Source organism: Trinickia sp. (genome assembly GCF_057351765.1).
Genome location: NZ_JBMRBK010000051.1, coordinates 114,117 through 198,281, shown reverse-complemented (window position 1 = coordinate 198,281; position 84,165 = coordinate 114,117). Strand labels below are relative to the sequence as shown.

The 84,165-nt window shown below is 62.6% G+C and carries 70 protein-coding genes and 1 pseudogene (1 of these 71 cut by a window edge); 34 read left to right on the top strand and 37 right to left on the bottom strand.

Annotation, left to right across the window (positions count from 1 at the left end; translation table 11 throughout):
* Window positions 1-326 precede the first annotated feature (326 nt).
* A complete protein-coding gene (locus ACO1XS_RS14480) occupies window positions 327-1,250 on the top strand; it encodes a glutaminase (protein WP_486390997.1) in 924 nt (307 codons plus the stop codon).
* 31 nt (window positions 1,251-1,281) lie between these two features.
* On the opposite strand, the gene ACO1XS_RS14475 is transcribed toward ACO1XS_RS14480, so the two are convergent.
* Window positions 1,282-2,076: a hypothetical protein gene (locus tag ACO1XS_RS14475; protein WP_486390996.1), complete on the bottom strand. Its 795-nt coding sequence runs from the start codon at window positions 2,074-2,076 to the stop codon at window positions 1,282-1,284.
* Window positions 2,077-2,231: 155 nt separating this feature from the next.
* Here ACO1XS_RS14475 and ACO1XS_RS14470 point away from each other — a divergent pair, with 155 nt between their 5' ends.
* The 4 genes from ACO1XS_RS14470 to ACO1XS_RS14455 all read left to right on the top strand — a co-directional run bounded on the left by ACO1XS_RS14470 (window position 2,232) and on the right by ACO1XS_RS14455 (window position 7,396).
* Window positions 2,232-3,389 (top strand): hypothetical protein, encoded by a 1,158-nt coding sequence (locus tag ACO1XS_RS14470; RefSeq protein WP_486390995.1) that lies wholly within the window; start codon window positions 2,232-2,234, stop codon window positions 3,387-3,389.
* 251 nt (window positions 3,390-3,640) lie between these two features.
* Window positions 3,641-5,149 carry an NfeD family protein gene (locus ACO1XS_RS14465; protein WP_414720321.1) on the top strand — a complete coding sequence of 503 codons (1,509 nt, stop codon included), beginning with the start codon at window positions 3,641-3,643 and terminating at the stop codon, window positions 5,147-5,149.
* Entirely contained in the window at window positions 5,149-5,904 is a 756-nt protein-coding gene (locus ACO1XS_RS14460) for a slipin family protein (protein WP_331572879.1), read from the top strand. The genes ACO1XS_RS14465 and ACO1XS_RS14460 overlap by 1 nt, the downstream gene beginning before the upstream one ends.
* Window positions 5,905-6,094: 190 nt before the next feature.
* A complete protein-coding gene (locus tag ACO1XS_RS14455; RefSeq protein WP_331572959.1) occupies window positions 6,095-7,396 on the top strand; it encodes an NCS2 family permease in 1,302 nt (433 codons plus the stop codon).
* A gap of 55 nt (window positions 7,397-7,451) precedes the next feature.
* Here the strand turns inward: ACO1XS_RS14455 and ACO1XS_RS14450 are convergent, their stop codons facing one another.
* Window positions 7,452-7,742, bottom strand: a complete 291-nt coding sequence (locus tag ACO1XS_RS14450) for a DUF1488 family protein (RefSeq protein ID WP_331572881.1) — start codon at window positions 7,740-7,742, stop codon at window positions 7,452-7,454.
* A gap of 260 nt (window positions 7,743-8,002) precedes the next feature.
* On the opposite strand from ACO1XS_RS14450, the gene ACO1XS_RS14445 reads away from it, so the two are divergent.
* Window positions 8,003-8,302, top strand: a complete 300-nt coding sequence (locus ACO1XS_RS14445; protein ID WP_486390994.1) for a 2Fe-2S iron-sulfur cluster-binding protein — start codon at window positions 8,003-8,005, stop codon at window positions 8,300-8,302.
* Window positions 8,303-8,363: 61 nt separating this feature from the next.
* Here the strand turns inward: ACO1XS_RS14445 and dbpA are convergent, their stop codons facing one another.
* Entirely contained in the window at window positions 8,364-9,761 is a 1,398-nt protein-coding gene (gene dbpA / locus ACO1XS_RS14440) for an ATP-dependent RNA helicase DbpA (RefSeq protein ID WP_486390993.1), read from the bottom strand.
* A 150-nt stretch (window positions 9,762-9,911) separates the two neighbouring features.
* Window positions 9,912-12,824, bottom strand: a complete 2,913-nt coding sequence (locus ACO1XS_RS14435) for a hypothetical protein (RefSeq protein ID WP_486390992.1) — start codon at window positions 12,822-12,824, stop codon at window positions 9,912-9,914.
* Between the two features lie 525 nt (window positions 12,825-13,349).
* Here ACO1XS_RS14435 and ACO1XS_RS14430 point away from each other — a divergent pair.
* Window positions 13,350-14,207 carry a class I SAM-dependent methyltransferase gene (locus ACO1XS_RS14430; protein ID WP_486390991.1) on the top strand — a complete coding sequence of 286 codons (858 nt, stop codon included), beginning with the start codon at window positions 13,350-13,352 and terminating at the stop codon, window positions 14,205-14,207.
* 13 nt (window positions 14,208-14,220) lie between these two features.
* Here the strand turns inward: ACO1XS_RS14430 and ACO1XS_RS14425 are convergent, their stop codons facing one another.
* Window positions 14,221-15,120, bottom strand: a complete 900-nt coding sequence (locus ACO1XS_RS14425; RefSeq protein WP_331572891.1) for a DMT family transporter — start codon at window positions 15,118-15,120, stop codon at window positions 14,221-14,223.
* A 204-nt stretch (window positions 15,121-15,324) separates the two neighbouring features.
* Between ACO1XS_RS14425 and ACO1XS_RS14420 the strand changes: the two genes are divergently transcribed.
* The 4 genes from ACO1XS_RS14420 to ACO1XS_RS14405 are packed head-to-tail and all read left to right on the top strand — an operon-like array spanning window position 15,325 to window position 19,386.
* On the top strand, window positions 15,325-16,377 hold the full coding sequence (locus ACO1XS_RS14420; RefSeq protein ID WP_331572893.1) for an NADP(H)-dependent aldo-keto reductase: 1,053 nt from the start codon (window positions 15,325-15,327) through the stop codon (window positions 16,375-16,377).
* Between the two features lie 47 nt (window positions 16,378-16,424).
* On the top strand, window positions 16,425-17,402 hold the full coding sequence (locus tag ACO1XS_RS14415) for a quinoprotein relay system zinc metallohydrolase 2 (protein ID WP_486390990.1): 978 nt from the start codon (window positions 16,425-16,427) through the stop codon (window positions 17,400-17,402).
* 23 nt (window positions 17,403-17,425) lie between these two features.
* On the top strand, window positions 17,426-18,310 hold the full coding sequence (locus ACO1XS_RS14410; protein WP_331572897.1) for a quinoprotein dehydrogenase-associated SoxYZ-like carrier: 885 nt from the start codon (window positions 17,426-17,428) through the stop codon (window positions 18,308-18,310).
* Window positions 18,311-18,312: 2 nt separating this feature from the next.
* On the top strand, window positions 18,313-19,386 hold the full coding sequence (locus tag ACO1XS_RS14405; protein WP_486390989.1) for an MBL fold metallo-hydrolase: 1,074 nt from the start codon (window positions 18,313-18,315) through the stop codon (window positions 19,384-19,386).
* Between the two features lie 35 nt (window positions 19,387-19,421).
* Here the strand turns inward: ACO1XS_RS14405 and ACO1XS_RS14400 are convergent, their stop codons facing one another.
* The gene (locus tag ACO1XS_RS14400) at window positions 19,422-19,979 is read right to left on the bottom strand and encodes a hypothetical protein (RefSeq protein WP_440559121.1); all 558 of its coding nucleotides are present in this window, start codon (window positions 19,977-19,979) and stop codon (window positions 19,422-19,424) included.
* 495 nt (window positions 19,980-20,474) lie between these two features.
* Here ACO1XS_RS14400 and ACO1XS_RS14395 point away from each other — a divergent pair, with 495 nt between their 5' ends.
* Entirely contained in the window at window positions 20,475-21,083 is a 609-nt protein-coding gene (locus ACO1XS_RS14395; protein ID WP_486390988.1) for a hypothetical protein, read from the top strand.
* On the opposite strand, the gene ACO1XS_RS14390 is transcribed toward ACO1XS_RS14395, so the two are convergent.
* Window positions 21,080-21,757, bottom strand: a complete 678-nt coding sequence (locus tag ACO1XS_RS14390; protein ID WP_486390987.1) for an HAD family hydrolase — start codon at window positions 21,755-21,757, stop codon at window positions 21,080-21,082. The genes ACO1XS_RS14395 and ACO1XS_RS14390 overlap by 4 nt on opposite strands.
* Window positions 21,758-22,066: 309 nt before the next feature.
* Here ACO1XS_RS14390 and ACO1XS_RS14385 point away from each other — a divergent pair, with 309 nt between their 5' ends.
* The 8 genes from ACO1XS_RS14385 to ACO1XS_RS14350 all read left to right on the top strand — a co-directional run bounded on the left by ACO1XS_RS14385 (window position 22,067) and on the right by ACO1XS_RS14350 (window position 32,745).
* Window positions 22,067-23,413 carry an MFS transporter gene (locus tag ACO1XS_RS14385; RefSeq protein WP_486390986.1) on the top strand — a complete coding sequence of 449 codons (1,347 nt, stop codon included), beginning with the start codon at window positions 22,067-22,069 and terminating at the stop codon, window positions 23,411-23,413.
* A gap of 36 nt (window positions 23,414-23,449) precedes the next feature.
* Complete coding sequence (locus ACO1XS_RS14380; RefSeq protein WP_486390985.1) at window positions 23,450-25,282, top strand: ATP-binding protein; 1,833 nt, start codon at window positions 23,450-23,452, stop codon at window positions 25,280-25,282.
* The gene (locus tag ACO1XS_RS14375; RefSeq protein ID WP_486390984.1) at window positions 25,279-26,616 is read left to right on the top strand and encodes a sigma-54-dependent transcriptional regulator; all 1,338 of its coding nucleotides are present in this window, start codon (window positions 25,279-25,281) and stop codon (window positions 26,614-26,616) included. Before ACO1XS_RS14380 ends, ACO1XS_RS14375 begins: the two co-directional genes overlap by 4 nt.
* Before the next feature lie 180 nt (window positions 26,617-26,796).
* A complete protein-coding gene (locus ACO1XS_RS14370) occupies window positions 26,797-28,068 on the top strand; it encodes a hypothetical protein (protein ID WP_486390983.1) in 1,272 nt (423 codons plus the stop codon).
* 78 nt (window positions 28,069-28,146) lie between these two features.
* Complete coding sequence (locus ACO1XS_RS14365; protein ID WP_331572910.1) at window positions 28,147-30,291, top strand: LodA/GoxA family CTQ-dependent oxidase; 2,145 nt, start codon at window positions 28,147-28,149, stop codon at window positions 30,289-30,291.
* Window positions 30,288-31,466, top strand: coding sequence for a tryptophan 7-halogenase (locus tag ACO1XS_RS14360; RefSeq protein WP_486390982.1), 1,179 nt, complete (start codon window positions 30,288-30,290; stop codon window positions 31,464-31,466). Before ACO1XS_RS14365 ends, ACO1XS_RS14360 begins: the two co-directional genes overlap by 4 nt.
* A 97-nt stretch (window positions 31,467-31,563) precedes the next feature.
* Window positions 31,564-32,217 (top strand): HAD-IA family hydrolase, encoded by a 654-nt coding sequence (locus ACO1XS_RS14355; protein WP_331572912.1) that lies wholly within the window; start codon window positions 31,564-31,566, stop codon window positions 32,215-32,217.
* A gap of 228 nt (window positions 32,218-32,445) precedes the next feature.
* A complete protein-coding gene (locus ACO1XS_RS14350) occupies window positions 32,446-32,745 on the top strand; it encodes a DUF3331 domain-containing protein (protein WP_331572914.1) in 300 nt (99 codons plus the stop codon).
* 23 nt (window positions 32,746-32,768) lie between these two features.
* On the opposite strand, the gene choX is transcribed toward ACO1XS_RS14350, so the two are convergent.
* The 3 genes from choX to ACO1XS_RS14335 all read right to left on the bottom strand — a co-directional run bounded on the left by choX (window position 32,769) and on the right by ACO1XS_RS14335 (window position 36,474).
* Window positions 32,769-33,731, bottom strand: coding sequence for a choline ABC transporter substrate-binding protein (choX, locus tag ACO1XS_RS14345; RefSeq protein WP_486390981.1), 963 nt, complete (start codon window positions 33,729-33,731; stop codon window positions 32,769-32,771).
* Window positions 33,728-35,293: a choline-sulfatase gene (betC, locus tag ACO1XS_RS14340; protein ID WP_486390980.1), complete on the bottom strand. Its 1,566-nt coding sequence runs from the start codon at window positions 35,291-35,293 to the stop codon at window positions 33,728-33,730. The genes choX and betC overlap by 4 nt, the downstream gene beginning before the upstream one ends.
* A 224-nt stretch (window positions 35,294-35,517) precedes the next feature.
* A complete protein-coding gene (locus ACO1XS_RS14335) occupies window positions 35,518-36,474 on the bottom strand; it encodes an oxidoreductase (RefSeq protein ID WP_486390979.1) in 957 nt (318 codons plus the stop codon).
* Between the two features lie 276 nt (window positions 36,475-36,750).
* Here ACO1XS_RS14335 and ACO1XS_RS14330 point away from each other — a divergent pair, with 276 nt between their 5' ends.
* Entirely contained in the window at window positions 36,751-37,005 is a 255-nt protein-coding gene (locus ACO1XS_RS14330) for a helix-turn-helix domain-containing protein (protein ID WP_331572922.1), read from the top strand.
* Between the two features lie 201 nt (window positions 37,006-37,206).
* Here ACO1XS_RS14330 and ACO1XS_RS14325 read toward each other — a convergent pair whose 3' ends face one another.
* A complete protein-coding gene (locus tag ACO1XS_RS14325) occupies window positions 37,207-38,148 on the bottom strand; it encodes a LysR family transcriptional regulator (protein WP_331572924.1) in 942 nt (313 codons plus the stop codon).
* Between the two features lie 178 nt (window positions 38,149-38,326).
* On the opposite strand from ACO1XS_RS14325, the gene ACO1XS_RS14320 reads away from it, so the two are divergent.
* The 3 genes from ACO1XS_RS14320 to purU all read left to right on the top strand — a co-directional run bounded on the left by ACO1XS_RS14320 (window position 38,327) and on the right by purU (window position 41,965).
* On the top strand, window positions 38,327-39,838 hold the full coding sequence (locus ACO1XS_RS14320; RefSeq protein ID WP_486390978.1) for a CoA-acylating methylmalonate-semialdehyde dehydrogenase: 1,512 nt from the start codon (window positions 38,327-38,329) through the stop codon (window positions 39,836-39,838).
* 155 nt (window positions 39,839-39,993) lie between these two features.
* On the top strand, window positions 39,994-40,932 hold the full coding sequence (locus ACO1XS_RS14315; RefSeq protein ID WP_486390977.1) for a choline sulfate utilization transcriptional regulator: 939 nt from the start codon (window positions 39,994-39,996) through the stop codon (window positions 40,930-40,932).
* Window positions 40,933-41,086: 154 nt separating this feature from the next.
* Complete coding sequence (purU, locus tag ACO1XS_RS14310; protein WP_481579252.1) at window positions 41,087-41,965, top strand: formyltetrahydrofolate deformylase; 879 nt, start codon at window positions 41,087-41,089, stop codon at window positions 41,963-41,965.
* A gap of 50 nt (window positions 41,966-42,015) precedes the next feature.
* On the opposite strand, the gene ACO1XS_RS14305 is transcribed toward purU, so the two are convergent.
* The 11 genes from ACO1XS_RS14305 to ACO1XS_RS14255 form a co-directional block, all read right to left on the bottom strand.
* The gene (locus tag ACO1XS_RS14305) at window positions 42,016-43,146 is read right to left on the bottom strand and encodes an acyltransferase family protein (protein WP_486390976.1); all 1,131 of its coding nucleotides are present in this window, start codon (window positions 43,144-43,146) and stop codon (window positions 42,016-42,018) included.
* 314 nt (window positions 43,147-43,460) lie between these two features.
* Window positions 43,461-44,327, bottom strand: a complete 867-nt coding sequence (locus ACO1XS_RS14300) for a glycine betaine ABC transporter substrate-binding protein (protein WP_440559823.1) — start codon at window positions 44,325-44,327, stop codon at window positions 43,461-43,463.
* A 116-nt stretch (window positions 44,328-44,443) separates the two neighbouring features.
* Complete coding sequence (locus tag ACO1XS_RS14295) at window positions 44,444-45,604, bottom strand: FAD-binding oxidoreductase (protein WP_486390975.1); 1,161 nt, start codon at window positions 45,602-45,604, stop codon at window positions 44,444-44,446.
* Between the two features lie 27 nt (window positions 45,605-45,631).
* Window positions 45,632-46,873: an aromatic ring-hydroxylating oxygenase subunit alpha gene (locus tag ACO1XS_RS14290; protein ID WP_331572936.1), complete on the bottom strand. Its 1,242-nt coding sequence runs from the start codon at window positions 46,871-46,873 to the stop codon at window positions 45,632-45,634.
* 88 nt (window positions 46,874-46,961) lie between these two features.
* Complete coding sequence (locus ACO1XS_RS14285; protein ID WP_331572938.1) at window positions 46,962-47,756, bottom strand: electron transfer flavoprotein subunit beta/FixA family protein; 795 nt, start codon at window positions 47,754-47,756, stop codon at window positions 46,962-46,964.
* Window positions 47,753-48,937 carry an electron transfer flavoprotein subunit alpha/FixB family protein gene (locus ACO1XS_RS14280; protein ID WP_486390974.1) on the bottom strand — a complete coding sequence of 395 codons (1,185 nt, stop codon included), beginning with the start codon at window positions 48,935-48,937 and terminating at the stop codon, window positions 47,753-47,755. Before ACO1XS_RS14280 ends, ACO1XS_RS14285 begins: the two co-directional genes overlap by 4 nt.
* A gap of 5 nt (window positions 48,938-48,942) precedes the next feature.
* Complete coding sequence (locus ACO1XS_RS14275) at window positions 48,943-50,868, bottom strand: (Fe-S)-binding protein (protein ID WP_486390973.1); 1,926 nt, start codon at window positions 50,866-50,868, stop codon at window positions 48,943-48,945.
* Window positions 50,869-50,870: 2 nt separating this feature from the next.
* Window positions 50,871-52,934, bottom strand: a complete 2,064-nt coding sequence (locus tag ACO1XS_RS14270) for an oxidoreductase (RefSeq protein WP_486390972.1) — start codon at window positions 52,932-52,934, stop codon at window positions 50,871-50,873.
* A 43-nt stretch (window positions 52,935-52,977) separates the two neighbouring features.
* Window positions 52,978-53,508, bottom strand: a complete 531-nt coding sequence (locus ACO1XS_RS14265) for a DUF5943 domain-containing protein (protein ID WP_486390971.1) — start codon at window positions 53,506-53,508, stop codon at window positions 52,978-52,980.
* A 55-nt stretch (window positions 53,509-53,563) separates the two neighbouring features.
* Window positions 53,564-54,535 (bottom strand): dipeptidase, encoded by a 972-nt coding sequence (locus ACO1XS_RS14260; protein WP_331572949.1) that lies wholly within the window; start codon window positions 54,533-54,535, stop codon window positions 53,564-53,566.
* A gap of 62 nt (window positions 54,536-54,597) precedes the next feature.
* Entirely contained in the window at window positions 54,598-55,872 is a 1,275-nt protein-coding gene (locus ACO1XS_RS14255; protein WP_486390970.1) for a serine hydroxymethyltransferase, read from the bottom strand.
* A gap of 390 nt (window positions 55,873-56,262) precedes the next feature.
* Here ACO1XS_RS14255 and ACO1XS_RS14250 point away from each other — a divergent pair, with 390 nt between their 5' ends.
* Entirely contained in the window at window positions 56,263-57,291 is a 1,029-nt protein-coding gene (locus ACO1XS_RS14250; RefSeq protein WP_331572953.1) for a GlxA family transcriptional regulator, read from the top strand.
* On the opposite strand, the gene pdxR is transcribed toward ACO1XS_RS14250, so the two are convergent.
* Complete coding sequence (gene pdxR / locus ACO1XS_RS14245; RefSeq protein ID WP_486390969.1) at window positions 57,281-58,729, bottom strand: MocR-like pyridoxine biosynthesis transcription factor PdxR; 1,449 nt, start codon at window positions 58,727-58,729, stop codon at window positions 57,281-57,283. The two genes, ACO1XS_RS14250 and pdxR, sit on opposite strands and share 11 nt — an antisense overlap.
* Before the next feature lie 125 nt (window positions 58,730-58,854).
* Here pdxR and ACO1XS_RS14240 point away from each other — a divergent pair, with 125 nt between their 5' ends.
* Entirely contained in the window at window positions 58,855-59,598 is a 744-nt protein-coding gene (locus ACO1XS_RS14240) for an NAD-dependent epimerase/dehydratase family protein (RefSeq protein WP_486390968.1), read from the top strand.
* Window positions 59,599-59,675: 77 nt separating this feature from the next.
* Here the strand turns inward: ACO1XS_RS14240 and ACO1XS_RS14235 are convergent, their stop codons facing one another.
* Window positions 59,676-60,317, bottom strand: a complete 642-nt coding sequence (locus ACO1XS_RS14235) for a TetR/AcrR family transcriptional regulator (protein WP_486390967.1) — start codon at window positions 60,315-60,317, stop codon at window positions 59,676-59,678.
* 75 nt (window positions 60,318-60,392) lie between these two features.
* Between ACO1XS_RS14235 and ACO1XS_RS14230 the strand changes: the two genes are divergently transcribed.
* Window positions 60,393-61,046 (top strand): glutathione binding-like protein, encoded by a 654-nt coding sequence (locus tag ACO1XS_RS14230; RefSeq protein WP_486390966.1) that lies wholly within the window; start codon window positions 60,393-60,395, stop codon window positions 61,044-61,046.
* A gap of 92 nt (window positions 61,047-61,138) precedes the next feature.
* Here the strand turns inward: ACO1XS_RS14230 and fdhA are convergent, their stop codons facing one another.
* The gene (fdhA, locus tag ACO1XS_RS14225) at window positions 61,139-62,335 is read right to left on the bottom strand and encodes a formaldehyde dehydrogenase, glutathione-independent (protein ID WP_331566641.1); all 1,197 of its coding nucleotides are present in this window, start codon (window positions 62,333-62,335) and stop codon (window positions 61,139-61,141) included.
* Window positions 62,336-62,581: 246 nt separating this feature from the next.
* Here fdhA and betB point away from each other — a divergent pair, with 246 nt between their 5' ends.
* Genes betB through copM form a run of 3 tightly spaced genes read left to right on the top strand, consistent with a single transcriptional unit; the run spans window position 62,582 to window position 66,201 of the window.
* The gene (betB, locus tag ACO1XS_RS14220; RefSeq protein ID WP_486390965.1) at window positions 62,582-64,060 is read left to right on the top strand and encodes a betaine-aldehyde dehydrogenase; all 1,479 of its coding nucleotides are present in this window, start codon (window positions 62,582-62,584) and stop codon (window positions 64,058-64,060) included.
* 12 nt (window positions 64,061-64,072) lie between these two features.
* Window positions 64,073-65,773 (top strand): choline dehydrogenase, encoded by a 1,701-nt coding sequence (betA, locus tag ACO1XS_RS14215; RefSeq protein ID WP_486390964.1) that lies wholly within the window; start codon window positions 64,073-64,075, stop codon window positions 65,771-65,773.
* Between the two features lie 20 nt (window positions 65,774-65,793).
* Entirely contained in the window at window positions 65,794-66,201 is a 408-nt protein-coding gene (gene copM / locus ACO1XS_RS14210; protein WP_486390963.1) for a CopM family metallochaperone, read from the top strand.
* Window positions 66,202-66,239: 38 nt separating this feature from the next.
* Here the strand turns inward: copM and ACO1XS_RS14205 are convergent, their stop codons facing one another.
* Both ACO1XS_RS14205 and ACO1XS_RS14200 read right to left on the bottom strand, forming a co-directional pair.
* A complete protein-coding gene (locus tag ACO1XS_RS14205; protein ID WP_173255519.1) occupies window positions 66,240-66,530 on the bottom strand; it encodes an addiction module antidote protein in 291 nt (96 codons plus the stop codon).
* A 1-nt stretch (window position 66,531) separates the two neighbouring features.
* Window positions 66,532-66,786 carry a type II toxin-antitoxin system RelE/ParE family toxin gene (locus ACO1XS_RS14200; RefSeq protein WP_331566635.1) on the bottom strand — a complete coding sequence of 85 codons (255 nt, stop codon included), beginning with the start codon at window positions 66,784-66,786 and terminating at the stop codon, window positions 66,532-66,534.
* 340 nt (window positions 66,787-67,126) lie between these two features.
* On the opposite strand from ACO1XS_RS14200, the gene ACO1XS_RS14195 reads away from it, so the two are divergent.
* Window positions 67,127-68,569 carry an MFS transporter gene (locus tag ACO1XS_RS14195; protein WP_486390962.1) on the top strand — a complete coding sequence of 481 codons (1,443 nt, stop codon included), beginning with the start codon at window positions 67,127-67,129 and terminating at the stop codon, window positions 68,567-68,569.
* A 140-nt stretch (window positions 68,570-68,709) separates the two neighbouring features.
* On the opposite strand, the gene ACO1XS_RS14190 is transcribed toward ACO1XS_RS14195, so the two are convergent.
* The 3 genes from ACO1XS_RS14190 to ACO1XS_RS14180 are packed head-to-tail and all read right to left on the bottom strand — an operon-like array spanning window position 68,710 to window position 72,515.
* Window positions 68,710-70,992 (bottom strand): xanthine dehydrogenase family protein molybdopterin-binding subunit, encoded by a 2,283-nt coding sequence (locus ACO1XS_RS14190; protein ID WP_486390961.1) that lies wholly within the window; start codon window positions 70,990-70,992, stop codon window positions 68,710-68,712.
* A gap of 1 nt (window position 70,993) precedes the next feature.
* Window positions 70,994-71,449 (bottom strand): (2Fe-2S)-binding protein, encoded by a 456-nt coding sequence (locus tag ACO1XS_RS14185; RefSeq protein WP_331572093.1) that lies wholly within the window; start codon window positions 71,447-71,449, stop codon window positions 70,994-70,996.
* Window positions 71,450-71,462: 13 nt separating this feature from the next.
* On the bottom strand, window positions 71,463-72,515 hold the full coding sequence (locus ACO1XS_RS14180) for an NAD(P)-dependent alcohol dehydrogenase (RefSeq protein WP_331572091.1): 1,053 nt from the start codon (window positions 72,513-72,515) through the stop codon (window positions 71,463-71,465).
* Window positions 72,516-72,688: 173 nt separating this feature from the next.
* On the opposite strand from ACO1XS_RS14180, the gene ACO1XS_RS14175 reads away from it, so the two are divergent.
* On the top strand, window positions 72,689-73,660 hold the full coding sequence (locus tag ACO1XS_RS14175) for an AraC family transcriptional regulator (RefSeq protein WP_331572089.1): 972 nt from the start codon (window positions 72,689-72,691) through the stop codon (window positions 73,658-73,660).
* A 31-nt stretch (window positions 73,661-73,691) separates the two neighbouring features.
* Here ACO1XS_RS14175 and ACO1XS_RS14170 read toward each other — a convergent pair whose 3' ends face one another.
* Together ACO1XS_RS14170 and ACO1XS_RS14165 are read right to left on the bottom strand one after the other, a co-directional pair.
* Window positions 73,692-74,681 carry an aldo/keto reductase gene (locus tag ACO1XS_RS14170; protein WP_486390960.1) on the bottom strand — a complete coding sequence of 330 codons (990 nt, stop codon included), beginning with the start codon at window positions 74,679-74,681 and terminating at the stop codon, window positions 73,692-73,694.
* Between the two features lie 128 nt (window positions 74,682-74,809).
* A pseudogene (locus ACO1XS_RS14165) lies at window positions 74,810-74,984 on the bottom strand (sarcosine oxidase subunit gamma family protein); the annotation flags it as partial.
* A 176-nt stretch (window positions 74,985-75,160) separates the two neighbouring features.
* On the opposite strand from ACO1XS_RS14165, the gene ACO1XS_RS14160 reads away from it, so the two are divergent.
* Window positions 75,161-76,390, top strand: coding sequence for an MFS transporter (locus ACO1XS_RS14160; protein ID WP_486390959.1), 1,230 nt, complete (start codon window positions 75,161-75,163; stop codon window positions 76,388-76,390).
* Window positions 76,391-76,467: 77 nt separating this feature from the next.
* On the opposite strand, the gene ACO1XS_RS14155 is transcribed toward ACO1XS_RS14160, so the two are convergent.
* The 5 genes from ACO1XS_RS14155 to ACO1XS_RS14135 are packed head-to-tail and all read right to left on the bottom strand — an operon-like array spanning window position 76,468 to window position 83,095.
* The gene (locus tag ACO1XS_RS14155; protein ID WP_486390958.1) at window positions 76,468-77,094 is read right to left on the bottom strand and encodes a sarcosine oxidase subunit gamma; all 627 of its coding nucleotides are present in this window, start codon (window positions 77,092-77,094) and stop codon (window positions 76,468-76,470) included.
* Entirely contained in the window at window positions 77,084-80,107 is a 3,024-nt protein-coding gene (locus ACO1XS_RS14150) for a sarcosine oxidase subunit alpha family protein (RefSeq protein WP_331570605.1), read from the bottom strand. Before ACO1XS_RS14150 ends, ACO1XS_RS14155 begins: the two co-directional genes overlap by 11 nt.
* A complete protein-coding gene (locus tag ACO1XS_RS14145) occupies window positions 80,104-80,415 on the bottom strand; it encodes a sarcosine oxidase subunit delta (RefSeq protein WP_173255535.1) in 312 nt (103 codons plus the stop codon). The genes ACO1XS_RS14150 and ACO1XS_RS14145 overlap by 4 nt, the downstream gene beginning before the upstream one ends.
* A gap of 22 nt (window positions 80,416-80,437) precedes the next feature.
* On the bottom strand, window positions 80,438-81,682 hold the full coding sequence (locus tag ACO1XS_RS14140; RefSeq protein ID WP_486390957.1) for a sarcosine oxidase subunit beta family protein: 1,245 nt from the start codon (window positions 81,680-81,682) through the stop codon (window positions 80,438-80,440).
* A gap of 27 nt (window positions 81,683-81,709) precedes the next feature.
* Window positions 81,710-83,095, bottom strand: a complete 1,386-nt coding sequence (locus tag ACO1XS_RS14135) for an L-serine ammonia-lyase (protein ID WP_331570601.1) — start codon at window positions 83,093-83,095, stop codon at window positions 81,710-81,712.
* A 315-nt stretch (window positions 83,096-83,410) separates the two neighbouring features.
* On the opposite strand from ACO1XS_RS14135, the gene ACO1XS_RS14130 reads away from it, so the two are divergent.
* Window positions 83,411-84,165 carry the 5' portion of a GlxA family transcriptional regulator gene (locus ACO1XS_RS14130; RefSeq protein WP_331570599.1) on the top strand. Its footprint extends 322 nt past the window's final position, so the window shows 755 of its 1,077 coding nt (coding positions 1-755); its start codon is at window positions 83,411-83,413; its stop codon lies off the right edge, out of view.

Sequence of the window (84,165 nt, the reverse complement as noted above, 5' to 3'; positions counted from 1 at the left end):
GCCGTCATCACCACCCGGCTCACCGTCTTGCGTTGCTGCTTAAGCAGCAGAGAAGCGAGATTATGCAGCCCTTCTCGTACATCGTCAACTGGTTTTTTCTCGCTTCGCTTAAAACCCGTCGACCGCGGCACGCTGCAATCCTGCGCCTCTCAAAGAGGATGCGAATAGTAGGCCAAGCAGACTCGCATGACAAGCCCGTGAACCCAACATTTTTTCAGCGCCCGCGCGCGGCCGCCACGACCGCCTCCAGTGGAGGCCGCACGCGCGCCAAACCTGCTGCGGTATCATCGCGGCCGCACTCACTGCTGCCTTCAGATGCGCCGTCAATGACCGAGCAGAACTATCAATCGATTCTCGAGCAGATTCATCGCGACATCGAACCTTGGCGCACCGCCGGGCGTGTTGCCAATTACATTCCCGAACTCGCCAGAGTGCCCGCTGAACGCTTCGGCATGGCTATAGTGACCGTTGGCGGGAACGTCTTCAGCATCGGCGACGCCAGCGTACGCTTTTCCATTCAGAGCATCTCGAAGCTATTCGCCTGCACGCTCGCGTTCCAGTTGCTGGGCGACGCACTATGGGAGCGCGTCGGCCGAGAGCCGTCGGGTACGGCATTCAATTCGCTCGTGCAACTCGAGACCGAACGCGGCAAACCGCGCAACCCGTTCATCAACGCCGGCGCACTCGTCGTCACGGACATCCTCTGCCGCCGCTTCGTCGGCGCGGAGACTGCACTCGTGCAATTCATGCGGCGGCTGACAGGCGCCACGGACATCGACTACGACCTGCGCGTCGCCCACTCCGAACTGGCGCACGCCGAACGCAACCGCGCGATGGCGCACTTCATCGCAAGCTTCGACAACCTGCAGATGCCGCCTGAAGTGGTCATCGACGCATATTGCCGCCAGTGCGCGATCGAGATGAATTGCGTCGAGCTCGCCAAGGCGGCGCTGTTTCTCGCCAACGGGGGCGTCGCCCCCGTGTCGGGCGAACGCATTCTCGACGAAAGCTCGACCAAGCGTCTGTCCGCACTGATGTTGACCTGCGGCACCTACGACGCAGCGGGCGACTTCGTTTATCGCGTCGGGCTGCCGGCGAAAAGCGGCGTCGGCGGTGGCATCGTCGCTGTGCTGCCTGGCGAAATGGCGGTGTGCGTGTGGTCGCCCGGGCTCGATGCCAATGGCAATTCACTTGCCGGCACGTTGTCCCTGGAATGGTTGACCACCCTGAGCAAGCGGTCGATCTTCTAAGGACAGCGATCGCTCGGAACCTCGCTCGAACTCAATCGGTAGCAACGACGTTCGTTGCCGAATTCTTTGCTCGCGGCATGGTTGCCAGTCGCCTGGTACCCCACTGCACGATCATGGCCAACAGTGACGCCTCCAGGAACGCGACAGCCGGATGCTGATGAGGCAACGAGAACGCAAGCAGCAAGCAAAAAGCCGCAAACGAGAATCTGCCGAGCACCATGCCTCGCAGCAGCGAAATCACAAAGTCTGGTCCATACGCGCGGTGCGATGAGACCGACAAGACGATTCCGAGCAGCGGAAAGACCGCGAGCAAACCGCTCCATGCGGCGCCCAGCCGACCAGACAAGGAGGTAACCAGCAGCGTGAGGACCGCGCCTGCAACCATCCGGCCGATCAAGTCGGAGCGCCCAAGCGATGCGCCTGCGGCGCTGGACGAACTGCGCGGCATGAAGAACTGGCCGAAGCCCACAGCAGCGAGGGCTGCGGTGACGGCCCAGCCAGGCGATGCCGGCAGCATCGACAACCCGCACGCAGAGATGAACCACGCAAGCAGGCCGGCAGCTAACGCTATCGGCCACGAATGGGAGCGACAGCTCCACGCATAGGCGAAATTGAATGCTTCCGATGCGAGGATCGCGGAGAGGGAAAGCGTAGCAGCATGCGCGCCGAAGACAGGGCCACGCGTGAGCACAAGGATGAACAATATCGGCCCGGCGACTACGGGTAAGCCGGCTAACCATCCAGCAATCGATGGCCCCCACCACCTGCCCGACATTGAAACGATAGCCAAGAAGAACGGAACAAGCGTCAGTTTGAGCGCGAGCATGCCGGATCGAGCTGATTTAAAGCACGATCATACCTTTGCGAGCGCGAACGGCTCGCTAAAAAAGCGATTTTCCTCTGACCGATATAGGCACGTCCGTTGCGGTTATCCCACCATCCGGATGCCGATAGGCCGTAGCCAACCGGGAGGAGGCAATCATGAGACAAACCGTCGTAGGCGTTTATGACGGCTATGCCGATGCGTGCGCGGCACAGCGTGCGCTGACTGAAGCCGGTCTATCGCAGGCCGACATTTCGATTTACGCGGCGTCGGTTGGCACGTCGTCCACGGGCGGCCCGCGCGTCTATGCTCCCGGGGGCACAGAGGTGCGCCGCGAAAAGCCCGTCTTCGATCAACTCGAACAATTGTTCTCCAGGCTGTTCAAGCCCGGCGAGTATCCACCCGAGACGGAAGATTATCGCGAAGTCATCCGGCGCGGCGGTGCGGTCGTCAGCGTCGATGTACCGGAAGTGCAAACCGATCTCGCGTGCGACGTCATGCGCCGAACCGGTGCGAACGACATCGCAGAACGTGCCAAAGCGTGGCGCGATCGCTTGGACGAACAGTCCCGGCGCGCACAGGATGAAGAGCGCACGATGAGCAGCCGAGAAGAGCCGCCACTGACATCTGCACCGCAGCATTCACTCGGGCAGCAACAGCATCAATCGCCGAATACGAGCGAAGCAAGCTCGGCCTCCGTCCGCGATATGCCCGCCGCCGACGGGACGCCGACGCCTCGTGCCACATCCGCACCGTTTTCCGCATCGGCTCCAAATCCGAGCAGCCGCATGCAGCAAGCGTCGACGCGCACGGATGACGGCACGCTCCTTCGCACCGATGAATCCGCCGCGCAACCGGGGCTTTCCTCGGGCGTTCCAGGCGACGCTTCGGACGTCTTCGAGAGAGAGTCGCAGTCTGCTGGCACGGCTCGCGAGTCAGAAGACAATCCATTGGATTCCGATCGACGGCGCGACGAGGCGGTGAAGGCATCCGCGCCGCAATACACCCCCGGTACCGGATACGCCGGCGACCCGGGCATGGATACGGCGTTCAGCGACGATAGTGCATACGATGAAGAATTCCGGCGTGACTATGACAGCCGTTATGCGAATGCGGACGCGCCCTACGATGACTATCGCCGCGCATATGTCCACGGCGTGTCGGTCGCGCAGGACGAACGAAATCGCGGACGGGATTGGTCTCAAGTGGAACCCCATGCACGCGAGCATTGGGAAACACGCTATCCGGAAAGCGCCTGGGAACGCTTCAAGGCCGCCGTCCGGCACGGATGGGAGCGGGTGACGGACAAGCGATAGCGCTCGCATCGCCTCTGTTAGAACAAGGAGGAAGCGCCGGCCGAGCGGCGCTTCCCCGCCTTCCCTCCGCCCCTCTCTCCCAGAGCGTCAGCCGTATCGATCGACGTGTCGCTCCTCGGGCGCTACGTTTTCTTCGATACGTATCTACCGATTCCCCCTTACCGCTGCGTGCCGATTCATCCTAAGCTTTAGCCATCAGCGCGGCCTTTCGCCGCCGGCGGCGGCGTCTCGGAGGGCGCCGGATGAAAAAAATGGAAACCCGCCTGTTCCCGCAGCGTCACTGCCCGCCGTTTGCCTGCGCGCCTAGGCGCCGGGCGCGATCCATTCCGATACCGTTCGGCAGGGTAGTCGCCTTCCTTTCGGTGTGCCTCGCTTGCGCGCTCGCCGGTGCGCAAGCCAGCGCGAACGAAGTCGTCGTCGCGACGGTCGCGGGTGCCATTGGGCCGGCCAGTGCGGATTTCATCATGCGAGGCCTTGCCCGAGCGGCCCATGACCGGGCCGAACTCTTCGTCCTGGAGATGGATACCCCCGGTGGGCTCGATACGTCGATGCGGCAAATCATCAAGGCGATCCTGGCGTCGCCGGTGCCGGTCGCCGCGTACGTCGCCCCGAGCGGCGCACGCGCCGCGAGCGCGGGAACCTATATCGTCTATGCGAGCCATATAGCGGCAATGGCCCCCGGCACAAACCTTGGCGCCGCTACGCCGATCGAACTAGGTGTCGGCGGGAGCCCCGCATCGCCGCCCACGCCCGCCGCAGCGCCACGCGACCGTCCCAACGACGCGAATACCGAAGCCGCCTCCGCCGCCTCTACACCGTTGCCGTCCGATACGCGATCGACAGAAGCTCGGAAGCGCATGGCAGACGCCGTGGCCTATATCCGCGGCCTCGCGCAAATGCGCGGGCGCAACGCCGAATGGGCCGAACATGCGGTCCGCTATGCGGCAAGCCTGCCTGCGGGCGACGCCGCAACACAGCATGTCGTCGATTTCATCGCGAACGACCTGCAAGACCTGCTTGCCAAGTCAAACGGTCGTACGGTGCAGACCTCGACCGGCGCTCACCGCCTCGACACCTCGCATGCCAACCTCGTCGTCCTCGAGCCCGACTGGCGCAGCCGCTTGCTTGCCGTCATCACCGATCCGAACGTTGCGCTGATCTTGCTGACCATCGGGGTGTACGGTCTTTTCTTCGAATTCGCGAATCCAGGGTTCGTATTGCCCGGCGTGGCAGGCGCAATTTCCCTGCTCATCGGACTCTTTGCGCTGCAACTTCTGCCGATCAACTACACCGGCCTGGCGCTCGTATTTCTCGGCATCGCCTTCCTGATCGCGGAAGCATTCCTGCCGACCTTCGGCGCGCTCGGCTTCGGCGGCATCGTCGCGTTCGCGGCCGGTGCGCTCATGCTGATCGATACCGACGTCCCCGGTTACGGAATCCCGTTGCCGGTCATCGCCGCGCTCCTCACGGCAGGCATCGCGTTCGTCTTCCTCATGTCCCGGTTCGCGCTCAAGGCGAGACGCCGGCCCGTCGTAACGGGAGCCGAGGCAATGATCGGCAGCGTCGGCGAGGTGATCGACGACGGTCTGTCGCCGGCGCTGAGCGGATCGCCCGAGAGCGAAGGAATGACAGGATGGGCGCGCGTACATGGCGAGCGCTGGCGCGTACGCGCACAGGCCGCCCTGCCCGCCGGCACGCGCGTGCGCGTCACGCGCCGCGACGGGCTCGTGTTGATCGTCGTCCCCACAGGAGAATCGTAATGATCGGATTTACCTTCGGCTTCAGCAGTCTGCTCATTCTCTTCGCCATCGTTCTCGTTGCCTCGTCGATCCGTGTGTTTCGCGAATACGAACGGGGAGTAGTGTTCACGCTGGGCCGGTTCTGGAAAGTCAAAGGCCCCGGGCTCGTGCTGATCGCCCCTGTGATCCAGCAAGCCGTACGTATGGATTTGCGCACCATCGTCTTCGACGTGCCGCCGCAAGACGTCATCACTCGCGACAACGTGTCCGTCAAAGTCAATGCGGTCGTGTATTTCCGGGTCGTCGATCCCGAAAAGGCGGTCATTCAGGTCGCGCGCTTTTTCGAAGCGACGAGCCAGCTTGCGCAGACGACGCTGCGAGCCGTTCTCGGCAAGCACGAGCTCGACGAACTGCTGGCGGAACGAGAGCAATTGAACGCCGATATTCAAAAGACGCTCGATACCCAGACCGACGCATGGGGAATCAAGGTCTCGAACGTCGAAATCAAGCATGTCGATATCAACGAAACGATGATTCGCGCCATCGCGCGCCAGGCCGAAGCGGAACGCGAACGCCGCGCGAAGGTGATCCATGCGGACGGCGAACTGCAAGCGTCGGAAAAACTGTTGCAAGCCGCGCAGACGCTCGCTCGGCAGCCGCAGGCCATGCAATTGCGATATCTGCAAACACTCACTACAATCGCTGCCGACAAAAACTCCACTATCGTTTTCCCGCTCCCGATCGATGTCCTGGAGAGCCTGCTGAGCCGCCGCTAAGGCGCGCGCCGCCTGATTTTCGGGGCATGTTCGATGCGCGAGCGATGGCGCGGCTCAAATAGTCGCTATTACGCCTGACAGCTGGCATCGGTATATCGGCTGTGTACAGTGGGACCCACCGCATTCGACGTCGGACCGCACCGCATCAGGAGACACACCGTCCATGGAACAAGTGAAAGCCTTCCCCTTGCTGGAATCGGCAAAACGGTATTTCGGCTTCGAGGAAGCCGGCACGAATCTGCGCACCGAATTGCTTGCCGGACTCACCACGTTTCTGACGATGGCTTACATCATCTTCGTCAATCCGGCCATTCTGGGCGATGCCGGCATGCCGAAGGAGTCGGTGTTCGTCGCAACCTGCCTCGTCGCGGCGCTGGCCACGCTCATCATGGGTCTTTATGCGAACTACCCGATCGCCTGCGCGCCGGGCATGGGCCTCAACGCCTATTTCGCCTATACCGTCGTGAAAGGCATGGGCTTTACCTGGCAAGCCGCGCTGGGAGCCGTTTTCATCTCCGGTTGCCTTTTTCTCGTCGTCACGCTCTTGCGTGTGCGCGAAATGATCGTGGACGGCATTCCGCACTCGATCCGTGCTGCCATTACAGGCGGCATCGGGCTGTTCCTTGCCATCATTTCGCTGAAAACGGCCGGCATCGTGGTCGGCAATGCCGCCACACTCGTAACGCTCGGCGATCTGCACAAGCCGCCCGTCATCCTCGCGACGATCGGCTTTTTCCTGATCGTCACGCTGGACTTCCTGCGCGTGCGCGGTGCCATTCTCATCGGCATCCTCGCCGTGACGGTGCTGTCATTCTTCTTCGCCGGCAATCAGTTTCACGGCGTCGTTTCTCCGCCGCCCTCGATCGACGCGACACTCTTTCACCTCGATATCGCCGGTGCGCTGTCGACTGGCGTCATCAACGTCATTCTCGTCTTCTTCCTCGTGGAGTTGTTCGATGCCACCGGGACGCTGATGGGCGTTGCCAATCGGGCGGGCTTGCTCGTCGAGGGCAAGATGGATCGGCTCAATAAGGCGCTGCTGGCCGACAGCACCGCCATCGTCGCCGGCTCGGTGCTCGGCACCTCGTCCACCACCGCCTATATCGAAAGCGCATCGGGCGTGCAAGCCGGCGGCCGGACGGGCGTCACGGCGATCACCGTCGCCGTGCTCTTTCTTGCCTGCCTTTTCATTGCGCCGCTGGCCGGCGTGGTGCCGGGCTACGCAACGGCGCCGGCGCTGCTCTACGTCTCGTGCCTGATGCTGCGCGAGCTCGTCGAGCTGCCCTGGGACGATGCGACCGAGGTCGTTCCGGCCGCGTTGACCGCGCTTCTGATGCCGTTCACTTATTCCATCGCCAATGGCGTGGCATTCGGATTCATTTCCTATGCCGGACTGAAGCTGTTCACGGGGCGCGCTCGCCAGGTGAAAGCCATCGTATGGATCATCGCGGCAGTCTTTCTGTTCCGATTCTTCTATCTCGGCTCGGAATGACAATGCGCGCGGCGCCAAGCCGCGCGCATTCGCTGAATCGTCCGCCCCCCGCGCTTCAGGCGCGGGCGTTCGCTTCGTAAAAGCGTACGTAACCGCTTCTCAGGACCGCGCATTGGGCGCGCGTCTCGTAGAGCAACCGGCGGGCTGCCGCTTCGATGCGCGCACGATGCGCGTCGAAGGCGCCGACCATGTCCTCCAGCCGCGGGGAGGCTGCGCCGAAATGGTCTTCCAGCGCCTCCGCCGTGATCTCGCATTGCACACGCTCCCCGTCGACCAGCGCTGGGAACGCCAGCGTCAACTCGCGTGCCGAGTATTCGGGAATTTCGTTCGGAAAACTGATCTGCATGGGATTCGCCTTTGCCATGACGAAAGCACCGAACCGCGCCGTGCGGGGATTGCTGCCTTCTTGAAGACAGCGCGGGCTACACGGCGGAAAATGACAGAATTCCGACCGTTGGATGTACTTTAGGCGTTTTGCGGCGACAAGCAAGTTTTCGCGAGCGGGGCCTCTCTCGCACCGCCTTGCGTCGTCTTGCGTCGCTCGTCAGGTATGCTGCGCTGCAAAACTCATCTGCCGGCGCTCCGCCGCTCGCGCCCAAACCACTCATGTCCGACATTGCCCGCTACCCGTTGGTCCGCATCGAACCGCTCGGTCGGGAATTCGACGCGCCGGCGCACTTGACGCTTTTGGAGGCGGCTACGGCCGCCCGACTCATACTGCCGAGGTCGTGCCGCAACGGGACATGTCGCACGTGTATGTGCCGCTTGGCGAGCGGCCGAGTCAGCTACCGCATCGAATGGCCGGGACTGACGAAGGAGGAAAAGGCTGAAGGCCTCGTGTTGCCCTGTGTCGCGGTAGCCGAGACGGATCTCGTGTTGACGGTGCCGGATGCCGAAGCGCTTTGATCCGGAAGCAGCGACGTCACTGCGCGTGCCCTGAGAACGCGTCACCACCGCGTTGGGCAGGCTATTCGTCCATCAAACGGACCTTCACCTTCTTCCCCTTCACCTTGCCCGCGCCGAGCTTGTGCAACGCATCGCGCGCAACGCCGCGTTCGATCGCCACGTATGTCGAAAATTCGGTCACATTGATCTTGCCGATCTGCTCGGCGCGAAAACCCGCTTCGCCCGTGAGCGCACCCAGCACGTCGCCGGGCCGAATCTTCTCCTTGCGGCCACCGAGGATTTGCAGCGTTTCCATCGGCGGTAACAACGGCGCGGTGCTTGCGGGTGTCAGCTCCGCAAGCGGGTGCCATTCCACTTCGCGCATTTGCGCCTGTTCTATGTTCCCGACGCGCCCCATCTCGTCCATGCTCGCGAGACTCAGCGCCCAGCCGTCCTTGTCCGCCCGGCCCGTGCGGCCGATTCGATGCACGTGGACTTCCGGATCGGGTGTCACGTCGACATTGATGACCGCTTCGAGATCCGCGATGTCGAGACCACGCGCGGCGACGTCGGTGGCGACGAGCACCGAGCAGCTACGATTCGCGAACTGGATCAGCACCTGATCGCGTTCGCGCTGCTCGAGTTCGCCGTGCAACGCCAGTGCATGAAAACCCTGTGCACGCAGCACGTCGAGCAGATCCCGGCATTGTTGCTTCGTGTTGCAAAACGCAAGCGTGCTCACAGGTCGGAAGTGGTTCAACAGCATGCCGACCGCATGCAGCCGCTGATCCTCGGTCACTTCGTAAAAGCGCTGGCGAATCTTGCTGTCATCGTGACGCTCTTCGAGCACCACTTTTTTCGGGTCGCGCAGGAACTGCTGGCTCAGCTTGCCGATGCCTTCCGGGTACGTCGCCGAAAACAGCAGCGTCTGGCGCTGCGCCGGACATTGACGCGCCACCGTCGCGATATCGTCGAAGAAACCCATGTCGAGCATGCGGTCTGCTTCGTCGAGTACGAGCGTATTCAGCGTATCGAGCGTCAGACTGCCTCGCTCGAGATGATCGATGATGCGCCCCGGTGTGCCGACGACGATATGCGCGCCATGTTCGAGGCTTGTCGTTTGCGGACGCATCGGTGTGCCTCCGCTCAACGTCAGCACCTTGATGTTCTCCTCGGCTCGCGCAAGACGCCGGATTTCCCGCGTGACCTGGTCGGCCAGCTCGCGAGTCGGACATAGCACCATCGCTTGGACCCCCGAGCGGCGCACATCGAGCCGCGCGAGCAGCGCGAGCGCAAACGCCGCGGTCTTGCCGCTTCCCGTCTTCGCTTGCGCGATCAGGTCTTGTCCCGCGAGCGCAATCGGCAGGCTCGCGGCTTGGATCGGCGTCATGTCGACATAGCCGAGTTGGGCAAGATTGGCGAGCGTGGCGGGCGCAAGCGGAAGGTCGCCGAAGTGTGAGGCTGTCGATTTATTTATCATGTCGTGGCGCGGGAAACAGCTTGCGCAGCAAGGCTTGCGGCGATACCTGGCTTCGGGTCGAAGCCAGTACGCACACGGGAATCCGCGGGCGTCGTCGGCACCAGCACTGGCCGCGTAGGAGGCGTCATTGTCTCCTATCGGCGTCGCGGATCAAAGCCCCAATATGTCCGCGACATCCTCCTCGAGGCCCTCGCCCGCCCTGCTCGTGACTTCGTGGATGCCCAGGCCGCGCAAAACTTCGCGTCCAGCTTCGTACCGCTCGTGAGGCCGCGCGTCGGACGGTGCATAGAATTCGATGAATGGATCGTAAAGCTTCTGGCCGCGTGACATGGGGGCGTTGAGTAGCACAAATGTCCGTTTGCGCATCAGCGGATCAGCTGCGCCGATCTCGACACCCGTCTCTTCCGCCTTTTGCACCGCAGCGTTCACCGCGGCCACGAATGCCAGTTCCTGAAGCGTGCCGTCACCGCCTTTATCGACGAAACCGAAATCCGCCGGCGTCACGATTTGCTTCATTCGCATCACGATGTCGGAAGCGATATGCCCGATATGGAGCCATGACGGCAACCGACCGTCCTCGTTTTCGAGCTTGATGACCATCGGTGTACTCACGCCCAACAGGCGCTGGTCCGCGTCGCGGGATCGCACCGTATCCACAAAGGTCTTTGCGGCGTGGAGCATCATCGCCTTCGAGCCTGCACCGTAGCCCATGTCGAAACCGTTTTCCGCCATGAAACGCCCGATGGCCTCGGAGCCGCGGAGTAGTTCGTCGTTGACCGACTTGGCCGAACTGAAAAAGGCCCCCAGCGGTGGGCGCTCCACCCTCCCCTCCATGAGCTCGGCCTCAGGGTCGAACAGATCGAACGGGTCGATCCGTGACGCGGGCACACGCCGGTATTCTTCCCAGTGCTTCCGGACACGCGCCAGAGCATGCGCGCCATCGGTGTACACACTCGACAACAAGCTCGGTTTCTCGGCCAGGCCGTTTCCGTAGACTACCCGGGACTGGCGTCGCAGAATCTCGAGCTTGGGATCGCCGCCATTGAGTAGCACGAGCATACGCTTGCGATCGGGATGCTCGTGTTTTGCAACATGAGCCGAAAAGTATGCGTACGCAGCTTTCGAAAGATCGAGCACGTCATCGGTTGTGTGTGCGAGAACGAGTGCATCGTTTCCGTACATCCGCCACTCGATTTCATGAGGATCGAAAAACGCCTGCGCAGCGGACAAAGCGGCTGAAGACGCCAATTCCGGTGGCTCGGACGATTTGATCAACGCTGGTGTTTGCAACAGCAACGACTTTGCCTCGGCGCGCATCGTTCGTTGCAATTGCTGACCGAAGATGGTCGCTTTTTCGTCTCCGAACGTATGAATTCTGTAGTCGTGAACGAGCGGCCTGTCTCCCGTATCGACAAACTGCACGCCGGAGGCCACCATCGCCGCCTTCACTTTCATCCAGGGCAGATCCTCCACGTATCGGCCGTCAATACCAAGTTCGATGCGCTCCTCGACAGATCGATTGTCGATGCCGACTTCGTCTTCGGGCACGCACCACGAGAACGAATCGTTTTGATCCACATGCTCAGGGGGCCTCCTTAGCGCGTACGTGGTACTGCCCGAGAAATTGCGCACGACAGGCTTCGCCTCGCGAGCGCTTTGCGCATCGCGACCCAGCTCGACTTGTACGAGTGTCGCCGCGCATACGCTGCGAATGCGACGCTTGAGCCGGACGCCCGGGTTGGCCTTTTCGTACGCGTCATACGCCTCGTCGATCAGTTCGAGTGCCGCGTGGACACCGCCGAACTTGTTGAAGAACCATGTCGTTTCCGCGCCCGGCATCGATTGCAGTTTGGGATCGTGGCCGCCTACCTTGTCGTCTACTTCCTCGAAGAACTTCTCCAACATGTGCGCCGGGAAGTATGGCCCGATCAGATGCCAGTCCGGGCACTCGATGCCGCGATCGTCTGTGATGAAAGTCAGCTTGTCGCCGCGATCGGCATCGATGCCAAGCCCCTTCAGGCGCGCGAGGAACTCCTCGCGCGTCACGGTCGGATGTTCGCCCGTCAAGGCATGATAGATCGTCCGGTAGAACGACTCCGCCTTACCGGATCGTCCGTCGAGCGCGGGAGACCGGCCGCCGGAATTGGCCTCGTAGGCGTGGTAGCGCTCACTAGGCTCGCCCAATGGAAGATCCGTCTGGATCAGAGAAAGCAACTGAGTAACCTCTTTGCCGAACGCTCCTTCCCAATGAGCGAGCTTGTGCTGCTGAGCGCTGCCAAAGAAAGGGTGACTGACGATGATTTTTTCACCTGCCGACTCTGCCGACGGGAGGGTGCCGGGCTGCGCATTTTTCGCTTTCGTCGCGTCACCTGGCGCGCGCGATACCGGTACCTGCTTCAGCGAGTCGGCAAATACGACTCTCGCTCGGGGCGAGCCGTCGTGCGTGGTGCCGACGATTTTTTCGAGCGCTTGCCGATAGTACTCGCGCACCGGTGCGTTGCCTGGCGCAGCGTCGCCCGGCGGCAAGCCAAAGAGTCCTAGCAACAGGGGACGATAGAATCCGTAGTTGGTGACGACCAATTCCTTGGGCAACCTGTCGGCCGACTGTTCATCCGCCATACCAGCCCGCAACTGCCGCACAACCTCGAGGAACTGTTGCGCCGCATGCGGACCGCCTTCCGGCAGCACGAATACATCCGCGTCAGCGTAGCGGGCGAACCGCTCTTCGTGCTCGCGCGGATTCTCGTTCGTGCCGAGTATCGTTACGCGTGGGACGCCGATGAAGTGCGTGCGCGCAGCGCTGAGGGCGCGCACCGCATCGCCCGACAACGCGACGCCGGCCGTATGAATGTGATCCGTGCGGGACTTGCCGGCCTGGTTGACGTATTCCGCGCCGTGCTGGGTCACAAAGTCGAACCGCTTCATGTTCTCCAACTGCCTCGGCACCCACGATTCGGATGCATCGAGAAACGGCTTGCGGGTCACATAGGGATCGCTGAGCATATCGAAAATCTTCGCGGCCCGCCCGATCGCACTTTCGGCATGGCTGATAGCTGCGTTCAATTCCAGGTTCGGCCGAGACACCGCACGCGGCCCAATGGAAGGCAACCCTCTCAATTGCCCCGACGCCACACGCCGGCGCAACGCTGCGCCTTGGAGATAATCGAGCCCGCCCTCTGGCGGCTGACTTCTGCTCTGCGCCGGTTCCAAAGGCCGGCCCGCAAGCGCGTCTCGTCCTGCCCCGGCACCCCTCGTGGTCATGTCGTTCACTCGTTCACCTTTTAAGAAAAGCGTTGGGCCATGCGCACGGTTGCGCGCGAGGCGCATTGTCACGGAATGACCGCACCTGCCGTTACGCGCACAACGAAGTGACAAGCGACGATCCGAATCGATTGGTGCAACGCATCAATCAATTCAGGAATGGCCCATTTCGATGTCTTTTCGGGTATTCCGCCCAGGCGGATGCGCTCGACCCGGGCGGGATGCCGAGTTCGAAGCCCTCCCGTGCGCCGAGCGGATAAACTCGTCGGCACACCGTGGATCGCTACCCACGCTCACTCACTCTCGAATTCAATAGGGAAATGAGCCATGCCTGACAAACCATCCGCCACCCCCGACAGCACGGCGGTGCGCGTTGCGCTTTGGCGAGCCCTGCACACCGAGGTCGATGCCCCGCCGCACGTGCTGGAAGACACGATCGGTCTGCAGATCGCCGCGCCCGACGAGGACTGGCGCGCGCGACCCGATATGCATCCGGAAGGCACAAGCGGCTATCGCGCATCGATCGTCGCGCGCGCCCGCTTCGTCGAAGACGAACTCGCCGAGGCGCTCGCATGCGGCGTAACGCAATATGTCATCCTCGGCGCCGGCATCGATACGTTCGCGCAACGCCGGCCCGAGCTTGTCGAGCGGATGCGCCTCTACGAGGTGGACCAACCGGGCCCGCAAGCATGGAAGCAGCAACGTCTGGGCGAGATGGGTCTGGCTATTCCAGACGGGCTGAAATTCGTACCCGTCGATTTCGAAGCGGGCGATTCGTGGTGGGAAAAGCTGGTCGCGGGCGGCTTCGATACAGCCCGCCCGGCCATGGTCGCGTCGACCGGCGTCTCGATGTATCTGACGCGCGAGGCCGTGGCGGCCACGCTGCGTCAGATCGCAACGCTCGCATCCGGCTCAACGCTCGCCATGACATTTCTGGAGCCGCTGGAGCTGATCGATGTCCCGGAGCGCGCGCAGCATCAGGCGGTTTACGAACGGGCGCGCGCAGCCGGGACGCCGTTCCTGAGCTTTTTCGCTCCCGATGAAATGCTGAAACTCGCGCTTGAAGCCGGCTTCAGGCAAGCGCGGCATGTGTCGACAGCCGATCTCATCGATCGATACTTTGCCGATCGAACCGATGGCTTGCGACCGTCGAGCGGCGAATCGATTCTCGTCGCCGGGACCTGACGAACGGTGGCCTTCAGCGCCGCGAGGCCACGACGATTCCGCCGACGATCAACGCGAAGGCTTCACCGTGATAGAGCTGCGGCCATTCGCCAAGAAACGCCGCGGACATCAGCGCAGCAAAAAGCGGCGCGAGATTGGCGAAAAACCCGGCAATATTCGGTCCGACACGCTGAACGCCGAGTCCCCAGCAACAATAGGCGAGGATGGCCGGTCCCAGGCCGACATAGAGCAGCGCCGTAACCAAGGGCCAGCCCCAGACGATATGCGCACCGGTCAACGCCCATTCGCCGGCTGAAAAAACCCCGGACCAAAGCAAACCGAACGCGATCTGCGCCACCAGAAACGCCGACCAGTCGTTGCGCCATCGAGCGGGCTCGCGTGTACGCATGAGCAGCCAGCTGTATAGCGCCCAGCCGAACGCCGCCACGAGCATATAGAGATCGCCCGCCACGAGATGAAACTGGGCCAGCGCGGTCCAATGCCCGCGGCACAGCACCAGCAAAACGCCGGCAATCGAGAGCGCGGTGCCAACCCATTGCCGCCCGGTAATTTGCTGCCCGAAGAAAAGCCGTCCCACACAGAGCATCCAGATGGGAATGCTCGCGGCCATCAGCGTCACGTTCAACGGCGTTGAAGTCTTCAGTGCAAGGTATTGCAACGCGTTATAACAACCGACGCCAAACAGGCCGAGCAGCGCAAACCGGCGCCAGTGCGCCCACAATCCGCTCGATGGGTGCAGCACACGGCCCGCGAACGGCGCGAGAAAGACAAAGGCTACGAGCCACCGCAAAAAGTTGAGCGTAAGCGGCGGTACGAGCCCACCGACCATCCGGCCGACGACGGCATTGCCCGCCCATAGAAAAGGCGGCACGGTAAGCAGCAAGGCGGTGCCCGGTGTTAAGCGCTGTTGCATGGAATGCGCACTTATGTGCGTTCTCGCGTGAGAGGTGGGGGACATCGGCAATTCGTGCAGATCATAGCGAGATTGCCGTAGCCGACGCGGACTATCCCTCATAGACGCAAGGTCTTGGCTACGGTGCTCGGGACTCATCGCCTGCACGATCAACGCCGTCATGGTAGTTTCGCGTCTTTATTCGACAACGAATGGATCGGATCGATGGAATACCGCAAACTCGGCGACTCGGACGTCAAAGTCAGCGCAATTGGCCTCGGCACGATGACTTGGGGCGAGCAGAACACGGAAAGCGAAGCACACGCGCAGATCGACTACGCACTCGATCAAGGCGTCAATCTGATCGATACCGCGGAGATGTACCCAGTCCCGCCTAAAGCCGATACGCAGGGTTCGACCGAACGCTATATCGGCTCTTGGCTGGCGAAGCACCCCAGCGCACGCGAGAAGATCGTGCTCGCGACGAAAATCGCGGGCCCGGCGCGTCAGCCGCACAACCCGCGTCACATTCGCGGCGAACAGAACCAGTTCGATCGGGCGAATCTCACCGAGGCACTGAACGGCAGCCTCGAACGTCTACATACGGACTATATCGACCTATACCAGTTGCACTGGCCGGATCGCAGCACCATGACGTTCGGAAGGCCAACCTATCCATGGATCGACGACGAATACACGGTGCCGATCGAGGAAACGCTGAGCGTACTCGCCGAATTCGTGAAAGCGGGCAAGATCCGTCACATCGGCGTATCGAACGAGACTCCGTGGGGGGTCTCGCAGTTCCTGCGCGCCGCCGAACGCCTCGGTTTGCCGCGCATCGTCAGCATTCAAAATCCTTACAGCTTATTGAACCGGACATTCGAAACCGGACTGTCCGAGTTCAGCCATCGCGAACGGATCGGTTTGCTCGCTTATTCGCCCCTCGCATTCGGTTGGTTATCGGGAAAATACGAACGCGGGGCGCGGCCGGCCGGAGCGCGCATCACGCTTTACGAGCGTTTCCAGCGGTACAGTAAGCCGCAAGCAATCCAGGCGACGAGCGCTTATGTTGCGCTGGCCCGACGCTACGGTCTCTCGCCCGCGCAATTCGCGCTGGCATTCGTGAATTCCCGGCCGTTCGTGACGAGCAACCTGATTGGCGCAACTTCGCTCGACCAATTGCGCGAGAATATTGCGAGTATCGACGTGACGCTGCCCGAGGCGGCGTTCGCCGAAATCGATGCGCTTTACGAGGCGCAGCCCAACCCGGCGCCCTGAGCTGGGGGCGGCGCTCCTCGCGCGTCCTTAGGAGTCCTCACGAAGCCATGCGTCTTTCGCGACATTGGCGTCTTTCGAGCGGCGCGCTTGCCCAGGCAATCGGCGCCGCGCTCGCATGGGTCGTGACGTTCTCGCCGGGATACGCCGCGGCGCCCTCACCGGCCGCGCCGCTCAGCGTGAAAGAGCTGGCGCCGGGACTCTACGCGCACCGCGGACATGACGACGTGGCCACGCCTCGAAACGGCGGCGATATTGCCAATATCGGCTTCGTCATCGGCACGCGTTGCGTCGCAGTGATCGACACGGGCGGCACACTGGCCGAAGGGCGCGCACTGCGGGCGGCCATCCGCCGCGCCACGCCGCTGCCGGTTTGCTATGTGATCAACACACATATGCATCCCGACCACATCTTCGGAAACGCCGCATTCCTCGACGATCACCCGCAGTTCGTCGGCAGCGACAAGCTCCCGGAAGCCGAGCTCTCGCATTCGCAAAGCTATCTGCACGTGCTGACGCGCGAACTCGGCAGCGTTGCCGCGGGCAGCCGGGTGATCCCGCCGACGCTGCTCGTTCACGGCACGCTCGATCTGGACCTGGGTTCCCGGGTGCTGACGCTGCAAACCTGGAAAACAGCACATACGAACAGCGATCTGACCGTCTACGATAAAAGCAGTGGGACGCTGTGGCTCGCCGATCTACTCTTCGCGGGCTGCCTGCCGGTGGTGGACGGCAGTGTAGCGGGTTGGCTCGACGATCTCGCCGCAATCCGCGCGTTGCCGGGAGTCCGGCGCGCGGTGCCGGGCCACGGTCCGCTCGACGCGCCCTGGCCCCAGGCGCTCGACGCCGAGCGCGGCTATCTCGAGCGACTCGCCAACGACGTGCGCGCGGCCATTCGCGCGGGCCGGACGATGCGGCAGGCCATCGACACGATCGGTGCGAACGAACGCCCGCAATGGAAGTTGTTCGATGTCTATCAACGCCGCAACGTCACGACGGCGTATGCTGAGCTCGAGTGGGAGCCCTAGCTGCCTAGCTGTGGAGGCGACACATGAAGACCGAATCTATTCGTCGGGCAATTGCGGCCGCGGCGTTCGCCGTGGGCGCGATAGGCTCGCTCGTCGCAGCGCCCGGTGCCCGGGGCGCGACACCGTCGGCCGATGACGACCCCAACAAGGTAGCCAGTTGGGTCGATTTCCGCGACGGCACCTTCAAAGACCGCCAGATCGATCCGCACGGGGAGGCGGTCATCAAGCTCGATGCACCCGCCCGCGCGGCGGACGCCGCGATCGTGCCCATCTCGATCACGGCGCAGTTTCCTCAAACGCCGGCGCGCTACATTCGGCGGATCTACCTGTTCATCGATCAGAACCCCGAGCCCTACGCGGGCTGGTTCGAATTCACGCCCGAATCGGGGCGCGCGAGTATCGAAACGCGCGTACGCGTGGAGGACTACACGTTCATGCGCGCGATTGCCGAGACCAACGACGGCCACCTCTACAGCGCGATCCGCTTCATCAAGGCATCGGGAGGCTGCTCGGCTCCCGTCGGTAAGGATGACGAAGCGGCGCTCGCAAACATCGGAAAGATGCGTCTGCGCGCGCAAGGGAGTGCCGCCGCGGGCCAACCGCAGCTTGCGCAGTTGATGATCAGCCATCCGAACCGCACCGGCATGGCGATGAACCAGATCACTCGGCAATACGCATCGGCGTATTTCGTCCGCAAGATCGAGGTCTCCTACGGGGGCAAACCGGTGATGACCGCAAACGTCAACTTCTCGATCAGCGAGAATCCGAATTTCCGCTTCTACTTCCTGTCGCGCACGCCCGGCGAGTTGAAAGCGACGGTCCGCGATTCACAGGAGCACGTGTTCGAAGCCACCATGCCGGTGCCGGCCAAGAACGCGAGCGCCGAGCCGGCGCCCGCGCGGATGTGACGATGGGGGAAACGCCGCTATCGCGCACACGCCGCGCGCGGGTCGGGTTGCTCGGGAAAACCGCCGCGCGCGCGCTGCGCGTGAGCGTTGCGATGGTATGGCTGACGAGCGTCTGCATCATGGCGCTACCCGTCGCGGCCGCAACACCCACCGCACAAATCAGTGCGGCGTCCGGGGCGGCGGCCGCCGTCGATCGCGAGCCAGAAGTCGCGAACGAGCGCGACATCCCCCGCCCCGTGCAAATCGCGCCGGGCGTTTATGCCATGTTGGGTAGCGGGGACGTCGTCGCGCCGCGCAATCACGGAATCGTCGCAAACAACGGATTCGTTGTCGGCAAGCGGGGCGTGGTCGTCATCGATACAGGCGCGTCCTATCGCTACGGCCGTGCCATGATCGAAGCGATTCGCAGGGTCACACCGCTGCCGATCGAACTCGTCGTCATTACGCATCAAGCGCCGGAGTTCGTATTCGGCGCGGCGGCTTTTCGCGACGCGGGTGTGCCCATCCTTGCGCATCGCCGTACCGCCGAGCTGATCGCCGCCCGTTGCTCCATTTGTCTGGCGAACCTGCGCCGCACGCTGGGCGAGGAGGAAATGAGCGGTTCGCGCGTGACTGTTCCGGACCGCACAGTCGAGGCGACCACGCGCATCGACGCGGGCGATCGGCAACTGGAGCTGCTGTATTTCGGTACGGCCGCAACACCTGGGGACCTCGCGGTTCGCGATGCGCAGACCGGGGTCTTGTTCGCCGGCGCGCTCGTGAGCGTGGGCCGCATTCCCGAGTTGCGCAACGAATCCATTCCTGGGTGGCTGGCAGCCCTCGACCGGATTCATGCGCTCGATGTCAACGAGGTCGTACCGGGTTTCGGTCCGGTCGTGAAACCTGACCGGATCGATTCGGTCGGACAATATTTGAGAGAGCTCGATCGTGGCGTACATGAGGCCTATGGCGCAGGCGTTGGGCTGACGGATGCACGGACGCAAGTGCAAACGCCGAACTTTCGTCATTGGAAGCTGTATTCGGTCGCGCACCCCCAAAACGTGCAACGCGTTTATCTGCAATTGGAACCGCGCTGACCGATGGCGGCGATGTCTTGCCCGCTTCGCGTTTCCTAATGCCCGCGAATGATGTCCGAACGCGAAGTCGTATAAACGACGCCTTCGGCGTTGAAATGGACGTTGAAGTAGGCCTCGCCCGCGGGCGGCCCTTCATTCCATTTCCAGCTCCAGACCGTCTCGGGCTTGAGCCGATAAACGGCGACCTCGCCGGGCTTGCCGAGCAATCGACGCACCTCGTCCTCGGTCATGCCTTGCCGGACCTTCGCGAAGTTTTCCGCACTCAGCACCTGCGTGACGGCACGTAGCTTGCCTTGCGGGTCGATGTCCACCATATACGTCGTCACGCCCTGCGGGCCGCGCGGATATTCGAGCCGCTTCGAACCGTCGGTGAAGGTGCGCTCGGTTTCGGGTTGGCCCATTTGGTCGCGAATCTGCGCCTCGGTCGTAACGCCCGGCGTCAGCCCTCTCAGCAATAGCGCATCGGGCTTGATTGCGTTGAGAAAAGCCTTGAATTTTTGCATGGCATGTTCGCTGTCCTGTTGATCGCAGCCGGCCAGCAGCACTGCAACGCCGACAGAAGCGACGGTCATCAGCCGGAAGACGAATTTCATTGTGCGCAGAAGTCCCGCGGAGTCATGGAGTTCCATCGTACCCCAAAGCCTCCCATGAGCCGCTCCGGGAGTCGGGCACGAGGGCACGAGGGCGCGATGCCCGCGCCGCGTTACGTCGAACACGCCGTCGCTGCGCGCAACGCTTTGCCGCTTCGCACGTGCACGAACCGGGGCCGCGAACCATCCTACCATTGGCCCATTCGAGCCACCTCGCCCAAAAACCAGATGCCAATATCGATCGACGGAAGCAACTTTCCTCCGCGCCATGAGACAAGCACGGCGCATGGCGAAACGCCGGCCGCGGTATCGCCCCCTACTGTCCGCGCGTTGGGCCGCCATGGCGATGCGCCGAGCAGACTTTCCGCTGGCCGTGACAGTGGCGCGCCCCGCATCGATGGTGAAACGCCGGGTGCGATGGTTACCACGCGCTTTGCGCATGCAAAGAACGCGGACGGCGTACGCGCGCCAGACACGTCATCGTCAGCAGCGCCCCTCGTGATACGCGACGGCGCCGCGCTCAAGCGGCTCGGCGAGCGGTACGACGGCACGGAGGCACTGCCGCTGAAACTCGAAGGCTATTTTGGACCCGGCGAGTTGCGATACCTGCCGGAATGGGTCGGCGCGCTCGATCTCTCCGAATGCCGCGGGCTCAGGCACGCCGACCTCGAAGGTTTGTCGTCGTTGCGGCTCACTACGCTCGATGTGAGCGGACACCCGATCGGACAATGGAAGGCCGCGCCGACGCTTGCGCAACTTGGCACTTTGACATCGCTGACGGCGTGCGGCTGCGGTCTCGACGATGCCGACGTGAAACCTCTCGCCTCGCTGCCCGCGCTGACGTCGGCCATGCTGGGGAACAATCGCATTGGCTACGAAGGGATAGCGACGATCTTCGAGAGCGACACGCTTCGGCGCATCGATGTCAGTCGCAACGAGTTCGGCACCCTGGGCGCGTTGTCAATCGCCCGAGACTCCACGTCGCGCGAGTGGGTCGACGTGTCCGGCAACCATATCGGAATCATTGGAGAACAGGCGCTTCGCGAACGCCAGGCAAATAGCGGCGTCTCGATCATCGGTATCGGCGAACATCCGAAACGCGCCTAAGCAGCGACGCTGGCTTGCGACCCGAACCAGGTGGGCACGTGCGCGAGCGCGTCGTCGAGCTGGACGAGCACATGCAGACTCAGCGCGGCGATTTCATCGGTTGGCGCTTTGAGATCCGGCACGGCGACGACTGCCATGCCAGCATCGACGGCCGCTCGGATGCCGTTCTCGCTGTCCTCGAACGCAAGACAATGAGCGGCCGGGGCACCCAGGCGCTCGGCCGCGAGCCGATAAACCGCGGGATCGGGCTTGCCGCGGGCAACTTCGTCGCCACCCGCTATCGCGCGAAAGAACGGCAGCACGCCGACGCGCCTCAGGCGCACTTCGATCTCCTCCCGCCCGGAGGAAGAGGCCACGGCACAGGGAATGCCTGCGCGGGCGAGCGAGGCGAGCAAGTCGCCGGCGCCCGATTTCAACGGAAACAACGGCCCTGCTTGCGACTCCGTCAATTGCGCGCGCACGCGAGCGCGCGCCTCGCTGAAAACAGCCTCGCTGCCCAGCATCTCGGCCAGCATCACGTGACACTCGCGCAACGATCGCCCAATGATCCGAACATAGTCGCTCGGCAGCAGCGTGATGCCCAACTCCCGCGCGACGGCAATCCAGGTATTCATGATCGTGCGCTCGGAATCGATGAGCAATCCATCCATATCGAAAACAGCAGCTGAAAACATCTATTCCGTCCGAGCGCATGCGTGAAGACGACGCACTATACCAAACCGTTGCCCTCGCCGCGCGAATCGCTTCGTCGTCAAGCCGGCGCCGGCGGCCGCGTTTCAATGCGGAATTCCGCACACGAGGGAGGGTGAATTCCGACGCGTCGCACAGGGCGCCCGCCGCAGCTAGCAGGTCCCGTCTGCTTTTCTTTTAAAAACAACGGTTTGCAACACGATCGGCGTGTAGCCGGAATTGGCATACCCATTGCGTTGGCAAGCGCCGTCGCTCCTTCCCGAGCGAATGGTTGACAACATTCCGGAGACACGATGAATCCTGTTCCTTCAAACGTGGCCGCGCCCGCGCGCGTCGCCAGTACCGGCGAATTGCCGGTTTCCACCTCGAAAGACACGCGCTGGCGCCTGCGCTCGATCTTTTCCGGCTCGGTCGGCAACCTCATCGAATGGTACGACTGGTACGTGTATTCCGCGTTCGCGCTCTATTTCGCGAAGTCGTTTTTTCCGGCCGGCAACAGCACCGCCCAACTGCTCAATACGGCAGCGGTCTTTGCCGTCGGCTTTCTTGCCCGCCCCATCGGCGGCTGGTTGATGGGCATTTATGCCGACCGGCACGGGCGCCGCTCGGCGCTGCTCATCTCGGTGGTCATGATGTGCCTCGGTTCGCTCATCATCGCGCTGTGCCCGAGTTATCAAACCATCGGTGCGGCCGCTCCGGCACTGCTCGTGCTCGCGCGCCTGCTGCAGGGTCTCAGCATCGGCGGCGAATATGGCACGTCGGCCACCTATCTGAGCGAGGTCGCCACCGCAAAGCATCGCGGCTTTTACTCGAGCTTCCAGTACGTGACCTTGATCATGGGTCAACTCGTGGCGATCGTGCTTTTGATCGTCATGCAGCAATTCCTGCTGACGACGCAGCAACTCGAGTCGTGGGGCTGGCGCATCCCGTTTTTTGTCGGTGCGGCGTGCGCGCTCGTCGGCATGCGTTTGCGCGCAACGATGGAAGAAACGGGCGAATTCGAAAAAGCCCGTAAGGCGCGCAAAGAGCGTGGCTCGCTGGCCGAGTTGGCCAGGCATCCGCGTGCGGTGCTGACCGTCGTGGGGCTCACGATGGGCGGTACGGTCGCGTTCTACACCTACTCGATCTACATGCAGAAGTTTCTCGCGAACACCGTCGGCATGAGCAAGCTCGACGCAACGCTCGTTTCGGGTGCGTCGCTTGTGCTTTTCGCCGCGCTGCAGCCGCTCGTCGGCGCCATTTCGGACCGCATTGGCCGGCGCCCGATCCTCATTGCCTTCGGCATTTTCGGCACACTGTTTACCGTGCCGATCATGACGGCCATCAGTCATACTCACAGCGCGTGGACCGCCTTTTTCCTGATCGTGGCGGCACTCGTCATCGTCTCGGGCTACACCTCGATCAACGCAGTGGTGAAGGCCGAGCTTTTCCCGGCCGAAGTGCGTGCTTTGGGTGTGGGCCTTCCATATGCTGTTACCGTATCGATTTTCGGCGGTACCGCCGAATACATTGCATTGTGGCTCAAGCAGGCCGGACATGAGGAAATGTTCTATTGGTACGTCACGGGGGCGATCTTCTGTTCCCTGCTCGTCTATATCTTCTCGCGCGATTCGAAACGGCATTCGCGGATCGAGGACTGATCCCGGCGTTGCCGGCTGCGCGGCGGGACGCACGCGATGAAGCTGCGTTCCGCGCTGCGGCTACGGTATGTCGCGATCGGTGCCGGCGTTCTGGCATGCTGCGCGCTGATGGCCTGGTTCGCCTACGTGGGGGCCCTGCGCCACTATGAACGCGTCCGTGCCGCAGAGGTGGCGCAGCGCGCCTCGTTTTACGCGTTATCGCTCGAAGCGCAGCTTGCGCGCTACGAGTCGCTGCCGCGTATTGCCGCGTTGGCCCCGGTGCTGTCGCGGTTGTTGCGCAATCCGGGCGATGCCGCGGAGCAAGCGGCGGCCAATAGCTATCTGAAAGCGGTACAGATAAACGCACAGCTCGCCGCAGCCTATGTGATGGATACTCGCGGCGATACGCTTGCCGCGAGCAATTGGAACGAGCCCGGCAGTTTCGTCGGCAGGAACTACGCTTACCGGCCGTACTTCAGCGACGCCATCGCACACGGCGTCGGCCGCTTTTACGGTGTCGGCAACACCACGGGGGAAGCCGGCTACTTTCTGTCGGTGCCGATACGAGATCCCGAGCATCCGAATGCACCGCCCGTCGGCGTAGTGACGATCAAGGCGCCGCTCGCAAGCTATGAGGACGCACTGGCCAACAGCGGCGATATCGTCGTGCTCGCGGATCGCGACAACGTCGTGTTTCTCGGTTCGGTACCCCAATGGCGTTATCGTGCGCTCGCCCCGCTTTCGGCCGAAGCTCGGGCACGTTTGCGTGCGACGCGGCAGTACGGGGACGCTGCACTCGAGCCGCTCCCGGACGATACGCGACATCGATACCGCGTGCATTATCGGCCGACGGGCTCGCTCGGCTGGCGCATCGCCATTCTCACGGCCCCCGCCGAAGATCGCCAGACGGCCGCGCTGGCGGCCATAGGTGCCGCCACGGCCAGCGCGCTCGCCTTCGCGTTGGCCGCGGCGCTGTGGCTGCGACACACCCGCGAGCGCGAACGCGTGCGAGCCCGCCTTGCATTACAGGCGGCACATCGCGATCTCGAAGCGCGCATCGCGGAGCGTACGGCCGAGCTGACGCAGGCCAACAGCGATCTCGCCCGGAAGGTGGAAGCGCTCGATGACGCGCGGCGGATACTGCGCGATACGCGCGATGCGGCGATCCAGGCCGGTAAGCTCGCCGCATTGGGGCAAATGGCAGCGGGTATCACGCATGAACTGAACCAGCCGTTGACGGCCCTGATGACGCTTTCGAACAACGCTGTCCGTCTCATCGAGCTTCAACGTATTCGCGAGCTGGCGCGCAATCTCGAGCTCATCGACGATCTCGCCGCGCGGATGGGAAAAATCGTGGCGCACGTCAAGGCATTCGCACGCAACGATGCCGTGGAGCGCGAACCGGTATCGATCGGCGAGACGATCAAGCAATCGCTCGCGCTCGTGCAGGCGCACCGCAAAGCAAACGACGTGACGATCCGCGTGGCGCACATTCCCGACGAAGCCATCGCATTGGCTAGCGCGATTCGCGCGGAGCAGGTGTTCGTCAACCTGCTCACCAATGCAATCGACGCGTGCGCCATGAGCGAAGATCGAAAGGAAGTCGTCATCGAAGCCGAGATGACGGCTCGCACCGTGCGGGTGAGTTTCCGCGACAGCGGGCCCGGCATCGCGCCCGAAGCGTTGTCCAGGCTGTTCGAACCGTTTTATACGACGAAGCAGCCGGGCAAGGGGCTCGGGCTGGGACTGGCAATTTCGCAGGCCATCGTCGACGAATTCGGCGGCAGCCTCACCGCGGCCAACGTCGAAGCCGAGCCCGGCCGACGCTCGGGTGCGGTGTTCGTCGTCGAACTGCAACGCGCAACCGTTCAATCAGAGTCCATCAATTGAATTCAGTCGATTTTCAGAGCGACCACCCCGTGTATGTCGTGGAGGACGATCCCGCCGTACGGCTGGGATGCTCGCAAGCGCTCTCGCTCGCCGGCATTGCCGTGCGCGAATTCGAAGACGCGGAAAGCGCCTTCGCGGCGCTGTCCCACGCGGTGCCCGCAGCGATCGTCAGCGATATCCGTCTTCCCGGTATCGACGGACTCACGCTTCTGGCTAGCGTCAAAGCGCGTGCGAAGGACGCGGATATCCCGATCATCCTCATCACCGGCCACGGCGACATCGCGATGGCGGTGACCGCCATGCGCGCCGGCGCCTACGATTTCATCGAGAAGCCGTTTCAGTCGGACCGTCTCGTCGAGTCGGTGCGCCGCGCGCTCGAGCATCGTCGGCTTGTCGTGGACAACCGCCACTTGCGGGCGCAACTGCGCGGCGAGCAGCTTCTGCTGGGCCGCTCGCCGGCCATGCGTAATGTCCAGGCGATGATCGATGCCATCGGCCCCACACCGGCCGATGTGCTGATTCGGGGCGAAACGGGAACCGGCAAGGAGGTGCTCGCGAGAGCGCTGCACGCGTCCAGCCGCCGCAGCGGCCCCTTCGTCGCGCTCAATTGCGCCGCACTACCCGAGGCGCTCTTCGAAAGCGAAATCTTCGGCCATGAAGCCGGGGCATTCACGGGCGCGCAGCAAAAGCGGATCGGCAAGTTCGAGCACGCACACGGCGGCACACTGTTTCTAGACGAGCTCGAAAGCCTTTCGCTGGCATTGCAGGCCAAGCTGCTGCGTGTCTTGCAGGAACGCAGCGTCGAGCGTCTTGGCAGCAACACGGCAATGTCCGTCGATGTGCGCGTCATCGCGGCCGTCAAGGACGACCTCAAGCAGCTGGTCGAACGCCAGACGTTTCGCGCCGATCTCTATTACCGCCTCAACGTGGCGACGATCGATCTTCCACCGCTGCGGGAACGGCGCGACGATATCCCCGAGCTCTTTGCGCATTTCGTCCGCGGTGCCTGCGCACGTTATGGACGCGCCGAGCCGGCATGGACAGCCTCCGATATGGCGCGCTGGCAAGCCTACGATTGGCCCGGCAATGTCCGGGAGCTCAAGAACATCGCCGAGCGCTTCTCGCTCGGACTCGACGATGGCTTGCCGCAACCGGCGCACGATGCAGGTTCGCTCGAAGCTCGGATGGCGCGCGCCGAACGCGCATGCATCGAGGAGGCATTGCGAAGCGCCGACGGACAGGTGCTGCGAGCAGCGGAGCTGCTCGATCTGCCGCGTAAAACGCTCTATGACAAGATTGCCCGGCATGGGATCGATGTGAACGCGTTTCGCTAAGCGTCTGCCGATCGCGCGGCCGATCCCATCCGCTATCCCATAAATCCATCGATGCCCACCCGTCAACGGCGATAGGTACCCTCTTCGCCGACGACGCCTATGCTGAATCGACTCACTTGTCGACGGCGGCGTCGCGCATCTCATCCGCCGTCTGCTGCATCCACTGAGCGGAGAAGACGAATGATGAATCCAAGAATCTGGGTTGCCATCGCTGTCGCCGGATGCTGCGCGTGTCTCGGCCAGCCCGCGTCGGCGCAAGACTGCGAGGCCTCCGACACTTGGTTCGCGTCGACCGGCGTTCCAAAGCCGGACGACGCGCACCGAAGCACATTCAACTCGAACTGCGCGTTCCATCAATTCTCGTGGCAAGCGTTCCTATGGCTCACCGACGCCCTACAAAACGGCACACCGCGGTTCCAGAGCATGTTTTCGGACGCTTCAATCGATTCCAAGGTCAAGAATCCAACTGAACACGTGCTCGACGGCGTGCAGCAGGCCGATTCGCTCGGCATTCTGGTGGACCAGAATGGCCGAGCCGTCTATACCAACATGCTCATCAACGATGTTTATCGCCAGTTCGTCCTCGACCGCCGACTGAACACGCGGGAAGGCATGAAAGAGGCCGCTGCCAACCTGGTCTTCCCGACCGGCGCCATCTCGCTGAAAGCCGCCTGGAAAATCGTCGGCCCGAACGAAGACGTCAGCCGCTTCTATACCACCACTGCAAAGATTGCCTTGCTCTCGAAAACGGGTAACACCGTGGATATCGACCCACAGCGCAAGCTCGAGACCGTAAAGGTCGCTCTGGTCGGCTTTCATATCGCATGGGTGGTAGACGGCCATCCCGAAGCCATCTGGGCCACGTTCGAACACGTCGATAACGCGCCGGATTTCAAGGAAAACCAGCAGATGTCGCAACCTGTCGCGAACAAGTCCTACACGTTTTACCGTGCCGGCACCCCTGCTCAGGATTGCAACGTCAACAATGCATCAGTGATCGAGCTCGATAAGTCGACACAAAAGCTCACGCCCGTGACTCAGACTTGCCGGCAGTACCGGACCGGAGGGGGCGAAGAACCCAACGTCAAGAATATCGATTCGCTCAACAAGAGCGTTCGGGACCACCTCGCAACCAAGCAGTCAGTCTGGCGAAACTACGAAGAGGTGGGTGCCGTATGGATGGGAGAGGATCAGGCCTCGGCGAAACCATTTCATCCTGATTGGAGTCCGCAGATCGATAACTCGCAGATCAAGGGCTCCGATCAGCTCTCGAACTCGGTGATCGAGACGTTTACGCAGAACAAGGTTTCCAAAAATCAATGCTTCAGTTGCCACAACACGATGGCAGTCACGGATACACGCGACCTGCCGCTCGTATTGCCGGGCAAAGATATCAACACCAGTCATATCTTGCTGCGCAAATACATGAACAACCCCGTCATCAAGCGATAGCCGGCACACGACGCGGACATTCATTTCCGCGCGATACCGACATCCCGCACGTTCGCCGTCAAGATCAGGGAGCCCGCCATGTCGAAAACCAGCCTACGCATTCATCCCAGCATCGGATTCGCGCGGGTCGGCAGCAGTGAGGAGTACTACATCGGCCCGGAAACGTCCGCTGGCTTGCCCGTCGCCGGGCAAGAGGCCACGGGAGGACTTCCCATCAAGCCGGGTACGGAAGAAAACACCCCCATTACCAGTGCGGACCTCCGCGATCAGCATGGACGTCTCAAGCGCCAAGCCGCACGCTTCCGAATTTACCAGTACGACGATACCGGCTCCACCGGATATCCCTGTGGCGCAGGCACGGAGGTCGTCATCGGCTCGAGAGTCGATGGCAAGCTCGTGAAGGACATCGTTTGGACCGTGCATCTTGCCAACAAGAAAGCGAACTGCTGGCGGATCGAGGCAGCGCCGTGGCCCGGCGGCCTCGACGGCTATGAAGGCGATAAACAGCCACCGCTTCGCAATCCGAATTTTATGCGGGACCCTTCCGGCAAGCCGTCGGACCCTGGCGACGAGATCCGCCTGAGGCACCTGGTCATCGATGCCGGTCCTCGAGCGATTGCAGCATCGAAACAGGAGAAAGTTGCATTCGATAAGACCACGATGGCGAGCTACTGCAACGCCAAAGGCCAGCTGGTCGACTTACACCACTATCCGAAGTCGTTTCCGCCGTCCGATGGTACGGAACAGGTTGCGTCGTCGGCCAGCCAGCCGATTACGAAGCTGGGAGAGATGACCACCGAGCCAAAGGGGCGTCTGCTTGTGCTGGGGGCTTACGGTCGCGCTTGCGGTTTCGATTCCAAGGGACATGCCAACCCGGATGCACCGTTGAACGAGGATGTCGATAACGACAATTGGTTCGACGACACCGCTGACGGCCCCGTTACCGCATGGCTCGTTTTGGACGATGGCAGCAAGCGTGAAGTGAACAGCGGTGCGTGGGTGGTGTCGACCGACCCGGCCTATGCGCCGCAGACGAGAAACGTCGTGACGCTGTGGGACGACATCCTGAACACATGGATCGAGAAGTTCCAACTCAGACCTGACATCTACAGAGATCTCAACTACCAGACCGACTTCCAGCCGTCGTTCGATGAGGACGTCTTCCCGATTCTTCGCGCGGCCTCATTGCAGATGTGGACCACGAATCTGCCGAAATCGGCGATCAGTAGCCATCGCAACCTCGACCAGCTCAAGGCGACGAAGCCTACGTTCAACATTCTGTCCTTCATTCGCGACCCAAAGTCTTCGACGCAGATAAAGACCGGCTCGCCGCTGATGCCGCTTTCCCTGGGCGATAACGGGAAAAGTTTCCTGACGCTCACCACGTCGCAGTATTTCTTCATCAAGCAGTGGACCGACGGCCGGTGCCAGCCGTCCGGGCGGCAGGCGCATCTCGGCCCGGGCGAAGCGCTCGATAAAGCCGTGCTTTCCAACTGTCTGGGTGGGCGTTTCAGCCCCGGAATCGACCTGACGTTTATCGTCCGGGATCCGAATCTGTACAAGGCGAACTGGCATGACCCGACGATCGGACCGTTTCGGATCAACATGCGCAAGCTCGACTACGGAACCGCGACCGCGGACAAGCCATTTCTCGGCATCGGTTATATACCGCGATCAACAAAAGAGAAATATCAGACGGTCGAGCCCGGAGATCTTTGCAAGTTCATGTCCATTCCATGGCATACGGACTACAACTCATGTGCGACGCATGTCCCCGACCCCAACCCGAACGGCCCGTTGACCGAGAGCAACGTATATGGAGGACGGGTGAATACGACCTTGTTCTGGTCCTGGCCAGCACAAAGACCGGTGGCGGTCTACACCTATGACGATCTTGCGGCGAACGGCGGTGAGTTGCCCGTTCAGCGTTATTCCGTTCGCGGCGAAGGCACGGCGGCCGTGTCTCATGCCGGATCCGACAAGTTCAATACGCCGGCCATGAACGTCGGGCGTTATCAGCAGCGCCGGGATATTCTCGTCAACTGGGACAAGATCGGCTTCGTCATACAGGGTGTTGCGATAGAGGGATATCACCCCAGCTATCCGCGAGACTACTATCTGGAGGTCCAAAGCCGCTTCAAGAAGGATCACAGCAATCTCGTCGAACCTTGGGCCAACACAGTGACCGATCCGGTCCATCCGCCGAGGAACCGCGATAGGTGAACACCCAATGCGAAGGGGCCCATGCCGCCCTCGTGGAGAATCGGCTTTCACCGGCACCCAGTCAATCGCACTATCGGGTCGCGGTGATAGGAGGCGGACCCGCCGGTAGCAGTTGCGCACTGGCGCTGGCAAACGCCGGCGTCAGCGATATCCTGGTCGTCGAAGCTTCTTCATACAGCGGATTCAAGGTGGGCGAAAGCATTCCACCCGAATCCCGAATATTGATCAGAAGCCTGAATATCGACGACGCCTTTCTCACACGGCATCATGAGCCCTGCTACGGGAGTTGTTCATATTGGGGCAGCGACAAACGCGGCTACAACGATTTTCTTCTCAACCCCCATGGGCACGGATGGCATCTCGACCGAAGCCGGTTCGATGCCTTTCTCGCCGCGCAAGCGCATGCCGCCGGCGTGGAATTGCTGACCGGAAGTTCGCTCTCGGGATCCGAGCCGCTCGGTTCAACGGGATACATGTTGAGCCTCAAATGCCCTGGTGGGGTCCTCGCGCGCGTGCACGCGGATTTCGTTGTGGATGCAAGCGGTCGACGTTCCGTGTTTGCCCGACAACGCGGTGCCAGACAAATCAATTCAAATCCCCTCATCTGCTTTGCTGCGAGCTTGCGTCGCCACAACGCCGACGTATCGTTTTCCAGGCTTACTCATCTCGAGGCTGTCGAGCAAGGTTGGTGGTATGTCGCGTCCATACCAGGCAACGCCGTCATCATTGCATTCGCAACGGACGTGCCGATCGTGCGCACGATGCAGTTGCAAAAAGTTGAGCGCTGGTACCGAATGCTGCGCGCTGCGCCTCATACATCGCAACTGATGGATGGCATCGATCCGCGGGACGCGCAGGTTCGGTGTTATCCCGTGCCGTCGTACTGCCTGGACCGCCTATGCGGCGAACGGTGGCTCGCGATCGGCGATGCCGGGTCGGCCTACGATCCCATTACTGCTCAGGGAATCGTCAAATCGCTCTCAAATGGGATTCACGCGGCCCAGGCGATTCAGAGCCACATGAGTGGAACCTCCGATGCGCTCGAAGCGTTTGCGCAAATGGTCCGCACGCAGTACCGCCGCTATCTGGACTTGCGACGCGATCTCTATTGCCTCGAGCAGCGTTGGCCGGCCTCGGAATTTTGGCAAAGGCAAATCACGCCGGCGAGCATGTAGCACGGATAAATCGTACAGTTAGCGACGCTTAACCCTACGTCGTTTCTCGAAACGTATACTCGAACGCATCCGAAATCCATGTCGAGGTTGCGCAACGATGAACGCCCGCTCGGAGCACTATCCCAAGGCCATATTGTTCGATTTGCTGACCGCATTGCTCGATTCGTGGAGCTTGTGGAATCGCAGTGCCGGGACGATCGAAGCCGGCCGCGCATGGCGCGCCGAATATCTGCGGCTCACCTACGGATGCGGACGATACGTGGCGTACGAAACGCTCGTCAGACAAGCCGCCGAGAACGTGGGATTGCCGCCGTCCGCGCCGCACGCTCTCGAGGACAACTGGCTGACACTGGAACCTTGGCCCGAGGCCGCCCAAGTGCTGGGCCGGTTGCGCAGCCGCACGAAACTCGCGGTCGTCACGAACTGCTCCGAGCGGCTCGGCAGACAAGCCGCCTCGATCGTTCCTGTCCAATGGGACGCCGTCGTGACGGCGGAAGAGGCCGGCGCCTACAAGCCTGACAAGCGCCCCTACGAGCTCGCGTTGAAAAAGCTCGGCGTGGGCGCGGGCGATGCCGCCTTCGTTGCCGGATCGAGCTACGACATGTTCGGCACCGCCGCGCTCGGGATGTGTACCTACTGGCACAACCGTGTCGGGCTACCGCTCGCCGCCGGCGCCCAACGTCCCGCAATCGAATCGCCCTCGCTCGATTCGCTCGATGCCTGGGCGAGCCACTTCCGCAGTCCCGCGTGAATCCGATCGCCGCATGCCTGCACAACGCGCACGCGGCTTCAATCGTCGATTAATCCGCCAAAACGTAGTTCCAGCCCAAAAATTAGCCGGAGATTACGAACAATCCGTCAAATATGAAGTAACGACGCGTCATTATTGCGCTTTCAAGAATTGTGTTTCTACGGATATAGCGATGTTCGTTCAGCGCGCGGGCGAATACATTTAGGGAGCTCGATTCAAGGAGCTGCAATGAGGACTAGAAAATCTCCCGCCCCCGACCTAAGCCGCGTCCAGATCGAAATACTCGAGCAGTCCGAAAACACGCTCGTGATCCGCTGGGTCGAGCCGGGTCGTTGCCATTATGGCGAGCAGCGCTGGCGCCGCCGCTCGGCCAATTCGTCGGGAACCTGCGTCGTTTCACGCCGTGCCATTCGCCGCGGCGACGCCGTGTTTCGCCCCGCCGAGCGGCCTGCACCGGCCAATGCGTCGGCCATGATTTCGGTGGAAGCGTTCATGCAAGGCGAGACGAGCTGTCCACGGGCAACCTGAGCTAGCCCTGGCCGCCGCTTGCGCTAATGCGCATCGAGCGATGCACGGACCGCCTGCAAACCGTTCGCTCCCTTTACCGTCGTCACACCATCGAGCCACTTGTCGAGCATCGCCGGATGAGCCGATAAAGCTTGTCGCGCGGCGGTCTCCAGGCTGGCCTTATCGCGCAGCACGCGCGCGATCATCTGGTTTTCTATCGCCACATCGAACGTCATCTGCTTGAACAGCCGCGCGAGATTCGCGCATTGCCCGGTGAAGCCGCTACGCGCCACCGTATTGACCGTTGCGCCCCCATAGTTGGGACCGAAATAAGTGTCGCCTCCCGATAAATACGTGAGATGAAACTCGGTATTCATCAGATGTGGCTCCCACGCAAGAAACACGATCCACTGTTTCTCGCGCACCGCACGCGAAACCTGGGTCAGCATGCCGGTCTCGCTCGATTCAACGATCTTCCAATCGCCGAGGCCGAACGCTTTATCCGCAATCATTTTCTTGATGTTCTGATTGGCCGGCGCTCCGGGCTCGATGCCATAAATCCGGCCGCCGAAGCGCGACGCATTGCGGGCGAGATCGGCGAAGCTGTGAACGCCGGCCGCGGCCACGTAGTCGGGCACGGCAAGCGTGAACTTCGCCCCGGTCAGGTTGGCCTGCACCACGTCCAATGAATGAGCGTCGATAAACGGTTTGATTAGCGGCGCCTGAGCCGGCATCCAGTTGCCGAGAAAAACGTCGATCTGTCCTTTGCGAAGACCTTCATAGGTGATCGGCACGGACAGGTTCTGCACTGTCTGCCGGTAGCCCAGCGCCTTGAGTACGACGCCCGCCATCGCGTTCGTCGCATCGATATCGGTCCAACCCGGATCGGCCATGCGCACCGACGTGCAGGTCGCGCCGTCGGCCGCGGCAGCCGTCGACGCCCAACTGATGAAGAATGCGGACAAAAGCGACGACAGGCACCAAAAAGCAAGCGTGGTCTTCCTCATTGCGGCTCTCCATGAGAGGCGGTTGGGCTCAGCGCGACGCGGGGCAGGCGCGCCATCGCTTCGAGCGTGTCGAGTTCGAGATGGTTACGCATGAAACGGCGGCTCGCGTCGGAAAACGGTTGCCAGTCCCATGACGCGATCTTCCCTTGCGTCGTGGCTTCGTAGTGAAAACGCCGGCGCCGCTGGCTCGCCAGCACCAGTTCGCGCAAGCGCGGCAAATCCCAACGCTGCAGCACGCGCGCACGAAACGCGTCGAGCACGCCGGCCGCACCGGGATCGGACGCCAGGTTATGCAGCTCCCGCGGATCGTCCGCAAGGTCGAATAGCTGATCGGGGTCGGCCGGCGAGTGAATGTATTTGTATCGCCCCTGCCGAATCATCACGACGGGAGCGATCGCGCCTTCGGCGAGATACTCGCCGAAAACCTCGTCATGGCCGTCCTCGCCGCGCAGATGCGGCATCAGACTCGACCCATCGACGGGGTCCGGCCAGCTCCCGCGCGGCTTGCCGCTCGCCAGCTCGACGAACGTGGGTAACAGATCGATGTGCGAAACCGATGCTTTGACCCGGGCGGCGGCGAAACGCTGCGGCGCGTGCACGATCAAGGGAACACGGCAAGCGTTTTCGAAGAACGTCATCTTGTACCAAAGCCCGCGCTCGCCCAACATGTCTCCGTGGTCCGACGTCACGACGATGACAGTGTTCTCGGCGAGGCCCGTCGAACGCAGCGCGTCGAGCACCGCACCGAACTGTGCGTCGACGTAGGAAACCGCACCGTAATACGCGTGCCTGGCGTCGCGGACCTGCTGCGGCGTCGGTGGCGTGCGGTCGATCTCGCAAACGGCACGCACACGCTTGGAATGCGGATCGCTCTCGTCATGCGAGAGCGACACGGCGGGCATATCGATCTCATCGTCGCGATAGAGGTCCCAGTACTCGCGCGGAATTGCATAGGGATCGTGCGGATGGGTCAACGAGACGACCATGCAAAACGGCCGATCGTCGATGCCGGCTTCCCGCTCGCGGGCCATGTCATAAAGCTTTTGCTTCGCGCAAAACGCCACCTCATCGTCAAAGTCGAGCTGGTTCGTTCGAACACATGTGCCCGCGTCGATCACCGAACTCATGTTGTGATACCAGCTTGGCCGAACATCGGGATGGTCCCAATCGGGCACCCAGCCGAAATCCGCGGGATAGATGTCGGTCGTCAGGCGTTCCTCGAAACCATGAAGCTGATCGGGGCCGCAAAAATGCATCTTTCCCGAGAGTACCGTGCGGTAGCCGGCAGCCCTCAGATAGTGTGCGAAGGTCAAGGTCTGGGCGGGCAATTCGGCTGCGTTGTCGAACGCGCCGATCGCGGAGGGCAGTTTCCCCGCCATGAATGCGAAGCGCGACGGCGCGCACAGCGGGCTCGCGCAATAAGCCGATTCGAATACGACGCCCTCGCGGGCAAGCGTATCGATATGCGGCGTCTTCGTGAGGCGATGTCCATAGGCGCCCAACGCGAAGGGCGTCAGTTGATCGGCCATCAGGACGAGCAGATTGGGTTGAGTGGCGTGCATTGTCGATCGATGCGGATTCGATGGTTCGAATAGTCAGGAGTCCGTGGTAGACGGCGCTTGGCCGCGCAAAACGCACCGAGCGGGCGGCATGCGAAATGCGCGACATCGAATCCACTATTGCGCTTCAATATGTGCTTGAGAAGCGCTGGGGCGTTATGTGCTCATAAGGTGGGCTTATGGCTGCGAGCCGCCGGCCGCGCTTACGGAGGGCCGCGTGTCGCGGCTCAAACGGGAAGGCTTACGCCGGTCAGTTTTTCGCAGACCTCGATCAGACGGTCCCCCGCCGCAACGTCGCATGCACGCCGCGCGACTCGGGCGTTCCCTACGCGCTCGCCGCGCATTTCCATCAAACCTCGAGGGCCGTAGTAGCCGCCGCTGATGGCTGCGTCCGAGGTTGCCGCGAAAAGCGTCGGCAACGCGCCGGCGTAATCGCTATTGAAAAAAAGTCCGATGAGCCTGCCGACCATCCCGCGTGCCGCACGCTCGACGGCCGGTCGGTCCGAGCCGCGAAAGAGATTGGTATTCGCCACGCCCGGGTGCGCGGCAATCGACATGATGGGCGAGTGGGCCGTGCTCAACCGCCTGGCGAGCGCGAGTGCAAAGACCAGATCGGCCAGCTTCGATTGACGGTAGGCCGCCATCGGTGAATACGATCGCTTCGATTGAAGATCGTCGAACGCCAGACGTCCGCCCTTATGCGCGATGGATGCGACGGTCACGATGCGAGGCGGCTCGCTGGCCTGAGCCGCAGCCTGCTCGATAGCCGGAAAAAGCAACGCGGTCAACGCGAAATGGCCGAGGGCATTGACACCGAATTGAAGCTCGAAACCGTCGGCTGTCGTGCGCCGGCGCCGCGGCGCCATGACACCGGCGTTATTCACGAGTACGTGCAAGGGGCGCTGCCGCGCGAGTTCGGCCCGGGCGAATGCCCGCACCGATGCCAGCGACGCGAGGTCGACGATCGCGATCTCGACGTCGGCGGCGGGTATTTCGGCTCGAATCGCGTTTGCCGCGCGCTCGGCGCGCTGCAAGTCGCGGCAAGCGAGCACGACCTGTGCGCCCTTGCGCGCCAGGACACGCGCCGCCTGATATCCGATGCCGCTGTTTGCACCGGTAATCAGGACGCGTTTGCCGCTCTGCTCGGGGAGATCGGAGACGGTCCAGGACTGGGCGTTCTTCATCGGCGCTCCCGTTATGCGTACAGTTGGCATCGAAGACTAACACTGGCAATGGGCCGCGTGGTTACGGGGTTGCCGAGCAACGGAGGCGTAGCGCATTGGCCCGCTGGAACCGGGGAGACTGTGCCCTCGTCACCGCGGTAGCCAGAGAGGCAGACCAGAAACCGACACGGCCGTTATCTCCTGCAGGAATAATCTTCCTCTATCTCTGACACAAATATTTGCGTTATATCTCTTGTACGAATATCTTGCGGAATATTTGTATCGGAGATATCTGCCATGGAGATCATCATTCGGACCCCGGCGCAATTGGGCCAGGTTCTTCTCTCGGCGAGGAAGACGCAAGGCATCACGCAAACGCATGCGGCGGCTCAAATCGGCGTACAGCAGCCAAGGCTGTCAGCGCTCGAGACCACGAGCACCGGAAGCCTTTCGCTCCAACAGATGCTGATGCTGTTTGCGCTGTATCGGCTGGAACTCTGCGTGCAGACGCGAGACCGAGACGAGCCGGATCACGCACAGCCGGAATGGTGACGAGGCCCCGATGCCGAGCCTCTCATTACGCGGCTCATTGCGCGCACTCCCGACGTTATCGCGAGCGTCTCGCGGCATCTGCCAACCGGATTTCCGGAGCGCGTCGCGGTGCGCGTTTTCGGAGGTCTCCAGCAATCCGTCTCCAGCCTCGAAGCAACGGCGAACGCTGCGGCATACCGGTGACGTCTGCAGCTTCGCCAATCATTCCAGCGGAAATCCATCCCTGAACGCTTGCCGCAAGAAGTCGGTAAAGCACTTGACCGCGCGTGCCACCTGTACGCCGTGCGGGCGCACCACATGCAGTTGCGAAGCGAATGCGCCCACCGGGCGCCAGTTATTCAACAGCACCGAGAGCTTGCCCGCTTGCAAGGCGGATTGCGCGGTGAAGTCCGGCAACAGCGCAATGCCGAGATGCTCGAGCGCCGCATCGCGCAATATCTCGCTGTTGTTCGCCGATACCGGTCCGTTCACCGTCACATTGACGCGCGACTTTTCGTTGCGTCTGCCGACCTTCTCGAAAGACCACACGCCGGAACCCACTGGGCGCGGATAGTAAAGGCAATCATGCTGCGCAAGATCGGCCGGCGCCCGCGGCGTGCCACGCCGCTCGAGGTACGCGTGCGTCGCGACGATCACGGAGCGCGTATCGCACAGCTTCCCGGCCACATGGGTATCCGGCACGTTCGCGCTATGGCGGATGGCAAGGTCGAAACCCTCGCTCGCAATCGAGGTAAGCCGATCGGATAGCTCGAGCTGCACCCTCACCTCCGGATACGCGCGCGAGAATTCGGCGAGGCGCGGCACCAGTTGCTGGCGCGCGAACGCGACCGGCGCAGTGACGCGCACCGTCCCACGCACCGCATCGGCCAGTTCGCGCACGCTCGCGAATGTCGCGGCAATGCGCTCGAAGTCCTCCCGCGTGTCGTCAACGAGGCGCCTGCCCGCCTCAGTGAAACGCACGCTGCGGGTGGTGCGCTGCACCAACACCACCCCCGCTGCCCGCTCGAGCTCCGCGATGCGCTGGCTGACCGCCGCCTTGCTGACCCCGAGCCGAGCTGCCGCCGCCGTGTAAGTACCCTGCGATGCCAGCACGTTGAGCCAATGCAAGTGGGTCCAGAGCGCCTCGATCTTTTGCGTATCCATATATGGAGTTCCGTAGCACGCCGATAAGCCTGCCGATGATAGCACCGCGTCGAGTTATGTTTTACGCATCGCTCATTGATTGTTCGCCGTAGAAAACAATCAATTCAGTTGGAGAGGCTTTGCATGCGGCCCCCGCATTCGTACACTGTCAGCATCAACCAACCCGTGAGGAGACGAAATGCAGCCCTATGCCGATTCCGCAGACGTGATTCACTTCATTGGCGGTAAAACCGAGCGTGGCGCGGGCGATCGCACGCAGGCAGTCTTCAATCCGGCGACAGGCGCAGTGGCCCGCCGCCTCGTGCTCGGCACCGTAGCCGACGTCGATGCCGCCGTGGCGAGCGCGAAAGCCGCGTTCCCGGGCTGGCGCGACACGCCGCCGATTCGGCGCGCACGCGTGCTGCTGCGCTTTCTCGAGCTCATGAATCGTCACAAGGACGAACTTGCGGCCATCATCGTCGCCGAGCACGGTAAGGTCTTCTCCGACGCCCAGGGCGAAGTCGCGCGCGGCATCGACGTCATCGAATTCGCGGCGGGGATCCCGCAACTGCTGAAGGGCGACTACACGGAGCAGGTTTCCCGCGGCATCGACAACTGGACCGTGCGGCAACCGCTCGGTGTCGTTGCCGGCATTACGCCCTTCAACTTCCCCTGCATGGTCCCCTGTTGGATGTTCCCCGTCGCGTTGGCCGCCGGCTGCACGTTCATTCTGAAGCCGAGCGAGCGCGACCCGTCGGCATCGCTTTTCATGGCGCGTCTGCTGAAGGAAGCGGGCCTGCCCGATGGCGTGTTCAACGTCGTGCAGGGTGACAAGGTCGTGGTGGATGCGCTGCTCGAGCACCGGGACGTGAAGGCAGTCAGCTTCGTCGGCTCCACCCCGATCGCCAACTACATCTACGAAACGGGGGCCAAGCACGGCAAACGCGTGCAGGCGCTGGGCGGTGCGAAGAACCACCTGGTCGTGATGCCGGATGCGGACATCGATCAAACGGTGGACGCATTGATCGGCGCGGGCTACGGTTCGGCCGGCGAGCGCTGCATGGCGATCTCGGTCGCCGTGCTGGTAGGCGAGGTAGCCGACAAGATCGTGCCGCGCCTTGCCGAGCGCGCGCGCCAGCTCGTCGTGAAGAACGGCATGGAGCCCGACGCGGAAATGGGGCCGGTCGTGACCCAACAGGCGCTCGAGCGCATCGAAGGCTATATCGCGACGGGCATCGAAGAAGGCGCGACGCTCGTGGTCGACGGCCGCGGCCTGAAGGTGCCGGGCCACGAAAACGGCTTCTTCACGGGCGGGACGCTGTTCGACGATGTCACGCCCGAAATGCGCATCTATCGCGAGGAAATCTTCGGCCCGGTACTGGCGTGCGTGCGCGTGAAGGATTTCGCCGAAGCCGTGCAACTGATCAACGACCATGAGTTCGGCAACGGCGTGGCGTGTTTCACGCGCGACGGCCACGTGGCCCGCGAGTTCGGCCGGCAAATCGAAGTGGGCATGGTCGGGATCAACGTACCGATTCCTGTGCCGATGGCCTGGCACGGGTTCGGCGGCTGGAAGCGAAGCCTGTTCGGCGACATGCACGCCTATGGCGAGGAAGGCGTGCGTTTCTATACGAAACAAAAATCGATCATGCAGCGCTGGCCCGAAAGCACCGAGAAAGGCGCGGAATTCTCGATGCCTGTCGCGAAGTAAGCCCGCGACGCGTCGCCGCGCGTTGGATTCGCGCGGCGACGACACGATTGCCCGGAACCCGGAAACTCCCTAATATCGGAGAGGATTGCCCTACTCGCTTCGTACTCCTTCACTTTTTCACACTGTTTGTTATCCGACCGCGGTCGGAGGCCGGCATGAACGATCGATTTCGTCGCCCCGACAGCTTGCCGCCTATGCAGGCAGTCTTCGTGTTCGAAGCGGCGGCTCGCTTGTCGAGCTTCACCGCCGCTGCACGCGAGCTCGGTTCGACCCAGCCCGCCGTGAGCCAGCGTATCGTTCAACTCGAAACCGATCTTGGCGTTCCGCTCTTCGAACGCAGTCATCGCGGCGTGAGATTGACCGCGGACGGCATACATCTTTTCGAGGCCGTGAAGAAGAGCCTCGACGAAATCCGGCATGCCGCCGCGGATATCCGAATCCGCACGGCGCATGGCACCCTCACGATCCTGACCGACTTCGGTTTCGCGACCTACTGGCTCATGCCGCGTCTGGCCGAGTTCAAGCGCGCCGTGCCCGGCGTCAACGTCAAGATCGTCACGTCGCAGGAAGGCTTCGATCCTGAGCGGGATCGCGCCGATATCGCGATCGCTTTCGGCTCGGGAGATTGGTCGCCTTATCGCTCGACCCGTCTTTTCCCCGAACAGGTGACGCCTGTTTGTACGCCAGCCTTTCGAAATGCGCACCCCGGGATCGCAAGCCCCGCGGACCTTCGCGCGGTGCCGCTGCTGCATGTGCAGCCGACACACCCTGAACGCTGGCTCGACTGGACAGGCTGGTTTGCCGCGCATGGCCTCGGCGCGCCGCCGGAAGACCAGGGCATGACGTTCAACAGCTACGCTCTCGTGATCCATGCCGCGCTCTCGCATCAAGGCGTGGCGCTCGGCTGGGTGCCGCTTATCGACGAGCTGGTTGCAACGGGACAACTCGTGCGCGTGGCTGAGCCCCCCGTGGTCACCGAGCGCGGCTATTTCCTCGTCTGCCCCGCCGCGCGCCCGGAAGCGCCGGCTGCACCCGCGTTCCGGCGGTGGCTCTTCGCCGCCTGCGGCTGCGCCGCAAACGCCGCGCCCTACTGACGGGCCGATCGTTGACGGGCCGATACCAACGGGACGGCGTTTCGGTTCTATCCTGCGCTCCTTGCACCTGATTTACTTCGGCATGCTACGCGCCGCATCCGCATTCCACCGCGGTAGCTCGCGCATTTCCCAATGAGATTCAGAGGCCACGCGCATGCCATCGACCGATCGCACTCATCAGTTCATTTTGACGCTCGATTGCCCCAGCGCCGCGGGGCAGGTCGCCTCCGTGGTGGGACTGCTCGACAAGCATCAGGGTTATGTCGACGAACTGACCGTCTTTGATGACGACAGCAGCGAGCACTTTTTCATGCGCTGTGTCTTTCACGGGGCGCGCCGCGACGGGGCAGCGCTCGACATCGACGCGTTGAAAAAAGAGTTCGCGCCCATTGCCGATCGGTTTCGCATGCAGTGGGCCATCCACGATGCGAACATGCGACCGAAGGTGCTCATTTTGGTGTCCAAGCTCGAGCACTGCCTCGCCGATCTGCTGTTCCGCTGGCGCATGGGCGAGTTGAAGATGGATATCGTCGCAGTGGCTTCGAATCACACCACGCTCGAACCCCTGGCGCACCAGCACGCGCTCCCGTTTCATCACCTGCCGATCACGCCCGAAACGAAGGCGCAGCAAGAGGCGCGGATTCTCGATCTCTTCGATACGACCGGTGCCGAACTCATGGTGCTTGCGCGCTATATGCAGATTCTTTCGGGCGAAACCAGTCGCAAGCTTGCCGGACGCGCGATCAACATCCACCACTCGTTCTTGCCGGGCTTCAAGGGCGCCAAACCTTATCACCAGGCGCATGCGCGCGGTGTGAAACTGATCGGCGCAACGGCGCATTTCGTGACCGACGATCTCGACGAGGGGCCCATCATCGAACAGGTCGTCGAGCGGGTCGACCACTCGCATCGGCCCGAGCAGTTGCTTGCGGTGGGCCGGGATGTCGAATGCATCACGCTCGCGCGTGCCGTCAAGGCCTTCATCGAGCGGCGTGTATTCATCAATGGCGATCGGACCGTCGTCTTGCAGTGAGAGGAATCGAACGCGGGCGGCTATGCGGTCGGTTCGAACAGCCGAGCGAGTCAACGGATGCCCGCAACCGGAGCCTCTGACGGTACGTCGTAGGATGCTTGTACATTCTTTGTCGACGGGCGCTCCCACCTGCGCGACATGCGGTTGACCCGGTCGCGGCACGGCGCTTCGACGAACCGATAGACGACGTGTGCAAGGAGGACCGAGCCCACGAGATAGACAGCCGTAGTGGCCAGAACGGCCGCGAGCGGACGAGGGTGGAGTCCAGCGAGGGGAGCGAACAGCGGGCCGAGCAGATCCGCGTGCACGAGGTAAAGCGAATACGATACCTTGCCAAGCGACTGCCACATCGGACGGTGAAAGAACCGTGCAGCGGGTCCTTCATCGGAGGCTACGGCCGCGATCAAGAACACAAAGACGACGGGGGCGGCAAATGCAAGGCCGCGCAGCGAGCCCGCGAGATTCATGTAGACCAGCGCGGCAGCGGCCACAACGAGCTGTGCATGTCCTCGAGATAAAGCGCGCACTATGTGCGTGTCGCGGTATTCAGCGAGCAGTGCACCGAGGAAGAACCCGGCGACACATCGCGCCCAACCGAACCGGAAGGTGAGCTCGAGGCATCGACCGCGATGCAAACAGTCGTCTTGTATGGTCGAAGCCCAGACGCATATCGCCCAGGCAGAAAGCGCACACACCGCAAGGATCGCCACACGGTGTCGTCCCCTTGCGAGTATGCAGATCGCCGCGAACATCAGATAGACATAGAACTCGTCCGAGGACGACCAGCTTGAAAAGTCTCCGACGAGACGATCGAACAAGTTGAACCCGTGAACCATCGTCAGGTTTGCCACGAATTCGCTCAGGGGCGGCAGCCCGACAGGGTGCGCGGAGAGGATCCAGGCGACGAGGTTCCAGTTTGCGATATACAGCATCAACCCCACAAGATGGACGGGCCATAAGCGGCCGAGCCGCCGGGCCACGAACGTAGGGAGATCGGCGATGCGCTGGAGCCGCGAGCCGTAGGTGGCGCAGATGACGAACCCGCTCAAAACGAAGAAGAGATCGACAGCCAGGTAACCGTTGTCGAATATTGGCGGCCGCGAGATTTTGGCATGGTAAAGCACGACAAGAAGCGCCGCGAGGCCGCGCATACCTTCCAGGCTTTTTATTGGGCGGTTCATCAGCGACCTTTTGCCGTGTCAATTGCCGGCCGGGAGCAAGGTGCCTGTTATGGCTACGCTTCGACACTGAGCCCCCGTCGAAACGACATGCCCCCGCTTTCAATCCCCGTGTGCTCGCATAGTTACGTGGAAAGTCGCGGGATAACGTGCGGAACGCCACAAAAAAACCGATCTTTCCAATCCCGGAATCGTCGGCGCGCCGGAAGGCCAGGCTTTGTCCGCGCTTCCCCGATATCGAACCTCAGCCCCAAAAAGATTGCGCCCGGCATCGTTCCAAGATGCCGGGCGCTCAGTCGCTTCGCTAAGACGATCGATTACTGCGAACCGGCCACCCACTCGTTGATCCGGTCCTTATGCGCGGCGATCCACGTGTTCGCCGCATCCTGCGGCTTCGCACCGTTTTGCGTAGCCAGCATCACGCTGTCGATCTCGCCCGGCTTCCACTGGAATTTCTTCAGGAACGCCACCACCTGCGGTGCCTTCTTCTCCAGCCCCGGATTCACGACGTTATCGACGTGCTCCGCTCCGCCGAATACCTTCTTCGGGTCCTCGAGGAACTTCAGCTTCCACTTCGCGAACATCCAGTGCGGCGCCCAACCCGTCACGATCACCGGCTTCTTCGCGTTTTCCGAGCGAGCCAGCTCGGCCGTCATCGCGCTGCCCGAGCTCGGCATCAGCGTGTAGTTGAGGCCGTAGTTCTTGATTGCTTCCTCAGTCTTGCGCATCACGCCCGCGCCCGCGTCGATGCCGACGATGCGGCCACCGAACGCACCCTTCTCGGTGTTGAGATCGTCGATGCTGTTCGCCTTGGCGTAGGCGGGAACGATCAGACCGATCTTCGCATCGTTGAAGTTCGGTCCAAGATCTTCCACCTTGCCCTTGAACTCTTCCCAGTACGAGCCGTGCGTGACCGGCAGCCAGGCGGACAGCGTCGCATCCAGATCGCCGCGGGCCACACCTTGCCACATGATGCCCGCTGCCACCGGCACGAGCTGTACCGGATAACCGAGCCGCTTTTCGATGACTTGCGCGGCAACGTTCGACGTTGCGACGCTGTCGTCCCATCCCTCGACGTAGCCGATCTTGATCGTCGGCTTGCTATCGGCCGACGCGGAAAACGCCGTACAGGCGAGACCGGCTCCAATAATAGCCGTCAGCACCAACTGCTTGATAAGTTTCATGTTCAGGTCTCCTGATCGTCGAGATCAGCGCATCTAAGGAGTCTCTAGAGTGCGCAGCCATTAAAACGCGGTAGTCAAGTTTTCCGACACCGTCTTGTCCGTAAACGACGTTTCTTTTATTTATCGATGACGAGATCCGTCAGAGGTTTACTACAGCACAGCAAAACCATGCCCTGGTCGATTTCGCGCTGACGAATTCCACCGTTGTGTTTCATGTCCACCTGCCCCGACACGAGCTTGACCTTGCAGGTGCCGCACATGCCTTGCGTGCAGGAGGACGGCAAGCGCACGCCTGCCTGCCGTGCCGCGTCGAGTACGTGTTGATCGGCCGCGCATTCGATTTCGCGTCGGCTCTTCGCGAACGAAACGGCAAAACGCTCGCCGGCGGGCGCCGCATCGGACACGGCCGGCGACGCTGCGACAGCGTCCAGCTCGGGCGCCACTGTTTCCTCGAACGAAAAACTCTCTTCGTGATACTGGCTGCGATCGAATCCGGCATCCGCCAGCATCTTGCGTACGGCCTCCATATACGGCGCCGGGCCGCACGTGAAGATTTCGCGCTCCATGAAATCCGGAGCGATGAGCGAAAGCAGCGGCAAGGTCAGAAAGCCGGTGATACCGGACCAATTGCTTCGTTGTCCTATCCGTTCGCAGACGAACGCAGTCCGGAAATTCCGGTGGTTCGATGCGATCAGATCGAGCTCGCGCGCGAAGATGATGTCGTCGGGCGTCCTGGCGCTATGCAGAAAAACGATGTCCCGGTCTTCGCCGAGTTCGTGGTGGGTACGGCTCATCGACATGAGCGGCGTAATGCCCGACCCCGCGGAGAGAAACAAATACTTGCCCGACGGGCGCCGCGCACAGGTGAACGCACCGGCAGGCCCCAATACGCGCACGGCATCGCCGGCGCGCAGATTGTCATGCAGCCAGTTCGACACCTTGCCGCCCGGCACGCGCTTGACCGTGATCGAGATCGTATGGGGGCGCGTGGGCGCCGACGAAATCGTGTAACAGCGATTGATCGTTTCGCCGTCGATTTCGAGTTCGAGCGTCACGAACTGCCCGGGCTCGAAGACGAACGTCCGCCCTTCCCGCGACATGAAGAAAAAGCTCTTCACGTCATGCGTTTCCTCGCGTACCTGGCAGCACACGAGCGTTTCCTCGTCGTCGCTCGTCCACCGCTCACCCAGCCGGCTCCAGAACGCGGGCCGCGTGAGCCGGCTCTCGCCGGGCTCCAACATTTGCGCGTCTCGCATCATCGTATGCCTCGCTTCCATTCCCTTTCGGATGTTTTCCGTTGCCCGTTATGCCGCGATCCCGGCACGCAGACGTCGCACGTACCAGTCGCTGAACTTCTCGACGAGACCTTCGGTGAAGGGCGAGTAAGGCCCCGGCTCGTAAGCGCTGCTGCCGATGCCCCGTTGCGAATATTCAACGAGCGTACGGTCCTGATCGTTCGTCGCATTCCAGACGGCCATCAGGTTCTCGATGTCGTAATCGACGCCTTCGACCGCGTCCTTGTGCACGAGCCATTTCGTACGCACGAGCGTCTTGCCGGCCGACAGCGGAATCACCGTGAAGGTCACGATGTGATCGCTCATGAAGTGATTCCACGAGTTCGGCTGCGTCCAGAACGAAAGGCCGCCCAGATCGGCGCGCTTGAATTCACCGAGCAGCTTCTTGCTGGCGACCTTTGCATCGAGTGTCTGCGATTCGCCGCTGCGGTCCAGCGGCAGCCGCTGGGTCCGGAAGCCTGTCACATCGGACAGGCGCTCGACCTCGACCGACGGCAAATTCATCGCTTCCCATTGCGCGGCGCGTTCGAGGCAGGCGCGCTCGAAGGCCGCCATCCCCTCCGCATTCGACGGCGACGGCTGATACCCGAAACCGTACTCGTAAAGCGAAATCGTCAGCTCGGGATGGTTTGCCACGCAGTGGTAGCACTCGCGATTGTTCTCCATCGTGAGCTTCCAATTGCCGTCTTCGACCAGGTCGACCTGAGCCGCAATCTTGCAGGTGGGCAAGTCGTGCGGAAGCAAGTAGGGTTCCATCGCCGCGCGCATCACCTCGAAGTCGCCCGGAGGCTCGTCGGCGAGGCAGATGAAAATGAGGCCCGCGAGGTTCTGCAATGCGACCGGCTTGAGACTATGCTTGCAACGGTCGAACTTCTCCCCCATGTGCTCGGCGAACATCAGCTCGCCGGTCAGGTTGTAAGTCCAGCTGTGGTAGGGGCAGACGATATTGCCCACTGCGCCCTTTTCCTCGTTGCACAGGCGCGCCCCGCGATGGCGACACACGTTGTGAAAGGCGCGAATCGCCATATCGTCGTCGCGCACGATCAGCACCGATTCGCCTGCCAGTTCGACCGTGACATAGTCTCCCGGCTCGGGGATATCGGGCTCCACGGCAACCTGAATCCAGTGTTTGCGGAAAATCGCGTCCATATCGAGCGCGAAGATCTCCTCGCTCCGGTAAAACGGCGCCTCCAGGCTGTAGCCTGGCTTGCGTCGTTCCACGAGTTCGCGAATGGCTGCCGATACGTTCATGTCTACTCCGGATTCGTGACGTCCTGGTTCCAAAACACATTCCATCTGCTCGACGATGCGGCCCGGCGATGGGTCCGCAGCCGTCGATTCAGTAATCGATGAGTCGATGCTCGCGCAAATAACCAAGGATGACTTGCGCTTTTTCGACCGAACTCCCCTCAATTACGACGTTTCCGCCGCGGCTCTCGGTAGTCGTCGCCATCAGCATCCGCGCGTGGCCTGAACGCTTCTCGCTCGCCACGAGCTTGCGCGGCTTGCGTTCCGTCGGCGCAACCGACCAACACGGCGAATCGAGGTCCTTGCGCGCCGCGGGCGGGCCCTGCACGATCGCGCCGTCGGGCACGCGCGCATAGGCGTAGCGCGGCTTCACGTTCGCTTGAGGATGAATAGCGACGACGCACGGCAACGCCACCTCCACCCGCCGACGCACGCCCTTCGGCATGAACTGCGTGACGGTCGCAAAACCGTCGCCGAGAGTGACATCGAGCGCGGAGCCGACGAACGTGTAGCCAAGCTGTGCCGCCAGCTGGTAGGGCAGCATCCCGGTGTCGTAGGCGCCTTCGGCGCGCGTACCGGTCAGCACGAGCGAAACGCCCCGCAGCCGCTCGGCCAGCGCCGGTATCGGATCGTCGCCGTCGAGTCCCGACGCGCAATCGATGACCTCGATCCGTCGCGCGCCGAGCGCCAGATAATCGGTGAGCGCTGGATTCGAGGCGTCGCCCGCATGGAGCACCTCGACCGAGCAACCTTTGGTTTGCTCCAGTCCGCGCGCAATTTCGAGCGCGGCCGCGTCGTTTCGGCTATAACAAGGCGCCGCGCTGACGCGATGCCTGCCGACCGAGACGAGCACCGCGATGCGTGCGTCATTCATCGCTGCGTTCATGCGGCTACTCCTTCGTTGAGCGTCGCGCGCGAGGACGCCGTGCCCGGCGCCGGCTGCGCGCCGCGCGCGGACGTGACGGCTTGGGTCAGCGCGGCGATAGTCGTCTGCGCGTCGCCGACGAGCGTCAAATCGGCGCGCTTCGCGATCGGCGCGCTGGCGTCGAGGTTCACGGCGATCACGTGGCGACAGTCTTTGATCCCTTGCAGATGCTGTACCGCGCCGGAGATCCCGAAAGCGATATAGACACTCGCGCTGACCGTCTTGCCCGTTGCGCCGACTTGCTTGTCGCGCGTGAAATAACCGTTGTCGACCGCCACGCGGCTGGCGCCTATCGCCGCTCCGAACGCACCTGCGAGCGCCTCGAAAGCCGCAATATCGGTCACCCCGTTGCCTGCGGAGACGATGAAGTCCGCCTCCTCGAGCGCGACGTCGGCCGCATCGAGCTGAACCGTGCCGAGGTCGCGATAGAGTTGGTCGCGCGTGTCGACGACGCCCTCGGCCGCCGATTCCGCCGGCAATGAGGCGCGCTCGCCGGCGCCAACGAATGGCAGCTTCGAAGAGACGGCGTCCGCGGCGAGCAGCACCACATCGGGCCACGCACGCGACGCGAACTGTCGTTGAGCGTCGACGTAAACACCCACGTGCGACGCATCGATTTCCACTACCTGCGTGGCGATGCTCGCCCCCGCTAGCGCCGCATAGCGGCGTCCGAGATCGCCGTCTCCGGTGGCGTTATCGGGCATCAGGACATGCGCCGGCGAAAACGCGGCAACGCACGCCTTCAGCGCCGCAACGGCGCGATCGGGCGCGAAAACCGGACGGCCCAGCGCGGGCAATTCGATGACTTTATCGGCGCCCAGTTCGGCGGCATCGTCCGTCAGTTCACCGAACACGACGAGCACGACTTCAGTACGCGCATCGGCAACGATCGCGGCGGCGGCCACGGCCTGTCGCGCATGTTCGTCGAGCGCACCCCGGTCGCTATGCGCGGCCACGAGCAAAACGCGCCCGGCTTGCTCCACGGTGCGGCGCGGCTTCTCGCGCTCGCCATGCGCGCCCAGACGCGGGATATCGTCCGTCGCGGCGCCCGCCACGTGCTCCTGCCCCAGCGTGATGCGGCGCAGCCCCGACGACGCAATGACGAACGGCCGGCGCGGATCGATACGTTTGATCGGATTCATCGTCTTCACTCCAGCGCCGCTGCAACGAGTTCGGCTACATCGAGCACCTCGGGCCGAGGACCGACCACCCCCTCGAGCATCGCCGTGCAATTCGGACAGCCGACGGCCACGATCTCGGCACCGACCTCGCGCGCATCGGCCATCCGCAAATCGGGAATACGTGCCTTGCCCGGGATATCGGTGAGCGGCGCGCCGCCGCCACCCCCGCAGCAGCGCCCGCGCATACCATGGCGCTCCATCTCCACGACTTTGATGCCGATCGATTTGAGGGCGCGGCGCGGTGCTTCGGTCTCGCCGTTGTAGCGCCCGAGATAGCACGGATCGTGATAGGTGATCCGCTTGTCAGCGAGCGCGGCCGATGCTTTCGGCGACAATTTCCCCGATTGCACGAGCTCGGCAAGGAGGCTCGTATGATGCTGGACCGTATAACGCGCACCGAGCGCGCGGTATTCGTTGCGCAGGCTGTGCATGACGTGCGGATCGGCCGTGACGATGCGTTTGAAGTTCAATCCATCGAGCGTTGCGATCAGGCGCTTGGCCATGCGCTGGAAGGTTGCCTCGTCGCCAAGGCGGCGCGCCACGTCGCCGGTGTCCGTTTCGCTCGGCCCCAGCACGGCGTAATCGATGCCCGCCCGGTTCAGCACCTTGACCAAGGCGCGCAGCGTGCGCTGATAGCGCATGTCGAACGCGCCTTCGCCCGCAACGAGCAATACGTCGACAGACTTGCCCGATTCAGCGATGCGTGCGTTCAAGTCGACGGCCCAGTCGTAGCGCGCCGCGATGTCGTAGCCGCCGGCACTGCCCGTCTCGCGCAGATTGGCGAGTACTTCGGGCGCCTTGCCCGGCAGATCGCCCTCGGTGAGCGTGCGATTGCGGCGCATATCGACGATTGCGTCGACGTGCTCGATCAGCATCGGGCACTCCTGAACGCAGGCGCGGCATGTCGTGCAGGACCAAAGCGTGTCGGCTTCGATCAAACCCGAAACGATCGGCAGATCCGGCTGGCCGCCATGCTTGCCGAGCGCGATGCCCGGGGTGGGGCTGCCCGCATAAGCGGCGTCCGTGCCGCCCACCATGCCGGTCACCAGGTCTTGAATCAGCTTCTTGGGATTGAGCGGCTGGCCTGCCGCGAACGCCGGGCACGCCGCTTCGCATTTGCCGCATTGGACACATGCGTCGAAGCTCAAAAGCTGGTTCCAGCGGAATTCGACAGGCTTGCCGACGCCGTACTCGCGAGCATCGAGCTCCGGCATCTTGAGCGCCGTCGGCGGCACGACACCGGGCTTGTCAGTTTCCGCCGCGCCAGTGCGGAAGCGTTCCTGACGCGGGTGGAAGGCGAGATGAAGAAGGCCCGCGAGCGCGTGCTTCATCGGCCCGCCGCGCGCGGCACCGACCGTCATGGCAAAGGCGCCGATCGCGATCAGGACCGCGATGATGACGGCGACGAAGCCCGAGGCGGCCGCGCTCGGCACGACGGCGAGCAAGATCAACCCGAGTGCGAAGGAGCCGAGCAGCCAGGGCAGCGCATTCCACGGCCCGCGCGAAAGCCTGGCCGGCATCGCACGTTGGTCGCGCCGGCGGCGCCAGACGAAGACCGCACCGATCAGCATCGTCACGGCGGCCACGCCGATGAGCTTGTCGAGCCACGGCGAGTAAATCGCGAGCCCGTAGTTGACGAAGACGAGCGCGAGCGCCGCGATGGCCCCTCCGGCCGTCGCCACGTGCGTCTTCGCGATGTAGGGATCGCGTGCGACCACGTGATGCAGATCGACGAAGTACCGTTTGGGAATGGTAAAGAGATTGGCCACCCCGAATGCGCCGGCCGGCGTTGCGCGCCCCACGCGCCAATATGCGGCGCGGCGCGCGAGCGCGTAGGCGAGGCCGGCCATCGAGAGCCACAGCAACCCTGTGATGACGAACGCCGGGCTCATGATCAGAAGTCCTTGCAAAGACGAAGCGAATCGTAGATTGCGCCGTGGATGTTATGCATCGAGATGCAGTCGCCCACGCGGAAGAGCAGGAACCGGCCGTTGCCGAGTTCCTCCGAGAGGCACGGCTGCGGCTCGGCCGCGAACAGCTTGTGCACATCGGTCTGTCCGCGGTTCAGCGATTCGGGTTTGAGCTTCCAATAGAGTCCGTCGTTGGGCGTGCTGCCGTTCTCGATCACGACCTGATCGACGGCGCGCTCCTCCTGCTCCTCGGTGTACTCGTTTCGAAGCACGGCGATTTTTTTGCCGTCTTCCTCGTACACGCGATCGAGCCAATAGTTCGGCGTATGGATCACGCCTTCCGCATAGAGGCGCCGATAGAAAATCGGGAACGTGGTGCCGCCGCAATCGTCGGCTACTTTCACATCGGGCGTCACGATCTCGACTTTCGAGCCGCGGCTCGCGATGAAATCGGCTACCCCCGCACCGGCATGTGTGCTGACCCCGTCGTAGACGAGCACGTTCTTCATCGGCTCGACACGGCCCGACAGGATGTCCCACGAGCTCACCGCGAGCCCCTGGGCGACACCCCAGTCCTGTACCTGGTCGGAGAATGCGCGGCCGCCCGTGGCCAGCACGATGATGTCCGGCTTTTCCGCCATGATCGCCTTCTCGTCGGCCTCGACGCCGAGACGCCTATCGACGCCCAGACGTTTCGTCTCCATGTCGAACCAACGGACGATGCCGGCCATCTGCTCGCGCTGCGGCGCCTTCGAGGCGAGGACGATCTGACCGCCCACTTCGGTATGCTTTTCGAACAGCACCACGTCGTGGCCGCGCGAGCGGGCAACACGTGCCGCTTCCAGACCCGCGGGACCGGCACCGACCACCACCACCTTGCGGCGCGGACCACGCGACTTCTCGATGACGTGCGGCATCGTCGCTTCGCGCGAGGTTGCGGCGTTCTGCACGCACAGCACGTCCAGGCCGTTGTACTGGCGATCGATGCAATAGTTGGCACCGACGCATTGCTTGATCTCGTCTTCGCGGCCGTCCCGGATTTTGATGACCATATGCGGGTCGGCAATTTGCGCGCGTGTCATGCCGACGAGATCGATCATGCCCGAGGCGAGCAGCCGCTCGGCCTGTCCCGCATCGCGGATGCTTTGCGCGTGCATGACGGGAATGTCGACGACCGACTTGATGCCTGCGGCCAGATGCACGAATGGCTCGGGCGGCAGAGCCATCGGCGGCATGCAGTTGGCGAGCGTATTGTGCGTATCGGCACCGGAGCCGATGACGCCGAGGTAATCGATGAGCCCCGTGTCGGACATCGCGTGGGCGATTTCCTTCAGTTGCTCGTGATCGAGGCCGTCTTCATGGAATTCGTCGCCGCACATGCGCAGACCGACGACGAAGTCCGGCCCGACTGCTTCGCGCACCGCGTTCAGCACTTCGACGCCGAAGCGCAGACGGTTCTGCAGACTACCGCCCCATTCGTCGGTGCGAAAATTCGTGCGCGGGCTCCAGAACTGATCGATCAAGTGCTGGTGCGCCGCCGAGATTTCGATGCCGTCCATCCCCGCATCCTTCACGCGCTTCGCGGCGCTCGCGAAGTCGGCGATGATCCGGCGGATTTCTTCGACCTCGATGATCTTCGCGTTGCCGCGGTGCACAGGCTCGCGAACGCCGGAAGGCGACATCAGATGCGGCCAGTGTTCTCCGTGAAACGCGGAGCGGCGCCCCATGTGCGTCGCCTGGATCATGATCTTGGCGCCGTGACGATGCATCGCCTCGGCAAGTCGCGACAGCGGATCGACGATGCGGTCGGTCGCCAGGTTGACGGATTTCCACCAGCCCTGCGGGCTGTCGATCGATACCGGGCTCGACCCGCCGCACACCGCCAGACCGACGCCGCCTTTCGCTTTCTCCTCGTAATACCGGATATAGCGATCGCCGGGCAATCCGCCCGGCTCGGCGTAGACCTCCGCATGTGCCGTGCTGACGATGCGATTGCGCAGCGTCAGCTTGTTCAGCGTCATCGGTTTGAACAAATGGGGGTAGCGCATTTCGATCGACCTCGAATCTGTTTCCTTGAGCGGCCTTCGTCGTTCAGACGAGCGGCGACACTTCGAAGACGCAATGCGCGTGGCCCTCGCCCGCGCATCGCACTTCCTGCGATATCGAACGCGGCCCACGAGAAGCGGCCTCGGCGGTATCGTTGACCCAATCCATCGCGCCCGCGAACCAGCCGGCAAACATGTAGCAGAGCTTGCCGTGCTTGTTGGGCTGAGCGAGAACGAACGACGAGTTCCTCAGTTCGATGCGCGCCCGTGCCGCCTTCGGATCCGCCTCGTCGATGCTGAAGAGCCCCCAGCCGCGCTGCGACAACCTCTTCAGGTAGTGCTCGAAGACGGCCATGCCCGAAAGGCCATGCTGCTTCGCTTCCTTGTCGCACCAGTGATAGGCCGACTTGTAACCGGCCTTGTAGAGGATGTCGGCATACGCTTCGCGGCCCAACGCCTCTTCCACGGCGACGTGGTTGTTCGTGAAGAAATGGCGCGGCACATAAAGCATCGGCAGCGCGTCCGTGGTCCAGACACCGGTTTCGGGATCGACGTCGATCGGCAGTTGCGGTTGCATGATTGGCCTGTTGCTGTGTTGTGGGGTGGATGTTCGATTCGGATGCGCGGGCGGCCTATGCGCCCCAAACGTCGCGGAAAACGCGTACCCAGTTCTCGCCCATGATCTTGCGGATGCGCGTCTCGCTCCAGCCAGCGCGCTCCATGGCAGCGGTCAGGTTCGGAAACTCGCCGATGGTCCGGATCCCCTCCGGATTGACGACCTTGCCGAAATTCGTGAGGCGGCGGTAACGGCCCTTGTCGTGTGTGAGCCAATCGAAGAAATCGACGCTGTAGCCCTGCGTGAAGTCCGTGCCGATCCCCACCGTGTCCTCGCCGATCAGATTGACGACGTAGTCGATGGCTTCGATGTAATCGTCGATCGTCGCCTCGATGCCGCGCTTGAGGAACGGCGCGAACATCGTCACCCCGACGAACCCGCCGGCGTCCGCGATCTCTTTCAGTTGCGCATCGCTCTTGTTGCGCGGGTGCTCCTTGAGCCCCGAGGGCAGACAGTGCGAGTAACACACCGGCTTTTTCGAGAAAGCGATCGCTTCCGAAGAGGTATTGCCGCCGACGTGCGACAGATCGACCATGATGCCGACACGGTTCATTTCGGTAATGACTTCGCGGCCGAAGTCCGAGAGGCCGCCGTCGCGCTCGTAGCATCCCGTACCGACGAGGTTTTGCGTGTTGTAGCAAAGCTGCACGACGCGCACGCCCATGTCCGCGAACGCCTCGACATAGGCGAGGTTATCCTCGAACGCATGCGCGTTTTGAAAGCCCAGGATGATCCCCGTCTTGCCTTCTTTCTTCGCACGCAGGATGTCGTCGGTCGTCCGCACGAGCGTCAGCAGTTCGCCATTGTCGCGAATTTGCTTTTTCATCGAGCCGATGTTGTCGACGGTCTTCGCGAAGTTCTCCCAGACCGATACCGTGCAGTTGGCGGCCGTGATGCCGCCCTTATGCATGTCTTCGAATACCGAACGTTCGAACTTCGAAATGTTCAGACCATCGATGATGATGCTGTCTTGATGCAGTGTGCTCATTTATCGCTCCAGCGTAGGTCGATCGTCGCTTTCGTCGGTTTCGTCGGTTTTGCAGCCCGGTCTCAATAGATCGGGAAGCCCTCGCACAGCGCGAAAATCTCGCGCCGCACGCGTTGTTCCGTCTCGGCATGGCCTTCGGGATGTTGCGTGAGCGCATCGAGCACTTCGAGAATCAGCCGCCCGACCTGCTCGAACTCGGCCACGCCGAAACCACGCGATGTACCGGCCGGCGTGCCCAGCCGCACGCCCGAGGTCACCGTCGGCTTCTCGGTATCGAACGGAATGCCGTTCTTGTTGCACGTGATGCCGGCCCGCTCGAGCGCAGTCTCGACTTGCGTACCCTTCAAACCCTTGGGGCGCAGATCGACGAGCAGCAGGTGGTTGTCCGTTCCGCCCGTGACGAGATCGACCCCGCCCTCGCGCAACACGGCGCCGAGCGCCTGCGCGTTCGCGAGTACGTTACCGATATAGGTCTTGAAGCCCGGCTGCAGCGCCTCGCCGAACGCGACGGCTTTGCCTGCGATCACGTGCATGAGCGGGCCGCCTTGCAGTCCGGGGAAGACCGCGGAATTGATCTTCTTGGCGATATCCTCGTCGTTCGTCAACACGAAGCCGCCTCGCGGGCCGCGCAGCGTCTTGTGCGTGGTCGAGGTGACGACGTGCGCATGCTCGATCGGGTTCGGGTGCCGGCCGGCCGCGATGATGCCGGCGATATGCGCCATATCCACCATCAATTTAGCGCCGACGGCGTCCGCGATAGCGCGAAAGCGTGGGAAATCGAGCACGCGCGGATAGGCGGAGAAGCCCGCGATGATGAGACTCGGCTTGTGTTCGTGCGCAAGCGCTTCGATACGGTCATAGTCGATGCGCAGCGATTCGCGATCCACGCCGTACTGCACCGCGTTGAACCATTTGCCCGAGAGCGCGGGCTTCGCGCCGTGCGTCAGATGCCCGCCCGCGTCGAGCGACATGCCGAGCACCGTGTCGCCCGGCTTGGCCAGGGCGAGCATGACCGCGCCGTTGGCCTGGGCGCCCGAGTGCGGCTGGACGTTCGCGTAGCCGGCGTTGAACAGTTGCTTGACGCGATCGATGGCGAGCGTCTCGATGTCGTCGGCGAACTCGCAGCCGCCGTAATAGCGCTTGCCGGGATAGCCTTCCGCATATTTATTGGTCAGCACCGAACCTTGCGCTTCGAGCACGGCTCGCGACACGATGTTTTCCGATGCGATCAGCTCGACTTGCGACTGTTGCCGCTCGAGTTCCTTGAGGATCGCACCGCGTACGGGCGCATCGCGCTCAGCGAGTGACTGGCTGAAAAACGTCTGAGTATTCGACATTGTCCTATCCGTGATGGGTCCGACGCGGCACCCGCTTGCGGGGCCGCCACGGACATGCGTTGGCGACGACTCTATTCTTCTCGTTCGCCTTCACGCCGGATTGACGAATTCAGACGCGTTCTTTGCCTTTTCCGACACGTTCGTCTGTTTTGGACAAGTCGCGCCGTGGCCGGCTGGCATACGGCGTTCCCGCACCGTCTCGCGTCGGCCTTGCCCGAAACGGGGGCGAAACGGGCACGGTTGCAGTGCAAGGCTGCGGCTGCCCGGTGGATGAAATGTGCGCCCGCATTAGGGTTAGGCCGTATGGCATGCTTGTTGCCCTGGAACCCAAAATGAGACGCCGAGGCTCCCCCAATCGGCCGCGCTATCCCGGATTCGAGGAAGGTCACCATGTCACCCCAGCGTACTGCGTCGCTCGCGAACTTCGCGTTCATGGCGCTGCCGAACTTCACGATGATCGCGTTCTCGAATGCGATCGAAGTTCTGCGGATGGCCAACTATCTGAGCGGCCAGACGCTTTATCGATGGTCCGTGGTCAGCCCGGACGGTGGTCCCGTGATGGCCAGCAACGGGCTCTCGGTCATGACGGAGCCGATCGCATCGCTGCAGGAACAACCCGACATCGTCTTCGTCTGCGGCGGCGTCGACGTGCAACGCGCAACCGATAATGCCCATCTTTCCGCGCTGCGGCGCTTCGCTCACTCGGGCATCGCGCTCGGCAGCCTCTGCACCGGAACCTATGCCTTGGCGCGCTCGGGCCTGCTCGATGGCTACGCTTGCGCGATCCATTGGGAAAACATGTCGGCGCTCAAAGAGGAATTCCCCAATACGCGGTTTCTGAAGGAGCTGTTCGTCATCGATCGAGACCGTGTCACCTGCACCGGCGGAGTCGCGCCGCTCGACATGATGCTGCATCTGATCGCCCCGCGTATCGGTACTGCGCGCGTGACGCAAATCGCCGAGCAGTTCATCGTCGAACATGTGCGCGATACGAGCGCGCAGCAGCGCATGCCGCTCGTGGCACGCCTCGGCTCCGCGAATAAATCGCTCTTCGAAGTCATTGCGCTGATGGAGAGCAATATCGAGGAGCCGCTTTCGCGCGAGGAGCTCGCGCGGCTGGCGAACATGTCACAGCGGCAATTGCAACGGCTCTTTCGCGAGCACCTCGGGATGACGCCGACGCATTACTACCTGACGCTGCGTCTGCGACGCGCGCGCGAACTTCTACTGCAAACCGACATGTCGATCATGCACATCACGATGGCATGCGGATTCCAGTCGGCCTGTCATTTCAGCAAGAGCTATCGCGACGCGTTCGGCACCGCGCCGACACGCGAGCGGCGCAAGCAAGTCGCCCCGCTTGCGCGCGGCAACGCGCCTGCCAGTACCACCTTGGCACGCGATACGCTCATGCACTGACGTTGCCCAGCGCAAGCGCGTCGCGCAAGGCCGCTGCCAGCCGCGCCGCTTCCTGCGCCGTTGCGACGTTCGTAAACCCCATCAGCAAGCCCTCCTGTTTCGTCTCCCCGAGGTAGCGTGGCGACAGCGCCTGGCAATTGAGCCCGGCGCGTTGCGCACGTCTGGCGAGCGTTTCGTCGCTCGTCCTCCCCGCAAAGCGGGCCACGAGATGCATGCCGCCGCGTGCGAGATCGATCGTCATACGCGCGCCGAATGCGTCGGTCAATGCGGCGGCCAACAGCGCGCGGCGGTGGGCATAAAGCGCGCGCATTTTCTTCAGATGCCGCGAGAAATGCCCGTTGTCGATAAAGTCCGCTACGATGGCCTGGGTCGCTCGCGCAACGTAGTTCGGCCAGATCTGCACGGACGCCGCGAACCGCTCGGTCAGCCGCTCGGGCAATACGAGGTAGCCGAGCGATAGGCCCGGGAACAAGACCTTCGAGAAACTGCCGGCATAGATGACGCGATCGGTCGTATCGCGGCTTTTCAATGCCGGCAGGGGCGGCCCGTGATAGTGAAATTCGCCGTCGTAATCGTCTTCCACGATCCACGCTTCATGACGCGATGCCCAATCGAGCAATTGCAGCCGGCGCGGCATCGACATCGACACGCCAAGCGGTGACTGGTGAGACGGCGTGACGACAGCCAGCCGCGCCCTCGGTGCTTCGCGAATGCCTTCGGCGACCACGAGTCCCTCGTCGTCGACCGGCACAGCGCACGGGATCGCTGCCGCGCGTTCGAGCAGCGTTCGCGTCGGCGGATAACACGGATTCTCGATCCAGACGCGATCGCGCGGGCGCAACAGCGTTTGCAAGATCAGTGCGAGGGAAGCGCGGTAGCCCCCCGTCACGAGAACCTGCTCCGCGCGGCACGGCACGCCGCGCGATACGAGCAGATAGGCCGCGATGGCTTGCCGCAACGGCAGGTACCCGCACGGATCGCCGTAGGACAGCTCGGACGGCGAGGTCGCGCGAATGCGTCTTGTCGCGAGGCGCGACCACAGTTTGCGCGGAAAGGCGTCGAGCGCCGGAATGCCAAGCTGCAACGGCGGCGGCTCGGGGTTCACGGCCATCGCGCCGCGGCCCACCCGCGGCCGGGCGTTGGCCGTCGTCCTCGCCGGCTGCCGTGCCGGGCGCTGCGCGAGATGGGGCGAGACGATAGTGCCGGCAGGGCCGCGCGCGAGCACATAGCCTTCGCCAGCCAGCCGCTGATAGGCGGACTCCACCGTCCCTCGCGCGACACCGAGCTCGCTCGCCAGCGCGCGCGCCGACGCGAGCCGAGCGCCGGGTCGCAGCATGTGCGCGTCGATCGCGTGACGCAAACGATCATAGATTTGCTGCGACAACGGGATGCGCCGGTCGATTGGGCCGATCGCCAAAGGTGGGGAAGGCTCTTTCATGGACTAGTCGTTTTGAGCGTTTTTGGCACTTTTCGGTGGGACATGATACGGCGACACTGCGAGGAACCGTCAACGTTGTTCGTCGACTTCGTCCGTCAATCCCATCCGATCCGGGAGCCCTTCTCATGAGTACGACACTCTTTCTGGCAGGCGCCGCCGGCGCCATTGGCAGCGCGCTCGTTCCGTTGCTCGTCGGTTCGGGCTACACCGTGTATGGCACGACCCGCAAGCCGGAGCGTGCGGGCGAGATCGAGGCGATGGGCGCACGGCCCGTCATTCTCGATGTCTTCGATGCCACTGCGCTCGCACGCGAGATGCAGCGCATCGCCCCGGCGATCGTCGTGCATCAGTTGACCGACTTGCCGCCGGGCCTCGACCCCGCCCGCATGGCGGACGCCGTGGCGCGCAACGCGCGCATTCGCGACGAAGGCACGGCGAATCTCGTCGCGGCGGCCCGCGCGGCCGGATGTCGGCGATTCATTGCGCAAAGCATCGCGTGGGCGTATGCCCCGGGGCCGGCGCCTCACGCTGAAACATGGCCACTCGATCTCGGTGCCGAGGGTGCGCGGGCGATCACGGTACGCGGCGTGGCGGCACTCGAAGCGCACGCGCTGAACGAGTCCGATCCGCGTTGGCAGGGAACGGTTTTGCGCTACGGCAACCTCTACGGGCCGCGCACGGGTTTCGACGAGCCCACCGGGGCGAGCCCGGTCCATGTCGAAGCCGCAGCGTGGGCCACCGTGCTGGCTCTGAGAAGCGAGGCGACCGGTGTATTCAATATCACCGACAATGGCACGCTGGCCAGCAACGAAAAGGCCAAGCGCGTGCTCGGGTGGGATCCCGCGTTACGCCTTGCGCCGCTCTCGTGAGCGTACCGGCTTCATCTCTCTTGCGCGGTGTACTGACGATGATTTCCGCACGCTACTCGTCATCGCGAAAGAAAAGGCTATCGTCCCTCGCGGGCCGTGCCACAAATCATCGCCACGCCCGCCTCCGCTGTCGCTCGCAACGTGCTGCGCTTGTCCCCCGCGCGAGAACGCAACGCGAGCGTATGAAGAATGGCCGAGGCGAGTTTGGAAAGTATCTTGGGATCGCTCGCATCGTCCACTTCGCCCTCGGCCTGGGCGCGGCGAATGCGCGCTTCGAACGACTTGTCGAACGTCAGCAATCCTTTGCCGAGCACACCGCGCACTTCGTCGTCGTTGACGGCCTCGACCGCGGCTGTCCCGATCAGAAAACAGCCTTGCGCCGCGCCATCCGCTTCGAAATAGAGCGCCAGCGCCAGATCGTAGATACGCATCAGCGCTTCGCGCAGCGGTAGCGGCGCGGCCAATTCGCGATCCATCGCTTCGCGATTCGCGACGACGTAACGTTCGAGCGTTGCGAGATACAGCGCCCGCTTATCGCCGAATGCACCGTACAGGCTCGGGCGGTTCATGCCCGTCGCCTCGCTCAGATCGTCGAGCGTCGTTGCGCTGTAGCCCTTTTTCCAAAACGTGTTTCGCGCATGCCGCAGCGCTTCGTCGGCATCGTATGCACGCGGGCGCCCGCGGGGGCGCTTCGGTTCTCGCTCGTCTTTTTGTACCATTTGAAACAAAATCCTTGACCATGAATATTTATGTTCAATATAGTACAAAAACAGACCGACGAGGAGGAACGAGGAATGGAACTGTACTTTTCGCCGCTCGCGTGTTCGATGGCCACCCGCATTGCGTTTTACGAAGCGGGCTACGAAGCTACCTACATTCAGGTCGACACGAAGCGCAAGCAGCTCGAGAACGGCAGCGATTTTTTTTCGCTCAATCCGATTGGCCAAGTGCCGGTGCTGCGTACGGATGAGGGCGAGTTGCTCACCGAAAACACAGCGATCCTGCCGTATGTCGCCGATCGGTTTCCGCACGCACAGTTGGCACCGGTGGGCAGCTTGGAGCGCGCACGTCTGCAGCAATGGCTAGGTTTCATCAGCACTGAACTGCACAAGGCGCTCTTCGTCCCGCTGCTCGACCCGAACGCCGGCGATGAAGTGAAGCGCTATACGCGCGAGAAGGTGGACATCCGCCTGAATCTCTTGGCCGCCCGCTTTGCCGCGCACGAATGGCTGCTAGATGCATTCAGCGTGGCGGATGCATATCTCGCCGTCGTGCTCAACTGGGCGCGCTACTGCGATGTCGAAATCGATCGATGGCCCGCCATCGCAGCGTACTTCAAGCTAGTCACCGCGCGCCCCGCTGTCGCGCGGGCAATGAGCGAGGAATTCGCGCTATACCGCGAACAAGTCGAGCGGGAAAAGGAAAGGGCCCAAGCAACGCGTGCTTGAGACGTACGAACGCAATGAAGCCAAGCGCGATGGAACGCACGCAAACGCCATACTGCGCGACTGCGCGGGCTCCATCGCTTACCGGTGCGGCCTCAAGCCGCCTTCAGGATTCCGTGCGGATCGATCACGAATTTACGCGGCGCGCCGCCGTCGAATTTGCGATAACCCTCAGGTGCCTGATCGAGCGAGATCACCGTGACATTGACGATCTTGGCGATCGGCAGCTTGTCCCAGAGGATGGCCTGCATCAGATTGCGGTTGTACTTCATGACCGGCGTCTGGCCCGTATGGAACGAATGCGATTTCGCCCAGCCCAGCCCAAAACGCAAGCTCAGACTGCCGCGGCGCGCAGCGGCATCGGCCGAGCCCGGGTCGTCCGTCACATAAAGCCCCGGAATGCCGATCGCACCCGCCGCACGCGTGACTTCCATCAGCGAATTGAGCACGGCGGCGGGTGCCTCGTCGCCGTGCGCGCTACCGTGCCCATGCGCCTCGAAGCCCACGCAATCGACGGCGCAGTCCACTTCCGGCTTGCCGAGTATGGCCTCGATCTGCTCGCCAAGCGTCGCATCCTGCGACAAATCGACTGTCTCGAACCCCATCTGCCGCGCATGCGCGAGACGTTCGGCGTTCATATCGCCGACGATCGTGCAAGCAGCCCCGAGCAGGCGCGCCGACGCGGCCGCCGCCATACCGACGGGCCCCGCCCCGGCGATATACACGGTCGACCCCGGCTTCACACCAGCGGTGACGGCGCCGTGATAACCGGTCGGCAAAATATCGGACAAGCAGGTGAGATCGCGAATCTTGGACAGCGCCTGATCGCGGTCGGGAAATTTCAGCAGATTGAAGTCGGCGTACGGCACGAGCACGTACTCGGCCTGCCCGCCGATCCATCCGCCCATGTCGACATAGCCATACGCGCCGCCCGCGCGCGCGGGATTGACGTTCAGACACACGCCCGTGTGCTGATCCTTGCACATCGCACAGCGCCCGCAGGCGACATTGAACGGCACGGAAACGAGATCGCCGATCGATAGCGTCTCGACGTCACGGCCGATTTCGACGACCTCGCCCGTAATCTCATGCCCGAGTACGAGACCGACGGGCGCTGTCGTGCGTCCGCGCACCATGTGCTGATCGGAGCCGCAGATGTTCGTGCTGACCACCTTCAAGATCACGCCGTGCTGGATCGAGCGGCCGCTCGGGTCCACCATCTTCGGGTAATCGATCGACTGCACGTCGACTTTGCCCGGCCCCATATACACCACACCTCGGTTGCTGCTCATCGTAAGCGTCTCCATGTCTTCGAAGAAATTTCGCGCGCGGCTCCATCGGACGGCCCGCGCACGGTGTCCTACGCATTGCAGCGTAGTCCTCAATGCGCCGCGGCTATCCATCCAAACGCGACACGTCTTTGCCGGAACCCGACATGCCCGTCCCGATGGGTCCCTTATCGATTGAACGCATGGCGCAAAACGCCTATCGTGGAAGCCTTCGCGGCCCACCGTCACCGTTCGTTGGAGGTTCATTCGATGGCCCAGTCTTCCGTCTACGGCCTGAAGCGGCTCTATATCGACGGCACCTGTTGCGATGCCACCAGCGGCACGACGTTCGATACATTCGATCCCGCCACGGGCGCGCACCTTGCCACCGTCCAGCAGGCCAGCCAGGCCGATATCGACCGCGCCGTTGCCGCAGCACGCGAAGGGCAGCGCCTATGGGCCGCCCTCGGCGCCATGGCGCGCTCGCGTATTCTCAGGCGTGCCGTCGAGATCCTGCGCGCGCGTAACGATGCGCTCGCGGAGCTCGAAATGCGCGACACCGGCAAGCCGGTCGCGGAGACGCGCAGCGTCGATATCGCCACTGGCGCCGACGTCATCGAGTACTACGCCGGTCTCGCGCCCGCGCTCGAAGGCACGCAAATTCCGCTGCGCGAGGACTCCTTCGTCTACACGCGCCGCGAGCCCCTCGGCGTATGCGCCGGTATCGGCGCATGGAACTACCCCCTACAGATCGCCTGCTGGAAATCGGCGCCCGCGCTTGCAGCCGGCAATGCAATGATCTTCAAGCCGAGCGAAGTGGCGCCGCTCTCGGCGCTGGAATTGGCCGCGATCTACACGGAAGCCGGCGTGCCGCCCGGTGTGTTCAACGTCGTGCAAGGCGACGGCCGCGTCGGTGCCATGCTCGCGACGCACGAGGGCATTGCCAAGGTCTCGTTCACGGGCGGCGTGGAAACCGGGAAAAAGGTGATGTCGATTGCGGGAGCATCGTCGCTCAAGGAAGTGACGATGGAGCTCGGCGGGAAATCGCCGTTGATCGTTTTCGACGATGCGGACCTCGCGCGCGCCGCCGATATCGCGGTCACCGCCAATTTCTTCAGCGCGGGCCAAGTCTGTACGAACGGCACGCGTGTTTTCGTGCACCGTTCGGTCAAGGCCGAATTCGAAGCGCTCGTGGCCGACCGCGTCAAACGTATCCGCATCGGCAAACCGTCCGATCCGCAGACGAATTTCGGCCCGCTCGCCAGCGCGGCCCAGCTCGACAAGGTGCTCGGCTACATCGAAAGCGGCAAGCGCGAGGGCGCGCGGCTCGTGACAGGCGGCATGCGGCTCGTCGACGGCGATTTCGCGCAGGGGCAATACGTCGCGCCGACGGTCTTTGCCGATTGCCGCGACGACATGCGCATCGTGCGCGAGGAGATTTTCGGCCCCGTCATGTGCCTGCTCGATTTCGACGACGAAGCCCAAGTCATCGCCCGCGCGAACGCGACACACTTCGGCCTCGCCGCCGGCGTCGTCACCGAAAGCCTGGCGCGCGCGCATCGCACGATCCACCGTCTCGAAGCCGGTATCTGCTGGATCAATACATGGGGTGAATCGCCGGCCGAAATGCCCGTGGGCGGATACAAGCAATCGGGCATTGGCCGCGAAAACGGTTTGACCACGCTCGAGCACTACACACAGATCAAATCGGTTCAGGTCGAACTCGGGCCGTACCGGCCTGCCTTTTGAAAGGGGATGCGCTTGAACACCAGCGAATTCGACTACATCGTGATCGGCGCCGGCTCGGCCGGCAATGTGCTGGCCACACGGCTGACCGAGGATGCCGATGTGAGCGTGCTGCTGCTCGAAGCGGGCGGTCCGGACTACCGCTTCGACTTTCGCACGCAGATGCCGGCCGCGCTCGCTTACCCGCTGCAAGGGCGCCGCTACAACTGGGCCTATGAAACGGAGCCCGAGCCGCATATGAACAACCGCCGCATGGAGTGTGGGCGCGGCAAGGGCCTGGGCGGCTCATCGTTGATCAATGGCATGTGCTATATCCGCGGCAATGCGCTCGATTACGACGGATGGGCGGAAATCGAAGGGCTCGGGGATTGGAGCTATCTCGACTGTCTGCCCTACTTCAAAAAAGCCGAAACGCGTGACATTGGACCGAATGCCTATCACGGTGGCGACGGTCCCGTTCATGTCACGACGAGCAAGCCCGGCAACAATCCGCTTTTCGGGGCGATGGTGGAAGCCGGCGTACAAGCGGGCTATGCACGCACCGACGATCTCAACGGTTATCGGCAAGAAGGCTTCGGTCCGATGGATCGCACGGTCACAGCGCACGGCCGCCGCGCCAGCACGGCACGCGGCTACCTCGATCAGGCACGCGAGCGGCCGAACCTGACGATCGTCACGCATGCGCTGACCGATCGTATTCTGTTCTCGGGTAAGCGGGCGGTTGGGGTGGCCTATTTGCATGGCGGCGAAGCGCGCGAGGCTCGAGCTCGCCGCGAAGTGCTGTTATGTTCCGGCGCCATCGCTTCGCCGCAGATTTTGCAACGTTCCGGGGTCGGCCCCGGTGAATGGCTGCGCGCGCTGCAGATTCCCGTGGTGCTCGATCTGCCCGGAGTGGGCCGCAATCTGCAGGACCATCTCGAGATGTATCTGCAATACGAGTGCAAGGAACCCGTCTCGCTCTATCCGGCGCTCAAGTGGTACAACCAGCCCGCCATCGGGCTCGAATGGCTGGCAAAGGGCACGGGCCTCGGTGCCAGCAATCACTTCGAAGCCGGCGGTTTCATCCGCACGCGCGACGACGATCTTTGGCCGAACATTCAATACCATTTCCTGCCGATAGCGATCAACTACAACGGCTCGAATGCTATCGACATGCATGGCTTTCAAGCGCATGTCGGCTCGATGCGCTCGCCGAGCCGCGGGAGGGTGAAGCTACGGTCGCGCGATCCGCGCGATCATCCGAGCATCTTGTTCAACTACATGGCGGAGCCGCTCGATTGGCGCGAGTTTCGTGATGCTATCCGGATCACACGTGAAATCATCGCGCAACCCGCGCTCGATCGGTACCGCGGACGCGAGCTGAGTCCGGGTGCCGATCTGAAGAGCGACCGGGAACTCGATGCGTTCGTTCGCTCGCGTGCTGAAACCGCGTTTCATCCGTCGTGCTCATGCCCAATGGGGTATGACGGGATGGCGGTCGTCGATACCGAAGCCCGCGTGCATGGTATCGATGGTTTGCGTGTCGTCGATGCGTCGATCATGCCGATCATCACGACAGGCAATCTGAACGCACCGACGATCATGCTGGCCGAGAAAATCGCCGACAAGATTCGCGCACGTAAGCCGCTGGCGCGCGCCGATGTGCCTTACTATGTCGCGAAAGGGACGCCGGCATGCCAGCGTGGCACGAAACTGGCTGGTACGGTCGACGTCTGAACGGTCCAGGAGATTTCAACGTGCGCAATCGTCTCGCCTGTCGTCTCGCGCTCATTGGCGCGAGCATCGTATGGGGCCTGTCGGCCATGCCTGCGGGTGCCCAACAAGCTGCCTCGATGCCTGGCATGGATATGTCGCATGCGGCGGGCACGACGCCCGGCGGTTCCAGCGATGCCTCCTCGCAGGCTTTCAAGGAGGCTGATCAGAAAATGATGCAGAACATGAATTCGCCGAGTTATACCGGCGATGCGGACAAGGACTTCGTCTCGCATATGATTCCGCACCATCAAGGGGCAATCGATATGGCTCAGGTCGAGCTCAAGTATGGGAAAGATCCCATATTGCGGCGTCTGGCTCATCAGATCATCAAGGCGCAGCAGGACGAAATCAAGCTCATGAAGCGTTGGCAGGAGAAACGGGCTCAGTAGTGCGGCTTGGGTGGGTGGTCAACGCCCGCGGCACGTACTCACGCATGCGCAACTCGGGTTGTCAGCTCGAGGCCCAGCGCTTTCATTACCGACAGCATTGTTTTCAGCGTCGGATTGCCTCGCTCACTGAAGGAACGGTAGAGCTGCTCGCGCGAAAGTCCCGTTTGCCCTGCGATCTGCGCCATGCCCTTCGCTCGGGCGACCACACCGAGCGCATGCGCGATATAGCCTGCATCGTTCGTCTCGAATGCCGCAGCCATGAACTCCGCCATCGCTGCTTCACTGCCTAGATCCTCCGCCGGATCATAGACTGTCAATTTTTCGGCCATTTCACTCTCCCAACTCGTTCAACAAACGCTTGGCTAACTCGATGTCCTTCGCTTGGCCGTTCTTTGTGCCGCCGCACAATAAAACGACGATCGTATTGCCCCGCCTATGGAAGTAGATGCGGTAGCCCGGCCCATAGTGAAGGCGCAACTCGCAAACCCCTTGTCCAACCGACTGCGCATCCCCCGTGTGTCCGTAAGCCAAACGGTCCAACCGCGACGCGATCAGCGCCCGGGCGCGCTCGTCCTTCAGCCGCAAGCGCCACCGTCGGAAGGTTTCGGTTTCCCTAAGCTCGCTTATCGTAAGGCACATTGTATTTTAAAAACTACCCACCGATCAAGAAGAGTTACATGGTGATGCCGCCCCGAGAACGCGCACCGTTGTAGCTCAGATATAAGAAGAAGTAACGTCGATCGCTGAGGCGCCGAACACTGCGGCAAGGGCAGCCCGGAAACGGGCGCTCATCCGGCCGATGCCCGATCCTGAATGGCGCCGCTGAGCAAGTCCGATGGCGGATTTTCTATACCTCACGTTTTATTGGCCGCATCTACTGATGACAAGCCGCCGCGTAGGCGGTCTTTTCTCATCGGGAACTGCCATGCCGACCGCCACTTCGTCGAGGACCCCTCGCGCTCATGCCGCCGCCCGGCTCGAGCGTCTGCCATTTTCCTCGTACCATCGCCTACTTTTCATCGTCATCGCGCTGGCGTTCTTTTTCGATTCGGTCGATCTCGGCACCATGACTTTCGTGCTCGGCTCGATCAAGCAGGAATTCGGCTTGTCGACTGCGGCGGCGGGGCTCGTCGCCAGCGCCAGCTTCTTCGGCATGGTGTTTGGAGCCGCCGTGGCCGGCCTGCTCGCCGACCGTTTCGGTAGACGTCCTGTATTCCAGTGGAGCATGGTGCTCTGGGGAGTCGCCTCCTACCTTTGCTCGACCGCGCATGATGTGAATTCGCTCATCGCTTATCGTGTCGTACTCGGAATCGGCATGGGCATGGAGTTTCCCGTCGCACAGGCGTTGTTGTCCGAGTTCGTTCCGACCGCTTCGCGCGGCCGCCTCATCGCATTGATGGACGGCTTCTGGCCGCTGGGCTTCATTACGGCAGGCATCGTTTCGTATTTCGTGCTGCCGCAATTCGGCTGGCGCACGGTGTTCGCATTGCTGGCCATTCCGGCCGTGTTCGTGCTGATCGTGCGGCGCATCGTGCCTGAATCGCCGAGGTGGCTGGAGCATCGCGGGCGTCTTGCGCATGCCGACGCGGTACTGAACGATATCGAAACGAAGGTGTTGCGTGCGACGGGCCTTGCATCGCTGCCCCCCATACCGGATATGGACGCCGTGCCGTTCGGGCAGCGCCCGCGCAGTGCATTCCGCGAAATCTGGAGCGACGTTTATCGCAAGCGCACGATCATGGTGTGGACGCTGTGGTTCTTTGCGCTGCTCGGCTTTTACGGGCTGACCTCATGGCTCGGCGCGCTGATGCAGCAATCGGGCGTTACGGCGACGAAGTCGGTGCTCTATACGGTGCTCATTTCCCTCGCTGGAATCCCCGGGTTTCTCTGCGCCGCGTGGCTCGTTGAACGATGGGGCCGCAAGCCGACTTGCGTAGCATCGCTCATGGGCGGCGCAACGATGGCTTATCTCTACGGGCAGGCAGTCTTGCACGGCGGCGATCTCACACTGGTGATCAGCGCCGGCTTTGCGATGCAGTTCTTTCTCTTCGGCATGTGGGCGGCGCTTTATACCTATACCCCCGAGCTTTACGGCACCGGTGCGCGTGCAACCGGATCAGGGTTCGCGTCGGCAGTCGGCCGGATCGGCTCGTTGATCGGGCCGTATGTGGTCGGGCTCGTATTGCCTGTCTTCGGACAGAGCGGTGTCTTCACGCTCGGGGCGCTTTCGTTCATGCTGGCTGCGGCAGCCGTCGCAGTGTTGGGGATCGAAACAAAGGGGCGCGCGCTCGAATCGCTTTCGAGCGATGAAGCAGAAGCGACGGACGATCGGTACGCCACGGCGACGGAGCGAGTCAGGGGTGGCTAGCAGGCTATGGAATGGACCTGCCTCGATATCGAGTTCCCTCGCCGGCTGAGTGAACTTCCCAGGTAGGGCCGAATCGGAAAACGCCCCAATCGACGGCAAGGTCGATCGGGGCGTTTTGCCAGCGAGCCTGAAGCCACCGTTCAAGCCGTCTTCAACTGCTCTCCCACGGGTAACTTCCGTATCCGCTTGCCCGTTGCGGCGAAAATCGCATTCGTCAAAGCCGGCGCGAGCGCCGACGTGCCCGGCTCGCCGATACCACCCGGCGCTTCGCCGCTCTTCACGATATGCACCACGATCTCCGGCGTTTCATTGAGCCGCAATACACGATAGTCCGTGAAATTGCTCTGCTCGACCCGGCCATCCTTGATCGTGATTTCGCTATAAAGCGCACCGGTGATACCGAAGACGACACCGCCTTGTATCTGCGCTTCGATCGTCCTCGGATTGACGGCCATGCCGCAATCGACGGCACATACGACGCGGTCCACCTTCACCGCGCCGCCCTCGACCGTCACCTCCGCCACCATGCTCAAATAGCTGCCGAAGGCGTGCATGACCGATACGCCGCGCCCCTTTCCTTTCGGCAGCGGACTGCCCCAACCAGCCTCGCGCGTGGCAACCTGCAACACATGCGCGGCACGCGGGGCATCGCCTAGCAAATCGAGCCGATACTTCACCGGATCGATGCCCGCATGTGCGGCAAGTTCGTCGATGAAACTTTCGACGACGAACGTGCCGCGCGTCGCACCGACGCCGCGCCAGAACGCGGTCGGAATAGGACCGGGCTCCTCGCGCACGTAATCGACGAGTTGATTCGGCAGGCGATAAGGCAGTTCGGCCGCCACTTCGACCGCATCGGGATCGACGCCGTTCTTCACGACTGCCGGCGCGAAGCGTGCCAGGATCGACGAGCCTACCACCCGATGCTGCCAGGCTATGGGCTTGCCGTTCGCGTCGAGGCCGGCAGATATTCGATCGTAGTAGCAAGGCCGATACATGTCGTGCTGGACGTCTTCCTCTCGGGTCCAGACGACCTTGACGGGCGAATCGACGGCCTTGCCGATCTTCAGCGCCTGCACGATCGCATCGACTTCGAGCCTTCTGCCGAACCCGCCGCCGAGCAAATGATTATGGACGGCCACTTTTTCGGGGGGCAGCCCGGTCACTTTGGCGCCCACGGCGCGAGCGATGGTCGGAACCTGCGTACCGACCCAGATATCGCAGCGATCGGCGTGCACGTGCACCGTGCAGTTGATGGGCTCCATCGTGGCGTGTGCGAGCAGCGGTTGCTCATAGACCGCATCGATGCGCGCCTTGGCCTCGCCGAACGCTTTGCCGACGTCCCCTTCCTTGCGCGCGACAGCGCCGTCGCGCCGCGACGCTTCCGCAAGATCGGAAAAAATCTTCTGAGTCGATAGCGTGGCAGCCTGTCCGCCGTTCCACTTGATGTCGAGGGCAGCAACGCCTTGCTTCGCAGCCCAGGTATGCGCCGCGACAACGGCAACCGCGTTGTCGAGCTTCACCACCTGATGCACTCCGGGCACTTGCTTGGCACGCGTATCGTCAACGCTGTCGAGCGTGCCGCCGAACACGGGGCAATTGACGATGGCCGCGTAGACCATGCCGGGCAGGCGCACGTCGAAGCCGAACAGCGCAGTACCGTCCACTTTTTGCGCCGAATCGAGCCGGTCCGTGGGCTTGCCGATCAGTTCGAAGTCCTTGGGGTCCTTGAGCGGGACAGTGGCCGGCAACGGCAGCTTCGCCGCGGCATCGACGAGTTTGCCGTAGGCGATCCGCCGTCCGCTCAGCGTGTGCACGACTTCACCGGCGTGCGCCGTGCATGAAGCGGGATCGACGCGCCATTGCCGCGCCGCCGCCGAGACCAGCAACGCGCGCGCGGTGGCACCCGCCTGGCGCATCGGCTGCCATGCGAAGCGAATCGAGGTCGAACCGCCGGTGATCTGCCCGCCTCCCAGCAACGGATCGCCATACAGCTTGTCGTTGGGCGGCGCATGATCGAGCGTCACTTGCTGCAACGGCACGGCCAGTTCCTCGGCGATCAGCATCGGAATCGAGGTGTAGACGCCTTGCCCCATCTCTACCTTGGGCATCACGAGCGTCACGCGGCTTTCGCGATCGATTCGGATGAACGCGTTCGGCGCGAAGGTGCCGGGCGCTGCGACCTCGGAAGCCTGACCTTCGACGGCGGATCGGCGCGCATGCGCGCCGCGGTCGGTCGCGGCATCGGCTCGCACGCTGAAGCCGAGCAACAATCCGCCGCCAGCGGCTGCACCGAGCGTCATGCCGAACTTCAGAAACGTCCTTCGCGAGACGCCGGAACCGGCCGGCTCGTCTGCCAGGTCCGGAGCGCCAGCGGCGCTGCCTTCGAAGCTATGCGCGAGATTGAAGAGTCCTTTGGACATGTCAGACTTCCCCCGCCGCGTGCTTCACGGCCGCACGAATGCGGTTGTAGGTGCCGCAACGGCAGAGGTTGCCCGACATCGCCGCATCGATATCCGCATCGCTCGGCTTCGGGTTTTGGGCGAGCAGCGAGGCAGCCGACATCACCTGCCCCGACTGGCAATAACCGCATTGGACGACATCGAGATCGCGCCAGGCTTCCTGCACCTTACGGCCTGCCGGCGTGGCGCCGACGGCTTCAATCGTCGTGACTTTCTTGCCGGCGACGGCCGACACCGGCAGCACGCACGAGCGCACCGCGGCCCCATCGAGATGGACCGTACACGCACCGCACTGAGCGATGCCGCAACCGAACTTCGTGCCGGTCAGGCCCACCACATCGCGCAGTACCCAAAGTAGCGGCATGTCGTCCGGCACGTCGAGCGTGTGGACCTTTCCGTTGATCGTCAGCGTCGCCATCCTCAGTCCTTTCTTATTGTCTCAATGAGTCGATATCGATCACGAAGCGATATTTCACATCGCTCTTCAACATCCGGCCGTAAGCTTCGTTGATCTGCTGCATCGGAATCATTTCGATATCCGAGGTAATGCCATGCTGACCGCAAAAATCGAGCATCTCCTGCGTTTCGGCGATTCCCCCGATCAGCGAACCCGCCAGCCGGCGGCGCTTCAGGATCAGGTTGAACACTTGCGGCGACGGATGATCGTGCTCGGGTGCGCCGACCAGCGTCATCGTCCCGTCGCGCTTGAGCAGTGCGATGAACGGATTCAAATCGTGTTGCGCGGCAACCGTATTGATCAAAAGATCGAAGCTGTTTGCATGTTTGGCCATCGCCTCGGGGTCCTTCGAGATGACGACCTCGTCCGCCCCCAACCGCTTGCCGTCTTCGACCTTCGACGCCGACGTCGTGAAAAGCACCACGTGCGCGCCCATTGCGTGCGCGAGCTTCACACCCATGTGGCCGAGGCCGCCGAGACCGACGATGCCGACTTTCTTGCCCGGGCCGGCGCCCCAGGTGCGCAACGGCGAATAAGTCGTGATGCCCGCGCACAGCAACGGTGCGACGGCAGCCGGATCGAGGTTGTCGGGCACGCGCAGCACGAACGCTTCGTCGACGACGAGGTTCGTCGAATAGCCGCCGTAGGTCGTTTCACCCGTTACGCGATCCGTGCCGTTGTAGGTGCCGACGAAGCCGTTCTCGCAGTATTGCTCGAGGCCCTCCTGGCAGCTCGCGCAGGTTCGGCATGAATCGACGAGACAGCCGACGCCGACGAGGTCGCCCGCTTTATAGCGCGTGACGGCCGGCCCGACTTCCATCACGCGGCCCACGATCTCGTGGCCCGGCACCACCGGGTAGAGGGTGTTGCTCCATTCGTTGCGTGCCTGGTGCAGGTCCGAGTGACACACGCCGCAGAACATCACTTCGATATGCACGTCGTGCTCGCGCAGACCGCGACGCTCCAATTCGAACGGCGCGAGCGGCGATTGCGCGTTCTGGGCTGCGTAGGCGTGAGTCTTGTACATGGTCGCTCCTGTCATGCGGTTGGCAAATCGAGCCTCACATCCTAGGCAGCGGCCGTGCCGCGCGAAATACCTGAACCTCTTGAAGCCTTGCCTGTTTCTCTTGGCGACCAGCAAAACCGCGCCGTTGGTGGTAGATTTCGAGCCTGTTCCTCTTGCCAGACCGTTCCCCGGACATGACGCATTCTTCTTCGGAAACCGCTCGTGTGGGCATCGACGCATCGCAGGCACGCGTCGTCGAATTGCTGGGCCGGCTCGCGCCGGCCGAAGGCATCGTGCCTTCGTCGATCGAAGGCGTAAAGCTGATGCGCCTGAACCATCGCTGCCCGCGCATACCGGTCTTGTACGACCCGAGCATCGTCATCGTCTGCCAAGGACGGAAACGAGGATTCCTGGGCGCTCAGACCTTCGTCTACGACCCGCAGCACTATCTCGTGATGGCCGTGCCGCTGCCGTTCGAATGCGAGACCGAAGCGACGCCTGACGAACCGCTGCTGGCCGTCAAGATCCAGATGGATCTCGCTGTCGTCGCGGAACTGCTGATTGCGCTGAACGACTCGCGCGGTCCCATCCAGGGCGAGCCGCGGGCGTTTTACGCCACTCCGCTCGAAAGGCCGCTCGCCGATGCGGTATTGCGGCTCGTGGAAGCGCTGGCCTCGCCTGCCGACGCCCCGATTCTCGGCCCGGGCATCGTGCGCGAGATCTGCTATCGCGTGCTGACCGGTCCGCAAGGCGATGTCATTCGCGTCGCGCTGACGCATCAGCATCATTTCGGCCGCATTGCGAAGGCGTTGCGCCGTATTCATTCGGATTACCAGAACACTCTCGACGTCGAAACGCTCGCGCGCGAGGCAGGCATGAGCCTCGCGGTGTTCCATGCGCAGTTCAAGGCCGTGACGGCCACTTCGCCGATGCAGTATGTGAAGACTACGCGCCTGCACCATGCGCGTTTGCTGATGGCGCAAGACGGGCTCAACGTGAGCGCGGCGGCGGCTCACGTCGGCTATGAAAGTGCCTCGCAGTTCAGCCGCGAATTCAAGCGGCTTTTTGGCGTCACGCCCGCCGACGAGGCGCGGCGCGTGCGCGCGGCGGTCGGCTCGCCGCCGCCCGTCGCGCCTTTACGCAGCCAGTATGTGACGGCTGAATGAGCAAGCGTTCCGTTTTGGGCTCGGGGCTTCGTTACCGGGGCGCATCGCCGAAGCGATATTCGTAGCTCAATTCGTCGAGCTTCGTTTTGAGCGCGGCATCGAGTGGTCGGGCCGCGGCCGCGATGGAATCGCTCAATTGCTCGGGCCGGCTGGCGCCGATGATCGCCGAGGTGATGGCGGGATTGGCCAGTACCCAGCCGACGGCTGCGGTCACGGGCGACAGCCCGGCCTCAGCCGTCGTTTTACAGAACGCGTCGACCGTTTCGAATTCGCGCTCGTGCCAGTAGCGCTCCTGATACACCGCACCGGCCGTGCCGAGCGTGAAGCGCCCTTCGGGGGGCGTCGCACCGCGCTTATGCTTGCCCGTCAATAGGCCGCCGGCCAGCGGGTTGTAGGGAATCACGCCAAGCCCTTCTTCTTCGGCCAGCGGCAGCAGTTCGCGCTCGATCTGGCGGAACAGCAGGTTATAGCGAGGCTGAACCGAGACGAAGCGCGCAAGCCCGAGCGTATCGGCACGGCCTAAAGCACGCGCGAGCCGGTAGGCCAGGAAATTGGAGACACCGATATAGCGGGCACGTCCCGAGCGCACGATCGTATCGAGCGCTTCGAGTGTTTCGTCGATGGGCGTTTCGCGATCGTCGGAGTGCAGTTGGTAGAGATCGACGTAATCCGTGCCGAGCCGCTTTAGCGACGCATCGATGGCATCGAGCAGGTGTTTGCGCGAGGCGCCTTGATCCCACGGCGACGGGCCCATTTTGCCGACGGCTTTCGTTGCGAGCACGAAGCGTTGGCGCTTGTCCTTCAGCCAGCGTCCGACGATTTCCTCGGTGGCGCCGACGTTTGAGTCGCCACCGCCTAGGGGATAGACGTTGGCCGTATCGAAAAAGGTAATGCCGGCATCGGCGGCGGTTGCCATGATGCGGCCCGACGTCGCTTCGTCGGTCTGAAAGCCGAACGTCATTGTGCCGAGACACAGGCGCGAAACCGTCAGTCCGGTGCGGCCTAGCTTGCGGTATTCCATGGGGTTCCTCCGGGAGTCGAGCGCTTGGGGGGCAAAGCCCAAAGAATAGCTCTCTCGCAGCGAATGCGCGCTGGAGCACCGATCTGCGATCCGCAAATGGGCGACTTGTGCAGCGTGACGTTACAGCCGGCATCCAACAAAATGCGGCAAAAATAATCGGCAAAACTGCGGCGCACCACGATCTCATAGCTGTCGCTCCAGCGGCACGAGCACGATCGAAGCCTTGAAACAATGGCTCTGCGCGCATTGCCCACACGCCAATACACGCGGATGAAGATCGAGCGGGCAGCCACGCGCCAGCAGGATAACCGGCCTCGTGAATGCTTGCTTCGGACGCGCATTGCGTTGCGCGCAAGCTATGCCTCCAATCGTCCGAAATTTCGCAACAGAATGCTGACGATTGGCGGTAGTCCCTACACTCGCCAGCTTCCTGCCAAACGTCACTCTTACGGACGAGCCAATCTGTGTGGGTAGCCTGAATGACATCACTCGCCAAGCGCATGTCGCCTTATCGCGATGCGCTGCATTTCCAGGCATTCCGGAAGTTGCTGATCGGTCAAGGCCTGTCAATGGCAGGCGACGTCGTCTGTTTGGCAGCCCTTCCCGTCGCCATGATTCGCGCTGGATTCGGCGGCGAGACCCTCGGGGTTGTCCTGGCTGCGGTGGGAATCGGCACGGTCATCGGCGCTGTGGCGGGTGGGATGCTGGCAGATCGAACCTCGCCAAAGCAGGTTCTCATAGCCACAGATACCGCGAGAGGCGCGGTACAACTTATCGTCGTAGCGCTTATGGCATGTGGCTCGCCCTCATGGAGCTTGGCGCTTGCCTATCTTGCATTCGGCATCGGCATCGGCATCTCTCGTCCGTGCACTCAGGTGTTACTCGTCAATCTGTTACCGAAGCAGGCCTTGGCTGCAGGGAACGGAGCCATCAACTTTCTCGACAATCTCGTCGCGGTAATCTTTCCGGCCACACTAGGAGTCTTGATCATTTTGTGGGATCCGGTGTGGGGCGTGCTGATCGACGGCATTACCTTCTTTGCAGCTGCCATTTTCACTGCCTCGCTCCCCGATGGGGGCAAACTCCAATCCGACGATGAATTTTCAATTCGCGACGCACTGAACGGGGTAGCGGTGGTCATCCGCGATCGAGAGCTGCTACTCGGATTCGCTGCCACCGTAGTCGTGAATGTTCTGTGCTTTCCGGTCTTTCTGGTGGTCGCTCCCTACGCAGTGACGGATCGCTTCGGCGACACGATGTGGGCGGTGTGTCTGGCGGCCTCGGGCCTTGGCGCGTGTATCGGATCTGTAGCCGTCGTACTCGCTTCGGGCCATCGGCATCTAAAAATGCTGGCACTGACGTGTGGCCTCTTTGTCGCGAGCGCAATGGCCTTGCTGGGAATGGGTGGTTTCGGCTGGATGGCCGTCTTGGGAGCAATGTTTGTCGGGTTTGTCGAGGCCTCGTGGCTCACTGGCTGGGCAACGGCCATGCAAACGCTCTCACCGGAAAAAGACCTCGGCAAGGTTGTAGCGGTCGACACGATGATGACCAGCGGCGCGCACCCGTTCATCTATCTCGGCGCCGGTCTCATTGGCGAAACCGTGGGTCATTCCCATGCGCTAATATTCGCTGCCCTCATCAGCATCATCGGAACCATCGGGATCGGTCTCGCTGCCAACAGCCGAAAACATCAAGGAAACGCGAAATGATCTGATGCAAGGAACTCGAAGACGTCATCAGAGCGTGAGTAGGCCGGCCCTGAACTGCCCAAGGCCGACCACCCACCCTACATCAACAACGGCGCCGCGGCATCCAACAAAATGCGGCAAAAATAATCGGCAAAACTGCGGCGCACCACGATCTCATAGCTGTCGCTACCCAGCGGCACGAGCACGATCGAAGCCTTGAAATAATGGCTCTGCGCGCATTGCCCACGCGCCAACATACGCGGATGAAGATCGAGCGGGCAGCCGCGCGCCAGCACGTCGCGCACATGCGTCCCACTCGCTTCCAACACCGTATAACCGCTCCCCACATCGACAGCCGCAGCAAACAGCCCCTGAAACGCCGCGCCGAGCTTCGCTTCGAGCTGAGCCGCCCGCGGCTCGATCGAGCGAACGAGCCATTCGTCCGGACCCAACCAAAGCATGTCGCACTCGCTCGCCTGCGCAACCGTATTCGGCTTCACAGGCAAGCTCGCGCCAAGCACGCTTTGCACGGCACTCATGAACGCCGGATCGCGCGCATCGCCGCGCACGTTCACGAGTTCCAAAAACGGCCGCTCGCGCAGTCGAAATACATTCGATTGCTTGGCCTGACTCGCCGCAAGAATATCCTGCACGCCGACGAGCGGAGATTCGAGCCGTCCCTGGCCGCCGAGCGTCGCCGCATTGCCTTTCGTCTCATTCCACATGCTGACGCACTCCTTCGGTGTCATAGAACACGGGGCTCGAAATCGTCGCGTCGACGGTGCGCCCGTTCAAATCGATCGTCACTTTCTGCCCCATCTTGCCAAGCCCACCCTTGACAACAGCCATCGCAATCGAGCGCTTCAGAATCGGGCTGTAGTAGCTCGACGTGACATGCCCGAGCATCGGCACCGGCTCCGTCGCAACGGTATTCGCGGGCGGTGTCCTCGTACCCTTCGCCAGAATCTGGCCGCCTTCGGGCAACACGGTGGCGGGATCGTCGGTCAACAGTCCCACGAGTTGCTTGCGCCCTTCCTTCGCGGTGTCGGACCGGGTCAGCGACCGCTTGCCCAGACAGTCCTTCGTCTTCGCAACAAGACCGCCCATACCGAGATCGAACGGAGTGATCGACCCGTCAGTGTCCTGCCCGACGATGATGTAGCCCTTCTCCGCACGCAGCACGTGCATCGTTTCCGTGCCGTACGGCGTAATGCCGAACTCCGCACCGGCCTCCATCAGCGCTTCCCAGACCGCGCGCCCCGCGTTGGCCGGCACGTTGACTTCGTACGCAAGCTCGCCGGAGAAGCTGATCCGCATGATGCGCGCCTTCACTTCGGCCACCGTGCCATCGCGATAGCTCATGAACGGGAACGCCTCATTCGCGAAATCCACGTCGCGGCAAACCTTTTGCAGCACTTTGCGGCTCTTCGGCCCAACGACGGCAAACGTAGCCCAATGGTCCGTGACCGAAGCCAGCCGCACCTTCATGTCCGGCCATTCCGTCTGCAGCCATCGCTCGAGCCAGGTCAGCACCCGCGCGGCGCCGCCCGTCGTCGTCGTCATCATGTAGTGCTGATCGCCCAGACGAACGGTCACGCCGTCGTCGAACACCATGCCGTTTTCATCGAGCATGAGGCCGTAGCGGCATTTGCCCACTTCGAGCTTCGACCACGGATTCGTGTACACCCAGTTCAGCAGCTTCGCCGCATCGGGACCCTGGATATCGATCTTGCCAAGCGTGGACGCATCGAGAATGCCGACGCCCGTTCGCACCGCGAGACATTCGCGCGCGACGGCAGCGTGCAGGTCTTCGCCCGCCTTCGGGTAATACCAAGGCCGCTTCCAGTTGCCGACATCCTCGAACGCCGCACCGTTCTCCACGTGCCATTCGTGAATGCAGGTCTTGCGGATGGGATCGATGAAATCCCCGATCTCCCGGCCGGCGATCGCACCGAACGTCACGGGCGTGTAGTTGGGGCGGAACGTCGTCGTGCCCGTCTCGGGAATCGTCTTGCCGAGCGCGCTCGCGAGAATCGCCATGCCGTTGATGTTGCCGAGCTTGCCTTGATCGGTGCCGAACCCCATGGCCGTATAACGCTTCACATGCTCGACCGACTCGAAACCTTCGCGTGCGGCCAACAGAATGTCGGCCGCCGATACGTCGTTCTGAAAATCGACGAATTGCTTGGGCCCGCGTGCAGCACGCTCGTGTGAGCCGACCAGCCAAAGCGGCAGCAACGGCGACTCCTTGATATCGGCCACTTGCGGTGCAGGCGGACGCACAGCCTTGAAGCCCAGCGATTGCGCGGCTTCGAGACCGGCATCGAGCGCCAGACGCAGGCCGCGCGCAAGACTGAATTCGCCCGACGCGGCACCGACGCTCACTTCGGGCTGGGCAGCCTTGCCCGGCACGAAGCAGGACTTCTCGTCGTTCCAATGCGCCTTACCGCCCGACTGCGCGAAAAGATGCAGCACGGGGCTCCAGCCCCCCGACATCGCCACGAGGTCGCAAGCGATCGTCTCTTGCCGCGCGCCGACCACGCCCTTGTCGAACCTGGCGATTTCGACCGACGACACACGACGCTTGCCGTTCGCCACGGTGACGACGGCACCGCTTTTCACGGCGATGCCATGACGCCGCGCGGCGGCGGGCAGTGCACCGTCGCTCGATGCCCGCGGATCGACAACCGTGACCTTCGCGCCGCTCGCTTTCAAATCGAGCGCGCACTGATATCCGTCATCGTTGTTCGTGAAGACGACGGCCTCGCGCCCGGGGAGCACGCCATATCGATGCACATAAGTCGACACGGCAGAGGCCAGCATGATGCCCGGCAAATCGTTGTTGCCGAACACGAGCGGACGCTCGTGCGCGCCCGTCGCAAGGATCACGCGCTTGGCGCGAATCTTCCAGACGAGCTCGCGCGTACCCTTGCGCAGCGAAACCGGCAGATGGTCGGTCACACGCTGAACGACCGTCACGAGATTGTGATCCTGATAGCCGAACGCGGTACTGCGCGTGAGGATTTTGACGTCCGGCATCTGCGCGAGCGCCGATTCGATCTTCTCGGCCCACTGCACCCCGGGCTTACCGTCGATCTGCGCGCGGCACGACAGCAGGCTGCCGCCGAGCTCGCGCTGGTCGTCGACGAGAATCACGCGCGCGCCTGCCAACCCGGCTGCATGCGCCGCGGCCAAACCTGCGGGCCCGCCGCCGACGACGAGCACGTCGCAGTGCGCGAAGCACTTGTCGTAACGGTCCGCGTCGAGCGTATCGGGCGCTTTGCCCAGACCCGCTGCCTCGCGAATCTTTTCTTCGTACTTCGGCCACCATTTGCGCGGCCACATGAACGTCTTGTAATAGAAGCCCGCGGGAATGAAGCGCGCGATCTTCTGATTGATCGCCATGCGGTCGTCCTCGATCGACGGCTCCGCATTCACGCTGCGCGCGACGAGTCCCTGGTAGAGCTCGATTTCGGTCGCACGCGCATTCGGCACGGTATAGGCGCCGCGTTCGAGTTGCACGATGGCATTCGGCTCTTCCACGCCCGCCGTCACGATGCCGCGGGGGCGATGGTACTTCCAGCTTCGCGCCACGAAATGCATGCCATTGGCGAGCAGCGCCGATGCGAGCGTATCGCCCTGATAGCCCTGGTACGTACGGCCGTTGAACGTGAACGTCAACGGAATGGCGCGATTGATCCGCCCGCCGGCGCCGAGTCGGTCTTTCTGGCTGCTCATGATTGCGTGCCCTGTTGTTTGCCGTTGTGCTCCGCCCGCTCGGGGGTGGCCCCGTCGAACGTTTCATATCCCTGGATCGCGTACGTCACCGTATCGCGCGTTGCCTTGAACCACCGCCGGCAGCCCTGCGCGTGAAGCCATTGCTCGCGATGCACGCCGCGCGTGTTGTGCCGCATGAAGAGGTAATCGCCCCACTCGCGGTCGGACAATTTCTCGGGCTCGAGCGGGCGCACGATGTCGGCTTCGCCGCCGCAGGAGAATTCGGATTCGGCACGCGGGCCGCACCAGGGGCATTCGATCATCAACATGATTGGTCTCTCTCCAGTGCCTTCAGTGGGCTACGGCGGCAGCGCCGTGTTCGTCGATCAGATGGCCGGTGTAGAACCGGTCGAGCGAAAACGGCGCGTTGATCGGATGCGGCGCGTCGTTGGCGATCGTGTGCGCAAACACCCATCCGGAACCCGGCGTCGCCTTGAACCCGCCCGTTCCCCATCCGCAATTGAAATAGAGCCCTTTGACGTCGGTCTTGCTGATGATCGGGCACGCATCGGGCGAGACATCGACGATGCCACCCCATTGCCGATTCATCCGCACGCGCGAAAACACGGGGAACATTTCGACGATGGCTTGCAACGTGCCTTCGATCACATGGAAGCTGCCACGTTGGCCGAAACCGCCGTATTGATCGATGCCGGCGCCGATGACGAGATCGCCCTTGTCGGACTGGCTGATGTAGGCATGCACGGCGTTGGACATGACCACCGTATTGACGACAGGCTTGATCGGCTCGGAAACGAGCGCCTGCAACGGGTGGCTTTCGATCGGCAGACGGATACCGGCCATATCGGCAATCGTCGTCGTATTGCCGGCGGCGACCACCGCGACCTTCTTCGCTTTGATGAAGCCCTTCACCGTTTCGACACCGACGACGGCACCGCCATCGCGTCGAATACCCGTCACCTGACAGTTCTGGATGATGTCGACGCCATGCGAATCCGCGCCGCGCGCGAAACCCCAGGCCACCGCATCGTGACGCGCGACGCCGCCGCGCCGCTGAAACGATGCGCCGAGCACCGGGTAGCGGGCATTCAGATTGATCGTCGGCTCGATCTCCTTGATCTGCTCGGGCGTCAGATATTCGGCATCGACGCCGTTGAGCCGGTTGGCGTTGACGCGCCGTTGCGTATCGCGCACGTCCTGAAGCGTATGCGCGAGGTTCATGACGCCGCGCTGACTGAACATGACGTTGTAGTTCAGATCTTGCGAGAGCCCCTCCCAGAGCTTCATCGCCTTTTCGTAGAGCGCAGCCGACTCGTCCCACAAGTAGTTGGAACGAATGATCGTCGTATTGCGCGCGGTGTTGCCGCCGCCGAGCCATCCCTTCTCGAGCACGGCGACATTACGCATGCCGTGCTCCTTCGCGAGGTAATAGGCGGTGGCGAGACCATGACCGCCGCCGCCGACGATCACCACGTCGTATTCGCGCTTCGGCTCGGGACTGCGCCATTGGCGCTCCCAGTTCTCGTGATACGACAATCCGTTGCGCACCAGACTGAATAGGGAAAAGCGGCTCATAGCGGTCGTCCTTGCGGTGTTCCTCATTTAGCATTCGATGACGTTGACGGCCAGCCCGCCGCGCGACGTCTCCTTGTACTTCGTCTTCATGTCCGCGCCCGTTTCGCGCATCGTCTTGATGACCGAGTCGAGCGACACGTAATGCTCTCCGTCGCCCTTGAGCGCCATGCGCGATGCGTTCAGCGCCTTGATGGCGCCCATGGCGTTGCGCTCGATGCAGGGAATCTGCACGAGACCGCCAACCGGATCGCAGGTCATGCCGAGGTTGTGCTCCATGCCGATTTCGGCCGCATTTTCGACCTGACGCGGTGTGCCGCCCATGACCGCGGCGAGCGCGGCGGCCGCCATCGAGCAGGCCACGCCGACTTCGCCCTGACAGCCGACTTCCGCGCCCGAGATCGAAGCCGTTTCCTTGTAGATGATGCCGATGGCCGCGGCCGTCAGCAGAAAATCGACGATGCCGTCCTCGTTCGCGCCGGGCACGAACTTGACGTAGTAGTGCAACACGGCCGGAATCACGCCCGCCGCACCGTTGGTCGGTGCCGTGACGACTCGCCCGCCGGCCGCGTTTTCTTCGTTCACGGCCATCGCGTAGAGATTCACCCAGTCGAGCATCGAAAGCGGGTCGCGCAGGCATTCCTCCGAACGCGCCCGCAGGTGCTTCGAAAGCTCCGCAGCACGACGCTTGACGCGCATCGGCCCGGGCAGCTCCCCCTCGGTGCGGCAACCGCGCTCGACGCACGCGGCCATCGTGCGCCAGATCGCGAGCAGCCCTTCGCGTACCAGCGCCGGCTCGCGCGAAGCACATTCGTTTTGCATGGCTACTTGCGCGATCGAGAGCCCGTGTTCGCTGCATGCGCGCAGCAAATCGGCCCCCGTGCGAAACGGATAGGGCACGGATGCACCGCTGCTGACACCGTTGACACGGTCGCCATCGCGATTGACCACGAAGCCGCCGCCAACCGAGTAATACTCTTTTTCGACGAGCAATTGACCGAGCTCGTCGAACGCCTGAAAACGCATGCCGTTCGAATGGACGACGTTCGTACCGGTCATGAGCCGACGATAGAACGCGATGTCTTCCTTTTCATCGAAGCGGATGGGCGTCTGACCCAGCAGTTGCAGCGATTTTTCGCGCCGAATATGGGCGAGCCGGGGCTCGATCAGATCGGGGTCGATCGTATCGGGCAGATGCCCTTCGAGCCCGAGCAGCACGGCCTTGTCCGTGCCGTGGCCCTTGCCCGTCGCGCCGAGCGAGCCGTAGAGCTCGACCTTCACGCGGCGTACGTAGCCGAGCAGATTCGCATCCTCGACATGCGAGACGAACCGGCACGCGGCGATCATCGGACCGACGGTATGGGAGCTCGAAGGCCCGACACCGATCTTGAAGAGATCGAAAACACTGACGTTCATGGGGACGGCCTCGATTGACGAATTGACGTCTCGTGAAATGATGCGGCGCCGCATCCGCTCGCGAATTGCGTCGCGGTTGCCGTTTGCGGCGTACGATTACCGATGGACGCCAGTACACCAAAGCGTAGAATTCGCCGATAGAACAAAAGCGGCATCGCTGTGGGATGCCGTCGCCAAACCTACCCGCGCGGGCCCCTGTTGTACGCGTAAGTGATAATTTGCGGCGGAAAACCACAAGTGGGCACCCGGCGCCACGCGTCGGCGATGCCCTCCCAGGCGGCTCGCGCCGCCGCATCGTCTTTTTGCATTGGCAACATGAACGCAGTCGATCCGTCACCGCCGATTACCTCCGTCATACCGAAGGAACGCATCCGTTTCGGCATCGTTCTGCTGCCGAATTTCACGCTGACGGCATTCTCGGGCTTCGTCGACATGCTGCGCCTGTCCGCAGACGACAGCGATTTCAGCAAGCCCGTGCGCTGCGCCTGGAGCGTCGTGGGCAGGACGCTTGCGCCCGTGCGCGCGAGCTGCGGCATCCAGGTGACGCCATGGGAAACCTATGAGGAGTCCGAACCGTTCGACTACGTCGTCGTCGTCGGCGGGCTGCTGCATTCGGGACCGCACGCCGACGACGACACGCTCGAATTCATTCGACGCGCGGCGAACCGCGGCGCGACGGTCGTCGGCATCTGCACAGGCGTCTTCGCGCTGATGCGCGCGGGCGTGCTGCACGGCTACCGTACATGCGTCAGCTGGTTTCACTACTGGGATTTCATCGAGCGGTTTCCGTCCGCCGATACGAACCTGCTCGTGGCGGACAGACTGTTCGTCATCGATCGCCGGCGCGTGACGTGCTCGGGCGGTCGCGCGTCGATCGACGTCGCCGCCGCCATTCTGCTGCGTCACTTCGATCATGCGACAGTGCAAAAGGCGTTACGGATCTTGCTCGTCGGGGAAATGCAGAAGGGCAACGCGCCGCAGCCCCACCCACCGGGGCTCGCGCCCGCGACGCATCCGAAGGTCAAGCGTGCGATCCTGTTGATGGAGCAGCACGTCGGGCGCACGCTGCC

Coding starts and splice junctions, on each gene's coding strand:
- ACO1XS_RS14265 (WP_486390971.1), bottom strand. CDS start 53,508: ATGCAACCGCAACTGCCGATCGACGTCGATCCCGAAACCGGTGTCTGG.
- ACO1XS_RS14275 (WP_486390973.1), bottom strand. CDS start 50,868: ATGAGCCCGGCGTTCGTCATCACAGGGTTGCTGTGGCTCTCGATGGCC.
- choX (WP_486390981.1), bottom strand. CDS start 33,731: ATGAGGAAGACCACGCTTGCTTTTTGGTGCCTGTCGTCGCTTTTGTCC.
- ACO1XS_RS14205 (WP_173255519.1), bottom strand. CDS start 66,530: ATGGCCGAAAAATTGACAGTCTATGATCCGGCGGAGGATCTAGGCAGT.
- ACO1XS_RS14335 (WP_486390979.1), bottom strand. CDS start 36,474: ATGAAGAACGCCCAGTCCTGGACCGTCTCCGATCTCCCCGAGCAGAGC.
- ACO1XS_RS14315 (WP_486390977.1), top strand. CDS start 39,994: ATGAACGATCGATTTCGTCGCCCCGACAGCTTGCCGCCTATGCAGGCA.
- ACO1XS_RS14385 (WP_486390986.1), top strand. CDS start 22,067: ATGAATCCTGTTCCTTCAAACGTGGCCGCGCCCGCGCGCGTCGCCAGT.
- ACO1XS_RS14270 (WP_486390972.1), bottom strand. CDS start 52,934: ATGCGCTACCCCCATTTGTTCAAACCGATGACGCTGAACAAGCTGACG.
- ACO1XS_RS14355 (WP_331572912.1), top strand. CDS start 31,564: ATGAACGCCCGCTCGGAGCACTATCCCAAGGCCATATTGTTCGATTTG.
- ACO1XS_RS14420 (WP_331572893.1), top strand. CDS start 15,325: ATGGAATACCGCAAACTCGGCGACTCGGACGTCAAAGTCAGCGCAATT.
- betC (WP_486390980.1), bottom strand. CDS start 35,293: ATGCACGCCACTCAACCCAATCTGCTCGTCCTGATGGCCGATCAACTG.
- ACO1XS_RS14325 (WP_331572924.1), bottom strand. CDS start 38,148: ATGGATACGCAAAAGATCGAGGCGCTCTGGACCCACTTGCATTGGCTC.
- ACO1XS_RS14475 (WP_486390996.1), bottom strand. CDS start 2,076: ATGCTCGCGCTCAAACTGACGCTTGTTCCGTTCTTCTTGGCTATCGTT.
- ACO1XS_RS14415 (WP_486390990.1), top strand. CDS start 16,425: ATGCGTCTTTCGCGACATTGGCGTCTTTCGAGCGGCGCGCTTGCCCAG.
- ACO1XS_RS14400 (WP_440559121.1), bottom strand. CDS start 19,979: ATGAAATTCGTCTTCCGGCTGATGACCGTCGCTTCTGTCGGCGTTGCA.
- ACO1XS_RS14190 (WP_486390961.1), bottom strand. CDS start 70,992: ATGTCCAAAGGACTCTTCAATCTCGCGCATAGCTTCGAAGGCAGCGCC.
- ACO1XS_RS14250 (WP_331572953.1), top strand. CDS start 56,263: ATGTCACCCCAGCGTACTGCGTCGCTCGCGAACTTCGCGTTCATGGCG.
- ACO1XS_RS14235 (WP_486390967.1), bottom strand. CDS start 60,317: ATGGTACAAAAAGACGAGCGAGAACCGAAGCGCCCCCGCGGGCGCCCG.
- ACO1XS_RS14330 (WP_331572922.1), top strand. CDS start 36,751: ATGGAGATCATCATTCGGACCCCGGCGCAATTGGGCCAGGTTCTTCTC.
- ACO1XS_RS14230 (WP_486390966.1), top strand. CDS start 60,393: ATGGAACTGTACTTTTCGCCGCTCGCGTGTTCGATGGCCACCCGCATT.
- ACO1XS_RS14300 (WP_440559823.1), bottom strand. CDS start 44,327: ATGAAACTTATCAAGCAGTTGGTGCTGACGGCTATTATTGGAGCCGGT.
- ACO1XS_RS14425 (WP_331572891.1), bottom strand. CDS start 15,120: ATGCAACAGCGCTTAACACCGGGCACCGCCTTGCTGCTTACCGTGCCG.
- ACO1XS_RS14150 (WP_331570605.1), bottom strand. CDS start 80,107: ATGAGCAGCCAGAAAGACCGACTCGGCGCCGGCGGGCGGATCAATCGC.
- ACO1XS_RS14370 (WP_486390983.1), top strand. CDS start 26,797: ATGATGAATCCAAGAATCTGGGTTGCCATCGCTGTCGCCGGATGCTGC.
- ACO1XS_RS14480 (WP_486390997.1), top strand. CDS start 327: ATGACCGAGCAGAACTATCAATCGATTCTCGAGCAGATTCATCGCGAC.
- ACO1XS_RS14320 (WP_486390978.1), top strand. CDS start 38,327: ATGCAGCCCTATGCCGATTCCGCAGACGTGATTCACTTCATTGGCGGT.
- pdxR (WP_486390969.1), bottom strand. CDS start 58,729: ATGAAAGAGCCTTCCCCACCTTTGGCGATCGGCCCAATCGACCGGCGC.
- ACO1XS_RS14240 (WP_486390968.1), top strand. CDS start 58,855: ATGAGTACGACACTCTTTCTGGCAGGCGCCGCCGGCGCCATTGGCAGC.
- ACO1XS_RS14470 (WP_486390995.1), top strand. CDS start 2,232: ATGAGACAAACCGTCGTAGGCGTTTATGACGGCTATGCCGATGCGTGC.
- ACO1XS_RS14445 (WP_486390994.1), top strand. CDS start 8,003: ATGTCCGACATTGCCCGCTACCCGTTGGTCCGCATCGAACCGCTCGGT.
- purU (WP_481579252.1), top strand. CDS start 41,087: ATGCCATCGACCGATCGCACTCATCAGTTCATTTTGACGCTCGATTGC.
- ACO1XS_RS14450 (WP_331572881.1), bottom strand. CDS start 7,742: ATGCAGATCAGTTTTCCGAACGAAATTCCCGAATACTCGGCACGCGAG.
- ACO1XS_RS14170 (WP_486390960.1), bottom strand. CDS start 74,681: ATGGAATACCGCAAGCTAGGCCGCACCGGACTGACGGTTTCGCGCCTG.
- ACO1XS_RS14305 (WP_486390976.1), bottom strand. CDS start 43,146: ATGAACCGCCCAATAAAAAGCCTGGAAGGTATGCGCGGCCTCGCGGCG.
- ACO1XS_RS14280 (WP_486390974.1), bottom strand. CDS start 48,937: ATGAATCCGATCAAACGTATCGATCCGCGCCGGCCGTTCGTCATTGCG.
- dbpA (WP_486390993.1), bottom strand. CDS start 9,761: ATGATAAATAAATCGACAGCCTCACACTTCGGCGACCTTCCGCTTGCG.
- fdhA (WP_331566641.1), bottom strand. CDS start 62,335: ATGAGCAGCAACCGAGGTGTGGTGTATATGGGGCCGGGCAAAGTCGAC.
- betB (WP_486390965.1), top strand. CDS start 62,582: ATGGCCCAGTCTTCCGTCTACGGCCTGAAGCGGCTCTATATCGACGGC.
- ACO1XS_RS14380 (WP_486390985.1), top strand. CDS start 23,450: ATGAAGCTGCGTTCCGCGCTGCGGCTACGGTATGTCGCGATCGGTGCC.
- ACO1XS_RS14295 (WP_486390975.1), bottom strand. CDS start 45,604: ATGGAAGCGAGGCATACGATGATGCGAGACGCGCAAATGTTGGAGCCC.
- ACO1XS_RS14145 (WP_173255535.1), bottom strand. CDS start 80,415: ATGTTGATGATCGAATGCCCCTGGTGCGGCCCGCGTGCCGAATCCGAA.
- ACO1XS_RS14390 (WP_486390987.1), bottom strand. CDS start 21,757: ATGTTTTCAGCTGCTGTTTTCGATATGGATGGATTGCTCATCGATTCC.
- ACO1XS_RS14255 (WP_486390970.1), bottom strand. CDS start 55,872: ATGTCGAATACTCAGACGTTTTTCAGCCAGTCACTCGCTGAGCGCGAT.
- ACO1XS_RS14285 (WP_331572938.1), bottom strand. CDS start 47,756: ATGAACGCAGCGATGAATGACGCACGCATCGCGGTGCTCGTCTCGGTC.
- ACO1XS_RS14405 (WP_486390989.1), top strand. CDS start 18,313: ATGGGGGAAACGCCGCTATCGCGCACACGCCGCGCGCGGGTCGGGTTG.
- ACO1XS_RS14350 (WP_331572914.1), top strand. CDS start 32,446: ATGAGGACTAGAAAATCTCCCGCCCCCGACCTAAGCCGCGTCCAGATC.
- ACO1XS_RS14160 (WP_486390959.1), top strand. CDS start 75,161: ATGACATCACTCGCCAAGCGCATGTCGCCTTATCGCGATGCGCTGCAT.
- ACO1XS_RS14195 (WP_486390962.1), top strand. CDS start 67,127: ATGCCGACCGCCACTTCGTCGAGGACCCCTCGCGCTCATGCCGCCGCC.
- ACO1XS_RS14460 (WP_331572879.1), top strand. CDS start 5,149: ATGATCGGATTTACCTTCGGCTTCAGCAGTCTGCTCATTCTCTTCGCC.
- ACO1XS_RS14430 (WP_486390991.1), top strand. CDS start 13,350: ATGCCTGACAAACCATCCGCCACCCCCGACAGCACGGCGGTGCGCGTT.
- ACO1XS_RS14140 (WP_486390957.1), bottom strand. CDS start 81,682: ATGAGCCGCTTTTCCCTATTCAGTCTGGTGCGCAACGGATTGTCGTAT.
- ACO1XS_RS14260 (WP_331572949.1), bottom strand. CDS start 54,535: ATGAGCACACTGCATCAAGACAGCATCATCATCGATGGTCTGAACATT.
- ACO1XS_RS14465 (WP_414720321.1), top strand. CDS start 3,641: ATGGAAACCCGCCTGTTCCCGCAGCGTCACTGCCCGCCGTTTGCCTGC.
- ACO1XS_RS14175 (WP_331572089.1), top strand. CDS start 72,689: ATGACGCATTCTTCTTCGGAAACCGCTCGTGTGGGCATCGACGCATCG.
- ACO1XS_RS14180 (WP_331572091.1), bottom strand. CDS start 72,515: ATGTACAAGACTCACGCCTACGCAGCCCAGAACGCGCAATCGCCGCTC.
- ACO1XS_RS14155 (WP_486390958.1), bottom strand. CDS start 77,094: ATGTGGAATGAGACGAAAGGCAATGCGGCGACGCTCGGCGGCCAGGGA.
- ACO1XS_RS14290 (WP_331572936.1), bottom strand. CDS start 46,873: ATGAACGTATCGGCAGCCATTCGCGAACTCGTGGAACGACGCAAGCCA.
- ACO1XS_RS14410 (WP_331572897.1), top strand. CDS start 17,426: ATGAAGACCGAATCTATTCGTCGGGCAATTGCGGCCGCGGCGTTCGCC.
- ACO1XS_RS14135 (WP_331570601.1), bottom strand. CDS start 83,095: ATGAACGTCAGTGTTTTCGATCTCTTCAAGATCGGTGTCGGGCCTTCG.
- ACO1XS_RS14365 (WP_331572910.1), top strand. CDS start 28,147: ATGTCGAAAACCAGCCTACGCATTCATCCCAGCATCGGATTCGCGCGG.
- ACO1XS_RS14185 (WP_331572093.1), bottom strand. CDS start 71,449: ATGGCGACGCTGACGATCAACGGAAAGGTCCACACGCTCGACGTGCCG.